103 protein-coding genes, 2 tRNA genes, 3 pseudogenes and 1 riboswitch (2 of these 109 running past the window's edge) are annotated in these 115,343 nt (G+C 40.1%); of the genes and pseudogenes, 15 read left to right on the top strand and 93 right to left on the bottom strand.

Translation table 11 applies throughout. The annotated features are described in order from the left end of the window. The 9 genes from HMPREF0850_RS08650 to HMPREF0850_RS08610 all read right to left on the bottom strand — a co-directional run. A protein-coding gene (locus tag HMPREF0850_RS08650; protein WP_001227383.1) for a DUF1002 domain-containing protein crosses the window boundary here: on the bottom strand, nt 1-831 show its 5' portion. 144 nt of this gene lie to the left of the window's left edge; the window shows 831 of its 975 coding nt (coding positions 1-831); the start codon lies at nt 829-831; its stop codon lies off the left edge, out of view. Between the two features lie 86 nt (nt 832-917). After that, nucleotides 918-1,520: a lysozyme family protein gene (locus HMPREF0850_RS08645; RefSeq protein WP_009013979.1), complete on the bottom strand. Its 603-nt coding sequence runs from the start codon at nt 1,518-1,520 to the stop codon at nt 918-920. Beyond that, nucleotides 1,520-2,494 carry a nucleoid-associated protein gene (locus HMPREF0850_RS08640; protein WP_000356123.1) on the bottom strand — a complete coding sequence of 325 codons (975 nt, stop codon included), beginning with the start codon at nt 2,492-2,494 and terminating at the stop codon, nt 1,520-1,522. Before HMPREF0850_RS08640 ends, HMPREF0850_RS08645 begins: the two co-directional genes overlap by 1 nt. 7 nt (nt 2,495-2,501) lie before the next feature. Then, entirely contained in the window at nt 2,502-3,758 is a 1,257-nt protein-coding gene (gene glyA / locus HMPREF0850_RS08635) for a serine hydroxymethyltransferase (protein ID WP_000575508.1), read from the bottom strand. A 54-nt stretch (nt 3,759-3,812) separates the two neighbouring features. Beyond that, on the bottom strand, nt 3,813-4,244 hold the full coding sequence (locus HMPREF0850_RS08630; protein WP_000942947.1) for a GNAT family N-acetyltransferase: 432 nt from the start codon (nt 4,242-4,244) through the stop codon (nt 3,813-3,815). 1 nt (nt 4,245) lies between these two features. Next, nucleotides 4,246-4,848 (bottom strand): L-threonylcarbamoyladenylate synthase, encoded by a 603-nt coding sequence (locus HMPREF0850_RS08625; protein ID WP_000969282.1) that lies wholly within the window; start codon nt 4,846-4,848, stop codon nt 4,246-4,248. Continuing rightward, a complete protein-coding gene (gene prmC / locus HMPREF0850_RS08620; protein ID WP_000761873.1) occupies nt 4,832-5,668 on the bottom strand; it encodes a peptide chain release factor N(5)-glutamine methyltransferase in 837 nt (278 codons plus the stop codon). The genes HMPREF0850_RS08625 and prmC overlap by 17 nt, the downstream gene beginning before the upstream one ends. Then, complete coding sequence (prfA, locus tag HMPREF0850_RS08615; protein WP_001028811.1) at nt 5,668-6,747, bottom strand: peptide chain release factor 1; 1,080 nt, start codon at nt 6,745-6,747, stop codon at nt 5,668-5,670. The genes prmC and prfA overlap by 1 nt, the downstream gene beginning before the upstream one ends. Then, nucleotides 6,744-7,334: a thymidine kinase gene (locus tag HMPREF0850_RS08610; protein WP_000068120.1), complete on the bottom strand. Its 591-nt coding sequence runs from the start codon at nt 7,332-7,334 to the stop codon at nt 6,744-6,746. Before HMPREF0850_RS08610 ends, prfA begins: the two co-directional genes overlap by 4 nt. 122 nt (nt 7,335-7,456) lie before the next feature. On the opposite strand from HMPREF0850_RS08610, the gene HMPREF0850_RS08605 reads away from it, so the two are divergent. Both HMPREF0850_RS08605 and mnmE read left to right on the top strand, forming a co-directional pair. Continuing rightward, nucleotides 7,457-7,639 (top strand): 4-oxalocrotonate tautomerase, encoded by a 183-nt coding sequence (locus tag HMPREF0850_RS08605; RefSeq protein WP_001117394.1) that lies wholly within the window; start codon nt 7,457-7,459, stop codon nt 7,637-7,639. A gap of 134 nt (nt 7,640-7,773) precedes the next feature. After that, nucleotides 7,774-9,147, top strand: coding sequence for a tRNA uridine-5-carboxymethylaminomethyl(34) synthesis GTPase MnmE (mnmE, locus tag HMPREF0850_RS08600; RefSeq protein WP_000632774.1), 1,374 nt, complete (start codon nt 7,774-7,776; stop codon nt 9,145-9,147). 42 nt (nt 9,148-9,189) lie between these two features. On the opposite strand, the gene dapA is transcribed toward mnmE, so the two are convergent. The 4 genes from dapA to HMPREF0850_RS08580 form a co-directional block, all read right to left on the bottom strand. Continuing rightward, on the bottom strand, nt 9,190-10,125 hold the full coding sequence (gene dapA / locus HMPREF0850_RS08595) for a 4-hydroxy-tetrahydrodipicolinate synthase (RefSeq protein ID WP_000121599.1): 936 nt from the start codon (nt 10,123-10,125) through the stop codon (nt 9,190-9,192). A 51-nt stretch (nt 10,126-10,176) separates the two neighbouring features. Continuing rightward, entirely contained in the window at nt 10,177-11,253 is a 1,077-nt protein-coding gene (locus HMPREF0850_RS08590; RefSeq protein ID WP_000542484.1) for an aspartate-semialdehyde dehydrogenase, read from the bottom strand. A 357-nt stretch (nt 11,254-11,610) separates the two neighbouring features. Then, nucleotides 11,611-11,683, bottom strand: a tRNA-Thr gene (locus HMPREF0850_RS08585). Between the two features lie 105 nt (nt 11,684-11,788). Next, nucleotides 11,789-12,298, bottom strand: coding sequence for a QueT transporter family protein (locus HMPREF0850_RS08580; protein ID WP_000793851.1), 510 nt, complete (start codon nt 12,296-12,298; stop codon nt 11,789-11,791). Continuing rightward, a riboswitch (PreQ1 riboswitch) is annotated at nt 12,296-12,392 on the bottom strand. Its footprint overlaps the gene before it by 3 nt. A 28-nt stretch (nt 12,393-12,420) precedes the next feature. Between HMPREF0850_RS08580 and HMPREF0850_RS08575 the strand changes: the two genes are divergently transcribed. Both HMPREF0850_RS08575 and mscL read left to right on the top strand, forming a co-directional pair. Continuing rightward, on the top strand, nt 12,421-12,852 hold the full coding sequence (locus HMPREF0850_RS08575; protein ID WP_000737531.1) for a GtrA family protein: 432 nt from the start codon (nt 12,421-12,423) through the stop codon (nt 12,850-12,852). Nucleotides 12,853-12,936: 84 nt separating this feature from the next. Further along, nucleotides 12,937-13,317: a large conductance mechanosensitive channel protein MscL gene (mscL, locus tag HMPREF0850_RS08570; RefSeq protein ID WP_009013975.1), complete on the top strand. Its 381-nt coding sequence runs from the start codon at nt 12,937-12,939 to the stop codon at nt 13,315-13,317. Between the two features lie 43 nt (nt 13,318-13,360). Here the strand turns inward: mscL and hemH are convergent, their stop codons facing one another. Beyond that, nucleotides 13,361-14,455 (bottom strand): ferrochelatase, encoded by a 1,095-nt coding sequence (gene hemH, locus HMPREF0850_RS08565; RefSeq protein ID WP_000709266.1) that lies wholly within the window; start codon nt 14,453-14,455, stop codon nt 13,361-13,363. A 152-nt stretch (nt 14,456-14,607) separates the two neighbouring features. Between hemH and pepT the strand changes: the two genes are divergently transcribed. Continuing rightward, entirely contained in the window at nt 14,608-15,831 is a 1,224-nt protein-coding gene (gene pepT, locus HMPREF0850_RS08560) for a peptidase T (RefSeq protein ID WP_000121372.1), read from the top strand. 36 nt (nt 15,832-15,867) lie between these two features. On the opposite strand, the gene HMPREF0850_RS08555 is transcribed toward pepT, so the two are convergent. From HMPREF0850_RS08555 to HMPREF0850_RS08530, 6 genes are all read right to left on the bottom strand, one after another. Continuing rightward, nucleotides 15,868-18,915 (bottom strand): pneumococcal-type histidine triad protein, encoded by a 3,048-nt coding sequence (locus tag HMPREF0850_RS08555; protein WP_000694271.1) that lies wholly within the window; start codon nt 18,913-18,915, stop codon nt 15,868-15,870. A gap of 7 nt (nt 18,916-18,922) precedes the next feature. Further along, nucleotides 18,923-19,840: a metal ABC transporter substrate-binding protein gene (locus HMPREF0850_RS08550; protein WP_000747422.1), complete on the bottom strand. Its 918-nt coding sequence runs from the start codon at nt 19,838-19,840 to the stop codon at nt 18,923-18,925. A 195-nt stretch (nt 19,841-20,035) separates the two neighbouring features. Next, a complete protein-coding gene (locus HMPREF0850_RS08545; RefSeq protein ID WP_000700241.1) occupies nt 20,036-22,573 on the bottom strand; it encodes a pneumococcal-type histidine triad protein in 2,538 nt (845 codons plus the stop codon). A gap of 256 nt (nt 22,574-22,829) precedes the next feature. Beyond that, entirely contained in the window at nt 22,830-24,563 is a 1,734-nt protein-coding gene (gene ptsP, locus HMPREF0850_RS08540; protein ID WP_000138129.1) for a phosphoenolpyruvate--protein phosphotransferase, read from the bottom strand. Between the two features lie 5 nt (nt 24,564-24,568). Next, nucleotides 24,569-24,832 carry a phosphocarrier protein HPr gene (locus HMPREF0850_RS08535; protein ID WP_000146948.1) on the bottom strand — a complete coding sequence of 88 codons (264 nt, stop codon included), beginning with the start codon at nt 24,830-24,832 and terminating at the stop codon, nt 24,569-24,571. Between the two features lie 461 nt (nt 24,833-25,293). Continuing rightward, nucleotides 25,294-26,514, bottom strand: a complete 1,221-nt coding sequence (locus HMPREF0850_RS08530) for an alpha/beta hydrolase family protein (protein WP_000661899.1) — start codon at nt 26,512-26,514, stop codon at nt 25,294-25,296. Between the two features lie 652 nt (nt 26,515-27,166). Between HMPREF0850_RS08530 and nrdH the strand changes: the two genes are divergently transcribed. From nrdH to HMPREF0850_RS08510, 4 genes are all read left to right on the top strand, one after another. Then, nucleotides 27,167-27,385 (top strand): glutaredoxin-like protein NrdH, encoded by a 219-nt coding sequence (gene nrdH / locus HMPREF0850_RS08525; RefSeq protein WP_000259240.1) that lies wholly within the window; start codon nt 27,167-27,169, stop codon nt 27,383-27,385. An 80-nt stretch (nt 27,386-27,465) separates the two neighbouring features. After that, nucleotides 27,466-29,625, top strand: a complete 2,160-nt coding sequence (gene nrdE, locus HMPREF0850_RS08520; protein WP_000523267.1) for a class 1b ribonucleoside-diphosphate reductase subunit alpha — start codon at nt 27,466-27,468, stop codon at nt 29,623-29,625. Between the two features lie 195 nt (nt 29,626-29,820). Next, nucleotides 29,821-30,789, top strand: coding sequence for a class 1b ribonucleoside-diphosphate reductase subunit beta (nrdF, locus tag HMPREF0850_RS08515; protein WP_000451377.1), 969 nt, complete (start codon nt 29,821-29,823; stop codon nt 30,787-30,789). A 133-nt stretch (nt 30,790-30,922) separates the two neighbouring features. After that, nucleotides 30,923-31,690 carry a DeoR/GlpR family DNA-binding transcription regulator gene (locus tag HMPREF0850_RS08510; RefSeq protein ID WP_000917582.1) on the top strand — a complete coding sequence of 256 codons (768 nt, stop codon included), beginning with the start codon at nt 30,923-30,925 and terminating at the stop codon, nt 31,688-31,690. A 41-nt stretch (nt 31,691-31,731) separates the two neighbouring features. On the opposite strand, the gene lacG is transcribed toward HMPREF0850_RS08510, so the two are convergent. The 22 genes and pseudogenes from lacG to efeO form a co-directional block, all read right to left on the bottom strand. Further along, entirely contained in the window at nt 31,732-33,138 is a 1,407-nt protein-coding gene (gene lacG, locus HMPREF0850_RS08505) for a 6-phospho-beta-galactosidase (RefSeq protein WP_000169298.1), read from the bottom strand. 84 nt (nt 33,139-33,222) lie between these two features. Further along, on the bottom strand, nt 33,223-34,917 hold the full coding sequence (locus HMPREF0850_RS08500; RefSeq protein ID WP_001037309.1) for a lactose-specific PTS transporter subunit EIIC: 1,695 nt from the start codon (nt 34,915-34,917) through the stop codon (nt 33,223-33,225). Continuing rightward, nucleotides 34,917-35,234, bottom strand: a complete 318-nt coding sequence (locus HMPREF0850_RS08495; protein WP_001078323.1) for a PTS lactose/cellobiose transporter subunit IIA — start codon at nt 35,232-35,234, stop codon at nt 34,917-34,919. Before HMPREF0850_RS08495 ends, HMPREF0850_RS08500 begins: the two co-directional genes overlap by 1 nt. A gap of 35 nt (nt 35,235-35,269) precedes the next feature. Further along, a complete protein-coding gene (locus HMPREF0850_RS08490; RefSeq protein ID WP_000285704.1) occupies nt 35,270-36,106 on the bottom strand; it encodes a PRD domain-containing protein in 837 nt (278 codons plus the stop codon). A gap of 234 nt (nt 36,107-36,340) precedes the next feature. Beyond that, the gene (lacD, locus tag HMPREF0850_RS08485; protein ID WP_001219108.1) at nt 36,341-37,321 is read right to left on the bottom strand and encodes a tagatose-bisphosphate aldolase; all 981 of its coding nucleotides are present in this window, start codon (nt 37,319-37,321) and stop codon (nt 36,341-36,343) included. Between the two features lies 1 nt (nt 37,322). After that, nucleotides 37,323-38,252 (bottom strand): tagatose-6-phosphate kinase, encoded by a 930-nt coding sequence (locus HMPREF0850_RS08480; RefSeq protein ID WP_000604302.1) that lies wholly within the window; start codon nt 38,250-38,252, stop codon nt 37,323-37,325. Nucleotides 38,253-38,262: 10 nt separating this feature from the next. Next, nucleotides 38,263-38,778: a galactose-6-phosphate isomerase subunit LacB gene (gene lacB, locus HMPREF0850_RS08475; RefSeq protein WP_001216921.1), complete on the bottom strand. Its 516-nt coding sequence runs from the start codon at nt 38,776-38,778 to the stop codon at nt 38,263-38,265. Between the two features lie 30 nt (nt 38,779-38,808). After that, the gene (gene lacA, locus HMPREF0850_RS08470; RefSeq protein ID WP_000029277.1) at nt 38,809-39,234 is read right to left on the bottom strand and encodes a galactose-6-phosphate isomerase subunit LacA; all 426 of its coding nucleotides are present in this window, start codon (nt 39,232-39,234) and stop codon (nt 38,809-38,811) included. Nucleotides 39,235-39,521: 287 nt separating this feature from the next. Further along, entirely contained in the window at nt 39,522-40,418 is an 897-nt protein-coding gene (locus tag HMPREF0850_RS12815; protein ID WP_000234161.1) for an aldose 1-epimerase family protein, read from the bottom strand. 107 nt (nt 40,419-40,525) lie between these two features. Beyond that, complete coding sequence (locus HMPREF0850_RS08460; protein WP_000382511.1) at nt 40,526-42,001, bottom strand: PTS galactitol transporter subunit IIC; 1,476 nt, start codon at nt 41,999-42,001, stop codon at nt 40,526-40,528. A 44-nt stretch (nt 42,002-42,045) separates the two neighbouring features. Further along, a complete protein-coding gene (locus HMPREF0850_RS08455; RefSeq protein ID WP_000590563.1) occupies nt 42,046-42,351 on the bottom strand; it encodes a PTS sugar transporter subunit IIB in 306 nt (101 codons plus the stop codon). A 37-nt stretch (nt 42,352-42,388) separates the two neighbouring features. Further along, nucleotides 42,389-42,865: a PTS sugar transporter subunit IIA gene (locus HMPREF0850_RS08450; RefSeq protein ID WP_000521967.1), complete on the bottom strand. Its 477-nt coding sequence runs from the start codon at nt 42,863-42,865 to the stop codon at nt 42,389-42,391. A 217-nt stretch (nt 42,866-43,082) separates the two neighbouring features. Continuing rightward, nucleotides 43,083-43,772 carry a sugar phosphate nucleotidyltransferase gene (locus HMPREF0850_RS08445; RefSeq protein WP_000643953.1) on the bottom strand — a complete coding sequence of 230 codons (690 nt, stop codon included), beginning with the start codon at nt 43,770-43,772 and terminating at the stop codon, nt 43,083-43,085. A gap of 11 nt (nt 43,773-43,783) precedes the next feature. Beyond that, nucleotides 43,784-44,662: a DMT family transporter gene (locus HMPREF0850_RS08440; protein ID WP_000791845.1), complete on the bottom strand. Its 879-nt coding sequence runs from the start codon at nt 44,660-44,662 to the stop codon at nt 43,784-43,786. Nucleotide 44,663: 1 nt separating this feature from the next. Then, nucleotides 44,664-45,521 carry a phosphotransferase family protein gene (locus HMPREF0850_RS08435; protein ID WP_025168389.1) on the bottom strand — a complete coding sequence of 286 codons (858 nt, stop codon included), beginning with the start codon at nt 45,519-45,521 and terminating at the stop codon, nt 44,664-44,666. Between the two features lie 15 nt (nt 45,522-45,536). After that, nucleotides 45,537-46,559 (bottom strand): ribitol-5-phosphate dehydrogenase, encoded by a 1,023-nt coding sequence (locus tag HMPREF0850_RS08430; protein WP_000609903.1) that lies wholly within the window; start codon nt 46,557-46,559, stop codon nt 45,537-45,539. 4 nt (nt 46,560-46,563) lie between these two features. Continuing rightward, the gene (locus HMPREF0850_RS08425) at nt 46,564-47,271 is read right to left on the bottom strand and encodes an IspD/TarI family cytidylyltransferase (RefSeq protein WP_000638509.1); all 708 of its coding nucleotides are present in this window, start codon (nt 47,269-47,271) and stop codon (nt 46,564-46,566) included. A gap of 301 nt (nt 47,272-47,572) precedes the next feature. Next, nucleotides 47,573-47,743, bottom strand: a complete 171-nt coding sequence (locus tag HMPREF0850_RS08420; protein WP_000512110.1) for a twin-arginine translocase TatA/TatE family subunit — start codon at nt 47,741-47,743, stop codon at nt 47,573-47,575. Then, nucleotides 47,727-48,458, bottom strand: a pseudogene (gene tatC / locus HMPREF0850_RS08415) (twin-arginine translocase subunit TatC). Before tatC ends, HMPREF0850_RS08420 begins: the two are co-directional and overlap by 17 nt. Further along, a complete protein-coding gene (locus tag HMPREF0850_RS08410) occupies nt 48,459-50,147 on the bottom strand; it encodes an FTR1 family iron permease (RefSeq protein WP_000252110.1) in 1,689 nt (562 codons plus the stop codon). It lies immediately after the preceding pseudogene. Beyond that, nucleotides 50,122-51,336 carry an iron uptake transporter deferrochelatase/peroxidase subunit gene (gene efeB, locus HMPREF0850_RS08405; protein WP_000161919.1) on the bottom strand — a complete coding sequence of 405 codons (1,215 nt, stop codon included), beginning with the start codon at nt 51,334-51,336 and terminating at the stop codon, nt 50,122-50,124. The genes HMPREF0850_RS08410 and efeB overlap by 26 nt, the downstream gene beginning before the upstream one ends. Before the next feature lie 5 nt (nt 51,337-51,341). Further along, nucleotides 51,342-52,214 carry an iron uptake system protein EfeO gene (gene efeO / locus HMPREF0850_RS08400; RefSeq protein WP_000732986.1) on the bottom strand — a complete coding sequence of 291 codons (873 nt, stop codon included), beginning with the start codon at nt 52,212-52,214 and terminating at the stop codon, nt 51,342-51,344. Between the two features lie 234 nt (nt 52,215-52,448). Here efeO and HMPREF0850_RS08395 point away from each other — a divergent pair, with 234 nt between their 5' ends. After that, nucleotides 52,449-53,144 (top strand): VIT1/CCC1 transporter family protein, encoded by a 696-nt coding sequence (locus HMPREF0850_RS08395; protein ID WP_000136039.1) that lies wholly within the window; start codon nt 52,449-52,451, stop codon nt 53,142-53,144. 39 nt (nt 53,145-53,183) lie between these two features. Here the strand turns inward: HMPREF0850_RS08395 and HMPREF0850_RS08390 are convergent, their stop codons facing one another. Together HMPREF0850_RS08390 and HMPREF0850_RS08385 are read right to left on the bottom strand one after the other, a co-directional pair. Then, on the bottom strand, nt 53,184-55,172 hold the full coding sequence (locus HMPREF0850_RS08390; protein WP_000489338.1) for an ABC transporter permease: 1,989 nt from the start codon (nt 55,170-55,172) through the stop codon (nt 53,184-53,186). 1 nt (nt 55,173) lies between these two features. Continuing rightward, nucleotides 55,174-55,932, bottom strand: coding sequence for an ABC transporter ATP-binding protein (locus tag HMPREF0850_RS08385; protein WP_000173378.1), 759 nt, complete (start codon nt 55,930-55,932; stop codon nt 55,174-55,176). A 445-nt stretch (nt 55,933-56,377) separates the two neighbouring features. On the opposite strand from HMPREF0850_RS08385, the gene HMPREF0850_RS08380 reads away from it, so the two are divergent. Further along, the gene (locus tag HMPREF0850_RS08380) at nt 56,378-58,360 is read left to right on the top strand and encodes a DUF1430 domain-containing protein (protein WP_000832037.1); all 1,983 of its coding nucleotides are present in this window, start codon (nt 56,378-56,380) and stop codon (nt 58,358-58,360) included. A 1-nt stretch (nt 58,361) separates the two neighbouring features. Next, nucleotides 58,362-59,012, top strand: a complete 651-nt coding sequence (locus HMPREF0850_RS08375) for an ABC transporter ATP-binding protein (protein WP_000571615.1) — start codon at nt 58,362-58,364, stop codon at nt 59,010-59,012. 104 nt (nt 59,013-59,116) lie between these two features. On the opposite strand, the gene HMPREF0850_RS08370 is transcribed toward HMPREF0850_RS08375, so the two are convergent. Genes HMPREF0850_RS08370 through HMPREF0850_RS08360 form a run of 3 tightly spaced genes read right to left on the bottom strand, consistent with a single transcriptional unit; the run spans nt 59,117 to nt 62,014 of the window. After that, the gene (locus HMPREF0850_RS08370) at nt 59,117-59,389 is read right to left on the bottom strand and encodes a PspC domain-containing protein (RefSeq protein WP_001092792.1); all 273 of its coding nucleotides are present in this window, start codon (nt 59,387-59,389) and stop codon (nt 59,117-59,119) included. A 59-nt stretch (nt 59,390-59,448) separates the two neighbouring features. Continuing rightward, a complete protein-coding gene (locus tag HMPREF0850_RS08365; RefSeq protein ID WP_000778610.1) occupies nt 59,449-59,898 on the bottom strand; it encodes a SprT family protein in 450 nt (149 codons plus the stop codon). Then, a complete protein-coding gene (locus HMPREF0850_RS08360; RefSeq protein ID WP_000359120.1) occupies nt 59,885-62,014 on the bottom strand; it encodes a Tex family protein in 2,130 nt (709 codons plus the stop codon). Before HMPREF0850_RS08360 ends, HMPREF0850_RS08365 begins: the two co-directional genes overlap by 14 nt. Nucleotides 62,015-62,150: 136 nt before the next feature. Between HMPREF0850_RS08360 and HMPREF0850_RS13225 the strand changes: the two genes are divergently transcribed. The 3 genes from HMPREF0850_RS13225 to HMPREF0850_RS08345 are packed head-to-tail and all read left to right on the top strand — an operon-like array spanning nt 62,151 to nt 64,003. After that, nucleotides 62,151-62,282 (top strand): SPJ_0845 family protein, encoded by a 132-nt coding sequence (locus HMPREF0850_RS13225; RefSeq protein ID WP_000268696.1) that lies wholly within the window; start codon nt 62,151-62,153, stop codon nt 62,280-62,282. Beyond that, complete coding sequence (locus tag HMPREF0850_RS08350; protein WP_000142573.1) at nt 62,283-63,188, top strand: permease; 906 nt, start codon at nt 62,283-62,285, stop codon at nt 63,186-63,188. Next, nucleotides 63,185-64,003 carry a TIGR03943 family putative permease subunit gene (locus HMPREF0850_RS08345; protein ID WP_000617739.1) on the top strand — a complete coding sequence of 273 codons (819 nt, stop codon included), beginning with the start codon at nt 63,185-63,187 and terminating at the stop codon, nt 64,001-64,003. The genes HMPREF0850_RS08350 and HMPREF0850_RS08345 overlap by 4 nt, the downstream gene beginning before the upstream one ends. A 663-nt stretch (nt 64,004-64,666) precedes the next feature. Here HMPREF0850_RS08345 and HMPREF0850_RS08340 read toward each other — a convergent pair. From HMPREF0850_RS08340 to HMPREF0850_RS08125, 46 genes and pseudogenes are all read right to left on the bottom strand, one after another. Then, nucleotides 64,667-65,278 (bottom strand): tetratricopeptide repeat protein, encoded by a 612-nt coding sequence (locus tag HMPREF0850_RS08340; protein ID WP_001070708.1) that lies wholly within the window; start codon nt 65,276-65,278, stop codon nt 64,667-64,669. A gap of 17 nt (nt 65,279-65,295) precedes the next feature. Further along, on the bottom strand, nt 65,296-66,345 hold the full coding sequence (locus tag HMPREF0850_RS08335) for a hypothetical protein (RefSeq protein ID WP_000521317.1): 1,050 nt from the start codon (nt 66,343-66,345) through the stop codon (nt 65,296-65,298). A gap of 8 nt (nt 66,346-66,353) precedes the next feature. After that, entirely contained in the window at nt 66,354-67,127 is a 774-nt protein-coding gene (locus tag HMPREF0850_RS08330) for a nucleotidyltransferase domain-containing protein (RefSeq protein ID WP_001194461.1), read from the bottom strand. A gap of 17 nt (nt 67,128-67,144) precedes the next feature. Further along, nucleotides 67,145-70,495, bottom strand: coding sequence for a DEAD/DEAH box helicase family protein (locus tag HMPREF0850_RS08325; protein WP_000526306.1), 3,351 nt, complete (start codon nt 70,493-70,495; stop codon nt 67,145-67,147). Between the two features lie 28 nt (nt 70,496-70,523). Next, on the bottom strand, nt 70,524-71,210 hold the full coding sequence (locus HMPREF0850_RS08320; RefSeq protein ID WP_009013969.1) for a restriction endonuclease subunit S: 687 nt from the start codon (nt 71,208-71,210) through the stop codon (nt 70,524-70,526). Further along, nucleotides 71,155-72,119, bottom strand: a pseudogene (xerA, locus tag HMPREF0850_RS08315) (site-specific tyrosine recombinase/integron integrase). The gene HMPREF0850_RS08320 and the pseudogene xerA overlap by 56 nt, the downstream one beginning before the upstream one ends. A gap of 121 nt (nt 72,120-72,240) precedes the next feature. Then, nucleotides 72,241-72,654, bottom strand: coding sequence for a type II toxin-antitoxin system death-on-curing family toxin (locus HMPREF0850_RS08310; RefSeq protein WP_000219498.1), 414 nt, complete (start codon nt 72,652-72,654; stop codon nt 72,241-72,243). Further along, entirely contained in the window at nt 72,651-72,887 is a 237-nt protein-coding gene (locus HMPREF0850_RS08305; protein ID WP_000260606.1) for a hypothetical protein, read from the bottom strand. Before HMPREF0850_RS08305 ends, HMPREF0850_RS08310 begins: the two co-directional genes overlap by 4 nt. An 82-nt stretch (nt 72,888-72,969) precedes the next feature. After that, nucleotides 72,970-74,124 carry a restriction endonuclease subunit S gene (locus HMPREF0850_RS12810; protein WP_000756132.1) on the bottom strand — a complete coding sequence of 385 codons (1,155 nt, stop codon included), beginning with the start codon at nt 74,122-74,124 and terminating at the stop codon, nt 72,970-72,972. A 12-nt stretch (nt 74,125-74,136) separates the two neighbouring features. After that, on the bottom strand, nt 74,137-75,630 hold the full coding sequence (locus tag HMPREF0850_RS08300) for a type I restriction-modification system subunit M (protein WP_000627761.1): 1,494 nt from the start codon (nt 75,628-75,630) through the stop codon (nt 74,137-74,139). A gap of 146 nt (nt 75,631-75,776) precedes the next feature. Then, nucleotides 75,777-76,703: a bifunctional riboflavin kinase/FAD synthetase gene (locus HMPREF0850_RS08295; RefSeq protein WP_000633640.1), complete on the bottom strand. Its 927-nt coding sequence runs from the start codon at nt 76,701-76,703 to the stop codon at nt 75,777-75,779. 143 nt (nt 76,704-76,846) lie between these two features. Continuing rightward, a complete protein-coding gene (gene smc, locus HMPREF0850_RS08290; RefSeq protein WP_000280973.1) occupies nt 76,847-80,386 on the bottom strand; it encodes a chromosome segregation protein SMC in 3,540 nt (1,179 codons plus the stop codon). Beyond that, the gene (rnc, locus tag HMPREF0850_RS08285; RefSeq protein WP_000661476.1) at nt 80,377-81,075 is read right to left on the bottom strand and encodes a ribonuclease III; all 699 of its coding nucleotides are present in this window, start codon (nt 81,073-81,075) and stop codon (nt 80,377-80,379) included. Before rnc ends, smc begins: the two co-directional genes overlap by 10 nt. Before the next feature lie 171 nt (nt 81,076-81,246). Beyond that, nucleotides 81,247-81,318, bottom strand: a tRNA-Arg gene (locus HMPREF0850_RS08280). Nucleotides 81,319-81,383: 65 nt separating this feature from the next. Next, entirely contained in the window at nt 81,384-82,370 is a 987-nt protein-coding gene (locus tag HMPREF0850_RS08275; protein ID WP_000931163.1) for a GMP reductase, read from the bottom strand. A 276-nt stretch (nt 82,371-82,646) separates the two neighbouring features. Then, nucleotides 82,647-83,369, bottom strand: coding sequence for a hypothetical protein (locus HMPREF0850_RS08270; protein WP_000732827.1), 723 nt, complete (start codon nt 83,367-83,369; stop codon nt 82,647-82,649). 61 nt (nt 83,370-83,430) lie between these two features. Continuing rightward, nucleotides 83,431-84,594, bottom strand: a complete 1,164-nt coding sequence (locus HMPREF0850_RS0103330; protein WP_000976312.1) for a TPM domain-containing protein — start codon at nt 84,592-84,594, stop codon at nt 83,431-83,433. A 10-nt stretch (nt 84,595-84,604) separates the two neighbouring features. Beyond that, on the bottom strand, nt 84,605-85,690 hold the full coding sequence (locus tag HMPREF0850_RS08265) for a hypothetical protein (protein ID WP_000774770.1): 1,086 nt from the start codon (nt 85,688-85,690) through the stop codon (nt 84,605-84,607). Between the two features lie 48 nt (nt 85,691-85,738). After that, complete coding sequence (locus tag HMPREF0850_RS08260; RefSeq protein ID WP_000522981.1) at nt 85,739-87,055, bottom strand: SPFH domain-containing protein; 1,317 nt, start codon at nt 87,053-87,055, stop codon at nt 85,739-85,741. Nucleotides 87,056-87,773: 718 nt separating this feature from the next. After that, a complete protein-coding gene (locus tag HMPREF0850_RS08255) occupies nt 87,774-88,553 on the bottom strand; it encodes an L-threonylcarbamoyladenylate synthase (RefSeq protein ID WP_000160502.1) in 780 nt (259 codons plus the stop codon). Nucleotides 88,554-88,578: 25 nt separating this feature from the next. Further along, nucleotides 88,579-89,172 carry a 3-isopropylmalate dehydratase small subunit gene (gene leuD / locus HMPREF0850_RS08250; RefSeq protein WP_000410636.1) on the bottom strand — a complete coding sequence of 198 codons (594 nt, stop codon included), beginning with the start codon at nt 89,170-89,172 and terminating at the stop codon, nt 88,579-88,581. Between the two features lie 9 nt (nt 89,173-89,181). Beyond that, the gene (gene leuC, locus HMPREF0850_RS08245; RefSeq protein ID WP_000907575.1) at nt 89,182-90,564 is read right to left on the bottom strand and encodes a 3-isopropylmalate dehydratase large subunit; all 1,383 of its coding nucleotides are present in this window, start codon (nt 90,562-90,564) and stop codon (nt 89,182-89,184) included. A 3-nt stretch (nt 90,565-90,567) separates the two neighbouring features. Beyond that, nucleotides 90,568-90,837 (bottom strand): DUF1294 domain-containing protein, encoded by a 270-nt coding sequence (locus HMPREF0850_RS08240; protein WP_000700092.1) that lies wholly within the window; start codon nt 90,835-90,837, stop codon nt 90,568-90,570. Further along, the gene (gene leuB / locus HMPREF0850_RS08235) at nt 90,834-91,871 is read right to left on the bottom strand and encodes a 3-isopropylmalate dehydrogenase (RefSeq protein WP_000162531.1); all 1,038 of its coding nucleotides are present in this window, start codon (nt 91,869-91,871) and stop codon (nt 90,834-90,836) included. Before leuB ends, HMPREF0850_RS08240 begins: the two co-directional genes overlap by 4 nt. Nucleotides 91,872-91,882: 11 nt before the next feature. Next, the gene (locus HMPREF0850_RS08230) at nt 91,883-93,445 is read right to left on the bottom strand and encodes a 2-isopropylmalate synthase (RefSeq protein WP_001233221.1); all 1,563 of its coding nucleotides are present in this window, start codon (nt 93,443-93,445) and stop codon (nt 91,883-91,885) included. A 314-nt stretch (nt 93,446-93,759) separates the two neighbouring features. Further along, nucleotides 93,760-94,416 (bottom strand): MmcQ/YjbR family DNA-binding protein, encoded by a 657-nt coding sequence (locus HMPREF0850_RS08225; protein WP_000461565.1) that lies wholly within the window; start codon nt 94,414-94,416, stop codon nt 93,760-93,762. A 43-nt stretch (nt 94,417-94,459) separates the two neighbouring features. Then, a complete protein-coding gene (locus HMPREF0850_RS08220; protein ID WP_000638782.1) occupies nt 94,460-95,092 on the bottom strand; it encodes a copper homeostasis protein CutC in 633 nt (210 codons plus the stop codon). A 92-nt stretch (nt 95,093-95,184) separates the two neighbouring features. Beyond that, on the bottom strand, nt 95,185-95,544 hold the full coding sequence (locus HMPREF0850_RS08215) for a YbaN family protein (protein ID WP_001211121.1): 360 nt from the start codon (nt 95,542-95,544) through the stop codon (nt 95,185-95,187). Between the two features lie 105 nt (nt 95,545-95,649). Next, nucleotides 95,650-97,737, bottom strand: coding sequence for a type I DNA topoisomerase (gene topA / locus HMPREF0850_RS08210; protein WP_000179667.1), 2,088 nt, complete (start codon nt 97,735-97,737; stop codon nt 95,650-95,652). A 117-nt stretch (nt 97,738-97,854) separates the two neighbouring features. Beyond that, a complete protein-coding gene (dprA, locus tag HMPREF0850_RS08205) occupies nt 97,855-98,703 on the bottom strand; it encodes a DNA-processing protein DprA (protein ID WP_000705335.1) in 849 nt (282 codons plus the stop codon). Nucleotides 98,704-98,870: 167 nt separating this feature from the next. Further along, nucleotides 98,871-100,694, bottom strand: a complete 1,824-nt coding sequence (lepA, locus tag HMPREF0850_RS08200) for a translation elongation factor 4 (protein ID WP_001047190.1) — start codon at nt 100,692-100,694, stop codon at nt 98,871-98,873. Nucleotides 100,695-100,772: 78 nt separating this feature from the next. Continuing rightward, on the bottom strand, nt 100,773-101,501 hold the full coding sequence (locus HMPREF0850_RS08195) for a metallophosphoesterase family protein (protein WP_000133322.1): 729 nt from the start codon (nt 101,499-101,501) through the stop codon (nt 100,773-100,775). Continuing rightward, nucleotides 101,502-103,169 carry a DNA repair protein RecN gene (recN, locus tag HMPREF0850_RS08190; RefSeq protein WP_000923604.1) on the bottom strand — a complete coding sequence of 556 codons (1,668 nt, stop codon included), beginning with the start codon at nt 103,167-103,169 and terminating at the stop codon, nt 101,502-101,504. It lies immediately after the preceding gene. 6 nt (nt 103,170-103,175) lie between these two features. Further along, a complete protein-coding gene (locus tag HMPREF0850_RS08185) occupies nt 103,176-103,607 on the bottom strand; it encodes an arginine repressor (protein WP_001034388.1) in 432 nt (143 codons plus the stop codon). After that, nucleotides 103,600-104,415: a TlyA family RNA methyltransferase gene (locus tag HMPREF0850_RS08180; RefSeq protein WP_001041051.1), complete on the bottom strand. Its 816-nt coding sequence runs from the start codon at nt 104,413-104,415 to the stop codon at nt 103,600-103,602. Before HMPREF0850_RS08180 ends, HMPREF0850_RS08185 begins: the two co-directional genes overlap by 8 nt. Then, nucleotides 104,408-105,283, bottom strand: a complete 876-nt coding sequence (locus HMPREF0850_RS08175; protein ID WP_000743841.1) for a polyprenyl synthetase family protein — start codon at nt 105,281-105,283, stop codon at nt 104,408-104,410. Before HMPREF0850_RS08175 ends, HMPREF0850_RS08180 begins: the two co-directional genes overlap by 8 nt. Then, complete coding sequence (locus tag HMPREF0850_RS08170; RefSeq protein WP_000043226.1) at nt 105,280-105,492, bottom strand: exodeoxyribonuclease VII small subunit; 213 nt, start codon at nt 105,490-105,492, stop codon at nt 105,280-105,282. The genes HMPREF0850_RS08175 and HMPREF0850_RS08170 overlap by 4 nt, the downstream gene beginning before the upstream one ends. Beyond that, nucleotides 105,470-106,810, bottom strand: a complete 1,341-nt coding sequence (xseA, locus tag HMPREF0850_RS08165) for an exodeoxyribonuclease VII large subunit (protein ID WP_000417485.1) — start codon at nt 106,808-106,810, stop codon at nt 105,470-105,472. The genes HMPREF0850_RS08170 and xseA overlap by 23 nt, the downstream gene beginning before the upstream one ends. A gap of 128 nt (nt 106,811-106,938) precedes the next feature. Continuing rightward, the gene (gene udk, locus HMPREF0850_RS08160) at nt 106,939-107,577 is read right to left on the bottom strand and encodes a uridine kinase (RefSeq protein WP_001181363.1); all 639 of its coding nucleotides are present in this window, start codon (nt 107,575-107,577) and stop codon (nt 106,939-106,941) included. 112 nt (nt 107,578-107,689) lie between these two features. Beyond that, a complete protein-coding gene (gene truB / locus HMPREF0850_RS08155) occupies nt 107,690-108,568 on the bottom strand; it encodes a tRNA pseudouridine(55) synthase TruB (protein WP_001013290.1) in 879 nt (292 codons plus the stop codon). 19 nt (nt 108,569-108,587) lie between these two features. Then, entirely contained in the window at nt 108,588-109,673 is a 1,086-nt protein-coding gene (locus HMPREF0850_RS08150; RefSeq protein WP_000622661.1) for an AAA family ATPase, read from the bottom strand. After that, a pseudogene (locus HMPREF0850_RS13275) lies at nt 109,674-110,473 on the bottom strand (hypothetical protein). Nucleotides 110,474-110,482: 9 nt separating this feature from the next. Further along, nucleotides 110,483-112,153: a hypothetical protein gene (locus HMPREF0850_RS08140; RefSeq protein WP_000426757.1), complete on the bottom strand. Its 1,671-nt coding sequence runs from the start codon at nt 112,151-112,153 to the stop codon at nt 110,483-110,485. A gap of 7 nt (nt 112,154-112,160) precedes the next feature. Then, entirely contained in the window at nt 112,161-113,435 is a 1,275-nt protein-coding gene (locus tag HMPREF0850_RS08135; RefSeq protein WP_001002656.1) for a DUF2130 domain-containing protein, read from the bottom strand. 94 nt (nt 113,436-113,529) lie between these two features. Then, nucleotides 113,530-114,810 carry an O-acetylhomoserine aminocarboxypropyltransferase/cysteine synthase family protein gene (locus tag HMPREF0850_RS08130; RefSeq protein WP_000196379.1) on the bottom strand — a complete coding sequence of 427 codons (1,281 nt, stop codon included), beginning with the start codon at nt 114,808-114,810 and terminating at the stop codon, nt 113,530-113,532. Between the two features lie 150 nt (nt 114,811-114,960). After that, on the bottom strand, nt 114,961-115,343 hold the end of the coding sequence (locus HMPREF0850_RS08125; RefSeq protein WP_000254769.1) for a formate/nitrite transporter family protein. It continues 415 nt past the right edge of the window; only the last 383 of its 798 coding nucleotides appear in the window; its start codon lies beyond the right edge, outside the window; it ends in the stop codon at nt 114,961-114,963.

Raw genomic sequence — 115,343 nt, 5'->3', positions numbered from 1 at the left:
CTTGAGGTCGTTTAGGGTTTTAGTGAAATCAGCATTATTCAAGATGTCACTCTTTGAGAGATTAAGTGCAAAATTGATGATGATATTGACCTGGTTTCCTGTTATAACCTGATCGAGTTTGTAATTTTTTAGTGTGTCTTCTACAATTTTGCGGACATCCTCTTCTGTCAGATTTCCTTTGGCTTCTTTTGCCTTAGCGATTCCTGCCTTGATATCTGCCAAAGCGACATTGAGTTTATTGGCATCGTAGCCTGACTTGTCCTTGTTTTCAGCATTGATATCAGACAAGGCTTTTAGCTCTTCTTGGGCCAAGTCTTTATTGGCTTGTGGTACTTTAGCACCATTGGCCTCTAATGAGTAGTAAATCCCTGCCAACGCACTCTCACCCGTAACTGGAATGGGAGCTGCAACTGTGATTTTAGCATGCTCCACTCCCAGCGTCACTGCCGCGTTACGGTACATATCCTGCGTCACCTTTGTGATATTTTCAGGCGTTTCAATCTTGACTTCTAGAGGCGACTTATCCCCCAGCTTTTGAATCTTAGCTGACGAATAGAGCTGTAGGCTAGCATCATTAGCCACATTCATAATTTTCGAATAGATATCCGGTGTCATAGTTTTGATATCTTTGGTGTCTTTCGATGCGTCATAGCCAAGTTTGCTAAGAGTTTGATTTTTTTGGTCTTCAGTTAGTGAAGAACCAAGGACATATTCAGGTTGTACATAGGTTTCATCAATTACTTTTTGAACATCGGTTGCTGCGTAGACGCTCGTCATAGCTGTTGCGGCCCACAAAACTGCAGCGCTTGTTAGAAAGAATTTCTTTCTCATGGGATATTCCCTCCTTTATCTTTCTAGCTTAATAAAACAATCTTAAAGAAAGCTTATAGTGAAAAACACCTGGTAAAACCAGATGTTTAGAAGAAATTAAAGAATTTCATGATGTAGAGATTAAAGCGTACCTGTCTCGAGTAGTAATAATTTCCACCATTTTCATAGAGTTCGGCTCCATGAAAGATAGAAATCGGGTTGATATAGGTATAGGTTTTCCCAGTGGTATTTCCAAGAATGGGAGCGACGGTTTCACGAGAATATTGTTTGGCCAAGGCGAGAGTGTTTTCCTTGCCATTTTGAGCGATAAAATCGATATAAGCAGGACCAAAATTATAGGCTTGCACGGCTGTCCAGACATCAACGCCCTTTTCCTGAGCTAGGTAGAGATTATCAGTTAAAGTTTGAATTCCCTGACGAATGCTCGTCACATTGTCATTGATAGTATTTGTGGTACCGCTAGCAGACTCGCTAGACTGCATGACATCGCCTTCTTTTCCTTTCGTTTCGGTATAAATCATGGCGAGCACAAGCTCTTCATTGGCTGGAGTATCTCTTTCACTGAGGATTTCTCGAACCATGGGTTGGTAGGTCATGACTTGCTTCACATCTTGATGGATATGATAGACTTTATAGACAGCGAAAAGGAAGACTGCTAGCACTAGCACTCTTCGTAGTAATTTAAACATTATTTACTTTGAATATCCTCGATATTTTTGATTAAGATAGAATAGGTTCCATTGTCATTTTGGATAAACTCAACAGACTCTGCGTCTTGGTAAACATTATTGGGAACGATGAGTTCAATTCCATTTGATAAGGAGAGTTTTTGATTTTCAAATTTCTTGAGTTGACGACTGGCATCGATTTCATCAAACTGAACTGGTTCTGGTACAGCTTCTTTGACTTGGTCGATAAAACTTAGACGAGCTGTCAGGTTGTTATCAAAAAGGTCGTTAGCTAATTTCTCGGGTGACAGTTCATTACTTTCTTCTAGATTATTGAAAATAGCTGATTTAACCTTGGATTGAAATTGAAAATCATCTGTGTTAAAAGTTTCAGCAATTCTCTGGGCTGTTTTTTCAAGTTCCTTGATGGATTTCTTGGGAGAAATCTTAGGCGCAACAGCAAGAAGATTTTCTGAAAAGTAGTTCAAAAAAGTTCCATTATACTTGATTCGTTTTTCGATGAGATGGTACTTGCGACTTTGAAGATTAACCACCAAGGCCTCGTCAGCCCCCGTTCCAAATCCAGGCAGGTTATTCTGAGTTAGCTTGATTGGGTTATCAACTTCTCCACCGAGGTGGGTTAAGGTTTCCCGCAGGGCAATTCGCAAGAAAGCGAAATGCTCTACACCTTCTTTAGAAAACTGAACAAAAATCAAGTCATTGGTCTTGAGGTTTTCAGAAATACTGAACTCTTCTTTCCAGAGATTAGCCAGTGTTACTGATGTCTCCAACAAATCGTCTGTGATATGATTGAAGAAGGGATTTTCTTCCTCGAAAATCCCAGTCTTGGCTTCATCTGAATACACACGTTCAATTTTTCTACGCAGGTATTCCTCAATTTTTGGAGTGATATTGAGAAACTTATCCGCTAGGAACAGCTCGGTATCATCCGGACTGAACTGATGGATAATGGCTTTCTTAATATAAATGTCCATAAAAGTATTAGTCCTCGTATAGTGGGAAGGCATCTGTCAATGCTTTGACTTCACTTCTCACTTCTTCTAAGACAGCTTCATTTTCTGCATTCTTAAGGGTTTTAATGATGAGTTCAGCCACTTTACGGCTTTCTTCTTCACCAAATCCACGTGCAGTGATGGCTGCAGATCCGATACGAATCCCACTTGTTTTGAATGGTGACAAGGTTTCGTATGGAATTGAGTTTTTATTTAGGGTAATATTAACTTCATCTAGCAAGTTTTGAGCAACTTTTCCGTTTTCTACAACCTTAGTCACATCCACTAGGAAGAGGTGATTTTCAGTTCCACCAGAAATGATACGGAAATCAGGGTCTTGCAAGAAGACTTCTACCATAGCTTTGCTGTTTTTGATAACATTTGCAGCATATTCCTTGAAAGCTGGATCCAAAACTTCTTTGAAGGAAACAGCCTTAGCAGCAACAACATGCTCTAAAGGACCACCCTGAATACCAGGGAAAATAGCTGAATTGATTTTCTTAGCAAGTTCTTCGTCATTAGTCAAAATCAAACCACCACGTGGTCCACGAAGGGTTTTGTGGGTCGTTGTTGTGGTGATATGAGCGTATGGCACTGGGCTTGGGTGAAGACCAGCTGCAACCAAACCAGCGATATGAGCCATATCGACCATGAGCTTAGCACCAACAGCATCTGCGATTTCACGGAATTTTGAAAAGTCGATAATTTGAGAATAGGCTGAAGCACCTGCTACGATTAGTTTTGGTTTTACTTCTTGGGCTTGTTTCAAGATAGCGTCAAAGTCCAAGAGCTCCGTTTCAGGATCTACACTATAAGAAACAAAGTTGTAGGTTTGACCAGAGAAGCTGACAGGAGCTCCGTGGGTCAAGTGTCCACCTGCTGCCAAATCCATCCCCATAACCGTATCACCTGGCTCAATCAATGCCATGTAAGCCGCACAGTTAGCTTGGCTTCCTGAGTGAGGTTGGACATTGGCAAATTTAGCACCGAAAATTTCTTTCGCGCGTTCAATAGCAAGAGTCTCTACCACATCTACTACATCTGTTCCACCATAGTAACGACGTCCTGGGTAGCCCTCGGCATATTTGTTGGTCAAGATAGACCCTTGAGCCGCCATAACAGCCTTGGAAACCACGTTTTCCGAAGCAATCAACTCAATGTTGTTTTGTTGGCGTTCTTCTTCTTTGGCAATAGCATTCCAGAGATCAGCATCGTATGCTTTAAAATCATCTTTGTCAAAAATCATAGGTCTTCTCCTTTATAGTGTGACTGGTCCTTTAGTTTGTTTTTACAAAATAAACTAAAAGATGCGAATAAACCGTTTTTGCACTTTATCACAAGTATAACCAACTTTCTCATAAAATGCATGAGCTCCCAGACGATGATCAGCAGAGTTTAAGCGGATAAACCCATAACCCCGTCTTTTTGCTTCTTGATCCAACCCTTGCAGTAAGCTTTTACCGATACCTTGCCCTTGTGCTTGAGGTGAAACCGCTAAGCCTAAGATGTTAAATCCTGCTTTGGAATAAAGAGATTCATAGACCTCAGCGTGGACATATCCAAGTAGGACATGGCTGGCTTCATCCTCATAGCCAAGTAGGAAATGATGTGAATCCTGAGACAGTCTAGCTAGTTGACTAGCTGTGTCCTCTGGACTAAAAGAATAGCCCAAGACTTCTTGGTTGATCTCACATATAGCTTTTACATCTGTTTCTTGCAAATCTCTTAGCATCTCATTCCTCCTCAAAAGAAATCTCTGGCAACCGAGCAAGTATATCTTCTCGTTTAATTGCCCCTTGGCGTAAGATTTTCACCTTGTCTCCAGACAAATCCAAAATAGTCGAATCCTGTCCAGTTAGAAAAGCGTCGTCCTCCAGACCCAGAACCTCTTGGTCAAAATCCTCTAGAATTTGAGCAAAGGTCACTCCACTAGCCTGACCTGAAATATTGGCAGACGGCCCAATCAAAGGACCTGTCTCTTGAATCAAATCAAGTGTAATGGGGTGACTCGGCATCCGAAATCCCACCGTTGCAAGACCAGAGTTGACCCAATAGGGGACTCTGTCATTGGCTTCGAGGATAATGGTCAAGGGACCTGGTAAAAAGGTCTCTACAAGCTTTTGTAGATAAGTTGGCTGATTCTTTGAAAAGTGCAAGATGTCCTCTAGATAAGCGACATTAAGATTGAGCGCCTTGTCTCTAGGACGACGTTTGAGTTGGTAAACATGGTCGACAGCTTTTTCATCTAAGGCCTTAGCAAAGAGGCCATAAACTGTCTCAGTTGGTAGAACAACAGCTCCGCCCTTTTCCAACTCTTGTCTAATCCTGTCCATCATCAACTACAACCATCCTATCTTGACCAAACTGGTCCTTGAGTGTTCGTACTCGTTTTTCAGGAAGATGTTTCCTAAAAAGCGCAGGAACACTTTGACCTTGCTTGTATCCAATTTCAAGGTAAATCTTACCTCCATCTGTGAGAAAGTCTTTTGCATCTTCCGCAATTCTGCGGTAAATAGCTAGGCCATCCTCATCTGCAAAGAGAGCTAGATGAGGTTCCGAATGCAAAACATTCAAACCGACCTCTGACTCATCTTCACGAGAGATATAGGGTGGATTGGATACAATTATATCATATTTTTCAGAAATTTCTGCAAAACAATCAGATTTTTTAAAAAATATCTGGAAATTCTGAACTTTAGCGTTTTCAGTTGCCAAATCTAGTGCATCCTGTGAAATATCAACTGCTGTCACTGACCAGTCTGGACGATTCTTTGCTAAAGCAAGGGCGATGGCACCACTTCCCGTACCGATATCCAAGACCTTAAGATTTTCATCAGAATTTTCAGCCAGGATGAGCTCAACCAACTCCTCTGTCTCTGGACGAGGAATCAAAACCCGCTCATCTACTTTTAACTGCATTCCAAAGAAATCTGCCTGTCCAATGATGTACTGGGCAGGTTTATGAGCTGCTAATTGCTGGAAAATTTCTTCTACAAATTGTTTTTCTTCTTCTGTTACCTCTTGCTGAAGGGCAAAGACAAAGTCTGTGAAAGAGAGATTTTTTAGGCTACGATAGACAAAAGAGAGGCTTTCTGCTTCCTCTCCTTGTCTTATCAACTCTTCTTCAAAATCTGAAAATAATTGAGCTAATTTCATTATTTGTTTAATTCTTCTAATTTTTGTGTTTGGTCATAGAGCACCAAGGCATCTACAACTTCGTCCAATTTTCCAGATAAGATAGTATCCAGTTTTTGGAGGGTTAAGCCAATACGGTGGTCTGTGACACGGTTTTGTGGGAAATTGTAAGTACGGATTCGTTCTGAACGGTCACCAGTACCGATGGTTGACTTACGCTCAGCGTCTTGTTCATCCTGAGCAATCTGCGCAAAATGATCAGCAACACGCGCACGGATGATTTTCATGGCCTTCTCACGGTTCTTCTGCTGGGTACGTTCTTCCTGCATCTCAACCTTGATATTGGTTGGCAAGTGAACGATACGAACGGCTGTCGCAACCTTGTTGACGTTCTGTCCACCAGCACCAGATGCGTGATAGATATCAACACGAAGGTCTTTTGGATCAATATCGTATTCCACTTCTTCTACTTCAGGCATGACAAGGACAGTTGCAGTCGATGTATGAACACGACCTTGGCTTTCTGTCACAGGGACACGTTGCACACGATGGGCACCTGATTCATACTTAAGTTTAGAGTAAACGGATTGACCAGAAACCATGGCAACCACTTCTTTGAAACCACCAACACCGTTCATAGAAGCTTCCATGACTTCAAAGCGCCAGCCTTGGGCTTCCGCATACTTTTGGTACATGGTTAGAAGGTCTCCAGCGAAAAGCGCTGCTTCGTCACCTCCTGCTGCTCCACGGATTTCAAGGATAATATTTTTGTCATCGTTTGGATCTTTTGGAAGGAGCAAGATTTTCAGTTTTTCTTCATACTCTTCTTTTTCAGACTTGGCATCTTTGAGTTCTTGCTTCGCCATTTCTTCCAAGTCCGCATCTCCGCCAGACTCTTTAATCATTTCCTCAGCATCAATGATATTCTGAAGGACCTGTTTGTATTCACGGTAGGCTGTTACCGTGTCACGAGTAGAAGCCTCTTCTTTTGAAAGCTCCATGAAACGTTTAGTATCTGAGACCACATCAGGGTCACTCAGCAACTCTCCTAATTCTTCATAACGGTCTTCTACAGCTTGTAGTTGATCATAGATGTTCATTTTTCTTCATTCTCCTTATTAATTTCAGGCGCAAAATAATGTTTACGGCAAACCGAGATATAGGTTTCATTTCCACCGATTTGGATCTGCTCACCATCATAAACGGGCAGTCCATCCTGAGTTCGTAATACCATGGTCGCCTTTTTCTTGCAATACTGACAAATGGTCTTGATTTCGTCAATCTTGTCTGCTAAGAGCAAAAGGTGTTTGGAACCTTCGAACAGTTCATTGCGAAAATCATTCTTCAAACCGAATGCCATGACGGGTATGTCTAATTCGTCCACAACACGAGCTAGGTCGTAAACATGGTGACGCTTGAGAAACTGGGCCTCGTCGACCAAAACACAGTAAGGTTTTTCAGCTAAATCTCGGATATAGCCGAAGATATCCGTCGTCTCCTCAATCGCAATGGCTGGGCGTTTCATGCCAATCCTACTAGATACATAGCCGACACCGTCACGCGTATCCAGAGCCGAAGTCATAATCACAACTCCCTTTCCTTGCTCCTCATAGTTATAGGCCACCTTGAGAATCTCAATCGTCTTACCAGAGTTCATAGTCCCATAACGATAATACAACTGTGCCATGCTTTTATTTTACGTCCATTTCTAAATTTTTGCTACATTCTAGTATATCATAATTTTCTAAAGCTTTAAACGGCAAAATGTGGTAAAATAGAAGAAATCAAAAACTAGTGGAGGAAGCTATTATGCCATTTGTACGCATCGATTTATTTGAAGGACGCACGCTTGATCAAAAGAAAGCTCTTGCTAAGGAAGTAACGGAAGCTGTTGTTCGTAATACTGGAGCCCCCCAATCTGCTGTCCATGTCATCATCAACGACATGCCAGAAGGAACTTACTTTCCTCAAGGGGAAATGCGCACCAAATAAACTAGCTTAAGCAGAATTGCTTAGGCTTTTTAAGTCTTAGAGTAGCATCCATTGAAGAAATGGTTTAAATTTGTTACAATTTGAAGAGATGCTTGGATACCATATCCTATAAAAGAAATACAAAAGGAATTAGTATGATTACACGTGAATTTGATACCATCGTTGCCATCTCTACTCCACTAGGTGAAGGAGCCATTGGGATTGTCCGCTTGAGCGGAACTGACAGTTTTGCCATTGCGCAAAAAATTTTTAAAGGAAAAGACTTAAGCAAGGTTGCTAGCCATACTCTCAACTACGGTCACATTGTTGACCCTCAAACTGGTAAAGTCATGGACGAGGTTATGGTTGGAGCTATGAAGTCTCCAAAAACCTTCACTCGTGAGGATATTATCGAGATTAACACCCACGGTGGGATTGCGGTGACTAACGAAATTCTCCAGTTAGCCATTCGTGAAGGAGCTCGATTGGCAGAACCTGGTGAATTTACCAAGCGCGCCTTTTTAAACGGTCGTGTGGATTTAACGCAAGCTGAGGCGGTAATGGACATCATCCGCGCTAAGACTGACAAGGCCATGAATATTGCAGTCAAACAATTGGACGGTTCTCTTTCTGACCTCATTAATAATACTCGCCAAGAAATCCTCAATACGCTTGCCCAAGTAGAGGTCAATATCGACTATCCTGAGTATGATGATGTTGAAGAAGCCACTACTGCAGTCGTCCGTGAGAAAACTATGGAGTTTGAGCAATTGCTAACCAATCTCCTTAGGACAGCCCGACGTGGCAAAATCCTTCGTGAGGGAATTTCAACTGCCATCATCGGACGCCCCAACGTTGGAAAATCCAGCCTCCTAAACAATCTCCTACGTGAGGACAAGGCTATCGTAACTGACATCGCTGGTACGACACGCGATGTCATCGAAGAATACGTCAATATCAATGGTGTTCCTCTTAAATTGATTGATACAGCTGGTATCCGGGAAACAGATGATATCGTGGAGCAAATCGGTGTTGAGCGTTCGAAAAAAGCCCTCAAGGAAGCTGACTTGGTTCTACTGGTGCTAAATGCCAGCGAACAACTAACCGCCCAAGATCGTCAACTCTTAGAAATCAGTCAGGATACCAACCGCATTATTCTGCTTAATAAAACTGATCTTCCTGAAGCGATTGAAACTTCGGAACTTCCTGAAGATGTTATCCGTATTTCAGTCCTTAAAAACCAAAACATCGATAAGATCGAAGAGCGTATTAACGATCTCTTCTTTGAAAATGCTGGTTTGGTTGAGCAAGATGCCACTTACTTGTCAAATGCCCGTCATATTTCCTTGATTAAAAAGGCCGTTGAAAGCCTACAAGCAGTTAATGAAGGTCTTGAACTAGGGATGCCAGTTGATTTGCTTCAAGTTGACTTGACCCGTACTTGGGAAATTCTCGGAGAAATCACTGGAGATGCTGCTCCAGATGAACTCATTACCCAACTCTTTAGCCAATTCTGTTTAGGAAAATAAGAAAAATCCATGATCGTTCGGTCATGGATTTTATTGTCTTTATTAGTAATCTGGTCTTAAGACTCCTGTTACGGTTGCCTTAGTCGCTTCATAGTCGCCATCTACGACAACCTTGATAATGCGTTTGGCATCTTCTTCTGGTGCTGGAACGAGAGGTAGACGAGTTGGTCCAGCTTCAAATCCCATATAGTTAAGGACTGCCTTAACTGGAGCAGGACTTGGATAAGAGAAGAGGGCGTTGACCTTAGGAATGAATTTACGTTGAATAGCTGCCGCTTTTTTCATATCGCTTTCTGCAATAGCAGTCAACATCTCGTGCATTTCGTCCCCATTTGTATGAGAGGCAACAGAAATAACCCCGTCCGCACCAAGGTTCATGGCATGGAAAGCATCTCCGTCCTCACCAGTATAGACCAAGAACTCTTCTGGCTTGTGTTCAATCAAGTAAGCCATATTAGCCAGACTAGTACATTCTTTGACCCCAATGATATTTGGATGGTCAGCCAAACGAAGCATGGTTTCTGGAGTCAATTCGACAACTACACGCCCTGGAATGTTATAGATAATAATTGGTAAGTCAGAAGCATCTGCAATTGCCTTAAAGTGCTGGTACATGCCTTCTTGAGAAGGTTTGTTATAGTATGGTACGATAGCAAGTCCAGCAGCAAAACCACCAAATTCTGCTACTTCTTTGACAAACTCGATAGAGTCTCGCGTATCATTGGTACCCACACCCGCAATCAAAGGAACCCGTCCCTTGACCACTTTTTGTACAGCAGTAAAAATCTCCAACTCCTCATCGTGAGTCAAGGTTGGACTTTCAGCTGTAGTTCCAGCTAGCAAAATACCATCTGTATGGTGGGCCAACAAATGCTCTATAAGAGCTGGAATAGCATCAAAGTTGATGGAGCCATCTTCATGGAAAGGAGTGATGAAGGCAGTGATGATTTTACACTCTTTTAGATCTTGGTAAGACATGAGAAACACCTCTCTATTTCAAAGAAGGAGTTCATTCGAACTCCTAAACCATTATTTCAATTCAAATTTCAGCTCAGCTGTTGGACGGACCAAACCACGCTCATGAAGCGTTTCTGCGATCTGTACAGAGTTCCAAGCAGCACCTTTGAGGAGGTTATCTGAAACAACCCACATGTGAATTCCTTTTTTAGCATCCAAGTCTTTACGGATACGACCAACAAAGGTATCACGTGAACCTACTGCATTGATGGCTTGTGGATAGATTTGATGAGCTACATCATCTTCAAGAACAGCACCTGGGAAGGCTGAAATAGCTGCTTTCACTTCTTCGATTGGAGCCACTTCTTTTGTTTCGATGTAAACAGACTCAGAGTGAGCTGATAAGACTGGAATACGCACACATGTTGCAGATACTGCAATGCTGTCATCTTCCATGATTTTCTTAGTTTCCTTAGTCATCTTCATCTCTTCGTATGTGTAATCATTGTCAGTGAAGACATCGATTTGTGGAAGTGCGTTGAAGGCGATAGGATAGTGTTTTTTGTCACCACCTGAAGGCAAGATTTCCGCATGCAAATCACGTGGGTTTACACCATCATTCAAGACTTCACGAAGTTCCCGTTGTGTTTCAAGAATCGCTCCCATACCAGCACCTGAAACAGCTTGATAAGTTGATACGATAATACGATCCAAACCCCATTTTTGACGAACAGGTTCAAGGGCCACCATCATTTGGATAGTTGAACAGTTAGGGCAGGCAATAATCCCGTTGTGGGCATCAAGTGCATGAGCGTTTACTTCTGGAACAACCAATGGCACATCTGGATTTTGACGGAAATAAGATGTATTATCCACCACTACCGCTCCAGCTTTAACGGCGTATGGTGCATACTTAGCTGATGTCGAACCACCTGCTGAAAAGAGTGCAATATCAACACCATCAAAAGCTGTCTCAGTTGTTTCTTCAATCGTAATATCTTGGTCTTTAAATTTCAAAGTTTTGCCTGCTGAACGTGCAGAAGCAAGGTAACGGATTTTGTCGATTGGAAGTGTTGATTCTTCCAACATTTTTATCATCTGAGCTCCGACAGCACCTGTCGCGCCGACTACAGCAACTGTATATCCCATAAATAACCTCTTTCGGAATTTTCTAAAAATTTCTATAATAGATGTATTATACTACTTTTTCCAGAAATTGAAAAGCATTTTTGGGTTCTATTTTCTGAAAATTAAAAATCCCTAGTCATTGACTAGGGACTAAGAGGCATCTTCATGTGATGAGCAGGTTCACACAACTCATCAAGGTCCGCTCCTGCGTTATGACCTCCTTATGCTCAATAGCAGTCCGAAGACTACCTATCGACTCATCGCACCTACTATTCTACTAGATAGAGTCACTTTTGTCAATAGCCAAAACTCTTTAGCTTCATTTCCACAGAAGTATAAGAAAAACCTTGGTCTCCCAAGGTCATTTTGTTTCTATCATGCTAATTGCCGGGATTGAACCGGCGACCTCATCCTTACCATGGATGCGCTCTGCCAACTGAGCTAAATCAGCTTACCTAAAAAGTATACTATAGTTCTATGTTCTTGTCAAGCGCTCTCTTTTAATTTTATGGAATGAAAAAAGCTAGATTTGGCAAGTATCTAGCTTATAGACTTCTTATTTTGTTAGATCGATTCGCTGTCCCAGTTTATTGATCAAAATCGCACCTACGATAAGTGATGCAAACTCACCAATTCCAGTAGAGAACCATGTAAAGAAGAATGGAGCCTCTGCAACGATATGAAGTTCAGCTGCAATGGTAATCATTGAAATGGAGAAGAGGATTGAAAAGAAGAAATGATCTTTACGAATCAAACCATTGAACAAATAGTCATTTTTGTATTTGCTAAAGAGCCATACACCTAGACTTAGGAAAACTAGGGTAGAACCTCCACCGACAAAGACATCTATTAGACCAAAGCTAAAGAAATTAGCAATCATACATCCAATCGTCACACCGATGATGTATTTAGGATTGTAGAAGGCCAAAAAATTCATCATCTCAGAAATACGGAACTGGTAAGCACCGTAGCTAATGGCATTCAGCGGTGGGGTGATGGTCAAAACCACATAGATAGCAGCAACGATAGCAATATATGCCATGTCACGAACAGTTAGATTTTTCATGTTTTCTCCTTTAGCGGTTTCCCGCGTGAAATATGCTTGGTGAAAGAAGCTAAGCACCAAGGGTTGAGTGAATCAACCTTACCAGTATAGCACATTATATGAATTTATGCTATACTAAAATCATGAAAAAACTAGTAAAAACTTTCTTTGATAATGAAATCCTCTCCTATCTATTTTTTGGTGGTGCTACTACTCTGGTCTCAATTTTATCACGTTTGGTTATTTACCGTATTAGCCACCAAGAAATCCTAGCAACCATACTCGCAAACATTATCGGTATTCTCTTTGCCTTTATCACCAATGACACTGTTGTCTTTAAACAAGAGAGAAAGAATTGGCCAATTCGCCTAGTTAAATTTTTCTTAGCACGTCTTTCCACACTTGGTCTTGACGTTCTTTTAACTTATATCTTTGTTACATCTTATCCCGATATTATCGGGCAGTTTGTCAACGATCAACTAGATCAGGTCAATGCCATCGAAACGCTAATTGCTCAGGTTTTGATTATCATTCTTAACTATATTTTTAGTAAAGTATACGTTTTTTATAAATGAAATAGGTATCAGTAAGCATTAAGGTTGCAATATTTAGGTATTTCAGGTACAATTGAGATTAGTTTTTGAAAGGATTTTATGAAAATGTTAAAAGATCTTAAAGAATTTTTGCTTCGTGGTAATGTCGTTGACCTCGCTGTCGGTGTGATCATTGCCTCTGCTTTTGGTGCTATCGTTACTTCACTTGTAAATGATATCATCACTCCACTTATCTTGAATCCAGCCTTGAAAGCAGCAAATGTTGAGCGTATCGCTGAACTTTCATGGAATGGTGTTGGATATGGTAGCTTCTTGAGCGCTGTCATCAACTTTTTAGTGATTGGTACTGTTCTTTTCTTCGTTATTAAAGCTGTTGAAAAAGCTCAAAACCTTACTAAGAAAGAAGAGCCAGTTGAAGATACACCTGCTGCTCCAACTGAACTAGAAGTTCTTCAAGAAATCAAAGCTCTTCTTGAGAAAAAATAAGACAAATAAAAAGGATCTAGCTTCATGCTAAATCCTTTTTTCTTTAGTCTTTCGGCAATTTACCAGCCTTTTCTAGCATTTTTTTAATTAAGTAAGGCATCTTTACATTTTCACGGCCTTTTTTCTCAATGAGTTTTTTGACAAATTCTGGCATCTGAAGGTCGTCTGTCTCCTCCATGATGTCCTTGGTGGTTGCTGAAGGTGCTAACTCATCAAAGGTTTCTTCTTCTGGGAGAAAAGCTTTAAATTCTTTGTGTTCATTGGCTCTTACAGCAGCAACTAAAGCGTCAATTAAACGGCTATCCGTATTGGGCATAGGTGGTCGATGGTAGGTGACACCTAATTCTTGACACAACTCATAACATTCCACATCATTATCGAACAAGACTTCGATGTGCTCACTGATAAAACTAATCGGGACAAAAATATAATGCTCGGGATGTTGCTTTTGTTCTCGCAAATATTCTAAGACATCTGGCTTGATCCAAGGGATTCCAATATCACTCTCGCTCTGCCAAGTGTTGGTATACTGATCTGCGGTTAGACTGAGTTGCTCTGCTATCAACTTGCTATTATCAAAAATCTGATCGATATAAGGATCTCCAAAGTCTAAGGCAAAAATTGGAACACTATGGGCTGAGAAGATTACCTTAAAGGACTCTTCTCCCACATCGTTCCGTAAAATTTTGCTAATCTCATCTGTCCAAAAATTCAGCAAAGACTGTTGTTGATACCAGTCCTTAATGACTAAAAATCGGATCTGCTGGCTTTCCAAAAACTTTTCATACCCCATGACTGAGTAAAAAGAATAATGAGGTTCCAAAATCAAGCAGATACATTCTTCAACACCATCAGCTTCCATCTGCTTGATTACATCAGGAATAAAGGGGCGAGAAAATTTGTTGGCAAAGTAGATGCCATACTCTTCTCCTAACCGTTCCTTGACTAAACTGACCTCCTCACGTGTAATCCTCTGAAGCGGTGTTCCACCTATACGAACATAGTTGTCATAGAGAGTCTGAATCTCGTGATCTTGGGGTCTGATTCCACGACGAATATTGGTAAAAAAATCCGCCACACTCTCAAAGGTAATCTCTTCTGGCGAACCGAATGTCATCATTAAAATTGCTTTTTTCATTGATATGTCCTTGTGATGTTTTTTTCAATTACCATTCTACCACGAAATATATAATAAATAAACGCTTTCATTCATTTTATTTTTATTTACTTCTCTTTGTCTTTCTCTCCATTCTATGATACAATGAAAAAAATGATATTAAAGGAGTTTTTATGTCTTATCCGAACCTTTTGGAACGTTTTCTGACCTACGTCAAGGTCAACACGCGTTCTGATGAACACTCTACTACTACTCCAAGTACGCAAAGTCAGGTAGATTTTGCGACCAATGTTCTTATTCCTGAAATGAAACGTGTCGGTCTGCAAAATGTTTACTACCTCCCAAATGGTTTTGCTATTGGAACTTTACCAGCAAACGATCCAAGCTTGACACGCAAGATTGGCTTCATCTCCCACATGGATACAGCTGACTTTAATGCTGAAGGAGTTAATCCGCAAGTCATCGAAAATTACGATGGTGGAGCTATCGACTTAGGTGATTCTGGTTTTAAACTCGATCCTGCTGATTTCAAAAGCCTTGAGAAATATCCAGGCCAAACCCTTATCACAACTGATGGCACGACCTTGCTGGGTGCTGATGACAAATCAGGGATTGCTGAGATTATGACTGCTATTGAATATCTGACTGCTCATCCCGAAATCAAACATTGTGAAATTCGAGTTGGTTTTGGACCAGATGAAGAAATTGGTGTTGGAGCTAACAAGTTTGATGCAGAAGATTTTGACGTTGATTTTGCTTACACTGTTGATGGTGGCCCACTAGGTGAACTTCAGTACGAAACTTTCTCAGCAGCAGCTGCTGAACTCCATTTTCAAGGGCGCAATGTTCACCCTGGTACTGCTAAAGATCAAATGGTCAATGCCCTTCAGTTAGCAATTGATTTTCATAATCAACTTCCTGAGAATGACCGACCTGAGTTGACAGATGGTTACCAAGGTTTCTATCATCTTATGGATGTGTCAGGTAGTGTCGAGGAGGCGCGTGCAAGCTACATCATTCGTGACTTTGAAAAGGATGCCTTTGAATCTCGTAAGGAAGCCATGCAAGAGATTGCTGACAAAATGAATCAAGAGCTTGGGGATGATCGAGTGACCTTGACTCTGACAGACCAGTACTACAATATGAAAGAAGTCATCGAGAAAGATATGACGCCCGTTACCATTGCCAAAGCTGTTATGGAAGATCTAGGTATCACGCCTATTATCGAACCAATTCGCGGTGGGACTGATGGGTCTAAGATTTCCTTTATGGGAATTCCAACTCCTAATATCTTTGCTGGTGGTGAAAACATGCATGGACGTTTTGAATACGTCAGCCTTCAGACCATGGAGCGTGCAGTGGATACCATCATTGGTATTGTAGCCTATAAAGACTAAAAAAGACGAGGTAGCTTAGCTACTTCGCCTTTCTTTTTATTCCTTTGGTTGAGCACTTGACTCAGACTCACTTTGCGCTTGCTTTTCTGTTGTTTGAGAAGCAACTGTTTCACTGTCTTTCTCAGACTTAGATTGGCTAGCAGTTTCACTTGCTTTTGAACGGAGTCCCTGGTTCAAGCTAATGATTTCTTTAGCTAGGGTGAGGAGAGCTTCTTTATCACTGCTTTTGGCTGCAAGTTGATCAAATAGGGCATCAACACGTTCAAAGTCAGCATCGGATCCTTTGTTATCCTCTAAGTACTTGTGAAGAGAGAGCAAGACATTATAGAGTTTTTGATAGATGATCACCGTTTGCGGATCTTGTTCTGCTTCTTTTTCCTCTCGTTGGATAGTCGCTGCAATACGATTTAAAAGATCCTCAAGTTGTGTTTTAGCTTCGTCAAGGTCTGCATTTTCCTTTTCAGTAGCCGCTTTGATATTAGCTGCTTCTTCAGCTAGGGATTGTTTGACACCATCTTCTTTGACACGCGCTAGGAGTTGGGCAGCTTTTGTTAGAAGAGCATCCACTTCTTCCTTCTTAACATGGCTAATCCGCTCTTCTGGCATAAAATCACCGTAGAGTTCTTTTAGGAATTCATAGATGGCTGTCTTAACAGTTTGACTATCCACTTTTTCTGTATCCAGAATGGTTTTACCAGCTTTTGTAGAAACGGGTTCTTCTTTAAGAGCTTCTTCAACTTCTAGCTTAGTTTGGTAAATAGTTGGGAATAACTTGTTCAAGTCGGTCGCTTTGAGGAAAGATTGGGACTGGTAAAGTTCCCATGTCAACTTAGCAACACGGTTCCGAAGTTCTTCTCTCAAACGACCATCAGATACATGTTCATAGAAATACTTGATGTACTCTACTGTTGTAACCCCTGTCCGATCTCGGAAATCTTGCAAGGCCTGAAGTTTCGCTTCAATAGCAGCCAACTCTGTCTCATCTTGTGCTAGCTTAGCTTCCTGCAAATGTACCAAAAGATCCTTCTTAGGCAAACCATAAGTATCTGTATCCAGTGTATTGATCTTATCTACAAGGGCTTGGTATTTCTTGTCCAAAGGTGATGTTTCAACTGGAGACACACTTTGATCCACATGGATATATTGCTTATCAAAGAGTTCCAAGGCTACTAGGTATCCAGCAGTTGAGTTGGTCGCCAGTTTTTTCATGTTCTCGGCAAATTGACCCAAAGCAAGTTCAACACGTCTCTGCATGATAGGTTGGTCTTTGTAGAGACTTCTGCTATCTGCTAAAAGTTGATCCACTTTAGATAGAACAGTTTGTTCATCAAATGCTCCAGGTTGATAGGTCGATTGTAGGGCTGGAATCTTGTTTTTCAAAGCTACTTCATAGCCCTTAGTTTGAACTTTGATGTAGTGATTGTGATCACCATGAGGAATCACAAAACTACCACTTTCTACCTGTAAACTATAAGGAGACACCCCATCACGTAGGGCAGTCGTATAAAGTTCATTTAGGAAATCCAGTTCTGGGTTCCCAGTTTGGAGAGGAATACGAACATGTTCTTTTCGAACAGCATAGGGATGGATATGGGTTGGATCATAGGCTTGATCTGGATTTCCAAAGACAAAGAATCCATTTGAAATACGAATCGCTTCAAGCGGAACCCCGTAGGTCTGTGAGATATACTTGATTTTTTCTTCATCGCTAGCATCTCTTGAGAAACTTTCTACAGTCTTGGCAAGTGGTTGAACCGGCTCAGACTGATGATTTTCTTTCAAGTGATCTTGGGCAGCTTTGATTTGAGCTGCAGTCAAGTCCTTCTTAAAGAAATAATGAGCGTGATCTCCATGAGAAACTACAAACCCTTTCTCATCTTCACTAATAACACGGTCAGCTGCAAAACCATGATCATGTTCTTCACCGTGATGGTGGTCATGCTCCTCTCCATCATGGTCTTCATGGTTGGTATCCTGACTTGTATGGTCACCGTCTTGGTCATGATGATGGCTTTGCTGATCAGGATGTTCTACGGGTTTGCTTGGTTTTTCCAAAGGTGCTGGTTGCCCACTGTCGCTAGCAAGAGGAATCATACGAGCAATCTTTTCTTCCAAAGCAGAAAGCTTTGTATATGGAATGAAATGATAGTGATTTCCATGAGGAATCGCTACGCCACTTGGAGTTCTGTTTGAAATCTTAGTAGGGTCAAAAATCAAGCCATCCGATTCTGCATAACGTTGGTTACTTGGAAGTGCATAGAGTTGCTGCAATAGACTCTGCAAGCTCTCTTCTGGTTTGCTTGGTGTTTTAGATTGTTGACTAGTATTAGTGGTTTGACTGGTTCCATTTTGGCTTGGACGATAGTCAGTCACACTTGGCTGTTTTCTAGTTCCAGAGAGGTAGGCTTGGGCAGCTGCTAATTCGCTAGCAGACAAGGAACTCTTAGGTATGTAGTGGTAATGTCCACCGTGAGGAACGATATAAGCATCACCAGTATCCTCTATAATATCAGATGGATTAAAGATGTATCCATCATCGGTAGTATAGCGTCCTTGTGATCGTGCAAGTGACACTGCACTGTTAGAAGTTGGTGCATCGTGAGTATGACCTTGTTTTTGGCGTTCAATTTCGTCCTTCGTACGAACGTTATCAGCATGTGTCGCATCCTTAAGGTAAACATAATACTTACCATCCACCTTGATAATGTAGCCACCTTTGATTTCGTTGACAATGTCAGCATCTTTGAGTTGATAATTGGCATCTTTCATCAACAGTTCTTCGCTGAAAATCGCGTCAAAAGGAACTTTACCATTGTAATAATGGAAATGATCACCGTGTGAAGTCACATAACCTTGATCGGTAATTTTCACAACAATTTGTTCTGCCTGAATATCTTCTTTTTTGCTAACTTGATCTGGTGTCTGAGTCTCTGTTTTTTGAGAGTCTTTCTTCCCATCGATGTAAGACACATGGTTATTATCTTTGTTTCCTTCCACATGGTGTTGGTTCAATGCATAGATGCAAAAGCTTAGGGAAAGGACAAGAGCCGATCCTGCCGCAAGATACTTTTTCTTAATTTTCATAATCTCCTCATTTTAATTCTTCTGCAAGAACATTCATATTTTCTTCTAGATTTTCTAAGTAAGTTTTATCATTTTCGGGGTCTGCTTCCAAAGGATTGAGTGTTTTTAGATTAACTCCTGTTGATTTGACCAAGGTTTCAGCTACTTTAGAGGAAGCATTGCTTTCAGTAAAAATTGTTTTGACCTTATAGGTTTTGACAAATTCTTGGATTTCTGTCAACTGTCTCGGACTTGGCTCTTGTTCAGGGGAAATCCCAGCTATACCGAGTTGTTTCAAACCAAAGCGTTTAGCGAGGTATGAAAAGGCTGTGTGTTGGGTAACAAAGGTCTTTTGGCTCGCTTTTTCAAAAATAGGCTGGTATTTCTTAGTCAATTCTTGGGCTTTAGCGATAAAGTTTTTGGCATTCTTTTGATACGTTTCCTTATTAGCACTGTCAATCTCCGAAAGTTTGTCAGCGATAATCTGTACCTCTTCACCTGCTTTTTCTGGATCTAACCAAGTGTGAGGGTCGTAGAGTGTTTTTTCATCAATACCGTCACCAGCTTCAACATCTTCCAAACCTGGTACACGCTCCAACGTCATTCCTTCAGAAGCTTCTAAAACTTTAACTTTTGAATTTTTCAAGTTAGGATCTAGACTTCCAGCCCAAGATTCGAGCGTATGAGAATGGTAGACAAAGACATCCGCATCATAAATGGCAGCAATGTCATTTGCTGACGGTTCAAAGGAGTGAATCCCACTACTTGACTGAATCATCCGTACATCATTCAAGTCCCCCGATACCTCTTTGACCATGGCATAGATTGGGTAAAAACTTGTTACAATCTTCATCCCTTTTGCTTCTTGTTTTTCTTTTTGGCTACATGCTCCTAATACAAGAACCAAGAGACCTGCCACTAATAATAGAAATGTTCTTTTTTTCATCATTACTCCTTAACTAGTATTTAACCGTTTAATTAACTAGTAAATAGTTTATCTTTATTTACACTATATGTCAAGATATTTTACATATTTTCATGAAAAAAATGAGAATTAGAACTTACATTCTATTCTCATTTTCGATTTTATCTTTTCTAGATCTCCTATCCTGTTTTTAGGATCTAGAAAATGCTTCTACCTTTACTTGCTCTCCTTTAATAAAGCCAACAACTTTTCAGCATCAGCCATAATGGTATTGTTATCCTGAGCACCAAATAGCAGGTTATTTTTTAAGCCAGTGAGAGTTTCTTTGGCATTGGACTTGATAATGGGGTCTTGGATCTTTGCAAGTAGCTCTTCAGCCTCTCTCAACTTCGCTTCAACCTTTTCAGTCTCGACCTGAGGTTCTTCTGCTTCCTCTGGTGATTCTTCTTCCGGCTCCTCAGTTGGTTTTGGAGATTCTGGTTTCTCACTTTGAGGCTTCTCTTCGCGTGGCTTTTCTTCCTCAGGTTTGTCTGTCCGAGGTTTCTCCTCTGATGGTTTTTCCGTTTGATTGGTATCAGCTTGACCATTTTGGTTTCTTTGAACATGGTCACTTGCATTGCCCCAACCACTATCTGAATGCGGACGTTCGTTTGGATGTTCGACATAGTACTTGACAGTCGCAAAGAGATCTTCTAGACTATACCCCTTAGGTGCCTCATAAAGTCCTTCGTCAAACCACTCAAATTTGATGTTATGGTAATGATCATAATGAGGAATGATTAAACTACCGTTTTTAACTTCCACGGTATGTTGGAGATTGTAAGGCATACGATCAAGCGGCACCTTCTTAGCTGCTTTCACGCGGTTGTAGATAGCTTCTGCTCCTTTAGCCTCCGTATTTCCTGGATTCTGATGGTCTGTTGAAGGAGGAGTCAAACCTTTCTCTTTAGCATAAGCCTGGGCTGCCGCTCTTTCGGCTTCAGACAAACTATCTTTTTTAATCCAATGGCTATGGGTCATATGTGGAGTTACATAGGCATCCCCCTCATCACTGGTGATATCACGAGGATCAAAGATATAGCCATCTTCTGTTGTATACTTGCCTGCCAACTTGGCTACCTGAATCTCATCATCAGTGTAGGCAAGTTGCGCATTTGGTTTTCCTAAACGTTCTGGATGACGAATCGGTGCTAGGAAGGCCAGAATATCATCCACCAACTTGACTTTATCACTTGAGGCATCATTGAGGCGGTCCAACAGTTTATCCAAAGTGTCAAAATCAGCTTGGCGCCCTTTATTATCAAGTAAGTCTTGATGAACTCTTGCTAGCAAGTCATAAGCCTTATTGTAAAATCCTTGATCACCAGATGGGAGGTTGGTTTTCTTAGCTCCTAGCTTATGAGCTAAACTTTCTTGTTTGGCTAGTTTACTATCAATGGCTGCAGCAGTTTCTGATGAAAGTTCCTTAGCAGGAATATAACGTGAGGTTCCATTCTCCTCAAAGACATAGCCGTCAGCTACTTTTCGAATCGCCTGTTTGACCAATTTTTCGTCAATTGGATTACTTGGAGTTGGTTGAGGAGTTGGTGCAGGTTGCGGGCTTGGACTAGGTTCCGGAGTCGGTTGTGGACTTGGTTGTTCTGGTCTTGAATCCGGCACCCTATGGTTCGAACTGTACTGTAGAGGAATAATACGAGCGATTCGTTCTTCCAATTCAGACATCTGTGAATAAGGGATGAAATGGTAATGGTTCCCATGAGGCACAGCAACTCCTCTAGCTGTTCGACTTGTAATCTGTGCTGGGTCGAAGACAAGGCCATCAGATTCTACGTGTCGTTGGCTGAATGGCAAGGCATAAAGTTGTTTCAGAAGGCCATCAATATCCTCATCACTTTGACTTACTTGGCTATCGTCGCTACTGTTGTTAGCTGTGTTCGTGTTCGTATAGCCACTGCCGTGATTATTATAGGATGGGATCCATCTATCTACATCGCTGCTAGCACTGTTGTTATTGGTACGGCGATAAGTAGGCGTATTTGATTGGCCACTTCTACCAGATAGAAAGGCTTCTGCAGCAGCCAATTCGCTGGCTGATAACTCACTCTTAGGAATGTAATGGTAATGGTCGCCATGAGGAACGATATAAGCATCACCAGTATCTTCAATGATATCGGATGCATTAAAGATGTAACCATCATCTGTGGTGTAGCGTCCCTGTGAACGTGCCAAGGCTACCGCACCATCGTTTGCTGAAGTCCCTCTTTCACGATGCTGACTATGTTCTTGTTTTTGCCGATTGATTTCTTCTTTTGTACGGACATTATCCGCATGGGTTGCATCCTTAAGGTAAACATAGTATTTTCCATCTACCTTGATAACATAACCACCCTTGATTTCACTGATAATATCCTCGTCCTTGAGCTGGTAGTTTGGATCCTTCATCAGCAACTCTTCACTGATGATAGCGTCATAAGGGACTTTGCCATTATAGTAATGATAGTGGTCGCCATGCGAAGTGACATAGCCCTGGTCTGTTATCTTGATGACGATTTGCTCCGCATTGATGCCTTCTTTCTTGCTGACTTCATCAGGAGTCAGATTCTCCGTTTTTTGTGCCGCCTGTTTTCCATCTATATAGGAAACACGATTATTTTCTTTGACTGTTCTGGCTTGATACAGTCCCAACTCGTAAGAACAAACACTTAAAATCAAGGCTGCCGCAGAACCTGCTAGGTATTTTTTATTAATTTTCATCGAAGCTCTCTTTCTTTTTGATATTTCTAGTTGCAATTCATTTCTAAATTGCAGAAACTCCTCTCTAATAGTTAACTGGTTAATAGTTTACTCCTAAATTTGCAACTTGTCAAGAATTTTATGAACCAGTTAACGTTTTTTGTTTTCTACACTACTTTCTATCTGAACAGTCTGATTTGAGAATCCTATATTGAAAATCAATCACTAAATTTTTAAAGCAAAAAATCCCTGCAACCGAGTTGCAAGGACTTTTTGATTAATCAAAATTAACGTATTCTTTTTGAAGTTCAAGAACTTCTTCCATTGTTGAGCATTCTGTAAGGGCACGGTTTGCGTACTCTTCCATCTTAGCTGTGTCGAGTTTCTTCATCAAGCTACGTGTACGAAGTACAGATGTTGCTGACATAGAGAACTCATCCAAGCCCATTCCGACAAGGAGTGGAACAGCTTGTTGATCACCAGCCATCTCACCACACATACCAGCCCATTTCCCTTCAGCGTGAGCTGCTTTGATAACGTTGTTGATCAAGCGAAGGATTGATGGGTTATATGGTTGGTAAAGGTATGAAACTTGCTCGTTCATACGGTCTGCCGCCATTGTGTATTGGATCAAGTCATTTGTGCCGATTGAGAAGAAGTCAACTTCTTTAGCAAATTGGTCTGCAAGCATTGCTGCTGCTGGGATTTCGATCATAATACCAACTTGGATATTATCCGCAACTGCAACACCTTCAGCAAGAAGGTTTGCTTTTTCTTCGTCAAAGACTGCTTTAGCTGCACGGAATTCTTTCAAGAGCGCAACCATTGGGAACATGATACGCAATTGACCGTGAACTGATGCACGAAGAAGGGCACGGATTTGTGTGCGGAACATAGCATCTCCAGTCTCAGAGATAGAGATACGAAGAGCACGGAATCCAAGGAATGGGTTCATTTCGTGAGGCATATCGAAGTAAGGAAGTTCCTTATCTCCACCGATATCCATTGTACGAACGACAACAGGTTTACCGTTCATTCCTTCAAGTACAGCCTTGTAAGCTTCGTACTGCTCGTCTTCTGTTGGGAAGTCTTGAGAATCCATGTACAAGAACTCTGTACGGTAAAGACCAACAGCTTCAGCACCGTTGTCATTGACACCTTCAACGTCTTTTGGAGTACCGATGTTGGCAGCCAATTCAAAGTGTTTACCATCAGCAGTTACTGTTTTAGCGTCTTTCAAGAGCGCCCATTCAGCTTTTTGTTTCGCATAAGCTTCACCAGCAGCCTTGAATTCAGCTGCTTGCTCATCAGTCGGGTTGATAATAACCTCACCTGTGATACCGTTAACGGCAAGAATGTCACCGTCTTTAACGATTTCAGTGATGTTGTTTGTACCCAATACTGCTGCAATTTCAAGCGTACGCGCCATGATAGCTGAGTGGCTTGTACGTCCACCAATGTTGGTTACAAAAGCTTTTACAAAGTTTTTGTCCAACTGAGCTGTATCTGAAGGAGTCAAGTCATGCGCAATCACGATTACTTCTTCATTGATAGAAGCTGGGTTTGGCAATTTTTTACCAAGGAGGTTTGCCAATACACGTTTTGTCACGTCGCGGATATCCGCTGCGCGTTCTTGCATGTATGGGTTGTCTTCCATTCCTTCAAAGATAGTGATAAACATGTCTGTTACTTCTTTCAGACCTGCTTCTGCATTCACTTTCTTCGCACGGATAGTTTCTTTAATTTGGCTGATCATTTCAGGATCAGCAAGCACCATTAAGTGAGCGTCAAAAACTTGAGCTGCTTCTTCACCGAGCGTACCTACTGCTTTCTCGCGAATAACAGAAAGCTCGTCTTGTGATGCTTGTAGAGCGGCATCAAGGCGAGCTTCTTCTGCGTTTGTATCTTCGACTGTAATAGTCTCAAATGACAAATCCGGTTGAACGAGTAGATATGCTTTTGCAACTGCAACACCATCAGATGCTGCGATTCCTTTAAGCATTTCTGTCATTTTCCTTATGCCAATCCTTCTTTTTCCATAGTTTCAGTGATAGCAGCGATTGCGTCGTCAGCATCTGCACCTTCAGCTGAAATTGTAACGTCAGCACCTTGGCCAACACCAAGACTCATAACACCCATGATAGATTTAAGATTTACTGATTTACCTTTGTATTCAAGAGTGATATCTGAAGCAAATTTGCTAGCTGTTTGAACCAACAATGTTGCTGGACGCGCGTGAATACCTGTTTCTGCCACTACGTGGAAATCTTTAGAAGCCATAGTTTGACTCTCCTTTAGTTATTTCTTTTTTGAGTTATATGTGATAACCCTTACAAGACTGTATTATATCACCTTCTAGATAATTTTTCAAGTATTTTATGGACTTTTACTGAAAATGAAATTACTTCTTTTTCTATTAAATGAGCACTCTAGTAACTAAATAGCATATCTAAACACTAATTGTTCAAAGAATGTCATCATCAAAATTCAATTTTCAAAGCTATTTTCCCTTAATACCAATCAGAGGACAATCCTAGTAAATAATGAAATAATACTATTTAACTATAATTAATATAACTCAGTAAATCCATTATTTGAAAAGACTTCATCAAATCCTGAAATTCTAAAACCTACTCTTACCATCAACAGTAGAGAATTTATCCAATTTGCTACTTAAAGTAAAATAAGTTTGTAGCCCCTAACAGTAAAAAGGTAGATATATCTAAGTGGTATAAGTAGAACTAAAACTTTGATTGATTCCATTCAAATAAAGTATCCAACCAATCAAAAACGACATTATGGGCGAGTCTTAGATTATTGACTTGGCAATGAGCGTCCGCACCACTTTCCGCCTCAAATACTTGAAGTTTAGTTTGTTGATTTTTAGATTTAAGTTCTTCATAAATCACCTTAGTTTGATGCTGCAGTTCAGCACCCTCACCCTTTCCCATGATAAAAAGGCATGGACATTGAATTTTTTGGTAATCCACAATCTTTGCATGGTTAAATACATCATCAATAGCACTCTTAAAATCAGAAGTACCAAACTGCCATGCATACTTTTTAAGATTTAAATTTGCTGATTCATTCCAATTTCCAGCTAATTTTAAAATGGCATTTATTAACCAACTAGGTGCTTTCAAACTTGATCCAAATTCTTTTCTGAAAAGTTCTGCAACGTCGTAAATAGGGGTACTAGCAATCCAAGCATGAATTCTTGGATCCTTTTCGACAGCTTGTGCAGTAAAATATCCCCCTCCGCTGACACCATAAATAGCTAAATAATTTAGTTTAGGATTTCTATTTTCCAACCAGTCTATGCATAATGAAATTGGAATAGAAGCATCCACATCAAAGACCAGCCCTCTACTAGGATTGCTCCCTTGACCAGGAAGATCAACCATTAAAACATTATAATTTCGTATCCATCCAGGATATCCTGCAAAGTAAAATAAATCTTCGCGATAAGTATCACCTCCACCAATCATGATTATCGTTGGGCAATTATCGTCGCTATGAAGATAATAACCAGGCAAGTAAGAACCCTGATAGGGAATAGTTAATTTTTCAATCGGTGCACCTAGTGAATGAATTGCACTAGAAAACACCTTCTCCATTTGACGAACGGTCGGTAAATACTCTTCAGAAAATGGATCGGTAAATTGGATTGCCGAGCGAAGTGAGTAGGTCTGTGCAAGATAATACTGCGCCTTTGTTTGTTCACTCAATCCTGAATTACTTGCTTCTTGTTCAAGGTAGTTTACATGCGATAAAAATACATTTTTCCAGTCATCAGGCTTTGGTGAGTTCCCCAATCTTTGAGCAAGATAATAAAGCTCTCCATGAGAGAAACCAAAAATTTCACCGATTCCTAACAACCAATTGAAGAAAAAATCCGTATCACCATTCTTAAAAAATATTTGAGTCGATTGCCGTTTTAAAATAACATCATTTTCTTTCACCACGCGCCTCCTAATTCTGTGTTCTTTCATTCATTTAATCTAATTATAATCTGATAACATTCTCTATCAAACAAAAGCATTCAGATATCCATTTTTTAATCTTATAATCACAGATAGTGTATCACATAAAATGAACTTTTTCAAACATTGTATTTATATACTCCTTATGAAAGGATACGAAACTCATAAGTATCCTATATAAAATTAACCAATGATCCATTTTTATGAATACATCATAATCTGTCATTTCCACTTTGGTTATATTTTAGATATTCTAATACAAAATATTGGGACATCTTGTGTAGAAAATTTCTTTTTTTCGTAAATATTACAGTTTCTATTTTATTAAAGTATTGTCTCAGCTAGACTTATTCCTGTTCTTACGATTTTTGCTATTTTCTTCGTTTTCCTTTCTGATAACTTGCTGAAAATCTTCTATTTATCTTACCAATATACAGTATATAGTTTTTTTGTTTTGATAAACTTTGATAGTTCAATGAAAGCCAAAGCTTATGTTTTAAAAACCACTATATCTTGTATTTGGTTTTTAAAACTGTAACTTTTAGGCACAAGATTTAGTTTAAAAAGTTTGACAAAGTTTTTTTTTCTGATATACTAAGAAAGTAATCAAATTTTATGAGGAGTTACGAAAATGGTAACGGTTTATTCTAAAAATAATTGTGTACAATGTAAAATGACCAAACGTTTCTTGGATAGCAACAATGTCGCTTATCGTGAGATCAATCTCGACGAGCAACCTGAGTACATCGATCAAGTTAAAGAGCTCGGTTTCAGCGCAGCTCCTGTTATCCAAACACCAACTGAAGTCTTTTCAGGCTTCCAACCAGGAAAACTGAAACAATTAGCATAATCTTAGTACATCATCCAGAAGAAACTGCTTCTAGGGCTAACTTAGAGGCCTTTCTTTTGTAATTAGATAAAGGAAATTTTATGGGATTAAAACATCTTGAGGACGTGACCTACTTCCGTCTCAATAACGAAATTAACCGTCCTGTTAATGGACAAATCATGCTTCATAAAGATAAAGAAGCCTTGGATGCCTTCTTTAAAGAAAATGTAGTTCCAAACACTATGGTTTTTGATTCAATCACTGATAAAATCAACTACCTCATTGAACACAACTACATTGAAACAGCATTTATTAAGAAATACCGTCCAGAATTCTTGGAAGAATTGTCTCAATTTATCAAGGATCAAAACTTTCAATTCAAGTCTTTCATGGCTGCCTATAAGTTCTATAATCAATACGCCTTGAAGACTAATGACGGTGAATATTACCTTGAAAGCATGGAAGACCGCGTCTTCTTTAACGCACTTTATTTCGCAGATGGTAATGAAGCGATTGCGACTGATATTGCCAATGAAATTATCCACCAACGCTACCAACCTGCTACTCCTTCCTTCTTGAATGCTGGACGTGCTCGTCGTGGTGAGTTGGTATCTTGCTTCTTGATCCAAGTAACGGATGATATGAACTCTATCGGACGTTCCATCAACTCAGCTCTTCAACTTTCACGTATTGGTGGTGGTGTGGGAATTTCCCTCAGCAACCTTCGTGAAGCCGGAGCTCCTATCAAAGGTTATGAAGGAGCAGCTTCTGGTGTCGTACCAGTTATGAAGCTTTTTGAAGACAGCTTCTCTTACTCTAACCAATTGGGTCAACGTCAAGGTGCTGGTGTTGTCTACCTCAACGTCTTTCACCCAGATATCATCGCTTTCCTTTCCACTAAGAAAGAAAATGCCGATGAAAAAGTTCGTGTTAAGACCCTTTCGCTTGGTGTTGTGGTGCCCGATAAATTCTACGAATTGGCTCGTAAAAATGAAGAAATGTACCTCTTCAGCCCATACTCTGTAGAGCTTGAGTACGGTGTGCCATTCAACTACATCGACATCACTGAAAAATATGAAGAATTAGTAGCAAATCCAAATATCCGCAAGACAAAAATCAAGGCGCGTGATTTGGAAACTGAAATTTCTAAATTGCAACAAGAGTCTGGTTACCCTTATGTAGTCAACATTGATACAGCCAACCGTGCTAATCCCGTTGATGGTAAGATTATCATGAGTAACTTGTGTTCTGAGATTCTTCAAGTTCAAGAACCAAGCTTAATCAACGATGCTCAAGAATTCCTTCAAATGGGAACAGACGTTTCATGTAACCTTGGATCAACCAACGTGGTCAACATGATGACTTCACCTGACTTTGGTCGTTCTATCCGTGCGATGGTTCGTGCTTTGACTTTCGTTACAGATAGTTCACACATCGTAGCTGTTCCTACTATCGACCACGGAAATAGCTTGGCCCACACCTTTGGTCTTGGTGCTATGGGACTTCATAGCTACCTTGCGCAACAACTCATCGAGTACGGATCACCTGAGTCAATTGAATTTACAAGCATCTACTTTATGCTTATGAACTACTGGACCTTGGTGGAATCAAACAATATAGCCCGTGAACGTGGTATCACCTTCCACAAGTTTGAAAAATCAGACTATGCTAACGGAAGCTACTTCGACAAGTATGTGACAGGCGAGTTTATTCCAAAATCAGACCGTGTTAAAGAACTCTTTAAAGATGTCTTTATCCCAAGTGCTGCTGATTGGGCGGAACTTCGCGAAAAGGTTCAAGCAGATGGTCTTTATCACCAAAACCGTCTAGCTGTTGCTCCAAATGGTTCTATCAGTTACATCAACGATGTTTCTGCTTCTATCCACCCGATTACGCAACGTATCGAAGAACGCCAAGAGAAGAAAATCGGTAAAATCTACTATCCTGCTGCAGGTTTGTCAACAGATACTATCCCTTACTACACTTCTGCCTACGACATGGATATGCGCAAGGTGATTGATGTTTACGCTGCTGCAACAGAGCACGTGGACCAAGGGCTTTCACTCACTCTCTTCATGCGTAGCGACATTCCAAAAGGTCTTTACGAATGGAAGAAAGAAAACAAACAAACGACACGTGACTTGTCAATCCTTCGTAACTATGCCTTTAACAAGGGTATCAAGTCTATTTACTACGTTCGTACCTTTACAGACGACGGTGGAGAAGTCGGTGCTAACCAATGTGAAAGCTGTGTGATTTAACTTTAATCGGAGCCAACTAAATTCCCTCAGATTACTGATTAAAGGATTACACTAGAATAAACTTGGATAAGCATCTAAAATACTAGGAAAAATGAAAAGTCGGTCTTCCGACTTTTTGTGCGATACTCTTCTCAGACTATGATAAAATAGAGAAGATTCCTTCATCGCATTATTACATACAGAAAGAGATTTCAAATGGAAACTTACTACAAAGCCATTAACTGGAATGCCATCGAAGATGTCATCGACAAATCAACTTGGGAAAAGTTGACGGAGCAATTCTGGCTCGACACGCGTATCCCCTTGTCAAATGACCTTGACGACTGGAGAAAACTATCAAACAAGGAAAAAGACTTGGTAGGAAAAGTCTTTGGTGGTTTGACCCTTTTGGATACCATGCAATCAGAAACAGGGGTTCAGGCTCTTCGTTCAGACATCCGTACACCGCATGAGGAAGCTGTTTTTAACAACATCCAATTTATGGAATCTGTCCATGCAAAATCCTATTCTTCTATCTTCTCTACCTTAAACACCAAGGCTGAGATTGAAGAAATCTTTGAATGGACCAACACTAACCCCTACCTACAAAGAAAAGCGGAAATTATCAATGAAATCTATCTCAATGGTAGCCCACTAGAAAAGAAAATTGCCAGCGTTTTCCTTGAAACTTTCCTCTTCTACTCTGGTTTCTTTACCCCACTCTACTATCTCGGTAACAACAAACTGGCCAACGTTGCGGAAATCATCAAACTGATCATCCGTGATGAGTCTGTTCACGGAACTTACATTGGTTACAAATTCCAACTTGGTTTTAACGAATTGCCTGAAGAGGAGCAAGAAAAACTCAAAGAATGGATGTACGACCTGCTCTACACCCTCTACGAGAATGAAGAGGGCTATACAGAAAGCCTCTATGATGGTGTTGGTTGGACCGAAGAAGTCAAAACCTTCCTTCGTTACAATGCCAATAAAGCTCTCATGAACCTCGGACAAGATCCCCTCTTCCCAGATTCAGCTGATGATGTCAATCCTATCGTCATGAACGGTATTTCAACAGGGACTTCTAACCACGACTTCTTCTCTCAAGTCGGAAATGGTTACCTCCTTGGTGAAGTTGAAGCTATGCAAGATGAGGATTACAACTACGGTTTGGACTTAATTTGACCAATCATTCAAAATATCATGGTTTGTTTAAAACAACCATGGTATTTTTGTTTTGTTTTATTTTGTTTTTTTCTATTTGATTGATTGAGCGTTTTATGGTAAGATAATAATAGTAGAAATCGAGGTGATAAGGATGCTAAAGCAAGAAAAACTAGATAGTATTCTAGAAGCAGTAAACACAAAAGGCACTATTACTGTAAAAGAGATTATGGAGAGTCTTGATGTGTCAGATATGACAGCTCGCCGCTACTTACAAGAATTGGCAGATAAGGATTTGCTTGTTCGTGTGCACGGTGGCGCTGAAAAACTTCGTACAGGTTCTCTCTTAAACAACGAACGCTCAAATGTTGAAAAACAAGGCTTGCAGATTGCTGAAAAACAAGAAATTAGCCGTTTTGCAGGTCATTTGATTGACGAAGGTGAAACCATTTTTATCGGGCCAGGAACAACCTTAGAATGTTTTGCTCGTGAACTCCCAATTGATAATATTCGTGTTGTAACAAACAGTCTTCCTGTTTTTCTCATCCTAAACGAACGAAAACTAACAGATTTGATTTTGATTGGTGGAAATTATCGCTCTATCACTGGTGCTTTTGTGGGGACACTCACCTTGCAGGATTTGACCAACCTTCAGTTTTCTAAGGCTTTTGTTAGCTGTAATGGCATTAAGGATAAGGCTATTGCCACTTTCAGTGAGGAAGAGGGCGAAGCCCAACGAATTGCCTTGAATAATGCCAATAAAAAATACTTACTGGCAGATCACAGTAAGTTTAATAAGTTTGATTTTTACACTTTCTACAATATCTCAGAGATTGATACAATCGTTTCAGATTCCAAACTGAGTCAGGAGACATTTGAAAATCTATCGAAACAAACAACCATTCTTTTATCAAAACCATAAAAAATTCCCCTGCCACTTGGTGGGGAATTTTTTTGTTAGTTTTAGTCGATAATCTGCGTCTCAGCTAGTTTCTTGTACCAATGAGCCGATTTCTTTGGATAACGCTCCTGGGTTTCAAAATCAACATAGAAGAGGCCATAACGCTTTTCATAGCCATTTGACCAAGAAAAGACATCCATCAGCGACCAGATAAAGTAGCCTTTTACATTGGCTCCATCGGAGATTGCATCTGCAATCACTTCCATATGTTTCTTAACATAATCAATCCGTCCATCATCGTAGACTGTTCCATCCACAAACTCATCTTTGTATCCGAGACCATTCTCTGTGATGTAGATTTTCTTGTAATTTGGGTAATCTTTCTTCACGCGCATGATTTGATCATACAAACCTTGAGGATAGATAATCCAATCCCAGTCCGTACGTGGCACATAATCTGGAGCTACTCGACGTCCAACTCCCTTAATCTGATACTTAGAGCTTCCTTTTTCACCCTTACCGTTATGAATGATTTCTGTTTCGCCATCAAAGGCTTGCATCCAATCACTCATGTAGTAGTTAATTCCAAGGAAGTCATTCAGGTCTTTTGCAGCTTCTAGCACAGCGAAGTCTTCTTCACGCAGATCTAAACTTCCACCATTGACTGCTAAGATATGGTTGACACCTTCCATGGTTTCGTCGGAATAGCGTCCTAGATAAGTCGCATCTAGGATAAACTTGTTATGGATAATATCTTCTAACTCAGCTGCACGAATATCTGCAGGATTTTCAGGATCCAGAGGATACTTAGTAGGCAGTGCATGAACCACACCAATTTCACCCTTATATCCCTTATCCTTGAAAAGTTTTACTGCACGCGCATGCGACACCATCATATTGTGATGAGATTGGAAGACTTTGGCAAGGTCGTACTGAATACCTGGAGGGAATTTCCCAACCAAATACTGGCCATCCCCTATCGGCCCAATTTCATTAAAGGTTGTCCAAAAGTTAACTTCAGGAAATTCTTCAAAACAGAAAGCTGCATAATCCACAAAGTGATCAATGTTTTCTCTGTTTAGGAAATCTCCGTTTGAATGAAGCGCCTCTGGCGTGTCAAAGTGATGAAGAGTCACGAATGGCTCAACATGCCGTTTGTGGCACTCTGCAAATAATTTATGATAGAACTCAACCCCCTTGTCATTAACCTTCCCATAACCAGTTGGAAAGATACGTGACCAAGCGATTGAAATACGGATACCATTGACACCATACTCTTCTGCAAGTTTGAGGTCAACTGGGTATTTGTGATAGAAATCACTGGCTGGTTCAGCAGTGTACCAGTAGTTATCTTTGAGGTATTTGTCCCAGGCGACTGGCCCTTTACCATCAGTATGTGTAGCACCTTCTGCTTGGTAGGCTGCTGTTGCTCCGCCAAAAATAAAGTCTTTTGGAAGTGTTTTTGTCATTTGATTCACCTTTCAAGAAATAGAACTGAGATGGGGATATAGTTGGGAGGAGTTCCTCCATCTCACTTCTTTGGTATTTACATTTTATTCTTCAAACTGCGCTTGAACGAAGGCAAGAGCGCCTTTTCCATCACGAGTCAGTTTAATGTATTGGCCACCTTCTGTCTTAGCAAGTTTGATACCAAGTTTGTCGGTTTCGGCCTTCATGTCTTCAAAGTTTGAAGCAACTTGAGGAGCAAGGATAACCAGATCAAACTCAGGCAACATTTCACGGTGAGCTCCATAGCCACCAGCTGCTGCCTTGACAGGGACATTGTACTCTGCAGCTGCTTTGTTTAGAGCATTTGCAAGGAGACCACTTGTACCTCCACCAGCACAGAGAACGAGGACATTTGTTTCTTCAGTGATTGTGTTTTGCGCTGCTTCTACACCTGCTTTTTCAAGAATAGCATCTGCTTTGGCAGTATTGAAGTTTGCTGCTACTTTTTCTTTCAATTCATCATTGACTTTACCAGAACGCTCTTCTTCAAGGATTTGTTCATCATAGACTTTAAGGAATGGATAGTAAATGACAATGTCAACAACGATTAGAAGGGCAGCAAGAATGAACGATAGAACTTGGAAGTTTGTACCGAGAACAATACCGAGCGGACCTGGTGTTGTCCAAGGAAGGTTGGCTGTAAATGAGTTCATGCCAAGCGTCTCAATGAAGAATTTAAAGATCCATACGTTGGCAATTGGCGCAAAGATAAATGGAATAAAGAAAATCGGGTTCAATACAAGCGGTGCACCAAACAGAATTGGTTCATTTACACCAAAGAAAGTTGGAACTACTGAAGCACGTCCGATTGCACGGTTACGTTTTGATTTTGTTAACCACATGAACATGAATGGAACAACCAGTGTCGCACCCGTACCACCCATGGTAACGATAAACATTTGTGTACCTGAAGTAAGGATCTTGTCTGCATGCATCCCTTGTTGAAGAAGGTTTAAGTTGACTTCAGCATTTGCATAGGTAATAGCTGCGATTGCTGGCTCGACGATTGAAGGACCGTGGATACCAACAAACCAGAAGAAGGCAAAGGCACCAAAGATAATGGTAATACCTAGATAACCATCAGCAGCAGAGAATAATGGTGCAAAGAATTTACCGATTGATTCAGCTACGCTTGCACCAACAAAATGACGAGCTAGTAAATCAAGAGCATAAAGAGAAACCACTGATAGAGTGAATGGAATCACATCTTTAAAGACTTGTGAGATATTTGGTGGAACTTCGTCAGGCATACGAATAGTGACGTTGTTCTTAACACAAACCTTATAGATGGCTACAGTAACAAAGGCAGCAAGGAAGGCTGAAAGCAACCCTTTTGTTCCAAGGAAACCTGTTGCAAAGCCACCTTCAATCGGATCAGCTGCCAACATCAACAAACCAACAATCGCAGCCAAAAGTGTTGACATATAGTTGATTTGGTTGGTTTTCTCCATGCTACGGTTTACTGAGTCGGTCAATGACTTAGCTGTTGTACCAGCTACCAAGAGAGCTAGAATCCCCATTGAATAGCTATAAGGTTTCATGAGGAGATTAACAACATCATCAGACCATTTAAAGCCCCATGAGTTTGGTACAAAAGCAATCAAGATAAAGATACTTGAGAAGAGAATAACAGGCATCCCTGCAATGAAACCATCACGAATAGCACGAAGGTAGATATTACGAGATAATTTCTCAAAGAAAGGTTTTCCTTTCTCAATAAATGCAATTAGTTTGTTCATTACTTAACTCCTCTCTTGTAGAGTTCGATTAAATGGTGCATCAAATCTTTTAACAAAATGGTAGTCATCAAGTGGTCTTGACCGTGCATCATGGTTACACTATAAGCTAAGTCCTCACCAGCTGCCTCCTTGGTCAATAGACTTGTTTGCGCGTGGTGAGCCTCTGCAATGCAAGAACCAGCTTCCTCGACTAAGCTATCTGCTTTCGCAAAATCGCCAGCTTCAGCAGCCTTCAAGGCTTCCAATAGCTTTGAACGAGCATCGCCAGCATAGGCTACGATTTCAAAACCTAACAATGTTACTTCTTCTCTATTCATGATAGAATTCTCCTTATGTATTTTTAATTAAATTTTTATGACAATAAACGTTGGATATGTAGAACTAGATAAACTCGCTCACTCTTATACAAATCAAGACCAGTATGTTGCGTAATCACATCATAGATCTTGGAGCCAATCTCGAACGCTTTTGGATAGGATTGTTTAATATGGTCTTCCATATCTAGAAGCGATTGATTATCATCTCTGGAACGGTCTAAATAATCCAAAAAATAGTTGAGATGAATCATAAAGCGATCATAGAAATGGTTATTCTCTTCGGTTCGTTGAATAGCGTAACTCTTCAGCACTTCTTCAACATTCCTGAGAATTTCTTTCCTCTTATCAATCGACTCAACCACTTGAACTTCATTCTCCCCTTCGGCATTGATGAAATGATAAGCGATCCGAATAATTTCATCCTCGGGGAAATTATCTGTCAACTTCTGACGATAAATTTCAAAAGCTTCATTAGCAATTTGAAAAGCGATAGGATACTTAGTAGAAATATCTGGTAGATTGCTATCCTTGTACCTTCCTTGTGTTAGAGCTTGGTAAGAACAGTAAATATGATCTGTCAAGGTTACGTAGAGATACTCTTGAATCGGATAGTGATATTTCTTAGAAAGATTATCAATGATCTCGTAGGTTACTGTGATAAAATCAAGCGGGACATCTTTGAGCAGAGCCATAAAGTTTTCCCTAGACTCTTCTGTCTTCATCCGAAAGATTTTCTCAACTTGTTCTTCAGCAATCAAATCCCCTTTCTTCTTTCCAAATGCAATCCCTTTACCAATCACAATCACTTCTTCTCCTTTGTCATTTCTGACAAGCGAGACATTGTGATTCATTGGGTTTAGAATTCGATACATGGCAACCTCCTTTTATATCTTAAAGGTATATGAGTACAAAAAATGACCACAAATGAACTAGAAAATCCTTTGATTTCTAATCCACCTGTGATCATGCCTAATATTACTTAGTAACACTCACCTTGTATTAACTTGTGATCTAAGTATAGCACAAGTAAGTTGTTTTGTAAACCTTTACATGTAACTTTTTTTAAAATTTTTTTAGATTCATGTTCCTAAACTAGGAGGAAGATTTTACACGCGTTCTTTCCATGAAGTCGCTGTGGTTTGAAGAACCTTGTTGAGTTCGTCAATGTTCTCAAATCCTGTTGTGCGAAGCCATTCACGAGCTGCTGCCTCACCGTCTTTGATGTAGGCTTCAACTGATCCTGCCCAGGTTGCACGGCCGCAAAGAACGCCGTTGAAGTTTGCGCCTGATTCGTGGGCAAAGACAAGTGTATCTTGGAAGAGTTTGGCTGATACTCCCGCACTCAAGTAGATATATGGCAAGTTAGTTGCTTCGTCTTGTGCTTTGAAGAAGGCTGCCGCTTCTTCACGAGTATGCACGATTTCACCATCGCCAAAGCCTTCAACGTATTTAACATTGACTGGAACTTCCACTTTCAAAACATCAATGTTGAAGCGTGGGTCTGAGAAGACTTTCATAGCACCGATAACTTTATGTGGTTTTACTTTGGCGTATTCTGCAGAGCCAGCGTCAGCGATTTTTTCATCGTAAGCGAGGATTTCAAGGAAGAATGGAATATCTTCCGCCACACACTCAGAGCCAATGCGTTCGATGTAGGCTTGTTTTTGTTGGTTGAGTTCGTCAGAACTGTCTACATCGTAGTAAAGCAAGAATTTGACTGCATCCGCACCTTGTTCCTTAATACGTTTTGCAGACCAAACATCCAAGCAGTCTGGTAAGCGTTTAGTGCTTGTTGTGTCGTAGCCAGTTTTCTCATAAGCAAGGAGAAGACCAGCATTTGCATCAAGTGCTTTTGTAGCTGGAAGTCCATACTCTGGGTCTAGAAGCATAGATGAAGCGTATTTTGTCAATTCATCTGCTACCAAGACTTTGAGTTCTTCCATTTGAGCTACTGTTGGCTCTTCTGTTTGGTATTGAGCCATGAGGCGTTTCAAAGCACCACGTTGGTCAAAGGCGAGAGCTGAGATGATTCCATTTTCATCTGAAAGTTTTTCTAAGCATGCACGTTTTTGTTCTGTTAAAGCCATTTTATACCTCTTTTACTATTAATTGATCATATAGAGCTTGATAGTTAGCCATATTGATATGACCTGTCATCTTTTCTTGAGCGTTGAGCATACCAAGGACATTTGCCTTGATGAGGAGTTCTGCATCCGATTCCTTATGAAGAAGTCCTGATGAAATACCTGCAACAGTAGAATCTCCAGATCCGACAGGATTAACTACCTGAATTCTTGGAATATCTACCTTGTAGAAAGTATCCCCATGTTTTGCAAAAGCACCATTTGCACCAAGTGAAACGATAATCCACTCAATCCCTGCAAACAAAGGCTCTTGGAGAACTTCTTTTAATTCATCCACATCCTCAGAAACTTCTTTCCCAAGAAGCTGAGACAATTCTTCGTTATTTGGTTTAATTACTGTTGGTTTATGTGGTGATTCAAGAACCGCCTGAAGAGCTGCACCTGAGCAATCCAGAACAACTGGTTTCCCTGCTTGATTAGCAAGCTCTACCAAGCTCGCATAGTAATCAACTGGAAGGCCTGCTGGCAGACTGCCTGAAATAGCGACTACTTCCACAGTGTCAAGGAGATTCTCGAAATGAGCCAAGAAATTTTGCCCTTCTTGTTCCAGAACTTCGGGTCCTTTTTCAAGGATTTCTGTTTGGTTATCTCCGTGCAGAATTGCGATACAGTTACGAGTCTCTCCTTGAATGGAGAAGAAACGTTTCGTTACTTTATCATCGATATGTTCTACTAAAAACTCACCAAGTTTACCACCGACTAAACCAGTAGCTACAACAGAATCACCAAATTCTGAAAGAACTCGCGTAACATTGAGACCTTTACCACCAGCTGTCTTGGTCACGTCCACCACACGGTTGACAGTGTCAATTTTCAATTCATCCAAAGGATAGGAAATATCAATGGATGGATTCATTGTGACTGTTAAAATCATGCGTCACCTCTTAGTCGTGGTATTCACCACGATCCCATTTTTCAAGGAATTCTGTAAAGAAGTTTGCATCCGCTTGATGAGCATTGTGAGTTTCAACGTGCTCGATTTTAGCTATCAATTTTTTGTTTTCTTCTGATGGTTTATATTCGGCATTGATGAAAGCTTCGATGATATCACACATGAGCAATTCACCAGTGATTTTACCACCAAAACCAATAACGTTGGCATTCAACTGTTCTTTAGCGTAAAGAGCTGTTGTCATATCACGAACCAAGGCAGAACGTACACCTGGAACTTTATTTACAGCGTTGTTGATCCCAACACCGGTACCACAGATACATACCCCAAGATCAGCTTGACCGCTTGTAACGGCTTCACCAACTTTTTTACCAAAGATTGGGTAGTGAGTACGTGTGTGGTCATAGGTACCAAAGTCGATGACTTCATATCCTTTTGATTTCAAAAATTCTGAAACCGCCATTTTTTCATCTGTTACGATGTGGTCACATCCAATTGCAATTCTCATTTTTATCTTACCTTTCTTACTGTAATCTAATTAGCACATTTTATTCAACATATCAACACGAATTTGGTGACGACCACCGTCGTATTTGCCGTTAACAAATCCTTTAGCAATATTTTTAGCCAATTCATCACCAACAAGTTGTGCACCCATAGTGATCATACGTGAGTTATTGTGGCCACGAGTCATATAAGCTGAACGTTCGTCAGATACTTCTGCAGCAACCATTCCTTTGATTTTTGTTGCGACCATGAAAGGACCAGCACCATAGGCATCAATCACGATACCAAGGTTTTGTTCTTCTTTGTTTACTTCTGCAGCAACAGCAAGAGTCACATCAACAAAGTCTTGACCTTCAGCTGTAACATCCACAACGTGGAAGTTTTCTTTTTCCAAGAAGTCTTTCACAACTTCTTTCAATCTCAAACCTGCAGCATCTGCACCGATAACAATAGACATATTGTATACTCCTTTTTATTTTTCTAGGCTAGTAAAGACTTTTATAGTTAGCAGTTTACCTACAAAAGACTTTCTAGCAGTTTATTGACAAATTTGATTGAATGAGATGAATAACACCATATCCAAGTCCAGGAAACCAATTTCCTAGAAACAAACTTTCTCTGAGAAAGAGAATATAACAAGCGATTGTTTGTTTGTTACAAACATCATTTGTTGTTTACAAACATAATATACTCCTATTTACAGAAAAAGTCAACAGTAAATGTTTGTTTTTGTGGTTTTTTTATCTAGAATATTTCAATATCAAAGCCAATTTGGTCTACTTGACCAGGTTCCAAGAGACGAACGTTTTTCTTATCTTCTAAATGATCTCCTTCTTCAAGGGACGTTGACAAGCCAGACCATGGTTCAAACGCAATGAAAGGACCTTTATTTAGGGTAGACCAAATGATGAGATTTGAGAACTCTTGGAAGTGTACTTTTAATCCCTTCTCATGCTTACGAGAACGAAGGGCAATTGTTCTGGATTGCAACTTATCCAAAGTCACTGCATCAACACTAAACAGATCGTAACTGAGGCCCACTTCCTTTTGTGAATCTAACCATGGACTTCTATCTTGAAAATCCAACATACCTGTTTCTGGGAAAGGACGTGGAACAGAGCAAGTCTCTTCTTTCTCAAACTCTAAATAGTAATCTTCATAGACGTCATCATCGAGTAGAGGACAATTAAATCCTGGATGTCCTCCTATAAAGAATGGCATTACTTTATTCGTTTCTTTATTAAATATTTTGTATTGAGTTCGTACTGTCTTGCCAGTAAGAATATAAGTGATTTCTAGGCGGAAATGATAAGGATAGTTTTGATAAGTATTCTCATCATCTTCGATAGCAAAGGTCACACTGTTTTCTGTTTGATCAACTAATTCAAATTCTTTTTTACGGACCAAACCATGACGAGGAATGGTTCCTTTCGTCTCCGTTCCATCTTCGTGGCTATAGAAGGCTGTATCTTCTCTTAAAGAGCCACAGATTGGAAAAAGTACTGGAGCTTGCCCACTCCAATAGGTGGCATCTCCTTGCCACAGATACTCAATGCCTTCTCGATCCTTGAGCGACGACAAGGCGCCACCTAAGGTTTTAAACTGGACCGTTAACTGGTCTGATTTGATTTCAATTACCATAATGTTCTCCAACTATTTTTAGATTTTTATATAAAAAACTAGGTTGTCACTCCCAATGTCGGAAATTGACAACCTAGTTTTTACAATTTACATTTTATAGGAGCGAATTATTTAGCATTTGCTGCGTATTCTTCGTTACGTTTGATCATTTGTTTTCTATACCAAGCAAAGATACCTACATAGAATACAAGGAAGGCTGCTGCACCAAGGATTGCTTTGATATCACCTGTTGTAGCATTACCGATTGCCCAACCAAATAGTTTTTCGATTGGTCCTTCAAGAGTTGAGTGAGTGATCAATTGAGTTTGGCTCACACCTTCTGGAAAGGCACCTACACCTTTCGCAAGTTCAGTTGCAAATGGAGCGATAAGAGTACCTGAAAGAAGGAAGAGTGGCAACAAAAGTGTTCCGAAGATGATCATACGGAGCAATTTACCACGTGTAACAACCAAGAGAGCTGGAGTCACACCCATAGCGATGATACCTGCAAGTGGCAAGATACCATTTCCGACGTTTGAAAGAAGCACTGCTTCTACTAGCATGATTGGAGCAAGTACGTTGGCACAAGCCCAGATTTCAGCACGACCAGCGATGAAAGGCCAGTCAAGACCGATGTTGAATTTACGTCCTTGAAGACGTTTAGTAGCAACGTTTGTAATACCTTGTGAAAGTGGTTCTACGGCTGCAATGAACCAAGATCCGATAAGTGAGAAGAGCTCCAAACTGACACCGGCAGTCAAACCAAGACTCAACCAACCTTTAATAACAAGTTCCCATTTATCGGCTCCTTCTACACCAGCAACTGGGTGTGGAGTTCCCATCAAACCAATAACGATACCAAGAATGAAACCAATGAAGAATTTAGATCCCCAGAAACCGATTTTCTTGTTCAATTTTGCAGCATCAAAGTCATATTTATCAAGACCTGGCAATACTTTATCGAAGATCTTATCCAAAACCATGATAACTGGGTTCATCATGTAGTTCATGTGAGTTGAAGTCATTGGTGATGAACTTGGTGCATTAAGAAGGTCGTCGAATGTTGGTTTCATCAAGTCAGAGTTGATGATTTTCAAAACACCTACCAGGACAACTGCTGCAGTTGCGATGAAAAGTGAAACTCCTTGGCTAACACCATTGTTGTCTGCATACCATTTGATCAAAAGACCAGTGATTGACAAGTGCCAGATATCAAAGATATCGACGTCAAGTGTGTCCGTTTTCTTCATTGCAAGCATCACAACGTTGACAATCAACATTACAAGCAGGAAGTAAAGTGTCCAAGCAGATCCCCAAGTGATGGTTGCAAGTGGTGCCCAACCAACGTCAGTGATGTTCAACTGAATACCTGTGTTTTCAACGAATTTCGCAAGTGATGCTGAGAAAGCTCCGTTGAGCATACCGATGATAGCACCGATACCAGTAAGGGCGATGGCAAGTTTGATACCACCTTCAAGCGCTTTGGAGAATTTCACTCCAAAAAGTAGAGCCAATACTGTCAAGATGATCAGCATGATGATAGGACCACCCATTTCCAAGACTGGCTTGAAAATCTTATTGGCTAGTTCGATAATGACATCCATAATAGTTCCTCCCTTTATTTTTATGGAATCTTACAAAATAACAATTAGCTTAGTCCGTGTTCTTTGATAGCTGCCTCAATATTGTCAAATACTGGAGCGCTCATTGCTGGAATACGGAACAAGATTGGCCCAGCTTCGATAACTGGAATACCTGGTTCAAAGCCAAGATCTGTTGCAGCGATTGGTGTAAAGATATCGTAGCCTTTCATAAGGTCTTCATTCACATCTTTTACCATAACTGCATCACAGTGAACATCGTAACCACGATTTGAAAGCTCTTCTTCAAGAGCACTTTTAATTTGGTGACTTGAGTTAACACCTGCACCGCAGGCAGCGAGAATTTTGATCATTTGGATTTCCTCCGATTTATTTTTTATAATGTACGATTTAAGCTGTTGCTTCAGAGATATAGGCATACAAGGCTTCTGGTTCAGAAATATTTGATAAATCTTCTAGGTGACCATTTCCTGTAAAGAAGTCCATCAACTGAGCAAGAATGTTGGTTTGACTCGAACTTGAATTGTTAATGATAAAGAAGAGTAGAGATACTTCCACTTCCTTATCAGGAGCAATCATATTGTGAAAAGTTACTGGTTTTTCTAATCGAACAACCACCACTTTCTCAGCCAGATTATGAACAATATCTGTATGAGGAATCGCTACATTTGGCAAGTCCTTTCCCAGAAATTCCATATCTAAGCCAGTAGGAAATGACTTTTCACGCGTGATCAAGGCTTCACGATAAGTTGGAGTCACGATTTCTCGTTCTTCCAATAAGGTTGCTACCTGATCAAAGAGTTGTTCTTGATTATCCGCTTCTAAGCAAAACACGAGGTCTTTGTCAAAGAAATGATCTAATCCCATAACAGTTTCCCTTCTTTCAATTAACTTTTACGTTATAAGTATAACACTATATGAAATCGTTGTCAATACTTTTTGTTTTATTTTGTTTCTTTTTTGTTGATTGTGTTTTGTTAATTAATTACAATCATTATCAAACAATCTTTTTAAATTCTATTTTCGTGCATTTCAAACAAAAAAAGACCAAAATGGGTCTTTTTGTTACTAATTCTAATGTTATTTAGTTAATGGAAGATAAAATTTCTTCTAGCTTTTGATAGTCCTTAACACTATCGATTTCATAGATGCTGTTGCCTTCTAATTCTTCGACATACACATCTAATTCTTTGATATTATCTTTAACCATGTTGTCCCAGTAAAGATCAACAAATTCGCCGCTCGCATAGGCTTTGTCAATAAAACCAACAATCTTTTCTGCAGTTGGAGCATCCCAGAATGATACGCCACTCAGAATACGACCAGCCTTGCTATCAACGATGATGTCTTGAACTTTATAGTCATCACCATAAACCAAGAACCATTCATTCTCACAGTCTTCACGATAAACACTGAAATAGGTAGAACGTTCAAGATTATTTCTAAACATATTTTTGAAAAGATAATTATCCGCATCAATCACATAGCTGTTAGCTAAATCTTCTTTTACAAGGTAAAGTGAGTAAAAGTTGTTGTAATCAGCATACTTGTCGTTGAAGACTAAACGAACACCATATTTTTCTTTTAGGTAGTCAAATTGTTCTTTGAGGTAGCCAACAACGATAATAATCTCATCAATTCCTCTCTCTTTCAAAAACTCGATTTGGTATTCTACCAAAGGTTTTTGGTTGACCTTAACCAAGGCTTTGGGGGTATTTTCAGTCATAGGACGCAGACGAGTTCCCAACCCCGCTGCCAAGATAATTGCTTTCACGCTATTCTCCTTTATTCTTTAATAATGATATAAACACCAGCCATGACAACAAGCGATGTAATAATGGTCACCATATCGAGTGGTGTTCCTAAAAGCATTGCTGAGAACAATACTGTCCAAACGACATAGCTTACGTTCAAACCAGTTGCTTTTGCTGGCTGCAGACGATTGATAGCAATATAGTAAGCTAAGTAAGAAATCATATTACATGCTGCAAAGACTAACATCAAACCCAGCAATTGTCCATCTGCTACTTCTGCAAATGAATGATGAGAAAAGAGGACAATGACAAGATATGACAAGAATGAGGTTACTTGGCGGATTAATAGTGCTTCAATTTCACTTAAGTCACTTTCCATGGCGTAGGAACTAAGAACACTCTCACTTCCCCAAGCGATGGCACAAACTAATGCACAAAGAATTCCGATATAAAAAGAATTAACCTGCTCAACTTTGTAAGTCTGGGCAATAATACCTGCGATAATCAACAAAATACCAAACACAGTATTTTTAGATACCTTGTGTTTCAAAATGAAAAATGCTAGTAAAACAGAAACTGCTGGGTAGATAGCTGATACGGATGAAGCTAGAGAACTACCGATATACTTAACCGCATAAAGATTGGCCTGCATGCCAATGGGACCAGCTAGCAAGGCTCCGATAATAACACTGACATTTCGAATATTTAGAAAAATCGAGAGTCGAACTTTTCCTTCTTTTACCAAAAGAAAAGCTAACAAGATAAAGATACTCAAGAAATCATGAGCAGCCGCCACCACAAAGGGGGAAAGATTGGTAAAAATTGAAAAGATATAAGAACTAATTGTCAGACCTAGTCCCCAGAAGATACCCGAGAGCAGACCGAAAGAGACACCATTTTTATTCTTCATCCTAACCTCCATAATAAGTCAAACCTTCGACAGCTCTTTGGTAACGATTGATACCATAATCTCCAAAATCAGCCCCTTGAGCTTCTTTGTACACTGTCCACAAACTCCAGATAGTATCTTGCAAGATTTTATAGATACGAATCTTCTCACGTGATACTGGAGTTTTGTCACTCTCATAGTAGGTTAGAAAATCTTCTTCTTCCTGATTTGTAAATTCAGACTCCAAAAAGAGAGCTGCCAAATCCCACATTGGGTCATTCATAGAAGAGTATTCCCAGTCAATCAAATACATGCGTCCTTGGGGTGACTCGATGAAATTTTCTGGTACCAAGTCGATATGACAAGACTTTTTGTCAATACCTAAGTCAGCCAATCTTTTCTCTAGTGAAAATACTTCTTTTCTCACGGCTTCATAGTTGGCGTAAGGGATATTCCCCTCAATCAAGGATTCGTATTTTTTGATTTCTTCAAACGGAGCAAATTCCCCTCTTAGTTCTTTACCTGATGCATGAATGGTCTGTAGAATCGGGGCAATCTTTTCAAATTTGGTCTTGATTGAAGTGGAATCAAGCGTTGTGGCAGAATCAATGTACTCATTTACCTTGATTCCTGACTCAATATCAAAAAGATAATTCTTGACATCAAGATTCAAATCTTTCAACAATTCAAGATTATATTTTTCATCTTGACGATTGATGAGCTTTTCAGTCCCTTTTCCGAAAAATTTAACGATATAAGGCTTGGAGGTTGTTTTAACCAAGTAGTTTTGGTTGGTCATGCCACCCAGTTGTTCAACACTGAGGACTTCCTCTTCTTCAGATAGCAAAGAAGAAATTTTTTCTTTGATGATTTTCTCCACAATAGCCTCCATCTCCTACACTTCCCACTTAAATACTGTTTTAAAAGCAGTATTTAGGTCTGTAGCAAAGACACGGTGAATGTCCTTGATTTCTCTCACTGGTTCTTCAATATAAAGAATATTTTTCAAACGATTCGCAAACTTCCTAACTTCCATCATCTGGATGGCCTTCTCAAAATCAATCCGTCCTGAGCGAGATGAACCAACCAAGAGCAAGCCTTTTTCTAGGGCATCTCGTGTATTGATATTGACCTTGTATTCGCTGACTCCCATCATGAGGATCGTTCCTTGTGGGTGAATATAACGAATCAAGTCATTGATAGCTGGACCTGTACCATCACCACCGCAACACTCAAATCCATGATCAAAGGTCAAATCTTCTGGAATATTATCCGTGATGTAGCACTCTTTTGCAAAAGAGAAAAGCTCCAATTTTTCCCAATGACGGCCAATCACGATAATCTCTGCTTCTGGTAGAGTGTAATTGATAATATTGGCAACCACAAAGGCCAAACTACCATCTCCGATAACAGCAATGCGCTCTCGCTTGCTGTGGGCAAGATTCAAGAAACGATCCATAGCATGCATACCAACACTCACAAACTCGGTAATGGCTGCAACTGTGTCCTCAATGTCATTATAAGACACAACACGATCTTTTGGAAGAGAGACAAATTCTCGCATAAAGCCATCATAACCACTAGATAGGAAGTAGGTTCCTGTCATGTAGTTTTCGTAGAACTCCTTGTCACTCTGCATAGGCGGTTGATTTGGAATCATGACGACCTTTTGGCCGACTTCGTAAGTCCCAGTTGGATCAGAAATAACAGTTCCACAAGACTCGTGAATCATAGCCATAGGAAGTTTTTTAGCCAATATCTTTGGATCACGTTTTCCTTGATAGTAACGTTGGTCTGCATGACAAACCGCCATATAATTTGGACGAATAAGGATATGATTCTCCTGATCAATGTCCTCTTCTTGGTATTTTACATTGATAAACTTTGGTTTAGTCAGTTGATAAATTTGATTAATCATAGCCTTAGTCTTTCTCAATCATGCTTTTCGCGATTTTCAAGTCTGTTACAGTTGTGATTTTAAGGTTCGAATATTCACCTTTAGCTAGGGCAACGTCTTTCCCTTTGATAACAAAAATCTTACATGCATCCGTCAGGATTTCCTTTTCTTGATCAGATAGGGAACCATACAAATCCATGAAATCCTTGCAGCGGAAGGTTTGAGGTGTTTGACCCTGATAGAGGTGAGCACGATTTGGAATATCCGTGATAAATTGGCCATTAGTACTTTCAACAATGGTATCAACTGCTTCTACTACTGTGTCAACTGCATCATGATTTTGAGCCAGTTTGATATTGTCCTGAATCATGCGAAGTGTGATAAAAGGACGAACAGAGTCATGCGTAATCACGATATCTTCTGGAGCAATTGGACGGTAGGCATCAATGGCTTCAATAATCTTCTCAATACTGCTATTACGATCAGCACCACCTTTGGTAATGATGATGCGATCCTTGTGGAGAGAAAGATACTTGTCAACCAGGTCCTCAGCGTGTGAAACCCAATCTCCATGAACTCCAACTACAATTTTTTCAATACTTGGCTCCAAGACAAATTTTTCGATTGTGTGGATCAAAATAGGACGATCACCCAATTCTAAGAATTGCTTTGGTAAATTACTGATTCCCATGCGTGTGCCAGTTCCTCCGGCTAGGATTCCTGCATAGATCATATATATTCTCCTTTAGTTTATTCTAAAAAACTCATTATCATCTATTATATCACAATCTGCCTCTATCATGAAGAAAAGACAGAAAACTATCTATTTAAATTTGAGAAATAAAATTAGATTTCCCTCTATATTTTTTACTTAACATTCGGTTAATATAGAATCCTTTAGAGTATAATACAAACCTTAAAGAAAACTTAAAATTATTTTTAAGAATACAATAAAAAGCTAGGAAACTGTTCACCTAGGCCTAGACAGCTACAGTTCCTAACTTTCTTGTTTTTATTTATGATTATGGAATAGATTACTTTTCCTGATCTTGCTCACCAGCTCCTTTAACTGCCTTTTTAAACTCAGACAGCATTTTACCGATTGATTCACCAAGTTCTGGTAAACGTTTTGGTCCAAAGATTAAGAGTGCACCTAGAACGATGATAATCAATCCTGGAGCACCGATATCACGTAAGATTCCCATTCTTTTCTCCTTTCATTTTTTTCTTTACAATACTCTTGCTAATTGCAATACTAAGCTCATAGAGCGAGATTAAAGGAATTGTCATGGCTAGATCGCTAATAAAATCAGCTGGTGTCAAAATAACAGCTAGTACCAATAAAATAAAGTATGCATAACGGCGATAGGTAACTAAGAACCCTGGTCCAATCAAGCCAATCGACGTTAAAAAAGCGATGATGACAGGCAATTCAAAGATGAAACCCAAGGGTAGGGTTGTTTGAAAAACAAAGGCTAAGTAGTTCTGCGCTGTTAATTGAGTTTCAAATAATCCTTCCCCAAGTCCTAAAAGCACTTGAAGTAAGGCTGGTGTCACAAAGTAGAATCCAAATGCCAGACCAAGTAGAAAGCAAATAAAACTAGCTGGAATATAGGCAAAGATTGCTCTTGCTTCTTCTGCTTTCAATCCTGGTTTGATAAAACTCCAAATTTGATAGACTGTAAAAGGTAGCGTAATGGTAAAGGACATCAGACTCGCCAAGCGAAAATAAATCCACAGAATGTCATTTGGACCTAATACAATCAACTTTTGATTAAAGGACTAAGTCAGATAGTAATAAAGCTGATCAGCAAACAATAAAGCTCCGCAGAAAACTATAGAAAAGCAGGCTATAACAGCAATGAATCTCTTTCTAAATTCTACCAGATGTTCAACGATTGTCAATTCTTTTGTATCCATCTACTTTTCACCCTGTCTCAATGTGACAACCAAAACAATTATCAAAAAGACTAGCTGACTTCCTAAACCTTCCCAACTTGGATAGATGCCCAAGAGGTCGATAGTTGGAAAACTTGATAGCAGGTGATTGGGTGCCATATTTGTCAGCTGCAGAGCATGCACACTAACTCCAAGCATCTTGAAGGCAAGAGCATAGATCATCCACGTTAGTAGGAAGAAAACCTTATGAGGTAGGAAGAATTGACTCGCCTTGTTCATCAGAAATGCAATAATCAGCAAGACTAACAAAGCTAGAGAAATACCTAGGATAAACTCAAAACGAGATATTCTCGGTAAAATCCCTACGTAAAATAGAATGGTCTCTGCCCCTTCACGGAAAACAGCTAGAAAACTAAGAGCAAACATGGAAATGAATGAACCTGCCTTGGTCACAGTTTTCATTTGATTATCCATAAAATCATTCCATTTTTTGACCGAGGATTTACTGTGAAGCCAGATACCAATCAAAATCATCATAACGACTGCGAAAATACCAACAGCTCCTTCGATGATTTCTCGATTGGCCCCTGATGTTACTGCAGGAAAGGCAATTTGTAGTATAAATGCAATCACTAGACTCGCAACGATACCTGTTAGGGCTCCACCATATACCCACTTGAGTCCTTTGCGCATCTTGGCTGCTTTTAAAGTTGTGACCAGGGCCATGACGATTAAGAGGGCCTCTACTCCTTCACGTAAGAGAATGAGCATGGCATCAAAAGCATTGTAGCTTGCAGTCGTATCAATTTGAGATAAATCCACAATCAGTTTTTCTAATTTTTCTTGATATTCCTTCTCACTTCCCTTGACCATGATTACAGGACTTTCGCTTTCGACTCGGGTGTAGAGGGAAGGATTGGTTGTTCTAACGGTTCCTTCAACTGTTGGCCAGATAGTGATGAATTCCTTCATACTAGCTGCTCCTGATGCTTGGTCACCAGCTTGAAATTGTTCCAAAGCCTTCTTCAACAGGGCAATACCGTCTTTGAGACTTAAATCAGAAGATGCTTCTGCGACTTCTTTTCCAGTTACAAAATCATCAATAGCCTTTTTTAAGTCCTCAAAGGAAGTCTGGATGGAGTTAAAATCAGTAGGCTCAGTTTCTATGCTACTACGCAAGAAGGAGATAGCTGTTTCAACACGTCCATAATGGGCCGTACTATTGTCACGAACCACACTTTCATTGATGGTCCAAGTGGAATTCATCTTTTTATAGGCTTCTCGGACTTGCTCTATATCTTTTGAAGAAATTGCCTTATCCAAAGTCTCAAAACGTGGTCTTAAGCGACTGACAAGTTTTTCCTTCTCCGCATTCAGATCTATTGGATTTTGTTCTTTTTCAAAAGCTAGAAGGGCAGAAGAGATTTGTGTCAGATTTTCTTCACTAATCTCCCCTGACAGAGCAAGTTTTTCCTTAACAACCTTTCCAGCATCTGAATCAGCATGTTCTACTTTTTCAAAATCCGTCGCCATTTCTCTAACTAGGGCCTTGGCTTCTGCCTGATTTCCATTTTTTACAGCCTGAGAGGCATCCGTAATCTTTACAAAATAAGAACTCAGACTTTCCTTCGCACTAACAGGAGAAATAGTTAACAAGAGAAAAGACAAAGCCAAGAAACAAATGTTAATCTTCCAATAATTTCTGACCAATATAGCCTCCTTTCTCTACTCCACCAAAGCAGGCAAAAAGACCGCTACCGATGTGGGTTACATACTCATTCATCTTGTCTGTAGCTCCGAGGTTGGTTTGAACCTTGACAAAATGATCTGGATCCTTTTGGAAAGAGATAAAGAGTAAACCTGTGTCAAATTGTCCAGTCTTATCATCAATTCCATCCGAGTATGAATAAGATCGTCGTAAGAGTGGCTTCTCTACTTCTTTGGCTAATCGAACATGCGAATCATCTGGTAAAAGACTCAAATCCACTTCATCAAACTCATTCTTCTTCCCAAAAGGGGCGCCACTTTCCTTATAACGACCAAAGGTATTTTCTTGCTCTTCAAGATTGGTTCGGTCCCAGGTATCGAGAAACATCTGGATGCGACGAACGGCCATATAGGAACCATTTTCCATCCAGTCCTTGCTGTCGGCCCAGACAACACGATCAAAATCCTTTTCTTTGGTCACATTGGCTGTTCCATCTTTGAAACCAAAAAGGTTGCGTGGTGTCTCCATACGATCCCCAATAGCAGCAAAGCCAGATTGGCTCCAACGGAGGGTCACTGCATTTCTCCCTTTACGAATGAGGTTGCGAATAGCATGAAAAGCAACTTGCTCGTCATCTGCACAGGCTTGGATAACAATATCACCCCCAGTATATTTTTCACGCAGTTGCTCCTTTGGAAAGGGTGGAAAATCCCTAAAAAGTTGAGGACGTTTTTGCTCTAATTTCATCTTTTTCAGGAAACTAGCAGACACACCAAAAGTCAGCGTTAAACGATGAGGATTTAGCCCCACGGTTTCTCCAGTGTCACTAGGTGGCAAGAGAGCATTCTGACCATCTTTTTTAACCAATTCCCCCTCGACCAACTTGGCACTATAATCCGTCCAATCCTTGAACAACTGGATAATCTTATCTTTATCTGTCGTATGCAAATCTAGAACAACAAAATAAATATTCTTCTGCATAGGGGTCGTGATACCCGCTTGGTGTTTCCCATAAAAGTCAATCTTTTCATTACCGTACGAGATTTTTTCTTGCTTGTCTAACCTAGGTGCTAAAAAAGCGGAGGCACCGGAGAGACCTAGTGCTAGTCCAGCACCTCCAATACCCGCTTTTTTTAGAAATTCTCGACGGTCCATTTTTTTCTCAAAAAAATTTTCGTCTTTCTTAGTCATACTGCTTATTCTCCATCAAGAAATTTGCCCATTTGTGATAGAGGTTCACCAAGTTTCGTCACGGCTTCAGCCAATTCTTTGGTGTCTTCTTTTGTTAAGTCTGTATAGAGTTTGTAGTGCTCCTTGTCTGTCATATGTTTGTCCAACAAGCTATTAACAGATTTGAAATCAGCTTCTAATTCTTTAACTAGGTCAGCATCTGATTTTTCTAGTAAAGGTTTAAAGAGTTGGAATATCTTTTCAGCTCCCTCGATATTAGCGCGGAAGTCGTACAAATCAGTATGAGAATAAATTTCTTCTTCACCTGTAATCTTGCTTGTCGCTACTTCATTAAGCAAGTCAACTGCCCCTGTCAACATAATCTTGTGATCGACTTCAACAGTCGCTACCTTAGCCTTCAACTCTTTGATATCGTTGACTAATTGTTCCCCATAACTTTCAGTTCCTTTAGTTGTGTTTTCTTCCCAGAGGATTCGTTCGATACGGTGGAAACCAGACCAACCTTCCTCAGTCTTATTTTCATCCACATAGTCTGCTAGACGAAAGTCAATCTTAACATCAGATTCACCAAAACTCTCAGCGATTGGTTCTGAACGTTCATAAGCCATACGAACAAGTGGATAAGCTTTCTTGGCTTCCTCCAATTTTCCGTTTTTTAAAAGCTGGACAAATCCTTCTGTATCCGTTAAAAGCTTATCAATTTGTCCTTGAACAAAAGTCTTATAATCTGCGGTTGCCTTATCAAGTAATTTTTGTTTATCATCTGATAAAGCTGTCACCTTAGAGGAATCATTTGTATCGGTTGATTTTTCAAAACGGACTGCACATGCTGTCAATAGCAAAGCTGAAGATAAAAGGACAAAACCTAGTTTTTTCATTGTATACTCCTATTGGTTCAGAAGACCTGAATTTATTTTACGTTCCATTATAACATCCTTTCCTTAATTTTTTAATAAATTATCAGAAAATTTAATATTTGAGAATTTGAAGTAGCATTTTCCAGTAAAATTAGAGAGGGCCTAAAAATTAGAATCGTAGAACTTTTTTCAGATAGTTTAAAAAGTTTGTATTCCCCTTCTCTTTTCTCTATAATGGAGAGAAAGGAGATGACTATGACAGAAATAAAACATGAAATTGATGCAAACTTTGCAGGCCGACTCAATATCCTGCGCGCGGGTGTTCTCGGTGCCAATGATGGAATTATTTCCATCGCTGGGGTGGTTATCGGAGTTGCCAGTGCGACGAGCAATATCTGGATAATCTTTTTATCTGGACTAGCCGCTATCCTCGCTGGTGCTTTTTCAATGGCAGGTGGCGAATATGTCTCTGTATCCACTCAGAAAGACACGGAAGAAGCCGCTGTTGCCAGAGAACAGTTGCTCTTGGATAAGGACATCGAATCTGCAAAACAATCCCTCTACGCAGCTTACCTACAAAATGGTGAGTGTGAAACGTCCGCCCAACTCTTGACCAACAAGGCCTTTTTAAAAAATCCCCTCAAAGCCTTGGTAGAAGAAAAGTATGGAATCGAGTACGAAGAGTTTACCAACCCTTGGCATGCTGCTATCTCTAGCTTTATCGCCTTTGTACTGGGAAGTCTTCCTCCTATGCTTTCCATCACCGTCTTTCCAAGTGACTATCGTATTCCAGCAACTGTTCTTATCGTAGCCCTTTCCCTTCTTATTACCGGCTATACCAGTGCTAAACTAGGCAAGGCTCCTACGAAAACAGCTATGATCCGCAACCTCTGTATCGGACTTCTCACCATGGGAGTAACCTTCCTCTTAGGACAACTCTTTAGTATCTAAGATAAAAGAAATACCTCGACCAGCATCGAGGTATCTTTTTTACATTTGCACAATCTTGCGATAGCTTCTTGAGGTAATCATAAAGATTAAAACATAGACGATGAGGAAGATCGCACAAATCGACAAAGTGACAGTCAACATCATGGTCGCATCTAGTACCCCAATGACTTTTAGGATGAGGCTAAGCATATGATAGGCAAAAGCAAGGTGTAGGAAAGCAAAGAGCAATGGGAGGAAGAAAACAGTTAGGACCTGTTTATTAATGGTTTGCTTGATTTGCTTTTGATCGAGACCGACTTTTTGCAAAATGATGAAGCGTTCACGGTCTTCATAGCCTTCAGAGATTTGTTTGTAGTAGATGACAAGAACAGTTCCCACCATAAAGATGATAGAGAGGAAAATACCGATAAAGAAAACTCCACCAAAGAGAGCACTCACCTGCGCACTGCTATCAGCCAGATTACTTCCGTAAACATAGCTTCCTTCTTTGTTTAATTCTCTATTAAAGTTGTTGACGAATTTTGAATAGTCATCTGCAATTTTAAGCTGCTCTTCCTCGCTAGCCGTTACGTTCATACCACCATAGTATTGATTAAAGATGGAAGAATTAGGATACTGGTCAAGAAAGGCTTTCAAGTCAGGAACAACCAGATAGTTATAGTCCGAAGTTAGAATATTGTACTGATTTGGGACATGTTCAAGAATAAAATCTTTTTTTATTTCTTCCTTTATTGTATAGGTCTGGTCATTTAGAGTCAGTTCTTTCTGTCCTTGAAGTTCTTTGTTTTTAGTAAACAATCCGACTTCCTTACCTGAAAGTGCAAGTTTTTGCCCCGTCATATTCTCATAGTCTTTTTGGTCAAAGACCATAAAAATAGTTTTCGGTTGAACGCGATTTTGACCTTTCTCAAAAATTGTCAATTTCGTACCTTCTTGATTTGCCACACCAAAGTTACTGTATGTAAGGACTTCTTTCTTTGTTACAGTTAATCCCTTATCGCTAGCATACTGGCTCAAGAGTTTTTCGATGTCTTCTTTTTCAACATTTTGCCCTGTAATCCCAAAATCATGCGGATTCATGACTTTCTTGAAAGTCTCTGAAGCCTTGAAGACGCTCGTTGTAGCAGACATAGTCACCAAGACCATAGTTGAGAGAATAGCAATCGTCGCTAGACCAACCGCATTTTTCTTCATGCGGAAAATGAGATTGGATACGGAAATCATGTTATTAGGTTGGTAATAGTAACGCTTATTTTTCTTCAATATTTGTAGAAAAACTGTGATCCCTGCATTAAACAAGAGATAGGTACCAAAGATTACCAACAAGACTGCTACGAAGAAAATCAGAACAGCAGAAAGTGGGTTTTCGACTGTTATTGCTAGGTAGTAACCAGCTACTAGACTGATTAGACCTAGAATGGTTTGGAAACCTAAGAATCGTCCTTTTTTCTCACCACTGGCTTTTTCACGAGAGAGCTGAAGGGCATTCATGCGTGCGATACGAAAGGCATTGATAAAAATCAAACCTAGGAAAATAGCGCCAAAAACGATAAGAACTAGGATAAAAACTATTGGTTGGAAGGTCGAAACGAGCTCCACCTTCATTTTCATCAACTTCAGAAGAAGGGCAAAGATTAGCTTATCAAAGAGAGCTCCTAGGCCGAGACCAGCTGTCAGCGTTAAGGAACCAAAAATAAGAAGCTCCTTAAAAACCATACTGATCAAATGGCGCTTTTCAAGACCCAGCATACCATATACACCCAGCTCCTTGGAGCGGTTCTTCATGACAAAACTATTGGCATAGAGGACAATAATTCCAGAAGCGATGGTAACAACCACCATACCGAGAGCGAGGATCATAGAGATAGTTTCTCCCCCTCGGATCTTGCCAATATTAGGATTAAGTGACAAAGAGTAAAAGAGATAGGTGATGGTCACTGCTAAGAGAACTGCAAGGGCAAAGGGATAGTAGAGTTTGCGGTTTTTGATTAAGTTCGAAACCGCTAACTTATTGGTCAATCGAAACATACTAGTTCACCTCGCTTGCCATGACAGTCAAGGTATCAGAGATTTCTTGGAACATCTGACGTTCGGTCTTGTCTCCACGGTAGATTTGGTTGTAGAGGATCCCGTCCTTGATAAAGAGAACACGCTTGGCCCTGCTGGCTGCAGCTGTTGAGTGGGTTACCATGAGAATGGTTTGCCCGCGTTCATTGATTTCATCAAAAACATCCAGAAGAGCTGCAGATGACTTGGAGTCAAGTGCCCCAGTTGGCTCATCCGCAAGGAGAATTTCAGGTTCTGTGATGATGGCGCGTGCTACTGCTACCCGCTGTTTTTGACCACCAGAGATCTCGTAAGGGTACTTCTCTTGCAATTGGTTGATACCCAAATTTTCAGCTGTCACTACCAATTTCTTCATCATCTCCGTGATGGGTTTTCGTGATAAAACTAGCGGAAGCAAGATATTGTCCTTAACAGACAGGGTATCTAGCAAGTTAAAATCTTGGAAGACAAAGCCCAACTTCTCACGACGGAAGCTAGAAGCCTGAGAATTTTTAATGGTTGCTGTATCTGTTCCGTTTAGGTAAACCTGCCCGCGAGTTGGTTTATCCAGCATAGCTAGGATGTTGAGCAGGGTTGATTTCCCAGAACCAGACTCTCCCATGATGGCAACATAATCACCCTTCTCTACGGTAAAGTGAATGTTCTTGAGAGCCTCTACTTGGTTGCCTTGGAAGCGTGTTTTGTAGATTTTTTGAACGTGTTTTACATCTAAAAGTGTCATGATTTTCTCCTTCTTAATATCCCATTAATTGAAACTGTGCTTGCATCATAGCGCACCCCAGTTGAACACGCTCGATATCTTTTTGACTTGGTTTTCTTCTTTTCTTTTGTAAGATTCTTTTCATGGTTTTACTCCTTTGTTCTTTATGAGTCTAGTTTATCGCAAAAAAAGACGGCTTGCCATAACCTAACCTTACAAAAGAGACTTTAATCTTACATTTTTGTAAGATTGAGGAATTTTTTTGAAAATGGCTACTATAAGAAGTCCTGTCATTGCTTGTTTTATTCTTAAAAAAATAGTAAAATTAAGTTATGAAAAGGCTTTCCTTAACATCTTGTAAAAGAATTGGCTTTCTGCTAATTATTTTTAAAGGTGCTAAACTATCATTCGTATCACTGCTATAAGGAGGGAGGTTCAGCTCCCTCTTTTTTAGAAAGAGGTTCCTATGAAACGTGTTTTTCTCTTCATCAGCAATCTTCTTTTAACTTTCTTCCTCATTGCCACTCTGTCCTTTTGGAAAGAAGCTCTTCCTCAACGCCTATTTCCAGGTGTGGCTGTACTCAGTGGTCAAGTCGATTATACTACCCTCAAACAAGAATTAGACAGCCTTGCTAGGAAACATAATAGTCTCATCGCAAGAACTATTTGGGAAGTGGATAGTGATGGAAAATCAAGAACTCTCTACGAAGCTTTTGGAGATGGGCAACTCCCAGACTGGATGCCTCCAGCAAGTCAAGAAAGCATTCACAAGAGCGATCTTCTCAACAACTACAATATTATCAGCGGATCCCTAACTAGTCAAGAATTGGCTACTCATCTGAAAGAACTTGGACTAGAAAAAGCGAATGCATTTGAAAATGACAGAGTATCCTTCGTACTGGCCATCTTTACCCAACCTGATCAGCTCATCAGTATGTTAATCTTTTTGCTGACTTTCTTAGCTTTAATTGTTATCGGTCAGATTCAATCTCTTTCTCAGTCAGGGATTCGATTGATTTCTGGAGAGCGGCTGAGCTATCTCTTCTTTCGTTCTCTCGCAAGAGACGGACTTGATATCCTTCTTTTTGGTCTACCTGCTTTGCTGATAGCATGTATCTTGCTCATTTCCTTGGGATATCCTTATGAAGTTCAGACTTTTCTAGGAATACTTTTTATTCTTTACAATAGCCTACTTCTCTTACTTAGTCTTCTAATTGCCTTTCTTTTTACCATTTCTTTAAAAAAAGTCCATCTCATCTCTATCATCAAAGGAAAATTACCAATCAAGTCAATTCTACGCATTCTCTACTTTGGTCAGGTACTTGCCATTCTACTGGTTATTGTAGGATTTGGACGAATGTCTACTTACTATCATATCCTTGAGAAAAATGAGGCTGGACAAGCTACTTGGGAACAACGCTCCAATGTTATTACTCTTCACACAGGGCGTTCCAGTCAGATGAAAAATTTAGATGAACTGCAGACAAATGCTGATAAATGGTTTGACTTTATTCAGCATGCTATAGATAATGAGAATGCCTTCCTTATTAAACATAATCTAGTTGAGCAAGCTACCTCAAATCATAATGAAACTGAAAATAACCCTTATGGTGTGGAAGGAAAAAATATTCTCTACGTCACGCCCAGCTACTTCCAAAAGGAAGATATGGACTTATCATCAGAAACCTTTCAAAAAATCAACACCCTCAAAGATGGACAGATTCTTGCCATACTCCCAGAAGAACTACAAAAAAATGAAAAAGATATAAAATCAACCTTGCAACAAGAGTTAACCAACCGATTATACAGTAGCAAGTCTAATCAAACTGTCGAAGTTAGTATAGCTTATACCAATCAAAAAAATGATGTATTTCTCTATAATACCAGCCATATCGCTTATGATCAATGGTTATCAAATCCCATCTTTCTTGTGCTTTCTCCTAAAGTACTTGGCAAGGCTTCCTCCATCTTCTGGTTTACAAATCTAGAATATCTCTATTTTACAGACCTCCACCAAACACAAGAACTTTTGAAACACTATCAACTTGATCATATGGTCTCAAGGCTATCGCCTGCTAGGGAAACCTATCTCCAGTTAAATCAAAAAATTAAAATCGAAATTTTTAGTAACTTAGCGAGTTCTATGTTTGCTATTTTGACTTCAATTTTGCTGTTTACAAGTTTAAATCTGCTCTATTTTGAAGCCTTTCGCAAAACCATATTCTTGAAAAAAATAGCAGGCTATTATTTCTTTGAATTACACAGTAGATATATCACTTCTCAAATAATAGCTCTCTTTCTCGGAAGTGGTCTAGCTTTCATTATTTCTAAGAATATCTGGATTACCCTGATCCTATTTTTCAGCTTTTTAAGTTTAGCCGTTCTTCTATTGAAGATCTTTGATAAGAAGGAAAGCAAAACCTATGTTAGCATTATCAAAGGAGGATAGTATGATTGAATTACAACATATTTGGAAACAATTTGGTTCTCGTATTATTTTTTCAGACTTGAATCTGAATTTTCAAAGTGGTATGGTGTATGCTTTGATAGGAGACAGTGGTTGTGGAAAAACCACTTTGCTCAATATGCTTGCAAAACTAGAGACTTTCGACAAAGGAGAAATAGTTTACAAAGGAAAGTCTTTGACTTCACTAAAAAATGAGGAATTCTATCGTAACGAGCTAGGTTATCTCTTCCAGAACTTCGGACTATTAGAAAGTCAGACCATTCGAGAAAACCTTGAGCTGGGACTGATTGGTAAAAAGAAAAACAAAAAACAAGAGAAAGAGAGACTTCTTCTTCAAGCACTGCAAGCTGTCAGACTGGATTATCTAAGTCTCAACCAAAACATCTATGAATTATCTGGTGGTGAAGCTCAACGCGTAGCACTTGCTAAGATTATCCTGAAAGACCCTCCCTTAATTCTAGCTGATGAGCCTACCGCCTCGCTAGACCCCAAAAATTCCAAGGAAATTATGGAAATTCTCCTTGAACTTCGTAATGCTAATAGAACAATTATCATCGCAACTCACAATCCTAGTATTTGGAAAATGGCTGATCAGGTAATTCATCTCTCTCAAGATGGAAAAGAATATACTTAAATATCAAAATCCCTTGTGGCTAAATAACCACAAGGGATTTTCAGTCATTTATGCTACTTCTTTTAAGTAACATAGTGCAAATAATAAATTTTCCCTGTTAAATCTCACCAAAACCAGCCATCATTGTCTTCAATGGCTTGGGCTTCCTTGCGTTTTCGTGGTCCTGTTCCGTACATTTCGGCTTCGATTTCTTCCTTAGTTGGCAGGATAGAGGCGAGGATGATGTAAATAATCACGCCAATCCCAAAATTTGATATGGTAAAAATGGCGAAGAGAAAGCGAACTAAGGTTACATCAAAATTCCACTTGTCTGATAGACCAGCTAAGACTCCCGACACCATACGATTTCGTCTCATTTTATAAAATTTTGTATTCATGATTGTTTCCTCTTTCGGTATTCTTACAACTAGTATAGCATGAAACAGGGGCACAAACATCAGTCCTTAGGCCGATTTAAGATGACGAGTTTACCATGGCAGACGCCACAGCGATAGCGTTTCGTGTCAATCTTCCTCTTGCGTTGATAGCATTGCTGGCAGGATTGGCACTGATAGACTAGGTAGGGGATTTTAGTTTGTGCTTTCAAAGGTGGTACAAAGCGCAGTCCATCCACTTCTTTCAAAAGTTCCTTAAAATCTCGGTCCTTATGCTGATACCCCTTTTTCTGAAAATAAAGGTGATAGTGACAGAGTTCATGGCGCACAATCTTGCGAAAGACTTCCAAACCTAGTTCCTGATAAACCTTGGGATTAAAGTCCAAATGCCCATCCTTGGGGAAAAATCGCCCACCTGTCGTTCGCAGACGAGAATTCCACTTGGCATGGTGTGTAAAAGGTCTACCAAAATCTTCGAGGGAAACAGACTGAACGTACTCAGTCAGTTTCATCTGGAGCCAGGAGCGACAGATTGACTTTTTCACGTTCAGTATCGATTTTCTTAACCCAAACCGTTACCAAATCTCCGACTGACACCACTTGGCTGGGATGTTTGATAAATTTACGACTCATATGGGAAATATGAATCAAGCCATCCTCGTGAATCCCGATATCAACGAAGGCACCGAAGTCAACGACATTCCGCACCACTCCTTCCAGCTTCTGGCCGATAACGAGATCCTTGATATCCAGAACATCTTGACGGAGAACTGGAGCATCAAAAGAGTCACGGAAATCTCGACCTGGTTTGAGAAGGTCTGAAATAATATCTTTAAGGGTTTCTGGTCCAAGGTCTAGTTCTTGCGCCATTTCCTTGACAGAAAGTGACTTAAGCTTATTTTGTGCTTCTTCATTTAAGTCCTTGATATCCAAACGTTTGAAGAGTTCCTTAACGGCAGCATAGTTTTCTGGGTGAACTCCAGTATTATCAAGAATATTGCTACTTTCAGGGATACGGAGGAAACCAGCAGCCTGCTCAAAGGCTTTGGCACCTAGACGAGGAACCTTCTTGATTTGAGCGCGTGAAGTGATTTTTCCTTCTTCTTCACGGTATTTGACGATATTTTCAGAGATGGTTTTATTGAGTCCAGCTACGTGGGAAAGAAGAGCTGGGCTGGCTGTGTTAACATTGACACCGACTTGGTTGACCACCGTATCGACGACAAAGTCCAAACTCTCAGACAGTTTCTTTTGACTGACATCGTGTTGGTATTGACCGACACCGATTGACTTAGGATCAATTTTAACCAATTCAGCGAGGGGATCTTGCAAACGACGGGCGATAGAGATAGCAGAGCGTTTTTCAACGGTTAATTCTGGAAATTCCTGACGCGCAAGTTCGCTGGCAGAGTAGACAGAAGCACCGCTCTCATTGACGATAACATAGCTGACTTCTGGAAAATCTTTAAGAACTTCCGCCACAAAGGCCTCACTTTCGCGACTGGCCGTTCCATTACCAATGGCAATGATTTCCACACTGTACTGACCGATCAGGTCGGCTAAGTCTCTCTTGGCTTCTTCAATCTGACGAGATGATGCTGGTTTAACAGGATAGATGACTTGGGTCGTTAGCATTTTCCCCGTCGCATCAACGACAGCTAGCTTGGCACCTGTACGAAAGGCAGGGTCAAACCCTAAAACCACGCGCCCTTTCAGCGGAGCAACCAAGAGGAGATTTCGCAGGTTGTCAGAAAAGAGTTGGATAGCTCCTTCTTCTGCCTTCTCAGTCAATTCTGTCCGAATGCGTCGCTCAATAGCAGGCAAGACTTTTTTCTTAACAGATTGCTGGATAACTTCATCAATATAGGCGTTTTTCACCTTGAAACGAGCAGCAAAGAAAGCTAGGATACGATCCGTCGCATGTTCAAAACCAACCTTCAAGATGCCTAATTTTTCCCCACGATTGAGTGCTAAGGTACGATAGCCCTGCATGTTGCCAACTGTCTCTGAAAAATCGTAATAAATCTGAAAAACTTGTTTTTCATCAAGACTTTCATCCTTGACCTGCGAAGTGATTTTAGAATGTCTCAGCACCTCCTGATAGGTCATAGCACGTAGATTGACATCTTCGGATAAGGCTTCTACCAAGATAGCAACTGCACCAGCCAAAGTTTCTTGACCAGTCGCAAATCCTTCACAGACAAACTTCTCAGCCTCTTTCTCTAAGTCAGCTACATTCTGCAAAATCAAGCGCGCAAGAGGGAAGAGTCCAGCTTCACGGGCAATGGTTGCCTTGGTCCGACGCTTTTCCTTGTATGGAAGATACAGTTCTTCTACATCTGCTAGTTTTTCGGCAGCTAAGATAGCTTCTTCCAATTCCTTTGTTAGCTTGCCTTGTTCTTGAATCTTAGCCAAGACAGCTTCCTTGCGGTCATTGAGATTAGTCAGGCTTTTATCCAAGTCTATAATGGCCTTAATCGCCACCTCATCCAAACTACCAGTCATATCCTTTCGATAACGCGCGATAAAGGGAATCGTCGCCCCTTCGGCAGTCAAACTTAGAACGGTATCGATTTGCTTTAACGTTACACCCAAATCTTGGGAGATTTTTTCATATTTTTTATCCATAAACCTATTATACCATAAGGAACAAAGCTTGTTTCACCTTACCTGTTTTTACCTCTTTGATTATCAAAATAAAAATAATCCCTTTTCCGCAAAATAATAGTATAATAGAGGTAGAATTTAGAAAAGAGGTAGGCCCATGGCTGTTAAATTTACAAAAACTGATGACTTGGACAAAATGTTTGAAGAATTTGCCAAACTTCCTGACTTAACACAGGTCACTTTTCCAGATGACAAAGATAAAAAAGAAAAAGTTGAGAAGAAAAAATAGATGACTTTTTTCCAATCACTTCCTCCTAGTGCATTACAAGCGGGAGCTATTTTTCTCTCCATTATCATCGAGGCTCTGCCTTTTGTTCTGATTGGGAGTCTCATTTCAGGCTGGATCGAAGTCTATATCACACCAGATAAAGTCACTGAATTTCTCCCTCGCAATCGTTGGGGGAGGATTTTTTTTGGTACCTTCATTGGCTTTCTCTTTCCCTCTTGTGAATGTGGAATCGTCTCGATTATCAATCGTTTTTTGGAAAAGAAAGTCCCCAGCTACACGGCCGTTCCCTTTCTGGTGACTGCTCCCATCATCAATCCTATCGTTCTTTTCGCTACCTATTCTGCCTTTGGCAATTCCTTAAAAATTACCATCTTTCGAGCCCTGGGAGCGATTTTAGTCGCTTTGGTTCTAGGGATTTTCCTAGGATTTTTCTGGAAAGAATCCATTCAAAAAGAGAATCCTATTGCTTGTCATGAACATGACTTTTCACACTTGACTCCTGCTAGAAAAGTCTTTCAAGTCTTTATACAAGCTATTGATGAGTTTTTCGATATGGGGCGCTATTTAGTCTTTGGCTGTCTCTTTACAGCTATCGTACAGGTCTATGTCCCGACTCGGATCCTGACCTCTATCAGTGCTAGTCCATTCCTTGCGATTCTCTTGCTCATGTTTCTTGCCTTTCTCCTCTCTCTTTGTAGCGAGGCGGACGCCTTTATTGGTGCTTCTCTCCTCTTGAGCTTTGGCCTAGCACCAGTCCTTGCTTTTCTAGTCATTGGCCCCATGCTTGATATCAAAAATCTCCTCATGATGAAACACTATCTCAAGGCCAACTTCATCTGGCAATTTATGGGCATCGTGACTCTGCTTGTCTTGCTTTATTCTTACATGATAGGAGTGATGCTATGATTCGATTTTTCATTCTACTGGGTTATTTTGCTCTGACCCTTTACCTCAAGCTATCTGGCAAGCTCAGTCACTACATCAACCTCCACTATTCCTATCTAGTCTATATCTCCATGGTCCTTTCTCTTCTGTTGGCCCTGGTCCAATTCTACATCTGGATTAAGAAAATCAACTCACACAGCCATATGGAAAGTCGTCGAGCTAGACGAATCAGCATCCTGTTACTGTCACTACCTCTGTTGATTGGAGTTGCCTTTCCGACAGTAAGTTTGGACTCGAGAACCGTATCTGCTAAGGGATATCATTTCCCACTTGCTGAGGGAATCGACACAGCTATTCAGGCAAGCGAAGGCACATCCAGTCAATACTTCAAACCCGATACCAGTACCTATTTTTCCAAATCTGCTTATGAAAAGGAAATGAGGACCACAGCTGACAAATACCTCGCCCAGCCAACCATTCAGGTTACAGACGAAAACTATATGGAGGTCATGGAAGTTCTCTATGACTACCCTCAAGAGTTTGAAGGAAAGAAAATCGAGTTTACAGGCTTTGTCTATAACGATCCTAGCCATCAAGATAGCCAGTTCCTCTTTCGCTTTGGAATCATCCACTGTATCGCCGACTCTGGAGTATATGGACTCCTGACTAAGGGAAACTCACGCCAGTATCCTGACAATACCTGGATTACTGCCAAAGGAACTCTCGCTCTCCACTACCATAAAGAACTCAAACAAAAACTCCCAACACTGGAAGTTGAGAGTTTCACAAAAGTAGACAAACCAGAAAATCCCTACGTTTATCGTGTGTTTCAATAAAAAGTGACCCAACAACAGACAAATTACTTTTTAAAGTAGCTTGTCTTTTTTGTTCTCCTAGTTCAACAAAATCAACACACAACCTTTCAAACAATAGAAAAAGTCCCAAGAAATAAGATTTCTCGAGACCATAAAAATGTTAATAAGATAGGGTTGACAATTATCACACATTATAGCTTAACTGCAATAGAGTTGTGATAGAAAACGTTAATTTACTAGAAAAAATAAAACTCATATTAAACTGAATATTTCAGTTTCTTACTGGCATAAAGCTATTTGAGTTTAATTTAACAACCACTAACCTCTATTAACGCCACCAAATGCTGAACCAAAAACGGAAGTAGAATCCTAAGAACATAATGTGCACCTCCTTTTGAAAAACGTTTTTCCATCTCAACTATATTATATATTTTCTTGTGGAGAATTGCAAATTTTTTCAGTCAAATTACTAGCTTTTTTCAAAAAAATATGATAAAAGACAAAATTTTATATTAAAAATAGTTATTTACTTTCGGTTTCTGTAAAATGAAGACATAATATAAATGCACTAAGCTTGATTTTTTCAGTCAAACTTCATAGTTTCCAGTTGTTGAAATTATGAACTAGCCTCTTTTCTGCGCCATGAATCTCCGCTTTTTACTGTTTTTCTTCAGCTCAGTTGGACTACTTCTCATTTTGTAACAAAGCTATTACCTCATCTGCTCCAATTTTATCCTCAGCTTTTTCAAAGAGTTGAATAGATTGATAAAAATAATCTCGTGATTTGACTGAATCTTGCTTCAGATAAATCTCTCCCATCCCTCTATAGGAACAGGCTTGGGCAATGAAGTCCTCAGTTGTCAAAGCAAAATCTAGGGATTCTTGCATATAGCTTTCTGCCTCTTCTAGATTTCCCAACTTTAAACGAAGGTAGCCTTGTTCATAGTTGTTAACAGAAAATTTCAAAGCATCATTGGGAAAATATTTTTTTATAATTTGCATTTCCTGATCGATATAGAGTAGAGCTTTTTGAAAATGACCCATTTCACGGTAAACCATCGCTAACTGATGATAGCCTATATGTTCATTTTCTTGGTCACTTTTAGTTCGGGCTAAGTCAATATAACGCTGGTAGATACTTAAGCACTCGTTATAATTTTGCTCTTCAAGATAGATATAGCCCATCAAATTTAATAAACTAAAATTAGTGCAAGTTTCCAAAGAAAAATCAGCTTCAACTAATTTTTTAGCCTCTTCAATTTTGCCTTCAAACAATAATTCCCATGCTTGATTCATGCTTATTCTCCTGCATCTTACGTTGTATAGAAATCTATTGATAAATCGCTATCAGACTTGTATTTTTTCCAAGCTAAACTGAAGCCATAATAATCTTCAAATTCAGGGTGCCAGTCATAATAAAGTGGGATACGACTATATTTTCTTGCAACAACTTCGTCTTCAAATTCTGGAGATTCCCCTGCAGTAATACCAAATTGAAGACCATTTAGTTCCCAGCTATTGCCCCAAACATTTTCATCCGAGAGAACATCGATCCATCTAGAAGCATCAATATCAAAATCTGCACATAATTCCAGTTCATAGAATTTTCTACAATTAATCTCTGAAGGCTTAATATAAAGGGCACCTTCTACTTGGTACTTTTTATCTCTGACTTGAATCTGTGTAATTTTCATTGGAATCGGAACTCCATTTAATTCTAACCAGAAATAGCCTAAGGGAGTTTTGATACTATAATATTGCTGATTAGCAGGTTTAGAATTTTTAGAGCAAGCATCAAGAATTCTTCCAAGCTTAATTAAATTTCTACAAACGATTTTTGAAATGAGTGGGTCGAAATATGAATACCTACGGATGACTCGTTTTAACTTTTCAACGGGAAAAGTGATATCCTTTGGTAGGGCATGATACTTCTGTACAACTAAAGCAGTTTTCTCAGTATTTTCCTTCCCTACTGGGACAATAACAGCATGCCCAATATGGATATTTGGGTCATCGCAGATATAAGTATAGCCATTCCCTCCCTCCTGAAACTCAACAACAACAAGATTTAGCTCTTGATCCGGATCAAAGAGAGGTTCAACCTTTTCTGCTTCTTGGCGTTCATAAAAAGTAAAGCAATCTCTACCCCCGTCTTCGCCAAAAACCATGAAACTGCCACATTCAGGGCACTTCCACATATAAAAGGATGCTTCAGAAATCTCATCATAAGAAATTTTATTATGGTCGTCAGCTTTATTCATGATTTCTTCAAACAACTCATCCGAATAAACTGAATAAGCATTTGGATCGGGCGACCTATGGTCATTCATCGCTTGCCCGCATTTACATGTCCATTTCCCCATAAACAACCTCAGTCGTGGCCTAATTCTTCAAGGAAAAATTGATTTAGAGCTTTCCAGTCTCTTTTATCCTCGCCAACACTTTGGACGTAGGCATCCAGTTCTTGAATATTATCTAAAATATAATCTTGAATTGGCTTTATAGGCTCAATTTCCATACCTTCAGGACCGTTTATCTTAATGTCAAGCAATCTTGAAACATGCTCCTTCATTTGAGACGGCAGCAATTCTTTCACCAAATCATCAAATAAAATCGGAGGGATTGAATGGTATTTTTCGATCCAACGACAAGCCAAAATAGGACGAAGCGCGTAGAAATACTTTTTAGGTTTGACCTTGTCTCCTGAAAGATACTTATTCATTTGAGTTCTAGCAGTGTTCAAGTAATGGTGGAGCATTTTCTTCTCAGAAAAATACTGGTTGGCAAGAGGACGTATACGCTCGATAAAATCCGTTTGTTGATAAACAATTGGTGACTGTAACCATTCAAACAGTGTTGGATTTGACTTATAAAGGAGTTTTAAAGTCTTGTCTAAATCCCAGCCACTCACATCCCAAGTATCGTCAATTGGTAACTCGATAACATCACGCCGTTCATTCAAATGGAGATAAAAATCTCGCTTGTGTTTGTAGATAAATCGCACATCAAAGTCACTATCAGGAGACTCAAATCCCCAGGCACGACTACCAGACTCAATAGCCCACAAAACTCTGATATCATAATCACGCTCAATTTCTGCTAATTTTCCAGGTACCAAAACATTCATTTCTTCTTGCGTTTGCATTTACAACCTCTTATTATTTATGCTGCTTCTCCAGCTCGATCATTGATGAGTTCAATTGTTTGGACAATATTACGAAGTACAGGGAGTTGGTGTTGAAAGAGTAGTTGAACTGAACCATACGATTTAAACGGCTCTTGTGTTAAAACTTTGGTCTCCAAGCAACCATTCTCTACAATGTAATCTACAATCAATTTCACAAAGGAAATCTGCTTGGCATTTAGACTCTCATCCGATAAAAATTTAGAAAAAACTTGATTGGCAGACTCTCTATCCAAACCAATAATCTCACGAACCAATCTAGGAATTGCTTTATTTTCATAATGTTGTAGGTAATCTGACTTGCTACCTAATTTCTCCCACAGCAATGTTTCAAGTGCAAGCAAATCCTGAGAGGTCAATTTTTCATTATGGTATAACTTAGAAATTGCTTCGTCATCTAGATGAGTTTTCAAATAATGTTCAACTTTTTCATTATAAGATCGCAGGTCATTGACCTGTAAATATGGCCTGGTATCATGGACAGTGGAAAGAATATGATCATCAAAATTGACATAATATACACTACGTTCCGTTTTATCCAGAAACTGTAGTAAATCTCGAAGTGCAAGGCGTATTTTTTCCAGTCCAGATAAACTAACTTCTTCCCAAAATTCAGGTTCTTGTACTTTCCTGATGATTTCAGCCTGTGCAAAAACCTGTGGTATATTACCAACAGAAACAAGAGCTTTAGCCGTTTTCATAACTTGAGAAATATGGACAGTTGCTGGCTTGGCTAATAGTTGTCCTAACTGTATCTGAAACAACCATAAATCAAATCGTCTCGCCATCTCATCCTCTTTATTTTCTTCAAAAAGAAGCGGAGAAAGATCTTTCTGGATTGTTTCACTTGTGACGGTCGTTAGATTTTGCCAATTTTCCAACTTCCTATAAGTGTAAACTGTATCTAAGACCATACGAACCCTAAAGTCTAACTCATTTAAGCTCAGCATACGTCCATGAAGTTCTGTGACGAGTTGCTGACGGTATTCTCTAGCAAACTGATTATCTTGATAATGAAGGCCCTGCAATTCTCGAATCAAATCCACCTTGATGTTAAACAAACGTTGAGTCAGAGGAACAATGTGACGGCTATCTCCTGCTCTTGAATCAGTTTTGAAATATTCAAAATTATCACCATAATCGAATACCAAGAAATTTTCCTTATCCTGCTCGGGGCCGAATAAATCTTTACAAAGACGGGTTCCACGACCAATCATCTGCCAAAACTTGGTTTTAGAGCGTACTTTCTTGAAAAAGACTAAATTAACAACTTCTGGTACATCAATACCTGTATCCAACATATCAACAGAAATTGCGATTTGAGGGTACTTCTCCTTAATTTTAAAATCGTCAATTAAGGTTTGATAATACTTAATGCTATAATCAATCACTTGAGCATAGTCGCTTCCTTTTTCAGGATAGCGTTCGTTAAAAATATCTCTGATATATTCAGCATGGCGATGATTTTTAGCAAAGATAATGGTTTTACCAATTTCATCACCGGAAGCTGTCTGAATCCCTCTTGTCATTAGTTCATCTAGAACAATTTTGACTGTTTTTTTATTGAAAATAGAGGTATTAAAATCTGCAGGATCAATATCTTTCTCAGAACTACCATCTTCAAATTGGCTATCAAAATATTCTTTTTCGTCTTGGGATAAATCATCGTAATGTAGACCATCCGTAGGTAGTTTCAACTTGGTTTCAATCGAATGATAAGCTACTAAATAGCCATCTTTGACAGCCTCTTCCAGATCGTATGCGTATGTTGGAACACCATTCTCCAAGTTAAAGAAACCGTAGGTATTTTTATCTAAATCTTGACGTGGAGTGGCAGTTAATCCTACAATCCTTGCATCAAAATAATCAAAAATTGATTTGTATTTCTGATAAATAGAACGGTGAGATTCGTCAATTATGATGAGATCAAAGTGTCCAACAGTGAAGGGACGTTGATTTATTTCTTCTTGATCACTAATCGCTCCTATCATGGTCGGATAGGTTGAAAAAACCATTCGACTAGATCGAGCACCATCTTTATCCTCTAAGAAATTGCAAACTGAAAGATCTGGAAGTAATTTCCTAAATGAATCATAAGCTTGCTTAACTAGGGAAGTTCTATCAGCCAAAAAAAGAACATTTTTTACCCAGTTATGACGCGATAGGATATCAACTAGAGAAACCGCTGTACGGGTTTTCCCAGAACCAGTTGCCATAACCAAGAGTGCCTGTCTGCGATTATTAGAGAATGCTTCGCAGACACTTGTAATCGCATGTTTCTGATAATGACGCCCAGAAATATCGTCCCTAATTTTACTAGAAATATCCTCGAGTGGTTTTTTCAAGTGACGTCTGTCCATCAAAAGTTGCAACTCTTCTTGAGAGTAGAACCCTGCAATCTGGCGACGATTAACACCATCAAGTATATAGTGCTTTAAACCATTGGTAATAAAGCAAATTGGCCGATAGCCGATTTGTTTCTCAAGGACTTCAGCATATTCCTTGACCTGAACCTCCCCTACTTCTGGATTCACAGATGCCTTTTTGGCCTCAACAATTGCTAGAATTTTCCCATTTTTACCATAAAGGACATAGTCACAATATCCAGTTCCTTTCCCATGCTTCAAACCATGAACATCTACCTCAACACGACAGTTTTCTTCAAATGTCCAACCCGCTAAACGAAGATCGATATCAATAAAGAGTTTTCTTGTCTCTGCTTCAGATAGTTGATCGATATGGAAAGATACATCTTGCCGTAGAGCTGCTGTTTCACGTTTTTCAGTATAAGTCTCTTGAATAGCTAGGGACTGACTAGCCATCTGTTCATCGAAATCAGGAAGAACTGGCAAACTGTTTTGTAATTTCGCCATAGATTGTGGCGTTTCTCGAAACTTGATGTTTGCTGAAAGTGGCAATAACTGCTCGTCGAAATAACGCTCCACAAACTCGTTACTGTAGCAATAATCAATAAAATTGACAAATTGATACAAATGATGCAAAGCCAAAATCGCTTCTCGTTCCTTAATTTCTCCACCATGTGCAGCATGATTTCCCCATCGAATTAAAAGAACAATCTGCCTATGGAGCTCAGGATCCACAATCTCTCTAAAATCATCATTCCATACCAAAGAAGATAAGGTAGCACGATAGGGAGCTTCTAAATATGAATCGTGACTATATATCCAATGAACAGCCTGCTCCAAAGCACGACGCGCCATAAAAGCAGTAGCCACAGTAGATGTCGCAATCATATTTTCAGCTTCTATACAAGGCTTTGAAAATGACTCGTACTCTGCATTTTTTAAAAGAAAGCTAAAATTTCCCATTTTTCTCTCACTTTGAATAAAAATATACCTATATTATACTAGATTTCAAGCTATTTCTCCACAGTTTTATAACTATCTCACAAGCAAATTGTGATTTGTCGACTTGAGCCACAAAGTCTGCGAACTCGTTTTGGAGGGAAAGAGGGGGGAGGGGGATGTATAATTCTTCAATCTGATTTTTTGTTATCGCTTGACGGGTGGCGCCTGAACTTTCTCCTATTTTCAGTAACAAACTCTTAAACTCTGAAGTTATTAGAAGTTGATTTAAAAATATTGGTGATAATAAGTGCTTTTTACAACGAATTATAGAAACGTGCTGATTAACTCTCGCAGGCAAAATATTTTGAGGAACAATACAGCAACGAGATACAGATGCACCTGTAATATTTAGCAAAACATCGTCGGATTCAACAATTACATTATTTAATTTTTCAGCCTGAACATTAGTTAGATAAGCTAAATCTTTGAAAATAAACTTACCATCATATACATTCATACTTCTAATAAGTGCTATCCCTTCGTTGACATAACTTTCTCTTCCTCCTCTAGGTGTAGCCCCTGAACCAATTTTTAATGTTAATTTTGATAATCTATGTTTTTCCCAACCCATTTCATTCAGAACAGGATCCCCAAACATCTCGTTAAATCGGGATTTGCATTTAAGAGATGAATTTTTGGTGCGAATGTTTAACGTTGCTTTGGTTAACCATGGCATAGGCCAGGGTTGTATCAATTTTGCTGTGACCAAGTAGTTTTTGGACCTGTTCGATAGGCATTCCTTTATCAATCGCCTTAGTCGCTAAGGTTCTTCTGAATTTATGTGGATGAACCTTTTGTATTCCAAGTTTATGTCCTAACTTTCTCAATCGAATCTCGACACCCGCAATTCCAAGTCTCTGAGCTTTTCCAACTAGCGTTATAAAAAGAGCAGGATGGCTATCTTTTCTATCATTGAGATAGTTTCTTAAATGAATTTTCGTACGAGCATCAAAATATACGGGTCTTTCTTTTTTCCTTTTCCAAAAACAACACACTCTCTGTTTTCAAAATCGATATCAGAACGATTCAATTGGACCAGTTCTCCTACACGCATACCTGTTGATGCTAGTAGGTCAATCATTGCCAAATCTCTTAAATTTTCACAGTTATCCCGCATAATTTCCAGATGTTCATCCGTATAAGTTTCTTTTACAGTTTGTTCTGTCTTAATTTTTTTAATCCTTCGAATAGGGTTCTTGATGATATACTCCTCTTGCTCAAGCCAAGCAAAAAAAGAAGACAATATACGCCGAATATTGTCCAAATTCGCCTTACTACAGTCCTTTTCAGACTGATAATTTGCTAGATAACTTCTTAAATCATCTGTTGTCAGTTGTGTCACAGACTCCTTAATATCATGAAACAAATTTTCAATTGTTCTCTGATAATAACGTATTGTTTTTGCGCTACAGCCCTCCACCTGCTTAGCAGTTATAAATAGTTGCAACAGATTATTATTCGAATACTTTTGCTGCTTTTTTCCATCCACTAGATGGCGTTCTAAACTCTCTCTCAATGCTAGTAATTGTTCATTGTTTAAAAGTGGTAACATTTCTTGTATGATAATTGTAACTTTTGATTCCATAAATTCTCACTTTCATTATTACTCATCAATAAAAAGAGGCAATATCAGTTTCTGCATTACAGAATTCTAATATTGCCTGTTCATTTATTTTCTTATGCTCATTTCAATCCAGCATACTATCTCACTTTTTGACCTTTTCTCTGATAGAATGTTCAGAAATCCATTTAGAGTAGCTTATCATTTTTTCATCAGTTAAAGCTTCTACCGCTATAGTCACGCACATATCAACCGCTTCTTCCACGGAAACAGTAAAGTGATAACCATTTAATTGTAAAAACTTCACCAAAACAAAGAAGGCCGTTCGTTTATTGGCATTGGCAAAAACATGCTTCTTTATCAATTGGACAAATAATATTGTTGCTTTATCAAAAATTGTTGGATAAAGAGGTTTGCCAAAAACAAATTGTTCTGGTAAGTTCACAATCATATTTAACGCTGAAGGACTAACTGTTTGAATTTGCTCCTTTGGAGAATACCGTTGAATTACTAAAGCATTGATTTTTTCAATTTGCTTTTCTGTTAGATAGACTGTCATTTTTCCACCAAAGCTTTGAAAACATCGTCGTATTCATCAAAAATTGTATCCAATTTTAAGTTAAAGGCATCATCAGAAACATAAGAGATCTGATGTTCCGATTCTTCAGGAGTAAAGATAATTTCACCACTTGGTAACAATTTTGCTTCGTATTTAACACCACTTGGAATATTGAACTCGCTTGGAATCGTAATGGTGATTGAATTTCCTTGTTTTCTTGTTTTTACGACCATCTGATTTCCTCCTTTGAAGTATTATAACAAATAATTACGGTAATTACAATGATAGTGTAAAACTGCTATTTCATCTCGAATCTTAACCGAAATACTCCTGCATAAGTGATTTTTTCAAAGTTTCCAATTCTTCCAGAGATTTTTGAATTGCCAATTGTGATTTGTCGACCTGAGCCACAAAGTCTGCGAACTCGTTTTGGAGGGAAAGAGGGGGGAGTATGAAATCTAATTCACTATATTGTTTTGCATTGATATTTGGTTGTGCAACTGTATTCTGAACTTTAGCAATAAAATCATTATAGAACTTTGTATTTGTAAAGTGATAAACGAAAACAGGGTTTACTAATGAAAGATTAGGGATTAGTCTAATCAAGTATCCTGCATATAGGGCTGGACCATACTTCTCTTTCGAATATAAAAAAGTTTTTCCAACTGTAGCTCCACTTCGGGCGAACAATATATCCCCAGTATTTAATAAATATTTCTCGTCATAATGGCTAGGTGATTTTTTGTCAAGTTTCAAGTTTCCACATTCATCAATATCAGTTATACGAATATATCTTAATCCTGAAAAGTCAATTGCTGATGCCCCTGATCCGTAAGCCAATTTTTCTATTGATATATCCTTTAACTTACATCTTCTCCATCTCATTTCATTAAAAACAGGATCCCCAAACATCTCGTTAAATCGGGATTTGACGAGCTCGTTCAATTTTTTATTTTGTTCTTTACGACAGCAAATTAATCGTTCAATCAAATTTAACGTACTAGTAATCAACTCTTGTTGCTCAACTGAAGGATAAGTAATCTCTACTTTTTTTAACCAGTCTGTACTTAAATTTTTTTGAGCAACACCATTAGAACTTCTTATTGCTGACTGCTCAAACAGATCTGAATTAAGAAATTGAAATACATATTCTTTGGAAATTAAACTATCAATAGTTCTTAAACAGGCAACCCGTTGATTTAACGCAGCAGGAAGCATTGTTTTACTTATTAATCCTACTCTTCCAACATTTCCTGTTAAAGACATAAGCAAATCATTTTCTTTTAAAATATACTTCTCGATTGAATTTGTATATTCAATTGGATAGTATTTGGGATCACTATCTTCGATGTATCCTTTTTGAACATTAGTAATTCTTATAATACGAATGCCTTCATTAACATATAGCAAACTCTTGAAGGCAAATCCATTTAATATCTCACAAACTTCCCCCAACTTCACTTTTTTCATACATCCATCTCCCTACTTGAGTAATTCTTCTAACTCTGCCAAGCCAGCTTGAATTTCTTTTTCTAGATCATTAATTTTCTTTAAGATGACTTCTGTTGGTTCATACTCAACTTTTTCATACTCAATTTCTTTGTATTTATTGATCGATAAATCATAATCATTATCCTTTATCTCATCGACTGGAACAAAGAAAGACTGGTCCGTTCTCTTACGTTCTGCTTCATTTTCAAGTTGATGGAAACGTTGAATAATATCTGGAATATCATTGTCACTGATCGGTTGTCGTTTATCATCCAAACTTAAACCATCTGCTTTCATATCGTAAAACCAGACCTTATCCGTTCCACCATTTCCAGTTTTTGTAAAGATGAGAATGGCAGTTGAAACTCCAGCATAAGGTTTGAAAACACCACTTGGCATTGATATTACAGCATCCAATTTATGATTCTCTACAATTTCCTGACGAATTCCTTTATGGGCTTTAGAAGAACCAAAGAGGACACCGTCAGGTACAATAACTGCTGCACGTCCCCCTGGTTTCAATGTACGCAAGAAAAGAGCAAGGAAAAGCAATTCTGTTTTTTTGGTTTTTACAGTCGCAAGAAGATCATTTGAAGTTGAATCGTAATCAAGTGACCCTTTAAATGGAGGATTTGCTAGAACTAAAGTGTACTTATCTGCTTCTTCATTATCTTGAGATAGTGAGTCAAGATAACTAATTTGTGGATTTTCCACTCCATGTAGCATCATATTCATTGCACCAAGTCTCAGCATAGTTGTATCCGTATCATTTCCATGAAACATATTGTTATGAAAATGGTTGATATTATCTGGATTGGTTTCCCATTCATCTTTCTTACGCTTTAAGTAACGGCTAGCAGATACTAAGAAACCCGCAGACCCCATAGCAGGATCTGAGATAATATCCTTGATAGTTGGTTGCATCAACTCAACCATCATATCGATGATGTGACGAGGTGTACGAAATTGTCCATTTTTACCTGCGGTTGACAATTTTGATAGCAGATATTCATAGATGTCGCCAATATCATTAATCCCCTGTGTGTCACTATCAAAGTCTATACCTGAGTCTCTGGTTGGAAATTCATCTAATATAGAAATCACCTTTTGGAGAGTAGCAGGTTTATTTATTTGAAAGATAGCTTCACGCATATAACGTGAAAAAGCTGTATCATCAGTATCACCCTTGAGATTCTTCATAAATGGAAAAATCTCCTGTGTCATTAAACGATAAACTTCCTGAGCATCTCCTATATTTTTAAAAGTCGACCAACGGTATTCAGGTTTGTCTTTTGGAAAAATTCCCTCATAAGAAATCCCTAAAAACTCAGCATCGCTTTCGCGTCCAAGTTCAACACTATCCAAATCCTTCATAAACAGAAGATAAGTCAATTGTTCAATATTTGTTAGAGGATTTGCATTTCCTTCAGTCCACAGCATTTCCCACAGTTGATCGATTTTACTTTTTAATTCGCCTGTAATCATATAGTCTCTTTTCTTTGGTTTTAAAGTTATGAATATCACTATTTTAACAGATTTTCAATTAAGCTTCAATCATGTTTCTCGCTATAAAAATTTCTTTCAAAAATAAAAAAGCAAACACAAAATATGGTTCACTTTTTTAAACTTTTCTACTCTCCATCCTTCCAATTCCGAGCAATCTCTTCGTCTTTCTGGAGTTGGTCTACCAGTTCCTCTACAGAGTCAAATTTGACCATATCGCGGACACGGTCCAGCCAGTAGACAATGACTGTCTCACCGTAAATATCGTCTGAAAAATCGAAAATATTGACTTCAAAACGTGGCTCTTCTCCATAAAAGGTGACATTTTTGCCAACACTCGCCATCCCACGATATCTTTTACGCTGCACTTCGACATCAACTACGTATACCCCATCTGCTGGCATATAGGTTCGATCTCTTAGGACCAGATTGGCTGTTGGATAACCGATAGTACGCCCACGAGCATTTCCATGAACGACCATCCCACGAGATGGGAGCGGAGTGCCGAGCAGATGATTGACTTCCTTTACATCTCCATCAAGAATAGCCTGACGAATCCGTGTGGAACTAATCTTGCCCTTTTCGTCCTCAACTGGAGGAACAATGATGATCTCTCCATCAAAATAGTCCTTCAGGTCATCCGCAGTTTTCTTATCTGAACCAAACGTATAGTCAAATCCTGCTACAATGATAGCTGGTTTTAAAGCCTTGATGTAGGTATCAAAGAACTCTTGACCCGTTAAACTAGCAAATTTGCTACTAAAGTCAAGTAAGAAAAGAGCCTCTACTCCGTGCCACTTCATCTTGTGCTCCCGTTCCTCGTGATTGACGATATGGAGCATGAGCTCAGGTTGGTAAGGTTGTAAGGCAAGTTTTGGCGACTCTGTAAAGGTCATTACGACAACTGGCAGATAATCCTTCATCGAAGCCTTGCTGGCCACTTCAAAAAGTTTCTGATGTCCCTTGTGGATGCCATCAAAATAACCTAGTACAAGGACTGTTTTACCCGGTACTGCAATATCTTTTTCGTTCTTAATAGGTACTGTTGTAATCATGAAACTATTATATCATAGAGAAAGCCTTTTCGCTAAGAGGAAATCCCAAATGTCGTTTTTTACGCCTGAACTGACCTTAAGAAAAAATTTAGCACTTTAGTTTTAAAAAATAGCACCTCCTAAGAAATGCTATTGTTTGGTAACTAGTCTACTGTTTCTTCCAAATCTTTTAATTTAACCGAAACAATCTTAGACACACCTGATTCCTGCATGGTAACTCCATAGATAGAGTCCGCTGCCGCCATCGTCCCCTTACGGTGGGTTACGACGATAAACTGACTATCCTTGTCAAAGCGGTTGAGGTAATCCCCAAAACGTTTGACATTGGCTTCGTCCAGCGCCGCCTCTACCTCGTCCAAGATGACGAAAGGAATGGTCTTGACTCGGATAATTGAGAAGAGCAAAGCCAAAGCTGATAGGGCTTTCTCACCACCACTCATGAGGTTGAGAGATTGGATTTTCTTACCTGGTGGTTGGACAGAAATCTCAACCCCAGCTGTCAGCAGGTCTCCTTCAGTCAAAATCAAGTCTGCCTGACCACCGCCAAACATCTGTCTAAAGGTCACTTTAAAGGATTCACGAATAGCCTCAAAGGTTGATTTAAAGCGTTCCTTAACCTCATCATTCATCTCTGTGATGGTCTCAAGAAGCAGATTTTTCGCTGACAAAATATCATCACGCTGGCTATTGAGGAAATCCAGACGGCTGTGAACTTCTTCGCACTGTTCAATAGCTTCTAAATTGACAGGTCCCAGTGAGCGAATAGCCTTCTCTAAATCCTTAACCTCTTGCTCAGCCAGATTGAGATTTTCCAGTTCATGAGCCTTTCCTAAAGCCTCTGTGTAGCTAATCTGGTACTGGTCTGTTAATTGAGCTTGTAGATAGCGCAAGCGTTCGCTGACTTTTTCCTTCTTAGCTTCAGCGCGTGTTTGTTTACGAATCCACTCCTCGTTCTGCTGACGAGCCTGATCCAAATGACTGGCAATATCATCTAGTTGACCTTCGATATCATCCAACTCAAACTGCTTGCGAATCAGACCTTGTTGAAGATTGGCTTTCTGAGTTTGGGCCTCTTCCACCTGCTGGCTTAGCAAATCCGTATCCACTTTCTCAAGATTATCGACCTTTTCTTGGAGGAGACGCTGAATCTCCTCTTGTTCGATATCCAGACTATCCAGTTCCTTGCCTAAGCGTTCAATATCAGTCACTTCGTACCGCTTTTGTCCTTGCAGTTCGGACTTAAGCAAGCGCGCTTGAGAAATCTGTTCCTGCAAGTTTTGATAGCGTTCTTGAATAGCGTTTTTGTTAGACTTAATTTCTTCAATTTCAGCTTCCAGATTTTGCTTTTCACTGGCAATAGTAGCAAGGCGCTCTTGGCATTTTTCCTTGTCCGCTTGCCAATCTCCTTCAGTAAGGCGATTTAATTCCTCTTCTTGAAGTTTCCAAAGCGTTTCCAATTCTTCGACCTGCTGATTGGTTTGTTGATAGGCGAGGTACAAACCTTGCTCCTGAATACGAGCTTGCTCACCTTGTGATTTGATAGTTTCTAATCTTTCTGTTAATACTGCCATCTCATCTTGCAAGGTCTTCAAGTTTGCCTCTTCTGAACGCAGACTGGCCTCTTCTTCAGCAATTTCTTTTTGTAATTGCTCTAGCTCTGGCTTGATGAAGATACTGTTATTTTGACGATTGGCCCCCCCCGCGTAGGAACCGCCTGCACGCAACTCTGTCCCATCCAGCGTCACCATGCGAACCTGATAGCGAACTTGACGAGCAGCTTCACGCGCATGTTCCACGGTATCAAAGATAGCCGTCGTAGCTAGCAAGTTCTTGAAAATGGCTTCTAGTCTCTTGTCAAACGACACCAACTCATCAGCCATGCCCAGAAATCCTGGACTTGCAGCGATAGCATCTTGATTCTGACTAGAGATTGTACGCGCCTTAATCGTTGTCAAAGGAAGGAAGGTTGCACGACCAGTTCTGTTGCGCTTGAGAAAATCAATAGCCTTGGTTGCCGCTTGCTCATCTTCTACAATGATATGCTGACTGCTGGCTCCAAGTGCAATCTCCAAGGCAGTTTGATAATGCACATCAAAGGTCAAATGCTCACTGACTGCACCAATAATCCCACCAAGACGGTCTTTTTCTTGAAGAACACTCTTAACACCCGCGTAAAAATTACTATGATTTCTTAGGATATTTTCCAAACTTTGGGCTCTAGCTTGCTTGTTTTTGAGACTGTCCAGACGGTCAAAGAGTTGGCTCTGCTTGGCTTGGTAAGAAACTTTCTGCTCCTCTTGTTTCTTGGCACTAGCTTGGTAGTCTGCCAATAATTTCTGAACTTGCTCCTTGGCAGTTTCAAGCTCAGCCTGCTGTTGACTGGCCTTCTCTTTAGCTGTAGTCAGTTGTTCTTTCAGTTTCTCAAGTTGATCAGCTTGTTTTTGAGATAGTTGACGGCTGTTCTCCAGTTCATTCTCTATTCGTGTCAACTGGTTTGAGACATCCGCTTCTTCTTGTAAAAGTGCCACAAAACGTTCACGTAAGAGCTCAATCATCTGGTCAGGATCATCTGAAAATGCCAACAATTCTGCTTCTAAACGATTGAGTTCCTTGTTGTTTTCAGCTAAACTTTCCTCTAACTGTTCCAGATTCCCTTCTTTTTCAGCCTTTTCCTTACTTAGAGCCTTTCTCTTATCTTCCAGAGTCGCCAAACGTGCTTGTGCTTCTTGTTGATTAAGGGCTACCTGCTCAGATTCCAGTTTGGATAGGGCTAGTTTTCGCTCTAAGTCACTGATCAAACTGGTCAAATCCATTAAGCTCCCTTGGTCTTTGGCCATTTCAGTTTGGAGATCTTGCCGTTTCTTTTTAAGAGTCTGATTTTCCTCTTCTAACTCTTCACGCTTTTGGTAATAACTAGTCAAGAGTTCCTGAACCTGCGTTAGCTCTTCTTCTGTCAACTCTAGTTCAGCCTTATTTTCCTTGATTTGGGCAACCAGTACATCCAAATAAATCGCCTTACGCTGACCATCCAAGTCGAGAAACTTCCGAGCATTTTCAGCTTGTTTGGCAAGAGGCTTGATTTGATTGTCCAACTCATAGATAATGTCCTCTAAACGGTCTAGGTTGTCCTGAGTTTGTTGCAGTTTGCTCTCTGTTTCTTTTCTACGAGTTTTGTACTTTAAAACTCCTGCAGCTTCTTCAAAAATGGCTCGGCGTTCTTCAGGCTTGGAATTAAAAATCTCCTCAACCTTCCCTTGGGAAATAATAGAGAAGGAATCCCGTCCCAAACCTGTATCCAAGAACAGGTCATGTATATCACGCAAGCGCACTTTCTTACCATCAATTCGATATTCGCTATCTCCACTACGGTAGATATGGCGTTCTACCTTAATAACTTGCCCCGCATCCTTAATAAAACCATCTTCATTGTCCAAGGTCACGACAACCGAAGCATAATTGAGTGGTTTGCGACTTTCAGTTCCAGCAAAGATGACATCCGGCATCTTGCCACCACGAAGACTCTTGACACTGGACTCTCCCAAGGCCCATCGCAGACTTTCTGTGATATTTGACTTCCCAGAACCATTGGGCCCAACGACAGCTGTCACACCTTGATCAAAGACGACCCTGGTCTTGTCAGCAAAAGACTTGAATCCCTGGATCTCAATTTCCTTTAAATACATGAATCAAGCCCTTTCTCAACGGCATTTTTAGCAGCCTCTTGCTCTGCTAATTTTTTGGAGCGTCCTTGGCCTTTTCCGATACTCTTGCCTTCAACCAGAACTTCTACATCAAAAACCTTATCATGGGCAGGTCCCATCTCAGAAGTCACCTGGTAGCGAATGTCCACATCCCCATTGACCTGGAGCAACTCTTGCAAGTGTGTCTTGTAATCCGTAATCATCTCAAAGTCACCTACTTCAACCTTGGGAATCATGACCTGATAGATAAACTCTTTTACTCTAGCTACATCCTTGTCTAAAAGCAAAGCTCCCAGAAAGGCTTCAAAGGCATCACCAAGAATGGTGTCACGATTGCGACCACCAGACTTCTCTTCCCCTTTACCCAATTTGATAAATTGATCAAACTGGCAATCACGCGCAAAACCAGCCAAACTCTCCTCACGGACAATCATGGCACGGAGTTTAGACAAATCTCCCTCTGGTTTCTTAGGATATTTTTTATACAGATATTCGGAAATCAATAATTGCAGAACAGCGTCTCCTAAAAATTCCAAGCGCTCATTGTGTGAAATTTTTAAGAGGCGGTGCTCATTGGCATAACTCGTATGAGTAAAGGCCGTTTCCAGTAAGTTTTTGTCTGCAAATTCGATTGCAAAACGCTTCTTCAGTACAGTTTGTAATTCTTTCATACTGACCTCTTTCTAATAATTACGATCCTTTCTATTATATCAAAAAAAGCCCTCTGAGTCACTTTAAAATGGGACTAGGAAAGATTTGGGTAGTTTTTGAAAAAAGATTTCCAATTTTGGAGGAAATATAAAGAAAAAGCCTTATTTAAAGGCTTTTTTAGGCTGTTTACATCCACCCTGAGGGAATCGAACCCCCATCTTAAGAACCGGAATCTTACGTGATATCCATTACACTAAGGGTGGAAACTTGTTTTATTATAACAGAAATTTGCTCTAATAACAAGTTTTTTGGGTGGGGTATGCCTCCATTAGTGGGATGCATCACCATTCCAGATAGAGTTTTTCACGATTACATAATCAACGTGCTTGAGGTCAGCAACCTTGCGTCCACCTGCGTAGGAAATGGCACTTTGCAAATCCTGCTCCATCTCAGTAAGGGTGTCTTGCAAATGCCCTTTGGCAGGAAGTAAGATGCGTTTGCCTTCCACGTTTTTATAAGCACCCTTTTGGTATTGGGAAGCTGAACCATAGTATTCTTTAAACTGTTCCCCATCGACTTCGATTGTCTTCCCTGGACTTTCGATGTGTCCTGCAAAAAGGGAACCAATCATAACCATGCTAGCACCGAAACGGATAGACTTAGCAATATCACCATGAGTACGAATCCCACCATCAGCAATGATCGGTTTACGAGCTGCTTTAGCACACCAGCGAAGTGCTGCCAACTGCCAACCACCTGTACCAAAGCCAGTCTTAACCTTGGTGATACAAACCTTACCAGGACCGATTCCAACCTTAGTAGCATCCGCACCGGCATTTTCCAATTCACGCACTGCTTCTGGCGTTCCCACATTCCCAGCAATGACAAAAGTATCTGGCAATTCTTTCTTGATGTGTTGGATCATAGAAATCACGCTATCCGCATGACCATGGGCAATATCAATCGTGATATACTCAGGAGCATCAGCCTTGAGCTGGCTAACAAAGTCATACTCGTAATCCTTAACACCAACAGAAATGGAAGCAATGAGCCCTTGATCGTGCATGCGTTTGATAAAAGGAATGCGCCCCGCCTCATCAAAACGATGCATAATATAGAAGTAGCCACCTTTAGCAAGCTGCTCTGCTACATTCTCATCCAAAATCGTCTGCATATTGGCTGGCACAACAGGTAGTTTGAAAGTGTGATTTCCAAGTGTGACACTTGTATCCGCTTCTGCACGGCTTTTAATGACACATTTATTTGGGATCAATTGAATATCTTCGTAATCAAAAATTGGAAATTCATTTAACATATCGATGTCTCGTTTCTTTTGTAATGACCTACCTATGCCTTCGCATCACTACGTCTTTTCCGACGTTTCCTTGACTTATTATAAACCAAAGTACAGTTTTTGTCAATTTTTTTAAAAAACCTTCTGTAAACGTTCGTTTTTATCACAATCAAAATCTTCTGAAAATCACTAAAAATTATTAGATTCGTAAATTATAGTTGATAACTACCTTAGCCAATCCAAAAGTGCGATGACAGTTCCATACCATCACCGCACTGATTTAGCCCATTTATTATTCTAATCTCCTTTAGATGATTTCATTGTAAAGGTATAATACTTATCTCCGCTATAAGTTATTTTAAAGACCCCATCTTTTTGTTCACTGTATAGACTCGCATTTCCAGCAACCTTACCTTCAAATATAATGGTACCTGTCACATAACTCCATTTAGGAGTGGCAATTACTTCTCCTTTATAGGTGATTGTAGAAGTATGATCTGCCTTTAAAGTTGCCTTCAAGGAATCTGGTGCTATTTCTCCAGATGCGTCTGCATCCATTACATCCGCTACAGACGCGCCTACCCAGTCTCCTAAGAGAGCTTTCTCTTCTTCTGGCAAGAAGTTCTCAGGTTTCGCTGCATCCGTTCCTTCTTTTGCAAGTTTTACATCCATTGAAGTCCCGACAAGCTCTTTCAAGATGCTTTCAAATGTAATCGTATCCTTATCAAGCTTGCCAACCATATCAGTATTTTCAATAGTAAGAGTTAATGTGTTATCATCATTTTTCCATTTACCTTCTGCAGTTGTTCCTTCTACGTTTAGTTTTGCCTTGCCTCCACTCATCAATTCGAGTTTGAAGCCAGCCATATCATCACCAGAGAGCGTTACTCCCATGGCCGTTCCACTAACAGCTACGTATTTACCCACTAAGGCATCGTCCGCTCTTCCACCTGATTTTCCACAAGCTCCAAGCGTGATAAGTAACAGAAGTGCCAATATCAAGCTAAATAATTTTTTCATTTTACTTCCCTTTCTCCTAAAATAGATTTGAAAGTCTATCTCATTCACTCGTCTATTCTAATCAAAACTTGCCTCCTGCACCACCGTGAGTTCTTCCTGATGAAGATGTGTGAGTACTGCTACCTCCAGAAGAAGATTTACTCTCTTTGGGACGAGCCACCTTATCAACCGTTTTATATAGAAACTTTTCTTCTGCTTGAGTGACAGTGAGACTATTTTCTACAATATAATTTGTCGCTGCCACATCTGGCTCCACACTTTTGAGTTGACCAGCCATACTTGAAACAACTACAAAGGCTGTGACAAGACCTACACCTAGAGATAGGGGGACCCATATCCAACTTAGCGGTTCCTTAGGAAGATTCCCTTTGTCATAAGGTTTATCTGTCTTAGCCTGCGTTAAGAACTTATCGCTCAGTTCTGCAAAACTGCTAAATGCTTGCTCATATTCTCCGTTGCTTAGTTTCGGAACAAAGCGATCAGACATATATTCTAAACCTGCATCGGTAAATGCTCGAATCGCATAACCTGTTGTGGTGATATGCCAATCCCGTTCCTTCATACTTAACAATAACAATAAACCACTATAGTCCTCACCCTGACCATAACCATTATAGTCAAAATAATCATCTGCAAAGGCTTCTGGTGTCTTCCCTCCCAGATCCTTGACAGTCACAATAACAAGGTCACATTTCTGCCGCTCACTAATCTCATCAAGTTTACTTAATAAATCTTTTTCTTCTACATCACTCAGTAAATCCGCTTCATCCACGAGACGCTTCAGGGGTCCAAACTTAACAGCAATAGCAGTCAAACTACGGTGGGCACTGTCATACCAACTACTATTGCTATGATAAACTCCTTTGATAAAGGTATCCCAAAAATCTCCCAGAAGCTCTTTTGCTTTTCCCTTGTAGCAGATAGTTCTATAATCTTTAGACTTCCCTATTATCAGAAGAATAGCATCTTCCTTCCCTCTCTTGAAGAAATCCGTTGTATATTGAGTTACATCATCATAAGAGTCAGCAATGAGCAGATAAGATTTGAACTGATGCTCTTTGTAAATAGCTTGTGCTTCTTCTTCTAGTTTGCTTTTCTCATTGGATGATAGGAGGCCGGCCTCATCATAAATTAAAGTTTGACTTGACATGTCAGCTGACACAATCCCAATCAAGGTAAAAGCGAGAAAAACCGCAAGAAGGAATGATAGTAGTTTTTTCATCATATCTTCCTCCTTACATTAGATAAATCAACCAAACAATGCCATAGCAAACAATAAAAGTAAGTGTTGCAATCGTCATAAAATAGCGCCAGTAGACTCGTTTATCCAAGGGAAGATTGCCTACAAATTTTCCTGTTTGACCATTCATAGCAAAAACGTACTTTTCATTATTCCAAGTTGTGTTTAACAACCAGACTGGATAAAGGACATACTTGGTTTTGCTATTTTTAAACTCAACATGACTACTTTCTGGAGTTACCATTGTAAATCCTTTAACTGTTTCCGCAAATCTATCTTCAGTACTCCTTTTAGCCCGTTTATTAGCGTGGGTGATACTTTCTTCTGCCGTCACATCATAACGCTCGGCCAAATAACCTGCTAAATAGGCTGTTTGAAAGTCAACTGCTTTTGAAACATCAAAAGGTTCAATGGATTCCATCAAGGTATTGTCCATACTTTTAGAACCGTCAACAGGTAGATGAGAAAAGGCTAACTGACCAGAACGAAGGACAGAGTAAAATTCAGTTTGGGTGTAATTGTAATCTTTGTCACTCCAAGTCGTTATCCTAGTTGCTTTGTACTTAATATCCGCATCCGCTTCTGTATTAAATAGCCAAAATGGCACGTAAACACCCTTTACTTCATCAATATGGTTCTGATCCTTAAAAATTTTTGGCAATAAACGCTTGCCGAGAAGGTGCTTGTTAAGCGCTTCTCTGGCAGCTTTTTTATCCAGTTTAAACGGAATAACCAACTCTGGTTTCAAATCACCTACCAGACGTTCCTTGAGAACAACTGGATTATCACAATAAGGGCAAGTTGTTGCAGCAGTATTTTCATCAGCAATCAATTGTCCACCACAGGAATTGCAAATAAAGACGTTCAGCTGTTCATCATCCTCTTGCCATTCTTCAGTAGAATAGGTTGTTGAAGTTGACTCAGTAGAAGACTGTACTTCTACCAAACCTTCATCCATGTGCTTGAGACTTTCCATTTCATATTCAGAGTCACAGTAAGGACACTTCATTTTTTGGATTTTCGTATCAAAGGCTAAAGCACCACCGCAACAAGGACATTTGTATTCTAAATTATCAGCCATGTCATCATCTCCTCTCCCGACACTAAGCCAATCTAGAGTTGTCTTGTTCTAAAACGTTGACCCGCATTCAGGACAGAATTTCGGTGCCTGGCCAGAATCTGGAACTTTCCAACCACAGTTACTACAGTGTTTTGCTTGATGAACTATCGGTTTTGGACTGCCACAATTTGAACAGAATTTACCTGTATTTACCGTGCCACATGAACAAGTCCAGCTATTGTCCACTGGTTTCGGACTGCCACACTCTGGGCAGAACTTCCCCATAGCCTCATGTCCATTTGGACAGATCCACTTATTGACATTCGGAGTGCTTGGTGGTGCTTGATTTTCTGTTTGTGCTTGGTTAGCAGCCTGTTCTTGTCCCATAGCAAAGAGATTTTGTGCATTCATGCCACCGCCTGCATTGGCTGCCATGCCAAAGCCCATAAAGCCAGTCATAGCTCCTGCTTCATTGCTTGCGGCTGCCTTCATAGCGTCTGCCTGTGCACCAACTAAGGTTGCGGCCGCCATAGTCGGATCTTTCATAATAGCAGTACGTTGAGCCTGCTTAATCATTTCGGCATCTTCTTCTGGGAGAGTAACAGAGCCGAGTGCAATGCTAATGACTTTAAGACCACGAAGTTGACCCCATTTTTCTGAGAGAGTTTCATTGAGGGCATTTTCTAATTCTGTATTGTGACTGACAATTTGATTCGGTCTCAATTCCATATCAGATAACTTAGCAAATGAAGGTTGCAAGGCGCTGATAAATTCAGTTTTCAACTGTGAGTCAATTTCTTCACGCAAATACTCTCTTTCAACATTTCCACAAACATTTGTATAAAACAAAAGCGGGTCAACGATCTTATAAGAATAAACCCCTGAGCATCGAACAGAAACGTCAAGGTCTAAACCAATCTTAGAATCTACCACACGAAATGGAATTGGGTTCGGTGTACCGAATTTATTATCAATTAATTCTTTTGTATTAAAATAATACACACGCTGATCTTTGCCAGTATCGCCACCATAAGTGAAACGTTTCCCAATTTGTTTGAAAGTATCCTTGATAGAATTTCCAAGATTTCCTGTAAAAATACTTGGTTCGCTGGAGGTATCATAAGTGAACTCACCTGGTTCGGCACAAACTTCTACAACCTTACCTTGCTCAACAATCATCATACACTGACCATCAGCCACTGCAATACCTGAACCATTGGAAATAATATTATCACTGCCCTTAGTATTGGATGATCGACCAGAGACCCGCTTTTGCCCCTTGACAACCATGACAGATTTGTCCATAGACTCACAATAGAAAAATTCTTTCCATTGATCGGCTAATAAACCACCTACAGCTCCTGCACCTGCTCTAATAAGTCCCATAATGCGCCTCTTTTCTTTTTATCAGTGAGCCATTAATAACTCACTTGCCTACCGCCTTTCTATTTAAATAATCCTTTCCACCTCCCATTCATTGTGATTACTGGTATGAGCGATTCTAGGCATATCAACTATTAAAAATATTGTTGACAACTAATCAATTATAACTCAAAAAAGCCCACTTAAACCCCGACTGCAAGTAGCAAAACATGCGAAGGGAGTCTAAATGAGCCACTTACAGTATAATTCTAGCTGTCATCAGCTACAACTCTCAGCAAGCTAACAAGGAGAGTGTAGAAAGCGAAAGAACGACGTTAAATGGATAATTCTAATATTTATATGATGATGGTGAGGTTCTATCAGCTCGTTTTCAGTAGACAAACTACTCGTAAAACCTCTTAAACAGTATCTTGGACTTTTAAGCACTCAAATGCCACTTAGTATTTATATATTATGAGTTACATTAAGCAAATGGTAATCTATGTAAATCAGGATCTCCTAATGATAAATCCCACTAATAAACCACCTTACCTCAAACTCACTTTAAAATGTAACCGTTACCAATTTCTATCTTTATTTTACCTTTTTTTCTAGGATTTTGCATGTTCTATACTGAATTTTTAAAATTTTTAGACGATTGTTTTCATTATGTCTAATTAATTCTCGGAAATCACTATATATAAAAACATGTGAAAGGATAGGCGTTTAGGGTCTACTCAGCTTAATAATACTCACCCTGACGGTAGTCCCATGAGTTAAAGGTATCTGACAGGTGCATCATGATTTTATCAATGTCAAGCCCTTTACGGATAACAACTGGAGCTGGTGAGATTGAACGGTCTCCTCCTTGTTCTGGGATGAGTTTTCCGTCTTTATCGACCAGAGATACCATCACACCTTGCTCGTAGCGAGTTTCGATTGTTTTGTCAGGTTGGATGGATGCCACATAGTCGTCTGCTTCGATGACAAGGTCCACTGCTCCTTCGATACGTTCTCCGATTCCTTCTACCTTACCACGGTTTCCTTTACCAGATGGGTTTGCAGATGAGGCATAAACCATTTTACCTTCTTCCCAAAGTTTGGCAGCCAACTGTTCACCAGCTTTACCAAACTTGATGACAAAACAGCTAGTACCACGAACGTCTGTCATGAGCTCTTCACGGCCATCACCGTATGCTTTAAGTTTTTCAAAAGCTTCTGGTTTCCATGGAAGGATACAACCGAGGAGAATGTCTTCGTCCCAATGTTTTTGGTAGAAGGCTTCAATTTCTGGATTTAGTTGTGCTAAAGCGCGTAGCTCGTCCATGCTACCACAAAGTACAACACCTGGTTTGTTACGGTTACGCTCTTTGGCTTCAAATTTGCGTTCAAGACCTGCCTTATCGCTAGTCATGATAATGTAACCAACTTTTGTAGGGCAAACAATGCACCCGCCCTCACCTTTTAAAATGTCGTAGCCTTCTTGTGAAAGTGTTCCGTTCCATTGAATGTGTTTTGTCATAGTTCTATTTCCTTTTCTATTTTTCCTATTCCTGCCAATAGGCTGGGCGTTGTTTTTCATAGGCAGCAATCAAATCTTCATACTGCAACGTAATACCGATATCATCCAAACCATTTAAAAGCTTGTGTTTCCACTCGCTGTCGATCTCAAAGGAGAATTCTCCAACTGGTGAAATGATTTTTTGCTGTTCCAAGTCCACAGTTACCTGATCAGTCGGTTTAAGTTGGGCTAGTTTCTCTCTAACCTCTCTAGGCTGAACAATGGGCAACATGCCATTATTGAGTTCATTATTGTAATGAATGTCACCGAAAGATCCTGCAATCACGACCTTAAAACCGTAGTCCGCTAGAGCCCAAGCTGCATGTTCCCTCGAAGAACCTGCCCCAAAGTTATCCCCTGAGATGAGAATACTGGCTTTACGATATTCAGGTCGGTTAAAAACAAAGTCTGGATCCTCAATATAGTTATCGTCCAGATAACGCCAAGCATACATGAGGTACTTACCAAAGCCTTTCTTATCAATTAACTTGAGAAACTGCTTGGGGAGTATTTGGTCGGTGTCGATGTTATCATTCATGAGAGGAACGGTCGTTCCCGTATAAACTGTAAATTTCTCCATATCCTCTCCTTACTGGGCCTCAGGCATCTGTCGAACATCTACGAAACGCCCTGCGATAGCTGCTGCCGCTGCCATTGCTGGACTGCAGAGATGGGTTTTAGCGCCAAATCCCTGTCTGTCTTCAAAGTTGCGGTTACTGGTTGAGGCACAGTGGACACCATCAGGGACCTTGTCTGGGTTCATCCCTAGACACATAGAGCAACCTGGGTCTCTCCACTCAAAGCCAGCGTCTAGGAAAACCTTATCCAAGCCCAACTTCTCAGCAGCTCGTTTGACAGGACGAGAACCAGGTACTACGATAGCCGTTAAATTGGGAGCTATTTTCTTCCCTTTGACAAATCGAGCAGCCAGTTGCAAATCACTTAGTCGAGCATTGGTACATGAACCAATAAAGATATAGCCTAGCTCAATATCTGCCGGCTTTTGACCAGGCTCCAAGTTCATGTAATGATAAGCTCGTTCATCATTCATATCCTTAATTTCTGGAAAACTACTGTCAAAGTCAACGCCCATAGCAGGATTTGTTCCCCAAGTCACCATAGGAGCCAAGTCTGAGACATCCATCTGGATAACCTTATCATAAACAGCATCATCATCGCTGACAAGCGTCTTCCAGTCAGCAACCGCCTCCTCAAAGTCCTCTGGAACACATTCCCGTCCCTTGAGATAGTCATAGGTGGTCTGATCTGGATTCATGATTCCCATCTTGGAGCCAAACTCGATGGACATATTGCAGATGGTCATTCTCTCTTCCATGGTCAAAGCATCAATCGCTTGTCCACGATATTCAACCACATAGCCAACACCACAGGCAACGCCGTACTTGGCAATCAAGGCAAGAATGTAATCCTTAGAGTAGACTCCTTTTTGAGGAACACCAGTGAATTCTACTAGCATTTTCTTGGGTTTGACCTGCCAGAGGGTCTGGGTAGCAAAGACATGCTCGACCTCACTAGTCCCAATCCCAAAGGCGATAGCTCCGAAAGCTCCATGAGTAGCTGTGTGGCTGTCTCCACAGACGATGAATTTTCCTGGTTGGGTCCGTCCTGTCTCTGGACCAACCATGTGAACAATACCCTGCTTTTCAGAACCGTGGGCAGCATGTTCAATCCCAAATTCCTCAACATTTTCAGCTAGCTTATCGATTTGGGCCTTAGAAATCACATCTCGAATATCGTATATATTGACCGTTGGTACATTGTGGTCAAAGGTCCCAAATGTCAAGTCTGGTCGTCTCAATCTGCGGCCTGCATCTCGTAATCCTTGAAAAGCTTGGGGACTGGTCACCTCATGAATATAGTGCTGGTCCACATACATGAGTTGGGGTTGCCCTTCTTCTCCTGTGATAACATGGCGGTCCCATAATTTATCAAAAATCGATTTTCCTGCCATCCATTACCTCCAAATAAAATATAAGGCCACTAGTGTGGTCACCATCCCGAGAAACCAAACTGTTTTAAAATACCATTTTCTAGTCTTGTGGTGAAAGATGATTCCTGCCAACCAGGCACCAAAACCACCACAAGTAACGGCTAAAATGAGTAAGATTTTCTCTGGTACGCGCCAAGCACCTCTTCTTGCCTTGGATTTGTCAATGCCATAAATCAAGAAAATCAGCAAATTCCAAATCAAGAGGGCAAGCGTGATTCCTTCATTTATCTTCATAATCTTTCAATGATGGCTTCTGTCATTTCCTTGGTCGAAGCCTGTCCTCCAATATCTCTTGTTAAAACACCAGCCGCTAAACTAGCTTCAACAGCACGCTCGATACGCTCTGCATCCTCATAACGTCCGAAACTATCTCTCAACATCAGGGCAACTGACAAAATCATGGAGATAGGATTGGCAATTCCTTGACCTGCAATATCAGGAGCTGAACCGTGAATGGGCTCATAGAGACTTGGTCCATTTTCAGAATGACTAGCTGATGGCATGACTCCAAGCGTGCCTGATAAAACGCTTGATTCATCAGATAAGATATCTCCGAAAAGATTCTCCGTCACGATAACATCAAACTTGGCAGGATTGGTAATCATAAGCATGGCAGCTGAGTCCACCAACTGGTGTTCCAAGGTCACATCTGGGAAATCCTGCGCGACTTCCTCAGCTACTCTGCGCCAGAGTTTTGATGTTGCTAGAACATTTTGCTTATCGATACTAGTAACGATTTTTCTGCGATTTCTTGCAATTTCAAAGGCCTTGCGAATGATCCGCTCTACTTCCTCATAGCTGTAGTCGTTGATATCACGCGCTTTGCGCTCTTCAAGGATATGATCCCCAAAGTAAATCCCACCTGTCAACTCACGCACCACGACAAAGTCTACACCAGCAATTCGTTCCGGTTTGAGAGGTGACAAATGCTTGAGACTATCAAAAATCTTAACAGGGCGAATATTGGCATAGAGATTGAGTTCCTTACGAAGAGCCAGCAAGCCTTGTTCAGGCCGAACCGATGCTCCATCATACTGAGGACTACCGATAGCCGCTAGGAGAATGGCATCTGCTTCTCTACATGCCTTGAGGGTTTCATCAGGTAAAGGATGCCCCGCAGCATCAATACCTGCACCTCCAAAGGGGCGCCTGTCTATCACATAGTCAAAACCTGTTTTTGAAGCTAGAGCTTCCAGAACCGTTAAACCAGCTTCCATGATTTCTGGACCGATTCCATCCCCTGCTAGTGCTACTATTTTCTTTGTCATAGCCTTCTCCTTTACACACTAGGCATGTCTCGGTAGGAGACGCTGCGCCCCATTTCACCAGCATTCTCTTTTTGAACAAAAGTATTGGCATTGATATAAGCAATAGCCGAAGCTTTCAACACATCGAAATCAAGACCTGCTGCGTTAAAGATGGTTTCTGTATCTCTGTTTTCAACAGTAACCAAAACCCGAGCTTGAGCATCAATTCCATCTGTTACAGCATCAATAGTATAGGATACCAAGCGGACAGATTGGTTAAAGAACTTATCGATAGCGTTAAAGATTGCTTCAACAGAGCCTTGTCCTGTCGCATTGAATTCGACTTTTTCACCATCCATATTGGCTAGACTAACGAGAGCTTCAATGTCATTATCTGCATGAGTTTGAAGTTGTAAATCGTCAAAGTGGAAACCTTCTGGGTTTTCAACCATGGTTCCAGCTACCAGAGCTCGAATATCTGCATCTGTGATTTCTTGTTTCTTGTCCGCTAGTGCCTTGAACTTAGCAAAGAGTGGTTTGATATCCTCTTCTGTAAAATCTAGGGCCAATTCTCTTAGTTTCTCGACAAAGGCATGGCGACCTGACAATTTTCCAAGCGGAAGACTATTACTCTTAACACCAACCAATTCAGGTGTGATGATCTCATAAGTGAGAGGATTTTTAAGAACTCCATCTTGGTGAATGCCAGATTCGTGAGAAAAGGCATTCCCACCAACCACAGCCTTGTTTTTAGGGACTGGAATACCAGAGAAGCGAGAAACCATTTCTGACGTATTAATGGTTTCATTTAGGACAATACTTGTTTCTGCTTGGTAGTAATCTTGGCGAATATTGAGAGCCACTGCTATTTCTTCCAAAGCAGCATTTCCAGCTCGCTCCCCAATACCATTGATAGTTCCTTCGACACGTCCTGCACCATTCTTGACAGCAGAAAGGCTGTTAGCCACTGCCATTCCGAGGTCATCATGACAGTGAGGTGAATAGATAATCTGACGATCCGTCTTGACATTTTCAATCAAGTATTTGAAAATAGCTCCGTACTCTTCTGGCGTCGTGAATCCAACAGTGTCAGGGATATTGATATAAGACGCACCTGCATCTACTGCTGTTTGAACGACTTGTAAGAGGAAATCCAACTCTGTTCTAGTTGCATCTTCAGGAGAGAATTCGACGATTTCAAACCTAGAACGTGCGTAAGAAACATGCTCCTTAATAGCTTCTAAAATCTCTTCCTTGCTCTTATTTAGCTTATACTTGCGGTGAATCGGACTGGTAGCGATAAAAACATGAACCTGTGGATACTTGGCGTCCTTGAGGGCTTCGTAACAAGCATCAATATCAGACTTGACAGAGCGGGCCAAACCAGTCACAGCAGTTTTTTTCAAGACTTTAGCAATTTCCTGAACTGCCAAAAATGAATCTGGACTCGCTGCCGGAAAACCAGCTTCGATGGCTGAAATGCCCCATTTCTCCAGCTGTCTTGCGATGGCAACCTTTTCCTTGATTGAAAAATTAACACCTGGTGTCTGCTCACCATCACGGAGACTGGTGTCTAGAAACTCAACTTTACGCATGAAAATTCCCCCTTCAAAATTTCAGTATAGAAAAAACATCTCGCTCAGAAACCCAAGCGAGATGTTGATTTACTCCCGCTTGGTAAGCCAAACAGGACTAATGCTTCTGCACTAGCCCGAGTACCTCAACAACAAAGCAAATTGATTAAACTTAGCTGTTTTCATGTTTGACTTACTCCTTTGTTTGATATCTTGTTAAGTATTTTAGCATAGGAAAAATCTCTTGTCAAGAAAAAATCCAATATTTTCTGAAAATTTCTTCAGTAAAGAATATTTTGCTAATTGAAAGTATTTGAAAACTCAAGCGAATTTCCTTATTTTTTCATAGTCAATTCCCAACTTCTTTCGATGAGTTCTATCACTTCTTCATCTTGCAAACTATCATCAAGCGCCAGACTAAGCCAGTAGCGTTTGTTCATATGAAAAGCTGGATAAATACCCTTTTGTGAAAGCAAGTCAGCTACTTTGTCGTGTTTGAGATTGACTGCTTCGACTAGCCCTTCTCTCCCCTTATCTAGCTTATCCCATGGAATTCTCATTAAAACTGCATACCACTTTTGATTGCCCTCATGGCGCAATACAGCTGTATCAGGTGATTTTTCCCACAGATACCCCAATTGATTACCATATTTTTCCTGAACCTGATCCATGATACGCTTAGTCTGAGGACAGATAAAATCCTGCACATCAAAGCAAGCCTTCCGAATCTGGTAGAGAATCTCCAAACAAGCCTCACGGACACTACCGACAAAACTTCCCCGCATACTTTCCATATGTACTTGGGGATAGAGGTCACCCGTTTCCTGATCAAAAACCTGAAAGCTCACATTATCAGGAGTGATAGAGACTGCCATGTAAAAGTCACCCTGCAAAATCTGGCAACTATAGGTCCAAACTTCCCCATTTTCTACAAAACCATAGGCATGAGCTTTTTCTTTATTAAACTGGTAAGATTTAAAAATTTCAAACATAAGTGAAAACTGCTACCAAAAGCTAGCAGTTCCTTTCTATTTTTTAAAAGACAACCTTAGTTCCATGCAATTGTGTCACACCCAGCTGGTCGATAAAGGTTTGACGGTTGTCAAGGTCAATCCCCCCACCTGGTAGAATTTCAATTTTATCAGCTGCATGTCCCAAAATTCTGTGATAATGGGCAAAACGTTTGTCTAGCGAGTCTCCAGACACACCCGCACGAGTCAAGATACGAGTGACACCAGCTTGGCTGAGCCAGTCAATGGCTTCCAACTGGTCTTCATCACTCAATTCATCAAAGGCCATGTGAAAGACAATTTCCATTCCTTTAGATGCGGCAATCAGCTTCTCAAGATTAGCCTTATCCAATTTTTTATCAGCAGTTAAAGCACCAAATACAACCCCTTGACTTCCAGCCTGCGCAGTCAAATGAATGTCTTCTAACATAATCGCTATTTCAAGATCATTATAGACAAAGTCGCCACCACGGGGACGAATCATGGTCATAATGGTCGTATCGTAGTTAGCTGCCAGTTCAACAGCTGCCTTGGTCACTCCATAACTAGGTGTTGTTCCACCAACTGCTAGATTGTCACAAAGTTCGATTCGACGAGCTCCAGCCTGCATCGCTTTCTCAAGCAAGGTCACATTTTCAGCACAAAATTCGTAAATCATTTGATTCTCCTTGATGTTTTCTTTGAATTTATTATATCATATTATTTGAATATACTTTCATTTTTATCAAAGGAAATATCAAATTTCAAAAACTAATCCTTATCAGGAATTACTTTAAAGAGATAGTAGGTGATAAAGACAGTCAAGGCTCCCAAACCGATTTTAACAGGCAAAAGAGGGGCAAAATAAATAGAAATTCCCATCAAGATATAGATAGATACAATGATTTTTTTCTTACGTTCACGCGCTATTGACTTGGTTTCCCGAAAGTCAGCTACATAGGTCTGATAAAGCTTTGTATGATAAAGCCAGTCTTCAAAACGCTTAGAAGATTTTGAAAAGCAAGCGATAGACAGCAAAAGAAAGGGAGTTGTTGGTAAGAGCGGCAGGACAACACCTACAAGAGCTAGAGCCAAAGAAATAAAACCAAAACTAAGATAAATAAAGCGCATGTCTTCTCCTAATAAAATAATCTTCTACTAGTTTCCCACAAAATGAGGAAATTTGTCAAGCTTAAACTAAAAAGAGCCTGAAATTCATTTTCAGGACTCTTCATTTTATTTAATCTTCTCCTCTTCGTAGTCACCATTACTACATACAACCTGCTTGCCACCACCACGAACTTTTTTCTCCACAAGGAAGTGTCCGCATTTCGGACAATCACGTCCAATTGGTTTGTCCCAGGAAGTAAATTCGCATTCTGGGTAACGGTTGCAACCATAGAAGATACGATTGCGCTTGGTTTTGCGTTCGATGATTTGTCCTTGATGGCAGCTTGGACACTCGACACCAATCTCTTTGACAATCGCTTGTGTGTGACGGCAGTCTGGGAAATTACTACAAGCATAGAATTTACCAAAACGACCGAGCTTAATCACCATTGGACTGCCACAAACTTCACAGTCAAATCCAGCTGGCTCATCCTTAATCTGGATTTTTTCCATTTCGGATTCAGCCTTGGCCACTTCTTTAGAGAATGGTTTGTAAAAGGCATCAATGACACGTTGCCACTGCTCTTTACCAACTTCGACATCATCCAGTTTTCCTTCCATCTCAGCTGTGAAGGTCACATTGACGATGTCAGGGAAGTATTCAACAATGAGTTTATTGACAATTTCTCCCAGTTCTGTCGGTTCAAAGCGCTTGGCTGCCAGACGAACGTAGTAGCGTTTTTGGATGGTTTCAATTGTCGGAGCGTAGGTTGACGGACGTCCAACTCCATTTTCTTCCAAGGTCTTGATAAGGGTCGCTTCCGAATAGCGAGCTGGCGGTTGAGTGAAATGTTGTTCTGGCTTGCTATTGACCTGCTTGACCACATCTCCTACTGCCATATCTGGCAACATCTTGTTCTTGTCAGAGTCATTGTAGATAGCAAGATACCCATCAAACTTCACTTGACTTCCATTTGCAGCAAACTGAACCCCATTTTGAGAGAGTTTGACAGCCATGGTATCAAAGATAGCGCCTGTCATCTGGCTAGCCACAAAACGGTTCCAGATAAGGGTATAAAGTTTGAGCTGGTCTTTGTCCAAGTACTTAGCGATGCTTTCTGGTGTGTTAAAGACACTAGATGGACGAATGGCTTCGTGGGCATCTTGAGCACCTGAGGCATTCTTGACCTTGCTACCATGCTTGGAATACTTGCTACCAAAACGGTCGTTAATATAGCTTGCCGCTTCGTTCTGAGCCACAGGACTGATACGAGTCGAGTCTGTACGCATATAGGTAATCAAACCTTGCACACCCGATCCGATATTGATCCCTTCATAAAGCTGCTGGGCCACCATCATAGTCTTTCGAGTACGGAAATTGATTTTGTTAGCAGCATCCATCTGCATGGTTGAAGTCGTATAAGGTAGGGGCGCATTGCGTTTGCGTTCTTTCTTATCTACCTGGTCTACTGTGAAATCTTTGCTCGTTAGATGGGACAAGACTTCTTTGACTTCTTCATTGGTGGTCAATTTCATCTTTTTGCCATTCATACCATAGAATGAAGCCTGAAATTGCTTGGTTCCCTTCTTAAAGACACCATCAATTGTCCAGTATTCTTCAGGTTGAAAGGCATTGATTTCATTTTCACGGTCAATGATAAGCTTGAGGGCAACCGACTGCACGCGTCCTGCTGATAAGCCCTTCTTGACCTTTTTCCACAAAATTGGTGAAATCGAATACCCTACCAAGCGGTCCAAGACACGACGAGCTTGTTGGGCGTCGACCAAGTCCATGTCAATCTTGCGAGGCTCTTTAAAGGCATTTTTTACTGCGTCTTTGGTGATTTCATTAAAGACTACACGATTGGCATCATTCTCATCCAAGTTGAGAATGTGGGCCAAATGCCAAGAAATCGCTTCTCCCTCACGGTCCGGGTCACTCGCCAGAAAGACTTTATTAGCTTTTTTGGCTTCTTTTTTCAAGTCATTAATGAGAGGGCCTTTTCCACGGATATTGATATACTGCGGTTCATAGTTATTTTCAATGTCAACTGACATACTAGATTTTTTCAAATCACGAATATGTCCGACACTAGCTAGAACCTTATAATTTCTTCCTAGATATTTCTCAATTGTTTTCGCCTTGGCAGGCGACTCTACGATGACTAGATTTTTTTTAACTGTTGATTTTTTCTTCTTTGTTGCCGTAGCCACACTATCACACCTTTTCAAAGTAATAAACTTTATAAAGTGTAAACCATTTTTCTATAGCTGTCAAGACTTAACTTCTATATATAGAAGAAAAGTTTATCTGTGTGAACAAATTTCTCCTTAAAATTCAAACTCAGCCAGCACATCTTGACCGCTGGAAATCAGTTTTGCCCCCTCTTGGATCAAGTGGTGGCAACCATCTGAATGGCCATCAAGAATGTTCCCTGGAATAGCAAAGACATCGCGACCTTCCTCCATAGCTCGCTCACAGGTGATGAGACTCCCTGAACGCATTCTTGCCTCTGCTACAATAACTCCACGGCAAAGTCCTGCAATGATACGATTTCGAGCTGGAAAATGAAATTTCAGAGGTTGCTCGCCAGGTCCATATTCACTGAGAACCAGATGGTCATTGCCAATATACTCCTGCAAGCGTTTATTGGCTTTAGGATAAAACACATCCAATCCTGTTCCAATCACAGCAATCGTTTTTCCACCATTCTGGAGTGCAGCCATGTGGGCAGCCGTATCAATCCCTTTAGCCAAACCACTGACCACGATTAACTCGTTTTCCAAACCTTGAATGACTCTCTGAACCGACTTTGCTCCCTGACTAGAACATGAACGGCTCCCTACAACAGCAACCTTTGGAAACTTCAGCAAGTCTAGATTTCCCTTATAAAACAAGAGCGCTGGAGCATCATAAATCTCACTCAGATCCCAAGGATAACAGTCATCAAGAATCGAGAAGGATGGAAATTTTTGGAACTCTTTCTCCAACTGTGCATCATCTATCTGGAAATAGCGTTCCATAAAGACAGCGGGATTTCTGCAACCAGAGATTTCTGCAATATCTCCTAATAAAAGTTCTTGATCTACAGTCTCGTCATATTCAAGGACAGTTAAAATTTGTTGATTGGTCAGCCCTGCTTTTCTCAATTTGTAAATCTCATAGTTTGTTATCTTCATATACAACTCCATTTCTTTTTCTACTCATCTATCTATTCGTAAAAATAGCAAAAAGAAGACCAGTTGATCTTCTTTTTTCATTTATTCAGCTTTCGTATTTGACCAGCTAGAGTCTATCAAAAGTCAAAAAACTCTTGAAAAATCTTCAAGAGTTTTATTTTATATTTCTATTCTTCATCCATGCTTAAGACGCTGAGGAAGGCTTCTTGTGGGACTTCTACTGATCCGATAGCTTTCATGCGTTTCTTACCAGCTTTTTGTTTTTCAAGCAGTTTGCGTTTACGAGAAACGTCACCACCGTAACATTTGGCAAGTACGTTCTTACGAAGGGCCTTGATATCAGTACGGGCCACGATCTTGTGCCCAATAGCTGCTTGAATCGGCACCTCAAATTGTTGACGAGGGATGATTTTCTTGAGCTTATCCACGATGAGTTTCCCACGTTCGTAGGCAAAATCCTTGTGAACGATAAAGCTGAGGGCGTCCACCTTGTCCCCATTGAGAAGGATATCCATTTTGACCAGCTTAGATGGGCGGTACTCTGACAATTCGTAGTCAAAGCTTGCATAACCACGCGTTGAAGACTTAAGCTTATCAAAGAAGTCAAAGACGATTTCAGCAAGCGGAATTTGATAGATAACATTGACACGATTGTCATCAATATAGTCCATGGTCACAAAATCCCCACGCTTGCGCTGAGCCAGTTCCATCACTGCTCCAACAAACTCCTGTGGTACCATAATCTGAGCCTTGACATAAGGTTCTTCAATGGTCGCAATCTTGGTTGGGTCTGGGAACTCAGATGGGTTAGACACATCCATAGACTCACCGTCGGTCAAATTAACCTTATAAATAACAGACGGAGCTGTCATGATGAGGTCGATATTGAACTCACGTTCTAAACGCTCTTGGATAACATCCATATGGAGAAGCCCAAGGAAACCACAACGGAAACCAAATCCAAGAGCCTGAGATGTTTCTGGTTCAAACTGCAAGCTAGCATCGTTGAGCTGCAGTTTTTCAAGAGCTTCACGAAGGTCATTGTACTTGTTTGACTCAATTGGGTAAAGACCTGCAAAGACCATAGGGTTCATCTGCTTGTAGCCATCTAGCGGTTTTGCGGCAGGATTGCTTGCTAGGGTCACTGTATCTCCGACACGAGTATCTTGAACCGTCTTGATAGAAGCTGCAATATAACCAACGTCACCTGTCGCTAGGAAATCGCGCCCTACTGCTTTTGGAGTGAAAATTCCAACCTCAGTAACGTCAAATGTCTTGCCATTGCTCATGAGCTGAATCTTATCACCTGGTTTAACAACTCCATCCATGACACGAACTTGTAGGATAACCCCACGGTAAGCATCGTAAACAGAGTCGAAAATCAAGGCCTTGAGTGGCGCCGTCACATCACCAGTTGGGGCTGGCACTTTTTCCACGATTTGCTCAAGAATCTCTTCGATACCAATACCAGCTTTGGCAGAAGCTAAGACTGCTTCACTGGCATCCAGTCCAATGACATCCTCAATCTCTGTACGAACTCGCTCAGGATCGGCTGCTGGTAGGTCAATCTTATTAATAACTGGAAGAATTTCCAAATCATTGTCCAAGGCTAGATAAACGTTGGCAAGAGTTTGAGCCTCAATTCCTTGTGCGGCATCGACTACCAAAATCGCCCCTTCACAGGCTGCTAGAGAACGCGACACTTCATAGGTAAAGTCCACGTGCCCAGGTGTGTCGATCAAGTGGAAAATATAGGTCTCACCATCTTTAGCAGTGTAATTCAGCTCAATAGCATTGAGTTTGATGGTAATTCCGCGCTCTCGTTCTAGGTCCATACTATCCAGAAGCTGGGCTTGCATTTCACGACTAGAAACGGTCTCAGTCGCCTCCAAAATACGGTCTGCCAAGGTTGACTTCCCGTGGTCAATATGGGCGATAATAGAAAAGTTCCGGATTTTCTCCTGCCGTTTTTTCAATTCTTCTAAATTCATGATTCTCTTCCTTTCAGGGTATCTATTTATTATAAATTGTTTTTAACATTTTGACAAGACCATACCCTGCTAGGAGTACTAATCTTCGGCGATAAAGCCGTCATTTTCGATAAAGTAGTGTTCGGCCATTCCTTGGTCTGTAAAGACGATTCCATGAAGGACACCACCATAGACAGCTCCTCCATCCATACCAATCTTGCCATCTTCTGTTATCCATAGTTCAGCAGTACCTCGGTCTTGCTTCAACAAACCATAAACAGGTGTATGCCCAAAGACAATCGTTTTTCCAGTATGGTTGGCCGCTTCGTGGAATGGTTTTCTGAGCCAGACTTTCTTGTAATCAGTCGTTTCATGCCAATCATCCAAGGTCAAATCAATACCAGCATGCACAAAAATATACTTGTCTGTCTCTATCACAAAAGGCATCTGACGAATGAATTCGACCAAATCCGCTGCTTCCGTCTCAACACGTTTAGCGTCTTCAACTGCATCCACAGGTGCATCCAAAGGACGCCCTAGGATTGAGTTAATGGTTGTATCACCACCGTTTCGACGATAGTGGTCATAGCTTTCTTCAGGATTGTCCAACCAAGTCAAAAACATATACTCGTGGTTTCCTGATAGACAGATAGCCCCTTGATTGTCCACCAAGTCCTTAACCATTTCTAGAACACGGCGGCTATCTTCACCTCGGTCAATCAAGTCACCTAGAAAAAGCAACTGAGTGTGACCATCCCATGTTTTGAGAAGGTCTTCCAGCATACCTGCTTTTCCATGGACATCTCCAATTACATAATAGTCTGTCATTTATTTCTCCTTCGTTTGCAATAATTCTCTGGCTTGGGTAAGGGCTGCTTCTGTTACATTCTCTCCTGCCAACATCTTAGCCACTTCCTCTACTCGCTCTTCTAAAGTCAAGAGACGAACTATCGAAACAGTTGAATGTTCGTCGCTAATCTTCTCAATGAAGAATTGATAATCCGCGATGGCAATCACTTGTGGAAGATGAGAAATAGCTAAAACCTGACCATGCTGGCCAATCTTATGAATCTTCTGAGCAATAGCTTGGGCTACACGACCTGAGACTCCCGTATCCACCTCATCAAAGACAATACTGGTCTTACCTTCCTTACGAGAAAAGGCAGATTTGATAGCAAGCATGAGACGAGACAATTCCCCACCAGATGCAACCTTAACCAAGGGTTTAAAGTCTTCACCAGGGTTGGTTGAAATGTAAAACTCAACTGTTTCATTCCCCTCACGACTAAATTTCCCCTTGTTAAAGCGAACCTGGAACTGTGCCTTCTCCATATAGAGGTCTTGCAGTTCTTGTTTAATCTCTGCCTCAAGCTGCTGGGCCAAGTCATGGCGAGCAGATGCAAGCTGACCTGCCAAGTCGACAAGCTTGACTTCCAATTTTTTGAGCTCTGCTTCCATGTCTTCGGAAGAAAGGTTATTCCCTGTCAAGAGATTGTACTCATCCGTAATCTTGGCAAAATAAAGCAGGACATCGTCCACAGTCCCACCGTATTTACGGGTAATAGTATTCAGAAGGTCTAAGCGATTCTCAACCTGCATGAGGCGATTACCATCAAAATCCAAGTCCTCAATAATATCTTCTAAACGCTTTGTAATATCTTCTAAAACATAGTAGGTCTCAGACAGAGAACTTGAAATTTCACGGTAGTCAGGGTCATACTCTTCGACACTTTCCATGTCATTCATGGCTGAGCGGACATTAGCAAGACTGGAGAATTCCTCATTGTCCAACATACTGTAAGCATTGGTTAGCGTATCCGCAATATTCTTATGATTGAGGAGTTTATCTCTTTCTTGGTTGAGAGCCAAGTCTTCACCAGCCTGCAAGTTTGCTGCTTCAATCTCTGCCATTTGAAATTCCAACATCTCAATGCGAGACTTGTGTTCCTGCTGGTTTTTCTTGACTTCAAGAACCTGCTTGCGCATTTTGCGATAGGCGTCAAAGCTTGTCTGATAGGTCTCCTTCAAGTCCAAGAAAGCTGCATCACCAAACTCATCCAACATCTGGATGTGCAGTTGAGGACGCATTAACTCCTCTTGGTCATGTTGGCCATGGATATCCACAAGGTGTTGCCCAATGGCGCGCAAGACAGAAAGATTGACCATCTGGCCATTCACGCGACTAACACTACGTCCGTTTTGGAGAATCTCACGGCGGATGATAATTTCATCCCCCAACTCCAAGCCTTGCTCTTCAAAGAGTTCTTGTAAAGAACGACTATTCTCAACAGAGAAAAGCCCTTCAATTTCAGCCTTGGGAGCACCATGACGAATAACATCTGTAGTCGCTCTAGCTCCTAACATCATGTTCATGGCATCGATGATGATCGATTTCCCAGCACCTGTTTCACCAGTTAAGACTGTCATGCCTTTTTCAAAATTGAGTGAAATCGCCTCTATAATGGCAAAGTTTTTTATCGAAATTTCAAGTAACATATAAACCTACCAATTTTTTACTTGTTCAAATATTTCCTTGGCGTCTTCTTCATTTCTCAAGATAATCAAAATTGAGTTGTCGTCTGCCAGACAGTTGAAAATTCTCTCTGAGAAAGTATTCATCAGCTGACTCTTGACAAAGGCAGTATTCCCAGGAATGACATCCAGATTGATCATATTTCCCATGCGCTCAGAACCTACTATGTTATTCTCAGCCAACTGCAAACTTCTTACAATTGTTTTTGGCAATTCATAGATGTATTTATTGTTCTTCAAGGGAATTTTTACGATACCCAGTTCCTTAATATCTCGTGACACCGTCGCTTGAGTGGCAGAGATACCTGCTTCTTTTAAATGCTCAACGATTTCTTCCTGAGTCCCTATTTGATAATCCGTAACAAATCTTCTAATTTTTTCAAGTCTTTCTTTTTTATTCATCTTTAAATTCTCTATGTGCTCTCTCTACAACTTTTTCTATTTCAGGGGCAACTTGGTTACTTGCTCCCTCTTCCTTTTTCAAATATGCCAGAAATTCGATGTTTCCATGTCCACCTTGGATTGGTGAATAGTCTAATCCAAGCACTGAAAAACCTTGATCAACTGCCATAGCAGTGACAGATTCAAGGACATTCTGATGGACCTTGGCATCGCGAATGATTCCATTCTTCCCAATCTGCTCACGACCTGCTTCAAACTGGGGTTTGACAAGTGCTACCACCTGACCTTGTTCAGCCAACACACGATGCAAGGCTGGTAAGATCAGACTAAGGGAAATGAAACTCACATCAATACTGGCAAAACTTGGTTCCTGCTCAAAGTCAGTCTTTTCAGCATAGCGGAAATTAAACTGCTCCATGCTGACAACTCGTGGGTCTTGGCGTAATTTCCAAGCCAACTGATTGGTACCAACATCGACTGCAAAGACTAACTCAGCACCATTTTGTAGCATGACATCGGTAAATCCTCCAGTGGAGGCCCCAATATCAATCGTTGTTGCGCCATCCACTGATAAATCAAAGACCTCCAGGGCCTTTTCTAGTTTCAAGCCACCCCGACTAACATACTTGAGTTTTTCACCCTTGAGTTTTAACTCAGTGTCATCTGGGATTTTCTCTCCTGGTTTGTCAAAACGCTCCCCATTAAGGACTGCTACGACTAGACCTGCCATGACACCGCGCTTGGCTTGTTCACGTGTTTCAAACAAACCCTGTTTATAAGCTAGTACATCCACTCTTTCCTTAGCCATTGATTCTCAAACTTTCTACTACTTTCACAATCGGCTCTGTTTCAAAGCTGACTTGCTGGGCGATTTCTTCCAATTTTTCATTAGCTTGATCCAGAGTTTGGTTACAAAAGGCCTTGGCCTCTTCCAAGCCCAACAAGGCTGGGTAGGTTGACTTTTCTGCCTGCAAATCCTTTTGTGGTGTTTTGCCGATTTCCTCAAAACTAGCTGTCACATCCAGCACATCATCTCGAACTTGAAAGGCAAGCCCAATCAATTCACCAACAGTTTTCAGTTTTGCCTGCATTTCAGGCGCCAATTCAGCTATGATAGCAGCTGCTTGGAAAGGATAGGCTAGTAATTTCCCAGTCTTATTAGCATGAATGGTCTGAAGTTCTTTCAAAGACAAATGTTGGTGTTCGCCTTCCATGTCCAAAACCTGCCCTGCAACCATTCCCAGACTTCCTGAAGCAAGGGATAAGTTGGCAATCAAGTCCACCTTGATCTGGCTTGGCAAATCTGCTTGCGCTATCAAGGCATAGGGATCTAGGAACAAAGCATCTCCTGCTAAAATGGCCATCGCTTCACCGAATTTCTTATGATTGGTTAAACGCCCCCTACGGTAATCGTCGTCATCCATAGCAGGAAGATCATCATGAATCAAGCTCCCTGTATGAATCATCTCCAAGGCCGCGGCCACTTGAGCGTGTGCTGGTTTAATAGCGACCTGCAAGGCTTCCAGAACTTCTAGCAAGAGAAAAGGCCGAATTCTCTTGCCACCAGCATGAATGGAATAGAGAACAGACTCTCGCAAACTAGAGGCAAACTGCTGGTCTCCATAAAAATTTTCTAAAGCCGACTCAACAAGAGCTAATTTTTCTTGCTTCTTCATTCAAAATCACTTTCTGTTCCGTCTTCTTGCATGACCTTGACCAAGGTCTTTTCAGCCTTGTCCAACGTCGCTTGGAGCTCTTTTGACAAGACCATCCCCTTTTGAAAGGCAGCAATCGCATCTTCCAAAGCAATTTCACCATTTTCTAAACTTTGGACAATGGTCTCCAGTTCAGCTAGATTTTCCTCAAATTTCTTTTGTTTTGACATCTTTAACCTCTAATTCTACTTGACCATCTCGCATCAAAAGCGTTACTTGGTCTTTTTTCTTCAACATCTCAACCGAATCTACAACGGACTCTTCTTTTTTGACAATAGCATAACCACGCGCCACGATTCGACTGGTATCCAACATCAACAAGGCTTCTGAAAGTCTCTTGACTTCAGCAACCTTGGCATCATAAACCAACGCCATTTGGCTACGTAGAAGCTTGTCTAACTGACCTAGACGATCTTGATAACGCTGGATTTTGGTAACAGGCGATAATTGGACTAGTTGATGCGTCCTTGCTTGGACTAGTTGGTTGCTGTCAGAAATCCGTGTTCGCAAACTTTGTTTTAAGCGCAGTTGCAGCTGGTCCAAGCGTTGCAAATAGCCGTCATACAAGCGCTCTGGTTGTCTAAAGATAACAGACTGACTGCATTTTTTCAGAGCTTCTTTTTTTCTTGACAGGACATTTTGTACAGCTGTCGCCATTCGTTTTTCCTGATTTTGCAAATGGCTCAAGAGATCCAACTTGGTTATAGGCGTTGCTAATTCAGCTGCAGCTGTTGGCGTCGCAGCCCGTCTATCTGCCACAAAATCCGCCAAGGTCACATCCGTCTCATGACCAACACTGGAGATAACTGGCAAACGGGATTCAAAAATAGCCCGTACCACGATCTCTTCGTTAAAGGCCCAGAGATCCTCGATGGAACCCCCACCACGACCAATAATGAGCAAGTCCAAATCGGCACGTTGATTAGCACGCGCAATATTTCGAGCAATTTCCTCCGCTGCTCCATCACCTTGTACTTTTGTCGGATAGAGGAGGATGTCAACACCAGGGAAACGTCTGCTGACGGTCGTGATAATATCTCGAATAACGGCTCCACTACGACTGGTTACTACGCCGATACGCTTAGCAAACTGGGGAAGAGGTTGCTTGAATCTCTCTTGAAACAGGCCTTCTTCCGTCAGTTTTTTCTTGAGTTGTTCAAACTGAATCGCAAGCGTCCCGACCCCATCAGGCTCAGCTTTTTCAATGATGATAGAGTAACTCCCGCTGGGTTCATAAACCTGTACACGCCCAATCACATTGATCTTCATTCCCTCTTCGAGGTCAAAACCTAATTTCTGATAGATCCCAGACCATATGGTCGCTTGAATAACTGCATGGTCATCTTTTAAGGAGAAATATTGGTGAGTAGGTCGTTTACGAAAGTTGGAAACTTGACCAGTTAAATAGACCCGTTCCAAGTAAGGGTCTTTATCGAATTTCATTTTCAGATACTTGGTCAAAGTTGTTACCGATAAATACTTTTCCATCTCCACCTACTATTCATTTTCTTGCTTTTCCATGGGTATTATTATACCAAAAATATGATTAAAAATCTCCTTTTTCCTACCGAAACTAAAGGAAAAATAGAAAAAAGAGGCCAAGCCTCCTCATCTCATTATTTGCTGTTACGAGCTTCTTCCAAAATCTTAGAAATCTTGGTTGTCAAAAGGTCAATAGCGACTGTATTGCTGGCACCTTCAGGAATAATGATATCCGCATAACGCTTGGTCGGCTCGATGAACTGGTGATACATAGGTTTGACCACACCAAGATACTGGTCAATCACGCTATCCAGACTGCGGCCACGTTCTTCCATATCGCGCTTGATCCGACGAATAATGCGCACATCATCATCTGTATCCACAAAAATCTTGATATCCATCAAATCGCGCAGACGCTTGTCCTCCAAGACCAAAATCCCCTCAACGATAAAGACATCTTGAGGTTCTTGACGATAGGTTTTGTTGCTCCGTGTATGTTCAGTATAGTCATAAGTCGGAATGTCCACTGGACGCCCTGCCAACAATTCCTTAATTTGCTCGATCATCAAATCCGTATCAAAGGCAAATGGATGGTCGTAGTTGGTTTTGACACGCTCTTCAAAGGTCAAATGAGATTGGTCCTTGTAGTATGAATCATGCTCAATCATGGCAATCTTTTCATCAAGAAAATGAGATAAAATAGCCTTTGAAACACTGGTCTTACCACCACCAGAACCACCTGTCACTCCGATAATGATTGGTCTATTTTGCATGCTATCCTCCGTTTTTTTATCCGTCGTCTATTCTATCACATTTTTTGTAAAATTTATAGTCTGATTTCGGATAGATTATGGGTAACAATCTAATACTTACAATCCAGTTTGACTAACCAAAAACCTTCCTTGGCTTGTAGAGATTATCTCTTTTTTCTAAAATAGCTAGCAATTTATCTCCTTCAAAGGCAGCCAATTCTTTGTCCGTTTGGTCTAACTCAATAAAACGACCAAAGCGCACTTCTGTAGCCTCTTCTGGAGTTAGGATAACTTTAACAAGGTCCCCTGTTCCAATCTCTAACGGATAAAGAAAGTCCAGCTGACCAGCCCCCACTTTTTCAGCAATTTCGTCCAAGGTAAGAGCATCCTCCAGTTGTAAACCTGCTGCACTCGTCCGAGTCAAATGGGACATATGGGCCTCATAACCCAGCTTCTCTCCCAAGTCAACAGACAAGGTACGGATATAAGTCCCCTTACTACATTTCACACGAAAAGTGAAACGTGCGAGGTAATCCTCATAAGAAATCGGACTTGTCCGTTCAAATTGATAAATAGTCACCTGACGTTCTGGACGCTCCACTTCCTGACCTGCACGCGCATACTCATAGAGCTTACGACCATTGACCTTGACAGCCGAATACATAGGTGGAATCTGAGTAATAGGCCCAGTCAGACTCGCAATGGCTTCATCGACAATGGTTTCATCCAAGGGAGACAAAACGGGTGTCTCTGCGACCACTTCCCCACTAGCATCCTCGGTCGTTGTGGAATAACCAAGAGTGATTTCCCCCTCATAGACCTTGCCCTCATCCTGCATAAACTCGACCATGCGGGTCGCCTTGCCAACCGCAATGGGCAAAACACCCACCACATTCGGATCCAAGGTCCCACCATGACCAATCTTCTTAGTTCCCAAAATCTTACGCAGTTTAAAAACCGCATCATGCGAGGTCATCCCCGCTTCTTTTTTTAAGTTGATAATACCGTTCATGTGTTGCTTTCTAATTCAATTAAAATATGTCCTCTTCAAGAATTGTTACATAGTTCTCTTTTGTAGCCAAAGAAAGGTTACTTAAACGTTTTGCTTGATTCATAATTATTTTATCAAATACATTTCTTACAAATCGACCATTTGCATTTTTATTTTTGGAAATATCACTTTGTTGTTCAAGATACTTTTTTAATTTCTCTGTAGCTGACTCTTGTAAAATGTAATCTTCTTTCTTGCAGTATGATAGAAAAATACCAAACATTTGGTCCACAGTATAATCTTCAAACGTAATAAAATAATTAAATCTTGATTTTAACCCAGGATTAGATTCAAAAAACTTTTTCATTAAATCATCATATCCTGCTACAATAACAACTAAATCATCACGATAGTCTTCTAATGCTTTGGTTAACTCAGTTAAACACTCTCGACCATAACTATCACTTTTATCGTTTTCAGTAATACTGTAAGCTTCATCAATAAATAAAACGCCACCCTTAGCTTTTTGGATCAGTCTTTTAACTTTTAAAGCTGTTTGACCTTGGTATTCAGCTATTAAATCAGTTCTAGTTGCTTCAATAAAATGACCTTTGCTTAGTATTCCTAGAGAACGGTACATATTACCAACAATTCTAGCAACTGTTGTTTTACCTGTACCCGGATTCCCTAGGAAAGCCATATGCATTGTTCTATTAGTTTTTTTTAACCCAATCTTTTCTCGGTTTTTCTGAACTTTGTTAAAGATTACTAGGTCTTCTATTTCTTTCTTTACATTTTCTAATCCTATCAAGGAGTTTAATTCATCGGACAGCTCCTCAAATGATTTGGTATTTATTTCTTTTAAAAAAGCGTACTCACTATCTATAAATCTAGAACCAAGATATTTATACAATAATTCTAAAATACTAGTTTGTCTATCTTTAATCTTAGGAAATCTATCATTATTTGACGAATTACCTAAACGTTTTATAAACTCTAATGCCGAATACTTTTTATCATCAACAATTTCTTGAAGAACAGTCTCAAATTCAAAAGAATTATTTGTTAAATCATCAATTTTCTTCACTTCCGATTTTAACAGTTTTAAATATGTTTCACTTATCATCTACATTCCTTTAAATAACAGAAATAATACTATTAGAACGAATAAGATTCCTAAGGTATAGAATCCTTTTCTAAGGAAACTAATCTCTTTTTGTTTTTCCTCTAATTTAATTTGAAATTTCTCGACAGTTAAAGTAAGATTTTTTCCTTCCTCTATCAATCGAACATTCATCTTATCTACAGCGTTTTTAAGATCATTTTGCGTTTCTTCAACTTGTAAATGCAAATCGTTAAAACTATTTTCTATTTTTACTAATGTTTTTAGCTTCGCTTTTAAACTATCAATTTCAATTTGAATTTCACTTTGCTTATCTTCAAGTTGTTCTAACTCTTCTAGCTTTTTATGATGTTTCTTCAATATATCAATTAAATCTTTATTCTGTTTAAAAACGTCATCTAAAAGTTTTTTATTACCTGTTTGATATTCTTCTATCTCGTGCAACCCCTGTATAGCTTTACTATTTGCCTCTTTGGCTGCAATCAAAGACTTTGAAATGCTTTGAATATACTCATCATCCAATATTTGAAATGTTTCGTAAATGGTATTAAATTCCTGAATAATTTTTTAATATGCTTATTTTGTTCTATCATTCTATTTTGAACAGCATCAGTGAGAGCGTTTAAATCCTTACCTTTAACATCATATTCCATGCCAATAAATCCTAGCATAGGATCGTCTTGTGGGACTGTTGGTAAATCTGATTGTTCTGGAATTTCTTCACTAAAAGCTTTCAACGCTTCTTTTTTCTCATTAAATCTTTCAGACTTTGCTAAAACCTGAATCTCTAATTCTTCTGACATAACATTCTCCTATAATAAATCGTTTAATGCACTTTGCATTTCTTCAAGTTCACTTTGCTTTTCATCAAGGTACATTTCATTAGCTAATAATCGTTGTTTGAAATCAATCTTTGAATTAGAAAACTCCTCTTGAACATTACCAAGTAGTTCTCTTAGTTTTTGATGATTCTTAGCCATCTTACTGAAGATATCATTTCTCTTAACAGCAACATTCTGCTCAGCAACAAAAATTTGGACTTCCTGAATTCTTAACAATTCGTTCTTCTTATTAGCTTGTTGCTTTTGATTTTCCTCAATTAATTTTTTTGAAATAAATTGATCAAGTCCGTTAATGATTATCGCTCCCAAGATTCCAGTTAGTAAACTTGCAAAGAACATCCCTAAAATATTAGCAATTGTTCCTAGAAGTTTTATTTTGAAATTCATTCCTGGTATCTTATTTAAGAACAGTTCAAAATATTCTCCTAAAAACAGCGCTCCTACAGCAACTAAACCAGAAGTAATAATTTTTGAAATGTGAGCTATCTTAATTGCTGTAGAATGTGTTTGATTTTCAGGGTTAGATAAATAAGAAATGCTTTCTCTGATAGAACCAAATAATTGTTTAATCAAGTTTGGTAACTTTTTCAGCTTTTGAGCGAAAGCTCCAATAATTTCTCCCACGATACTCCCAACAAAACTATCAATACCTACTTTGATAAAATCTCTAATTTTACCAAAGAAGGAATGAAGTGCATTTTTCATTTCATCTAAGAATGTATCAAACGAACGTTTTTTAGATTTGAAAAAACGGATTAAAGCATTCATTATTTCTTTTAACATTCCAAATAGAGCAGCAACAAACATAGCTTTAACCGCGTCTTTACCAGCTTTATTGGCCATTCTGACAGAAGCATTCTTTGCAATATCCTTATTGATAGCTTTCTTCGCTATTTTCTCAGCTTTGAGCATTTTCTTCGAATCAGCTGCTAATTTATCATTTAATCTTTTTTCATTTTTAGATTTAAGATTTTTCTTTTCTGCATCTGAGATATTCTTCTTATCAATCTTCTCATTAGCTCTTTTGACTTGATCCTTGAGATTTTTTTCCCTAGCTTCTCTATTCTTTATATATTCACTATTGGATTTTGCTCCTTTACTTTTATTGAGTGATTCGTTTGTTGCAGCAAAATTTTCTGATTTGTTTGCTAAATCCGCAGTTTCTATATCAGCAATCTTTCTCCAAGGATTTTCAAAAATTTGTTTACGTGCTACAACGTGATCTAAATTAGCTTTTTCATTTACTTTTAATGTTTTTCCGGTGTATTCATCCTTCAAGTTTCCTGATTTTTGCTTTTCTTTCATAGCATTATTTGTATCAGTATACCTTTTATCATCCATTATTGTAGCACCCTCTTTTTTTGTATAACCATTAGGATGCTTATCATTATACTGCTTAAGAAGCGCATCACTTGTCATATCCAAACCAATTTGATTCGCAAATTGATTCCATATTTCATCTAAAATAGCATCCCCTAATTTATCTGGGGAACTAATTTCTTTACATTCCAATTCTAATTTTTCAAGATTAGAAAACTCAGTTGTAAATTGTTGTTCCAGTAGTTCTTCTAACTCATCGTAGTTTAAATTTTCAGACTCATATACTTCTTCTGCATTCAACACTAATAATTCATTTTCCACTGCTTTCTTACTCCCCCTTCAACGCTTCAAACTTCGCTTTCATGGTTGGATTTTTTCGGGTCAATTTTTTAACCGAAACATCTTCCAATTTGTTATTAGCGAGGCGGAGTTGGTTTTCGGATGTTGTCAGGAACTTCTTGACTTCTTCCATACGCCTAATTGCTTTATCAATTTCATCGATAGCTTTGCCAAAGTTGGTCGAAGCTGAGTTGTAGTTTTTGGCAAAAGCTACTTTGAAGGCATCTAAGTCTTCCTCAAAATGGGTAATATCGATATTCTGCTCACGAACAAGCGCTAACTCCTGCTTGTATTTAAGGGAATTAAGCGCCGCATTACGCAAGAGTCCAATCAACTGGATAAAGAATTGAGGACGAACCACATACATCTTTTCATACTCGTGACTGACGTCAACAATCCCTGTGTTAAAGTAATCGTTATCGGCCTCTAACATGGTCACCAAAACAGCATACTCACAGTTCTTCTCCCGACGGTCCTTGTCTAATTCTTTGTAAAAATCGGAATTCTTGTGCTTCTTCTCTGTTCCGTCCGCTTCATTCTTCATCTCAAACATGATGGAAATGAATTCTAGACAATTTTCATCAAAATCACGGAAGATAAAGTCGCCTTTAGACCCACGCGCAGAGACCTTGTTATCCTTCTCAAAGTAAGCATTTGGAAAGGCAAAACTTCGGACCTTGTTAAACTCACTCTCTGCATACTGTTCCAAACTTTCACCGATAGCTTTTGTAGATTGTTGAGCCTTGAAATTCTTGTAAAATTCTACCTGCTCACTGGCCGCCTTGAGCTGGGCTTCGTAATTTTGCTTGAGGGAAGCTAGAGATAACTCATTTTCCTTTTCTTGCAAGAGGAGCTGATTTTTAACCTGGTCCCGTTCTTTTTCAAGGTCAGAAAGGGTCTTTTGCAGTTGATTTTCATGCTCTAAACGCAAGGTAGCCAATTGATTTTCCAAGACCTGTACTTCCTTGTCCTTTGCTAATAAGGCCTGGTGGCTTGTCTGTTCAACCTCTTTCTTGGCAAGTTCTTTCTCCGTATCAAAGTTTTGGATTTGACTCTGCAATTGCGCAATTTCTTGATCCTTTTGAGCCAGTTTAGTCTGTTGTTCATTCATAGCCTTCTGCTCAGCCAAGGCCAGTTCCTGCTTCATGCGATCGTGCAATTCCTTATCAAACTCAGCCGTTCTCACTTGGGATAAAAGTTCGGCATACTGGCTCTCATTTACTGTAAAGACTTTCCCACAGTTGGGACATTTGATTTCGTTCATAACTTTCCTCTTTCTAGACTTCTGTGACCATTATATCATGCCTGAGGGAAAATCAAAAACAGCGAGTCGAAACCCACTGTTTATATCTGTTACTTTAAATTTTTTCCAAGGCCAAACGCAAATCTTCAATCAAATCCTCTACATTTTCAAGACCGATAGACAAGCGGATTTGGTTTGGTGTGACACCTGCTGCTTCTAGATCTTTTTCTGACAACTGACCGTGAGTGGTTGTCGCTGGATGGACAACAAGCGATTTGGCATCTGCTACGTTTGCAAGGTCAGAGAAGATTTCAAGATTATCAATCACCTTGCGGGCTTCTGTTTCTCCACCTTTGACATGGAAGGTAAAGATTGAACCTACACCTTTAGGAAGGTATTTCTCAGCCAAGGCATGATATGGACTGTCTGTTAGTTTAGGATAGTTGACTTTCTCAACCTTAGGATGGTTAACAAGAAAATCAACGATTTTCTCTGTGTTTTGAATATGGCGTTCTACACGAAGCGAAAGCGTTTCGAGTCCTTGGAGTAATAGGAAAGCATTAAATGGAGACAAGGCTGCACCTGTATCACGAAGCAATTGAACACGAACAGCGATGATAAAGGCTGCTGCACCAACATCACGAGTATAGCTCAAGTTGTGGTAGCTAGGATCTTCCTCTACAAATTGAGGAAATTTCCCTGAAGCTTCCCAATCAAAACGACCACTATCCACTATAACACCGCCAATAGTCGTACCATGACCACCGATGAACTTAGTTGCTGAGTGAACAGCAATATCTACACCGTGAGAGAAGACATTGATCAGGTAAGGAGTTGCAAAAGTATTGTCAGAAACAAGTGGAATTTGATGTTTATGAGCAATCTCTGCCAATTTTTCCAGGTCAGGAATGTTAATCAAGGGGTTGCCCAAGGTTTCAATCAAGACAAGCTTAGTATTGTCACCGATAGCTGCTTCTACTTCCTCCAAATTATCTACATCTACAAATGTTGTTGTGATCCCATAACGAGGAAGGGTTTCTTTCAAGAGGTTGAAGGTCCCACCGTAAATAGTTGACGCAGCCACAACATGGTCACCAGCGTGAGCAAGCGCCAAAATAGTGTAGGTTACAGCAGCCATACCTGATGCTGTCGCTAGTGCTCCAACACCACCTTCAAGAGCAGCGATTCTTTCCTCAAAGGCTGCTGTTGTAGGATTGGTGATACGAGTATAGATATTGCCTGGTTTTCTCAAGGCAAACAGATCCGCCCCTTCCTGCGTGTCATCAAATACAAAGGATGTTGTCTGATAAATCGGCACTGCACGAGACTTGGTAGCTGGATCAACCACCTGCCCAGCATGTAATTGTAGAGTTTCAAATTTAAATTCACGAGTCATTTCACGACCTCCAAATAGCTTCATTACGGATATTGTATCATCTTGGGCCAGTCTTTACCAATACCGTTTTTCTATATTTTGATATAAGGAACAACTATGACTAGTATTACACCTCAAACAAAAAAGCACGATTGACTCGTGCTCATTTCTTTAATCGACATAAGTATCTTCGTTTTTATTGAGGAAGGCGTATGGTAAGCCCATCAAGAGGCCTCCTCCAATGAAGTTCCCAATAAAGGTCACACCCCAGTGACGAAGGATATTAGGAATGTCAAAGTTAGCAATAGAATCTGCAGCAACACTGAACTTAACAATCGCAAATGACGCAAAGTTCGCAGCAATGTGTTCGTTTGTTAAGAATACAAACATGTAAATTGCTGATAAAACAAGCCAAAGTTTGGCTCCACCGTCTTTCACCAAAACGAATGAAAGAATGGCAATATTTACAAAAATATTTGCTAAAATACCTTCAAGCAAGACTAGCTCATTGGAACGGCTTAACTTCATCTCTACAACCCCTGAGATGAAACTAT

The sequence above is a fragment of the Streptococcus sp. M143 genome, assembly GCF_000162495.1.
Lineage (GTDB): Bacteria > Bacillota > Bacilli > Lactobacillales > Streptococcaceae > Streptococcus > Streptococcus dentisani.
The sequence above is the reverse complement of the archived record's forward strand: the minus strand, read 5'-3'. Positions and strand labels throughout refer to the sequence as shown.

Coding starts and splice junctions, on each gene's coding strand:
- HMPREF0850_RS08645 (WP_009013979.1), bottom strand. CDS start 1,520: ATGTTTAAATTACTACGAAGAGTGCTAGTGCTAGCAGTCTTCCTTTTC.
- HMPREF0850_RS08640 (WP_000356123.1), bottom strand. CDS start 2,494: ATGGACATTTATATTAAGAAAGCCATTATCCATCAGTTCAGTCCGGAT.
- glyA (WP_000575508.1), bottom strand. CDS start 3,758: ATGATTTTTGACAAAGATGATTTTAAAGCATACGATGCTGATCTCTGG.
- HMPREF0850_RS08630 (WP_000942947.1), bottom strand. CDS start 4,244: ATGCTAAGAGATTTGCAAGAAACAGATGTAAAAGCTATATGTGAGATC.
- HMPREF0850_RS08625 (WP_000969282.1), bottom strand. CDS start 4,848: ATGATGGACAGGATTAGACAAGAGTTGGAAAAGGGCGGAGCTGTTGTT.
- prmC (WP_000761873.1), bottom strand. CDS start 5,668: ATGAAATTAGCTCAATTATTTTCAGATTTTGAAGAAGAGTTGATAAGA.
- prfA (WP_001028811.1), bottom strand. CDS start 6,747: ATGAACATCTATGATCAACTACAAGCTGTAGAAGACCGTTATGAAGAA.
- HMPREF0850_RS08610 (WP_000068120.1), bottom strand. CDS start 7,334: ATGGCACAGTTGTATTATCGTTATGGGACTATGAACTCTGGTAAGACG.
- HMPREF0850_RS08605 (WP_001117394.1), top strand. CDS start 7,457: ATGCCATTTGTACGCATCGATTTATTTGAAGGACGCACGCTTGATCAA.
- mnmE (WP_000632774.1), top strand. CDS start 7,774: ATGATTACACGTGAATTTGATACCATCGTTGCCATCTCTACTCCACTA.
- dapA (WP_000121599.1), bottom strand. CDS start 10,125: ATGTCTTACCAAGATCTAAAAGAGTGTAAAATCATCACTGCCTTCATC.
- HMPREF0850_RS08590 (WP_000542484.1), bottom strand. CDS start 11,253: ATGGGATATACAGTTGCTGTAGTCGGCGCGACAGGTGCTGTCGGAGCT.
- HMPREF0850_RS08580 (WP_000793851.1), bottom strand. CDS start 12,298: ATGAAAAATCTAACTGTTCGTGACATGGCATATATTGCTATCGTTGCT.
- HMPREF0850_RS08575 (WP_000737531.1), top strand. CDS start 12,421: ATGAAAAAACTAGTAAAAACTTTCTTTGATAATGAAATCCTCTCCTAT.
- mscL (WP_009013975.1), top strand. CDS start 12,937: ATGTTAAAAGATCTTAAAGAATTTTTGCTTCGTGGTAATGTCGTTGAC.
- hemH (WP_000709266.1), bottom strand. CDS start 14,455: ATGAAAAAAGCAATTTTAATGATGACATTCGGTTCGCCAGAAGAGATT.
- pepT (WP_000121372.1), top strand. CDS start 14,608: ATGTCTTATCCGAACCTTTTGGAACGTTTTCTGACCTACGTCAAGGTC.
- HMPREF0850_RS08555 (WP_000694271.1), bottom strand. CDS start 18,915: ATGAAAATTAAGAAAAAGTATCTTGCGGCAGGATCGGCTCTTGTCCTT.
- HMPREF0850_RS08550 (WP_000747422.1), bottom strand. CDS start 19,840: ATGAAAAAAAGAACATTTCTATTATTAGTGGCAGGTCTCTTGGTTCTT.
- HMPREF0850_RS08545 (WP_000700241.1), bottom strand. CDS start 22,573: ATGAAAATTAATAAAAAATACCTAGCAGGTTCTGCGGCAGCCTTGATT.
- ptsP (WP_000138129.1), bottom strand. CDS start 24,563: ATGACAGAAATGCTTAAAGGAATCGCAGCATCTGATGGTGTTGCAGTT.
- HMPREF0850_RS08535 (WP_000146948.1), bottom strand. CDS start 24,832: ATGGCTTCTAAAGATTTCCACGTAGTGGCAGAAACAGGTATTCACGCG.
- nrdH (WP_000259240.1), top strand. CDS start 27,167: ATGGTAACGGTTTATTCTAAAAATAATTGTGTACAATGTAAAATGACC.
- nrdE (WP_000523267.1), top strand. CDS start 27,466: ATGGGATTAAAACATCTTGAGGACGTGACCTACTTCCGTCTCAATAAC.
- nrdF (WP_000451377.1), top strand. CDS start 29,821: ATGGAAACTTACTACAAAGCCATTAACTGGAATGCCATCGAAGATGTC.
- HMPREF0850_RS08510 (WP_000917582.1), top strand. CDS start 30,923: ATGCTAAAGCAAGAAAAACTAGATAGTATTCTAGAAGCAGTAAACACA.
- lacG (WP_000169298.1), bottom strand. CDS start 33,138: ATGACAAAAACACTTCCAAAAGACTTTATTTTTGGCGGAGCAACAGCA.
- HMPREF0850_RS08500 (WP_001037309.1), bottom strand. CDS start 34,917: ATGAACAAACTAATTGCATTTATTGAGAAAGGAAAACCTTTCTTTGAG.
- HMPREF0850_RS08495 (WP_001078323.1), bottom strand. CDS start 35,234: ATGAATAGAGAAGAAGTAACATTGTTAGGTTTTGAAATCGTAGCCTAT.
- HMPREF0850_RS08490 (WP_000285704.1), bottom strand. CDS start 36,106: ATGTATCGAATTCTAAACCCAATGAATCACAATGTCTCGCTTGTCAGA.
- lacD (WP_001219108.1), bottom strand. CDS start 37,321: ATGGCTTTAACAGAACAAAAACGTGCATGCTTAGAAAAACTTTCAGAT.
- HMPREF0850_RS08480 (WP_000604302.1), bottom strand. CDS start 38,252: ATGATTTTAACAGTCACAATGAATCCATCCATTGATATTTCCTATCCT.
- lacB (WP_001216921.1), bottom strand. CDS start 38,778: ATGAGAATTGCAATTGGATGTGACCACATCGTAACAGATGAAAAAATG.
- lacA (WP_000029277.1), bottom strand. CDS start 39,234: ATGTCTATTGTTATCGGTGCAGATGCTGCAGGTTTGAGATTGAAAGAA.
- HMPREF0850_RS12815 (WP_000234161.1), bottom strand. CDS start 40,418: ATGGTAATTGAAATCAAATCAGACCAGTTAACGGTCCAGTTTAAAACC.
- HMPREF0850_RS08460 (WP_000382511.1), bottom strand. CDS start 42,001: ATGGATGTCATTATCGAACTAGCCAATAAGATTTTCAAGCCAGTCTTG.
- HMPREF0850_RS08455 (WP_000590563.1), bottom strand. CDS start 42,351: ATGATCAAAATTCTCGCTGCCTGCGGTGCAGGTGTTAACTCAAGTCAC.
- HMPREF0850_RS08450 (WP_000521967.1), bottom strand. CDS start 42,865: ATGGGATTAGATCATTTCTTTGACAAAGACCTCGTGTTTTGCTTAGAA.
- HMPREF0850_RS08440 (WP_000791845.1), bottom strand. CDS start 44,662: ATGAAGAATAAAAATGGTGTCTCTTTCGGTCTGCTCTCGGGTATCTTC.
- HMPREF0850_RS08430 (WP_000609903.1), bottom strand. CDS start 46,559: ATGATTAATCAAATTTATCAACTGACTAAACCAAAGTTTATCAATGTA.
- HMPREF0850_RS08425 (WP_000638509.1), bottom strand. CDS start 47,271: ATGATCTATGCAGGAATCCTAGCCGGAGGAACTGGCACACGCATGGGA.
- HMPREF0850_RS08420 (WP_000512110.1), bottom strand. CDS start 47,743: ATGGGAATCTTACGTGATATCGGTGCTCCAGGATTGATTATCATCGTT.
- efeB (WP_000161919.1), bottom strand. CDS start 51,336: ATGACTAAGAAAGACGAAAATTTTTTTGAGAAAAAAATGGACCGTCGA.
- efeO (WP_000732986.1), bottom strand. CDS start 52,214: ATGAAAAAACTAGGTTTTGTCCTTTTATCTTCAGCTTTGCTATTGACA.
- HMPREF0850_RS08395 (WP_000136039.1), top strand. CDS start 52,449: ATGACAGAAATAAAACATGAAATTGATGCAAACTTTGCAGGCCGACTC.
- HMPREF0850_RS08390 (WP_000489338.1), bottom strand. CDS start 55,172: ATGTTTCGATTGACCAATAAGTTAGCGGTTTCGAACTTAATCAAAAAC.
- HMPREF0850_RS08385 (WP_000173378.1), bottom strand. CDS start 55,932: ATGACACTTTTAGATGTAAAACACGTTCAAAAAATCTACAAAACACGC.
- HMPREF0850_RS08380 (WP_000832037.1), top strand. CDS start 56,378: ATGAAACGTGTTTTTCTCTTCATCAGCAATCTTCTTTTAACTTTCTTC.
- HMPREF0850_RS08375 (WP_000571615.1), top strand. CDS start 58,362: ATGATTGAATTACAACATATTTGGAAACAATTTGGTTCTCGTATTATT.
- HMPREF0850_RS08370 (WP_001092792.1), bottom strand. CDS start 59,389: ATGAATACAAAATTTTATAAAATGAGACGAAATCGTATGGTGTCGGGA.
- HMPREF0850_RS08365 (WP_000778610.1), bottom strand. CDS start 59,898: ATGAAACTGACTGAGTACGTTCAGTCTGTTTCCCTCGAAGATTTTGGT.
- HMPREF0850_RS08360 (WP_000359120.1), bottom strand. CDS start 62,014: ATGGATAAAAAATATGAAAAAATCTCCCAAGATTTGGGTGTAACGTTA.
- HMPREF0850_RS13225 (WP_000268696.1), top strand. CDS start 62,151: ATGGCTGTTAAATTTACAAAAACTGATGACTTGGACAAAATGTTTGAA.
- HMPREF0850_RS08350 (WP_000142573.1), top strand. CDS start 62,283: ATGACTTTTTTCCAATCACTTCCTCCTAGTGCATTACAAGCGGGAGCT.
- HMPREF0850_RS08345 (WP_000617739.1), top strand. CDS start 63,185: ATGATTCGATTTTTCATTCTACTGGGTTATTTTGCTCTGACCCTTTAC.
- HMPREF0850_RS08340 (WP_001070708.1), bottom strand. CDS start 65,278: ATGAATCAAGCATGGGAATTATTGTTTGAAGGCAAAATTGAAGAGGCT.
- HMPREF0850_RS08335 (WP_000521317.1), bottom strand. CDS start 66,345: ATGGGGAAATGGACATGTAAATGCGGGCAAGCGATGAATGACCATAGG.
- HMPREF0850_RS08330 (WP_001194461.1), bottom strand. CDS start 67,127: ATGCAAACGCAAGAAGAAATGAATGTTTTGGTACCTGGAAAATTAGCA.
- HMPREF0850_RS08325 (WP_000526306.1), bottom strand. CDS start 70,495: ATGGGAAATTTTAGCTTTCTTTTAAAAAATGCAGAGTACGAGTCATTT.
- HMPREF0850_RS08320 (WP_009013969.1), bottom strand. CDS start 71,210: ATGCCATGGTTAACCAAAGCAACGTTAAACATTCGCACCAAAAATTCA.
- HMPREF0850_RS08310 (WP_000219498.1), bottom strand. CDS start 72,654: ATGACAGTCTATCTAACAGAAAAGCAAATTGAAAAAATCAATGCTTTA.
- HMPREF0850_RS08305 (WP_000260606.1), bottom strand. CDS start 72,887: ATGGTCGTAAAAACAAGAAAACAAGGAAATTCAATCACCATTACGATT.
- HMPREF0850_RS12810 (WP_000756132.1), bottom strand. CDS start 74,124: ATGAAAAAAGTGAAGTTGGGGGAAGTTTGTGAGATATTAAATGGATTT.
- HMPREF0850_RS08300 (WP_000627761.1), bottom strand. CDS start 75,630: ATGATTACAGGCGAATTAAAAAGTAAAATCGATCAACTGTGGGAAATG.
- HMPREF0850_RS08295 (WP_000633640.1), bottom strand. CDS start 76,703: ATGATTACAACAGTACCTATTAAGAACGAAAAAGATATTGCAGTACCG.
- smc (WP_000280973.1), bottom strand. CDS start 80,386: ATGTATTTAAAGGAAATTGAGATCCAGGGATTCAAGTCTTTTGCTGAC.
- rnc (WP_000661476.1), bottom strand. CDS start 81,075: ATGAAAGAATTACAAACTGTACTGAAGAAGCGTTTTGCAATCGAATTT.
- HMPREF0850_RS08275 (WP_000931163.1), bottom strand. CDS start 82,370: ATGTTAAATGAATTTCCAATTTTTGATTACGAAGATATTCAATTGATC.
- HMPREF0850_RS08270 (WP_000732827.1), bottom strand. CDS start 83,369: ATGAAAAAATTATTTAGCTTGATATTGGCACTTCTGTTACTTATCACG.
- HMPREF0850_RS0103330 (WP_000976312.1), bottom strand. CDS start 84,594: ATGATGAAAAAACTACTATCATTCCTTCTTGCGGTTTTTCTCGCTTTT.
- HMPREF0850_RS08265 (WP_000774770.1), bottom strand. CDS start 85,690: ATGGCTGATAATTTAGAATACAAATGTCCTTGTTGCGGTGGTGCTTTA.
- HMPREF0850_RS08260 (WP_000522981.1), bottom strand. CDS start 87,055: ATGGGACTTATTAGAGCAGGTGCAGGAGCTGTAGGTGGTTTATTAGCC.
- HMPREF0850_RS08255 (WP_000160502.1), bottom strand. CDS start 88,553: ATGACAAAACACATTCAATGGAACGGAACACTTTCACAAGAAGGCTAC.
- leuD (WP_000410636.1), bottom strand. CDS start 89,172: ATGGAGAAATTTACAGTTTATACGGGAACGACCGTTCCTCTCATGAAT.
- leuC (WP_000907575.1), bottom strand. CDS start 90,564: ATGGCAGGAAAATCGATTTTTGATAAATTATGGGACCGCCATGTTATC.
- HMPREF0850_RS08240 (WP_000700092.1), bottom strand. CDS start 90,837: ATGAAGATAAATGAAGGAATCACGCTTGCCCTCTTGATTTGGAATTTG.
- leuB (WP_000162531.1), bottom strand. CDS start 91,871: ATGACAAAGAAAATAGTAGCACTAGCAGGGGATGGAATCGGTCCAGAA.
- HMPREF0850_RS08230 (WP_001233221.1), bottom strand. CDS start 93,445: ATGCGTAAAGTTGAGTTTCTAGACACCAGTCTCCGTGATGGTGAGCAG.
- HMPREF0850_RS08225 (WP_000461565.1), bottom strand. CDS start 94,416: ATGTTTGAAATTTTTAAATCTTACCAGTTTAATAAAGAAAAAGCTCAT.
- HMPREF0850_RS08220 (WP_000638782.1), bottom strand. CDS start 95,092: ATGATTTACGAATTTTGTGCTGAAAATGTGACCTTGCTTGAGAAAGCG.
- HMPREF0850_RS08215 (WP_001211121.1), bottom strand. CDS start 95,544: ATGCGCTTTATTTATCTTAGTTTTGGTTTTATTTCTTTGGCTCTAGCT.
- dprA (WP_000705335.1), bottom strand. CDS start 98,703: ATGAAGATAACAAACTATGAGATTTACAAATTGAGAAAAGCAGGGCTG.
- lepA (WP_001047190.1), bottom strand. CDS start 100,694: ATGAATTTAGAAGAATTGAAAAAACGGCAGGAGAAAATCCGGAACTTT.
- HMPREF0850_RS08195 (WP_000133322.1), bottom strand. CDS start 101,501: ATGACAGACTATTATGTAATTGGAGATGTCCATGGAAAAGCAGGTATG.
- recN (WP_000923604.1), bottom strand. CDS start 103,169: ATGTTACTTGAAATTTCGATAAAAAACTTTGCCATTATAGAGGCGATT.
- HMPREF0850_RS08185 (WP_001034388.1), bottom strand. CDS start 103,607: ATGAATAAAAAAGAAAGACTTGAAAAAATTAGAAGATTTGTTACGGAT.
- HMPREF0850_RS08180 (WP_001041051.1), bottom strand. CDS start 104,415: ATGGCTAAGGAAAGAGTGGATGTACTAGCTTATAAACAGGGTTTGTTT.
- HMPREF0850_RS08175 (WP_000743841.1), bottom strand. CDS start 105,283: ATGAAGAAGCAAGAAAAATTAGCTCTTGTTGAGTCGGCTTTAGAAAAT.
- HMPREF0850_RS08170 (WP_000043226.1), bottom strand. CDS start 105,492: ATGTCAAAACAAAAGAAATTTGAGGAAAATCTAGCTGAACTGGAGACC.
- xseA (WP_000417485.1), bottom strand. CDS start 106,810: ATGGAAAAGTATTTATCGGTAACAACTTTGACCAAGTATCTGAAAATG.
- udk (WP_001181363.1), bottom strand. CDS start 107,577: ATGCAAAATAGACCAATCATTATCGGAGTGACAGGTGGTTCTGGTGGT.
- truB (WP_001013290.1), bottom strand. CDS start 108,568: ATGAACGGTATTATCAACTTAAAAAAAGAAGCGGGGATGACCTCGCAT.
- HMPREF0850_RS08150 (WP_000622661.1), bottom strand. CDS start 109,673: ATGATAAGTGAAACATATTTAAAACTGTTAAAATCGGAAGTGAAGAAA.
- HMPREF0850_RS08135 (WP_001002656.1), bottom strand. CDS start 113,435: ATGAACGAAATCAAATGTCCCAACTGTGGGAAAGTCTTTACAGTAAAT.
- HMPREF0850_RS08130 (WP_000196379.1), bottom strand. CDS start 114,810: ATGACTCGTGAATTTAAATTTGAAACTCTACAATTACATGCTGGGCAG.